The sequence below is a fragment of the Bacillus sp. EKM208B genome, assembly GCF_011800725.1.
GTDB classification, from domain to species: Bacteria; Bacillota; Bacilli; order Bacillales; family Bacillaceae; genus Bacillus; species Bacillus velezensis.
Genome location: NZ_JAANHO010000004.1, coordinates 57,672 through 173,014 on the forward strand (window position 1 = coordinate 57,672; position 115,343 = coordinate 173,014).

Here is a 115,343-nt window from a genome sequence, read left to right on the forward strand (position 1 = left end):
CAACATTGGCAAGATCCGCATCCGTAAAAGAAGCTTGCGCCAGCTGCTGCGCCTGTTCCTGCAGACGCTCTTCTTCTTTGGCCGACAGCACAAAGATTTGAGGGTGTGTGAAAACAGCTGTTTTTCTTTCTTCCTTCGGGATATATTCTTCAATGACGACATGGGCGTTTACGCCGCCGATGCCGAAAGAACTGATTCCCGCACGGCGCGGCAGATGATTGCCGTTTTCGTCCTTTAATGCCGTCCATTCTCTTTTTTCCTGTACGATGTAAAACGGACTGTCTTTCAGCTTGATATATGGGTTGATGACCTCGCTGTGGAGGCTTTTTGCAAGTGTTTTATGCTTCATCTGCATCAGCACTTTGATCACACCCGCGACACCGGCTGCCAGTGACAGGTGGCCGATATTGGTTTTGGCCGATCCCAGACCGCAGTGACTCGCGTAAACGGCGGAATCGCCTGTTTTTTCGTACAGCTTTTGAAAGGCGGATTTCAGGCCGTTGATTTCGACCGGATCGCCAAGCTCCGTTCCGGTTCCGTGCGCTTCTATATAAGTGACGGTTCTCGGATCAATGCCTGCTTTGTCATAAGCCGTTCTGACGACTTCCGCCTGGGCTTTCGGGTTCGGTGTCGTCAAGGAGTTCGCGCGTCCGCCGTGGTTGACCGCGCTGCCTTTGATGACACCGTAGATATGATCGCCCGCTTTTTCCGCTTCTGACAGCTTTTTCAAAAACAGAATTCCGGCACCTTCACTGACGGCAAATCCGTCCGCCCTGTCGGAGAACGTTTTACATTTCCCTTCTTTGCTCAGCGCACCCGCTTTGTCATAAGCGATGTGGCCTTGCGGAGTGACGACGGTATTCACGCCGCCGGCGATCGCCATATCGCAGTTCCCGTTTTCAATGGCGCATACGGCGTGATGAATCGCGACCAGCGAGCTGGAACAAGCCGTGTCGATCGGTTCACTCGGCCCGTGCAGATTAAGCATATAGCTGACGCGGTTCGGCCCCGCTGACGGACTCATATTTGCGGCTGACGCACCGCCGATATCCAGGTCGGAAAACAGTGAGCCGTATCCGGTATTCCCCGTGCCGATATACAGGCCTGTTTTCGTGCCGGAAAGGCTTTTAGCGGAATATCCCGCATCTTCTATCGCTTTCCACGCATACATCATTAACAAGCGTTGCTGGGGATCCATCTGTTCGGCTTCCAGCGGTGAAATTCCGAAGAACAGCGGATCAAAATCCGCAACTCCGTCAATAAATCCGCCCCACTTTACATTTGTTTTGTTGGCTTCATTAAGCGGGTCACCGTAATACTCACGCCAGTCCCAGCGATCCGCCGGAACCTCTGTTATACAATCTTTTCCCTCTTCTAAGTTGCGCCAATACTCATCAATATTTGCGGCCTTCGGAAACACTCCGCTCATGCCGACAATAGCGATCGGTTCCGGTTTATGTTCAGCCGCAGTCTGAACAGGCTGTACGGCAGTTTTTGCAAATCGTTTGTTCCCTGCCAGTCTGATGCCGCCATCATCAGTTACGCCGCTTTGTTTTTCTTCTTTCGGCTGTGTGCTGCCGGCAAATTGTGTTTGATAGTCTTCTGCTAAATGATGCGCCAGGGCTTGAATCGTCGCATATTCAAAAAATACGGTCGGTGTCAGATCAAGCTGATAAGTGTCATTCAGCTTGTTGGCGAATTCCGTCAGCGTAATGGAATCAAATCCGTATTGATTAAACTCCAATTCGATATCGATTTCTTCAATGTTTATTTTCAGAAGCCCGGAAACCTCTTTTGCCAGCAATTCCTGAAGTTTTGCCGTCAGGTCTTTCGGCACAGCCGTTTCATCCGTTTTCTTAACCGGTGCAAAAGCGGCTGCAGGAGTCTTTTGAAGCAGCTTTTCCCGCATTACGGCGCGGTTTCCTTCCATGACGAGCACGCTTGTTTTCCCCGTGCTCCATGCTTTGTAAAGAGCTTCTATTCCGGTCTCAGTGCGCATCGGCGTTACACCGGTTCTTTTTTCGGTGAGCTTCGCCATTTCTTCATTGACTTGCATTCCGCCGTCTTTCCAAAGCGGCCAATTGACCGACAATGTGTGACCGTGGCGGTACATTGCGGTAACCAGTGCGTTGCGGTATGCCGCATAGCTGTCCATAAATGCGTTTGCCGCCGCGTAATCCGCCTGTCCCGCATTCCCGGTGACGCCGGAAATGGATGAGAAAACAATGAAAAAGTCCAGCGCTAAATGCTCGGTTGCTTCATCAAGGTTGACAAATCCGTCCGTTTTAGGAGCCAATACACTGTAAAACTCTTCGGTTGTTTTCTTTGCGATATACTGATCTTTCATCACACCCGCGCTATGAATGATGCCGTGAAGGCCGCCATATTCCGTTTCAATTGTTTTGACCAGGTCTGCCGCAGTTTGAGCGTTTGTTACGTCAGCCTGCTTGTATTCCGCTTTTGCTCCGAGTGATTCAAGCGATTGCAGCTGCATCCGCTGATTCTCGCTTAAAGCGGAACGGCCTGTCAAAACCAGTGTCGGCTCTTTGACTTTGCGGGCGATTTCTTTCGCGAAAATAAAGCCTAAGCCCCCGGCTCCTCCGGTAATGAGATAAATGCCTCCGTCGTTCCACGGAATGCGTATTTTGCCGCCGGACACGGCCGTTTCTTTGACATCTGCGCTGTATCGGATGCCGTTTTCATATTTGACATGGCTGTCATCAGCCCGTGTTTTATTTTCTCTGATGATGTCTGTGATTCTTCCGTTTTCCGCCGGTTCTATTTCAATCAGCTGGGTTTTCAGTTTTACATGTTCCAGGCCGGCTGTTTTTAACAGAGCTGAAATCCCTGAGAGCAGCTGATGCTTATCAGTTTTAGAGAGAACCGTCTGGATGAGGACGTCTCCATCCGTCTCTTCCTTCAGCAGTTTTTGCAGCGTCTCCAATATCCGTCCTGTATAATCACGGAAGCGCGCCGCCGCTTTCCCATGCTGGGAGGTCATTTCAATACATTCAGCTCCCGCGGCTTCAACGGCTTGTTTCAATCCGGCGTCTGTGTCACAAACCAACACGATATGCCGGGCAAAAACCGGTTCCGTTTGAACGGCGGTTTTATCGCTTCGGCTCCATACCGGCTCAAGCATGAGCGTTTCCGGAGCTTTTTCTTTTTTCTCAGGTTCTTTTTCAGCCGTTCTGAATGACAAACCTTTCAGCCTTACGCAAACCTTGCCGTTTTCATCACAAATATCAAGATCGCGTTTTTCAATCTGGCCGGCTTTGTGGTCTTCAGAAAGTCTGGCGTAAACCCACATCTCGGCAGCGCATGCGCTGAATACTTCAAGCTCCTGAACCGCAAACGGAAGCATCAGTTTTTCATCATTTGTTCCGGTTAATATGCTTGATGCCTGCAATGCAGAGTCCATTAAGCCCGGATGCATGACATACTCCTGTACCGTGTCCGCACAAGCCGCATCAAGTGACAGTCTGCCCAATACGAAATCATCACCTGTATAAATCGCTTTGACACCCCGGAAAGCCGGGCCGTAATCAAAACCGATTTTGCGGTACATATCGTACACTTCATCTGCAGAAAACGGTGTCTCGGCGGATTGTGATCTCAGCTTTTGGAGATCAATGACCGGAGCCTCGGCGTCAGGGCGGACTGATACTGCCCCTTGGCTGTAAACGGACGGCTGATCTGTGTCCCGGCCGCTGTAAATGTCGAATTGAACGTCATTTGCCGTTTCAGGAATGAGACGGATGTTGACATGAACCGGCTCGTCTTCAATGGTGATCGGCCGCACCCAAACCGTATTCTTAAGCTTGACGCTTCCTTGTCCGGCCGGAACTTCAGATGCCTGTTCCATTGCTGCGCGCGCCATTTCAAGATGTGCCACTCCCGGTAAAATCGGCACGCCTTTTACAACATGGTCCGCAAGGTAAAATTCTTCTCCTGTATAGATTGAACTGAACCGCTGTTCTGCAAGGTTTGAAGTATTTCTGTGCAGAAGCGGATGAAGCGCGTCTTGTTTTCCGGCAGATACAGTTTTTGTTTTTTCGTGTTTTCCGGTATGTTTCGCCGCCCAATAACGGTCTTTTGCAAAAGGATACGACGGCAGGCTCATACGTTTAGGCGGCCGGTCTCCATACAGCTTCGCCCAATCGACGTTCAGCCCTTTGACCCACAATTCAAGCAGCTTCGCGTATTTGCCGCGGGCCATCCATTTTTCAACGGCTTCTTGAATTTCTTCATCTTCCGTCAGCATTTGCAGCGTGCCTTTGTCTATTCTTCCTCTGTACAAGTCCGCGTGCTTATCTCCAGTGATAAACTGTGACAGTTTTTCCTGCAGTTCTTCTGCGGATCCGGCAATAACCGCCAGGCGTTCTTCCATGGCGTCCCTTCCGATTTGGAGGGTATATGCCATAGAAACGAGGGAGGATTGATCGTACCGTTTTTCAGTAAGCGCACGTTTCAGCTGTTTTGCCTGCTCTTTCAGGCGTTTTTCATTTTTGGCGGACAGAACGAAAAGACATGGATCGATATGAGAATCATCTGCTTCCTCTCTGTCTTCTGGGATGTATTCTTCGATGACGACGTGGGCATTTACGCCTCCGATGCCGAATGAGCTGATGCCCGCGCGGCGCGGCTGTTCGTTACCGCGTTCGTCCGTCTGCGTCTTCCATTCCATCGTCTCCCGCACCAGATAAAACGGGCTGTCTTCAAGCTGAATGTACGGATTTACCGTCTCACAGTGGAGACTTTTTACTAGTGTCCGATGCTTCATCTGCAGCAAAATTTTAATAATGCCCGCTGCCCCCGCGGCAAGGGATAAATGGCCGATATTCGTTTTGACCGACCCTAAGCCGCAATAGCCGGCCGCTTTCTCTTTTCCGTCTGTAAACGAGCTGAACGCTTGTTTCAGGCCGTTAATTTCAACGGGATCTCCCAGTTCTGTTCCGGTGCCGTGCGCTTCGATATAAGAGACTGTTTTCGGATCAATGCCCGCTTTTTTGTATGCGGCTTTAATGACTTCCGCCTGTTGTTTCGGGTTAGGCGTTGTTAAAGATGCCGCGCGGCCGCCGTGATTCACCGCGCTTCCTTTAATGACGCCGTAAATGTGGTCCCCATCCGCCTCAGCGGCTTTCAGCTTTTTGAGGAAAAAGAGACCGGCTCCTTCACCATGGGCAAAACCGTCAGCCTGATCAGAGAACGTTTTGCATCTTCCTTCTTTACTCAGCGCGCCCGCTTTATCAAAACTGATATACACATCCGGAAGAACAATCGTATTGATTCCTCCCGCCAAAGCCATGTCGCACGTCCCTTCTTCAATTGAAGAAACGGCATGGTGTATGGCAACGAGCGAGCTTGAGCAGGCGGTATCAATCGGTTCGCTCGGCCCGTGCAGATTGAGCGTATAGCTGACACGGTTCGGTCCGACAGACGGACTTGTATTCGCCGCGGATGACCCTTCAATCTCCGCATCGGCATTGGCTAAAAGAGAACCGTAGCCGGTATTTCCGGTCCCGATAAACACACCTGTTTTTGTGCCTGAGAGACTCTTTGACGCATATCCGGCATCTTCAATCGCTTTCCACGCGTGCGTCAGCAAGAGTCGCTGCTGAGGGTCCATTTGCTCCGCTTCCCGCGGTGAAATCCCGAAAAACAATGGATCAAATTCAGCAATTCCGTCAATAAACCCGCCTTGGTTGACGTTTGTTTTATTGGCTTCTTTTGCGGGATCCCCGTAATAGTCCCGCCAGTCCCAGCGGTCTTTCGGAATCTCGGTCATGCAGTCTTTGCCTTCTTTCAGGTTCTGCCAGTAAGCTTCAATGTCTTCTGCCATCGGGAAAATCCCGCTGATGCCTACGATTGCGATCGGTTCCGGCCCTTGGTCCCGCTGCACTGTCTGCGGAAGTGTCTCAGGCAGAGTGCGGCGTCGCTTAACGGCCGGGCGCGTGATTTGAGTCTCTTTTACCGGTCTTGCCGATTGAACCGTTTTTGTATTTACCGCAAACCGTCCGGCAAATTCCTCTTCGTATTCACTGATTAAATGAACGGCAAATTCATGGATTGTCGGATGATCAAAGAAAATCGTCGGCGTTAATGTAAGCCGGTACGTTTTGTTTAACTGGTTCGTAAACTCAGTCATCGAGATAGAATCCAGCCCGTATTTTGTCATTTCTTCATGAGGATCAATTTTGTCAATGTTTACTTTTAACAGTGAGGCCGTCTGCTGTTTTAACAGATGCTTCACTTTTTCAAGCAGGCTGTCAGCATCAATGTCATGACGTACGCCGGTCTCTGTTTCCGGATGATCATTCTCTTTGCGGAACAGTTTTGCTTTCATGTGTTTCACATCTCCTTCAAGAACCGTCATCCGGGCTGTCCCGCTCATCAAGCCTTGATATAAAGCCTTGATGCCGGCATCTGTGCCGAGCGGTGCGATTCCCGCCTCCTGCATCAGCATATCTTCCGTCTGCTTTCCTGCCTGCATTCCGCCTTCTTTCCATAACGGCCAGCTGACAGAAAGCGTCTTTCCGTATCTTTGTCCTGCGGCTTGTAAAGAACGGCGGTACTCGGCATACATCTCCATAAAGACATTTGCAGACGCATAATCAGCCTGGCCGACGCTTCCAAGCACACCTGATAAGGATGAGAAGACAATAAAGACATCTAATTTCTCATGTTGTGACGCTTCATCAAGATACACAAGGCCCTTCACTTTCGGAGCGAGAACGTGTTGGTATTCCTCTGCCGTCTTCTTCACCATGTAGTTGTCTTTTATAATGCCGGCACTGTGAACAATCCCGTCCAGCTTGCCGTGCCGTTTGCGGATATTGCGGATCAATCGGTATACTTCTGCTTCGTCCGTGACATCGGTCTGCTCGTAGAAAACAGAAGCGCCGGCAGCACGTACTGTTTCCAGCATGTCTTTCTGCTTTTCTCTGAGAGCGGACCGGCCGGTTAGTATGATGACGGTGTCTTTTGTACGGTTTGCGATCTCTTTTGCAAAAATCAGACCTAAACCTCCCGCACCTCCTGTAATGAGATAAACGCCTTCGTCTTTCCACGGAATGTCCGGCTCCGCTTGAGGTATATCCATTTCTCCCCAATCAGCGGCAAAGCGCTTGCCGTTTTCATATTTCACATGGACGCTTTCGGCATGCATACGGTTTTCGGACGCTTTTTCCGCTATGCCTTCAGCACTTTCTTCCTCCTCGGCTTCGATCATTTGACAGATCAGCTTGGAATGTTCAAGGCATGCGGTTTTGAAGAGTCCGGTAATGCCTGAGAACACCTGCTGTAAGCCTGCTGACCGCGTAACAGCCTGAAGAAGAACGCGGCCCATCGGCTTGCTTTTCATTATGGTTTTGATATGGTCAAACATCTGACCCGCATAAGAATGATACCGCTCTGCAATAGATGCGGGACGATCGTCCAAGATAATGACGCTTGCATGTTCAAGCTTTGCTTCCACGGCCTGTTTTACAGCTTCATCGTACTCACAAAGGAAAATGATATGCTCTTCATACGAAGGCTCGTGGTCCGCCGGTTCCGGCTGCTCTTTCCAGACCGGTTCAGCGAGCAATGTGTCCGTACGGCTGACCGAAATGCCGGCACCCGCGTTTTCTTCCATGATCCGCGTTGAGAAACCTCTCATCCGCACACAAAGCCCGCCGTTATTGTCATATAGATCAATATCGGCTTTTTGGATAGGATCGCCGGCTTTATTGTTCGCACTGAATGTGACGAGCACCCACATATCATCAGCGCACGGCTTCAGAACGTCCAGCTCCTCTAAAGCAAACGGCAATGCGGCTTTGAATGGTTCCCCGCTTTCTGCAAGCAGCGCTCTCGTCACGTTTTGTAAATATTCGGCGGCCTGAAGCGCACCGTCCATTATACTCGGATGAAGGATATAATCAGCTTTTGTATGAGAGACGGATTCAGGAAGCTTCAATTTAGCAAGCAGCCGGTCTTCTCCTTTGTATACAAGCTGCACCCCTTTGTATCCGGGCCCGTAATCAGCACCGATCATTCCTTTGTAAAACGCTTGAGATTCGATTATTCCCTGTGTGCACCGGCGCTTCAGCTGCTCAATATCCGCCGCTTCCTCCGGTTCCTTCCGGATGATTTCAGCGATGCCCTGATTATAAAGAGGAGCTTCTTCACCGATAGAATCGTTACCCCCGTACATTCTGTAATGAATCTGTCCGTCCTCTTCTTCATAAAGTCCGATATGGACACGGACAGCGTCCTGATCGGCTATCACCGGGCGGACCCAAACAATATTCTTTAAGCGCAGGCCCAGAGATTCCTCTGTTGCCCCGCCGATGCTTTTCTCCGCCGCGGCCCGTGCCATCTCAAGAGTAACGGCAGCCGGCACGATCGCCATTCCTTTAATGATATGCTCGGCAATAAAATACTCTTTTCCCGTGAATTCCGAACTGAACCGCTGCTCCTGCAAGACAGATGTATTCTGATGTACCAACGGATGCAAAAGTTTGGTATCCGTTTGCTTCACAGTTTCCTCCGGCCAGAAGCGCTCCTCTGCGAACGGGTAGGTCGGCGCACTGATTCTTTGCGGCGCGGAATCCTGATACAATAAGCCCCAATCGACACGCGCTCCTTCAACCCAGAGCGCCGCGAGTGCTTTCAGCTTTTCATCCCGTGTCTGACATGACGCAAGCTCTTCCATCTCCTGAGCTGACACTTCTCTGCTTCTCACTTTTTCGCCCCGTAAGATGTTTTGGTCATTGCCGTTGATAAAATCCTGCAGCTGACGCTTCAAATCGTGACGATCATGACTGATAAAAACGGCTCTCTCTTCCATCGCTTCACGTCCGGTCTGATACGTAAATGCCAGATCATGCAAGGAAACATCGTTTTCGGCTTCATCCAGAAAGCCGGATAAACAAGATGCATAGGCAGTAAGACGCTGCTTATTTCTCGCTGACAGCGGAACGATAAAAGGCGGCTGTCCGTCCTTTGATCCGCTGATCGTTTTGTTTTCGTACTGTTCAAAAATGGCGTGGGCGTTTGTTCCTCCGAGTCCGAATGAGCTTAACGCTGCGCGGTGCGGCGTCTCTCTCTCCGGAAGCGGTTTTCGCTTATCCGCCACATAAAACGGCGAATCGCTGAATTTGATATTCGGATTCGGTGAGGTGTAATTAATGGTAGGCGCCAGCTCTCGATGATATAAACTCATGGCGACTTTGATGCACCCGGCCAGACCTGCTGCTGTATCCAAATGTCCGATATTCGTTTTTACGGAGCCGATCCCGCAATACTGCTCCCGGTCCGTGTAACGTTTATATACTTGCTGCAGCGCGGACATTTCAATCGGATCACCCAATGTCGTTCCTGTGCCGTGCGCTTCGATATAGGAAATCGTCTCCGGGTGAATATTCGTGCTGTCTAAAACATGCTGGATGACGTCAGTCTGGCCTTTTACACTCGGTGCGTAAAAACCGACTTTATCCGCTCCGTCATTGTTCAGACCGATGCCTCTGAGCATGGCGTATATGTGATCTCCGTCCTGAACGGCTTGTGACGCCTTTTTCAGCAGAATGACGGCCGCTCCTTCTCCGCCCGCCATACCGTCGGCTGAAGCGTCAAATGCCTTGACATGCCCGTCGCTTGAAAAATTCAATCCGTTTTGGTGCACATAGCCGATGCCGGCCGCTGCATGCAGAGTTGCTCCGCCGACGAGCGCGTATTCTGATTCTCCGCTCGTTATGCTTCTATAGGCTGAATAAAGACCGACTAATGATGATGAGCAATTGGAATGAACGAAATAGCTTGGCCCTTTTAATCCGAGCTTATGGGAAACCATCGTCGGAATCGTGCCGCTCTGCGCTAACACCCATGACACATAGCCGTCGGGAGATTCATGGCCTTCTGTCGTTTTTTCCGGCAAAAGCGACCGATACGAATTATTGCTTGCCGACATATATACGCTTGTCTTCGGAATCTCTTTTGATACATATCCCGCGTCCTCGACGGCTTTCCAAGAATGAAGCAGCAGAAGCCGAAGCTGAGGGTCCATAAATTCTGCGTCTTTCGGAGAAATGTGAAAGAACTCAGGGTCAAAGAGATCTTTTCCTTCTATCGTCGATAATGCCGGCACATAGTCGGGATTTTCGATCAAATCTTCAGGCACGCCGGCTTCCCGGAGTTCTTCTTCCGAGTAGAACCTGACGCTTTCTTTTCCTTCTCTTAACTGCTTCCAAAACTCATGATGATTTTTCGCGCCGGGGAACTGGCAGGAGATCCCCACTATCGCCACACTGTCTTCAAAGTAAGACGGCATCCCGTTTTGCGGTGTATGTTCTTTTTCTCTTTCATCTCGGCCGGACACCTCTGATTCAGCCGCCTGTTTTGTTTCAACAATAAATCGGCTGATCGCCTGAATAGTAGAGTGTTCGAATAAATCCGTGACGGTAAAATCGCATTCCAGCTCCTGTTTAATGCGTTCTGCCGCCGCAACAGCCAGAAGCGAGTCACCTCCCACATCGAAAAAGCCGTCTTCGATTTTGATGCCCGCCGTATTCAGCAGGTCTTCCCATATTGCGGTCACTTTCGCTTCCGCTTCTGATAACGGCAGTCTGCCCGTCTTTTCAGACCGGTGAACGATTACCTTGCGCTGTTTTAGGTCTTTGCGGTTCACTTTTCCGCTCGGTGTTAACGGCAGCGCATCCAGACGGATAAAATGGGCAGGCGCCATATAATCCGGCAGACTCGATAAAAGATGGTTGCGGAGCGCTTTTTCATCTGCCGTATGACCGGAGCGGGCCGTATAATAAGCAATCAGCTTTTTATGTCCGTTCTTTTCCTGAACAACTACCGCCTGATCAAGGATATCCGGATGTTCGCTCAATTTCGTTTCAATCGCTCCCAATTCGATGCGGAAGCCGCGGATTTTCACCTGACTGTCAATCCGGCCGGCATATTCTATATTTCCGTCAGGCAGCCATCTGGCCAAATCACCTGTCTTGTAAAGTTTTTCTCCTTCACTAAACGGATTATCAATAAATGATGCCGCCGTCAGCTCAGGCTGATTGTAATAGCCTCTGGCCAGACCGGCGCCGGCCACGCAAAGCTCCCCGGCCACACCGTCAGGAACGGGGCTGAGCTTTTCATCGACGATATAAAGCCGCGTGTTGTGAATCGGTTTCCCGATCGGCGTATTCCTGCTTGTGATTTCCTTTTGGCCGCAGCTGTAGTAAGCGGCATAAATGGATGTTTCCGTCGGGCCGTATATATTTTCAATTCTGGCATGTTTGAAGATGGAAACTGACTTTTTAACTAAATCTTTCGGAAACGCCTCACCGGCCACCATCACATATTTCACAGGGCCATCTTCTGTAAATGCCGTATGCCGCTTTACCGTTTCCAGAAATACATTAAACACGGCGGGCGCAAAATTCAGATGCGTGACCTGGTGGGTTTGGATGTATTCCATGCAAAGCTGCGGATTTTTTTCTGCACCAGGCGGCAAAATGACAAGCCGTCCGTTTCCGATAAACCAGCCGAATAATTCAGAAATCGAAACGTCAAATACGTAATTCGTTTTTAACAAATAGGCATCCTCTTGAGCGACCGGGTACTCAGCTTCTAAAAACTGCAGCGTATTCATGATGGCTCTGTGCTCAACCATGACGCCTTTCGGTTTTCCCGTGCTTCCGGATGTATATAGAATATAAGCGAGATGATGCGGTTTTGAACGCGGCGTCAGTTGTGCCCCGCTGACAGAACGTCCGCTGTTTTCAATTTCCACCGTGCTCACACCGCCGATGGCCAACTGTTCAATCATGCAGCGCGTCTTTTCCTGCGTTAATACGATCGAAACGCCGCTGTCAGTCAACACGTGCGCCATCCGTTCGTTTGGAAAAGCCGGGTCCAGCGGCACATACGCGCCTCCCGCTTTTAAAATGGCGAGGATGCCGATGACCATCTCAAAAGAACGCTCCGTACAAATGCCGACCGGGCATTCCGGTGTGACGCCCTTTTCTTGCAGGTACACAGCGAGCGCCGTGCTTCGTTCATCTAATTCGCGATATGTAAGACTGTTTTCACCGAATGTGACGGCTTCTCTGTCAGGGTGGCGTCCGGCTTTTTCTGCAAACACTTCATGAATGCAGCGCTCATTCGGCTGATGGGATGAACGGCTTGCTTCACGTTTTTGATTAAGCAGGCCGGAACATGCTTCAAAAGCGATCTCCGGATCAGAAAGCACCTTTTCTGCCAGTTTCATATAATGCTCCGCCATCCGTTCGATGAAAGAAGGGCTGTAGACATCCGGGTTGTACAGAAATTGCAGGACGGTTCCCGTTTCTTTTTTATAGACTTCAAGCGCAAGCTCAAATTCGCCTTCCTGATGAATGTCTTCTATCATTTCAATGCCGAGTGATTGATATAGTTCCGCCAGCTTTTCCGCTCCTTCTGTCCGGAAGAAGTTTTGATAGAAAAACGCGGTTTGAAAAACAGGCGACACCGCAGGCGAGCGTTCCGTCTTCAATTCTTTGACAAGCGCGGGAAACGGATACGCGGCATGGTCCAGCCCTTCTGCCAGTGTCAGCTGCAGCTCCTTCAAAAACGACGTAAAAGATTTGGCGCCCGTCTCCCTGCTTCTGACCGCGATCATATTAATAAAGTATCCGATGACAGATTCAAATTGAGCCTCAGAACGCCCCATCGTCGGCATGCCGACGATGACATCTTCCTGATTCGTATATTGATAGAGCAGTCCTTTAAAAATAGCGAGATACACAACGGATTCATTGACATTATTTTTTTGGGCGCAAACTTTAATCTGCCGGTTCAGTTCATCAGGAAGCAAGCGCTGATACGCCTGCCCCCTGCACGTTTGGACCGATGATCTCGGATAATCCGACGGAAGCTCAAGCACCGGCAGCGGTCCTTTCAGCTGCTTTTTCCAATAAGACAGATGCGTTTTTCCCGCTTCGCTTTCCAGCAGCTCTTTTTCCCATTTCACAAAGTCATGATAATCTGCGGCCTGCTGAAGCATGACAGGTTCTTTGCCTTCACTTGCTTTTACATAAGCGTCCAGCAGCGCCGACATAAACGTCATAAGAGAGACGCCGTCAAAAATGATATGGTGAATGGTAATTAACACAATCGGCTCCCGCTTCGCCCGCCGGAATACTTGAACACGCAGGAGCGGCCCGGTTTCAAGCGAGAACGGTTCTTTTGCTTTTTCTTTAATAAACGAAAGAGCGTCACGCCCGCTTAATTCGGAAAGATCCATTTCTTCAATCGGAAAATGCCGATCCGTATCTTCTATCTGATACGGAAGGCCGTTTTCCTCTTTTATCACACTGGTCAAAATAGGGTGCTGGCGCTGCACGGACAAAAGGGCATTTTTGAATGTCTCGACATCCAGCTTTTGAAAACGAAAGCATAACGGAATGTTATATGCGCTCATCTCCGGAAACATTTTCTGAAGCATCCACAAACCTTTCTGGCCTTCAGAAAGCGGACGTTTTGCAGTTGTCCGCTTGAAAGCCTGAAGCTTTTGTTCTACTTCAGCGATGGTGAGCGTTCCTGATCTGTAGGCATCGAGAAGTTCTTTATGATTCATAGGTCTTACTCCCTTCTATGATGTCTTGCACTCTTTTAAAATCTAATGTCCCCTCAGAGACCTGTTTCATCATGGAGATGATCTCCTGATCCGTATACTCCTTGTTATCCGGAGCGGCGGCTTCTGTTTCGGTTTCTTCCGTTCGGTAAAACGTTTCGATCGCTTCTTTATGTTCTGTCAGGTAATAGCTGATGACGTCTCCGAGCGTGGCATAGCTGTAAAATAACGCCGGAGTGACTTCAATGCCGTAATGACTCGACAAAAGAGCGGCAAATTTGGCTAAATAGATGGAATCAAATCCGAATTCCGCCCAGTTTTTATGCAGGACGAGTTTATCTTTGGATATTTTCAGCAGACTGTGTATCAGCTCTTTCAAATCCGCTTCGAGCCGTTTTTCCGTGCTTTCTTCCGGAATGCGGCGGCTCACGGTTTCCAAAAGCGCATCCGGTTTTGATGAATCGTCCCGCCGTATGCCTAAAAATCGTTCGGCACGGCTTCTCTCGCCGGCAATGACAAGGCACTGGGTGTTGTCTTGAGAAATGATGCGCTCAAAAAGCTCAATGCCTTCATCTGTTTCTAACAGGCGCTGACCGCTTGATTTCAAGTACATGCCCGTCGTCTCTTCACCGCCGACGGCCATTCCGCCGTTTTTCCAAACCGGCCAGTTTATGACAAAAGCGTTTCCGCTTTCTGATTGTTCGTTTTTATAGCGGGCATACGCCATTTGGAACCTGTTCGCGACCGCGTAATCACAGCAGCCGAAATCGCCTAAAACAGCCGATGTGGATGAAAAGTAGCAGATGAAATCAGGCGTTTCGTTTTTCAGCCACTCGTCAAGAAGCAGGCTTCCGTTTATTTTCGGTTCAAGCGTACTGCGGAAATTCCCGATTTCATTTTCAAAGACGGATGTTCTGCTTTCGATGCCCGCCGCATGAATGACGCCGTGAATGGCTCCGAATCGTTCTTTCGCGCGCTTGATGCAGTCGCCCATTCCGATCGGATCACAAACATCGGCTTCGGCGTAAAGAACACCCGCACCGAGATTTTCCAGGTCTTTCATTTTTTCTTTCTTTTCTTCATTGATCGGCGACCGCCCCGTGAGAATGACATTTGCCTGGTAGTTCCGGGCGAGATGGCGGGCAAATAAGTAGCCGAGCCCTCCTAATCCGCCTGTAATGAGATATGTTCCGCCGGTTCTGATCCTGCTGTTTTCTTTCGTTAGTCCGGTTGGTTCGGTGTGATAGACATATCGTTTTCCCTCTTCCAAGAAAACGGTATGGTCTGTTTCAGCTTTCAGCTCGTCCCAAATGGTTCTCATCCAGTCCGTTATGGCCGCACCGGCTTTTCTGAAGTGGCCGGTAACACTTGTTTTCGGGAGAACAATGCCGAGCGAACGCTCAAAGCCGATCCATGATTCCAAGTAGCACCTTTCCAGACCGGATGCATATTCCCCCGCCAATAACAGCCTTTCCGGCTGCAGACCGGTCTCAGCCATTGCTTTAAGAATATGAACGATACATGAATAATCTTCGATGCAGCTTTTATCTTCAAGCGCCCATAAATACAAAATGGCAGAAGCCTCACCGTACTCTTTTTGAATATCCGCAAAAGCGTTCACATATGATTGCGGATCTTCCCGCACCACTTGGCAGCGGCCGGCGGACAGAGCCTCATACCGGTCTCCCTGAGCGATAAAAATAACGTCAATGTCACTGTCATACGATTTGACCACAGAGACGGCTTCCTGCTGCTTCTTCTGATCAGATAAGAAAGAAATCACCGTTTTGACTTGCTTTGCTCCGGCAGCCGGCAGAGCCTGTTCTTTAAGAACTTCTCTAAAAGCCATTACTTCAAATTGTTCCGCCGGATCACTTTCATCAGCCGGCGCGTTAACGGGTGCGGCCTTGCTTTGTACAGGCTGCTGATGCCAGAAGCGTTCTTTCGCAAACGGATAAGCAGGCAGGCTGATGCGGGCCGGAGGACGGTCTCCGTATAATTTCGCCCAATCGATGTCCAATCCTTTTACCCAAAGCTCAAGCAGCTTAGAATATTTCCGTTTGCTGATCCAAGCGTCTATGATTGTTTCCATATCATCATCCGCCGAAAATACGGCAAGCATCCGTTTGTTTTCTTCCGTGCCGTCACGGTGCAGTCCGGCGCTGTTTTGTCCGGTGATAAATCCATTCAGTTTTTCCTCAAGTTCATGAAGTGAATGGACGATAAAACCGAGACGCTCTTCCATCGGCACCCGGCCCGTCTGGAGAGTAAAGGCTATGCTCATAAGGTCGCTGCCGCTGTATCTTTTTTCACGGATGGCGTCTCTGAGCTGTTTTGCTTTTTCAGTGAGCCGTTCGCTGTTTTTCGCGGACAGGACGATGATGGCGGGCTGATCTGCCGGCGTCTCATCAGGCTCTTTATCTGCCGCATATTCTTCTATAACGAGGTGGGCGTTTGCTCCTCCCGCGCCGAAGCTGCTTAACCCCGCCCTTCTCGGAAGCTCTCTGCCGCCGATGACGGGACGTTTCCACTCACCAAGCTCCTGCTGAACGGCAAACGGCGTATACGCGAAATCAATATTCGGATTCAGCTGTTCCGCGTGCAGGGACGGCGCAATTTGGCGGTCTTTGAGCTGGAATAGTATTTTTGTCAGACCCGCAATGCCCGCGGCGCTTTCACAATGACCGATATTTGATTTTGCGGAGCCGATGGCGCAAAACTGTTTGTCTGTTGTATCCTCTTCAAATGCTTTCGTTAATCCGGCGATTTCAATCGGATCTCCTAATGCGGTGCCCGTACCGTGGGCTTCAATATAACTGACGGTGCGCGCCGGGACGTTTGCCCTTTGGAAAGCTTCTTTTATTAAGGCGGCCTGCGCATTCGGATTCGGAACCGTGTATCCGTTCGTTTTGCCTCCGCTGTTAATGGTGCTTCCTTTAATCACACCGTAAATGTGATCGTTGTCGGCAATCGCTCGGTCTAACGGCTTTAACACGACCGCGCCCACCCCTTCTCCGTCGACAAAACCATCCGCGCGGTCTCCGAACGATTTGCACGTGTCGCTTGCGGAAAGCATGTTCATGACTGACAGATTCATATAATGGATCGGGTCGGTCACTATGTTTACGCCCCCGGCAATCGCGCATTCGCTTGAACCGCTGTATATGCTCTCAAGCGCCAGATGAATGGCCGTCAAAGAAGAGGAGCAGGCTGTATCAACGGCAATGCTCGGCCCTTGGAAATCAAAAAGGTAAGATACCCTGTTGGCAATGGACCAGTAGCCGTAGCCTGTCGGGTAGTTTTTGTTCATCGCGCCGGCAAAAACACCGATTTTTCTGCTTTGGCACAGGTTGTCAGGCGTATAGCCGGCATCCTCGATACTCGCATACGCCGTTTCTAAAAATAATCGCTCCTGCGGGTCCATTCGCTCTGCTTCCAAAGGAGAAATCTGAAAGAACAGCGGATCAAACTTGTCCATATCCTCAATGAAGCCGCCCCATTTCGTATAAATAGAGCCTTCTTTACCTTTCTCTTCATCGTAGTAATCCTGCCAGTTCCAGCGTTCCCGCGGGATTTCTTCTATGCAGTTTTTTCCTTTTTTAATATTAGCCCAAAGCTCAGCCGCTGTTTTTGCCTGCGGGTAGCGTCCTGAAACACCGATGATGGCCACGTCGCGAACCGAACTTTGCCGGACGGTCTCTTTGGCTGCCCGTTTTTCCCTCCGCCGCCAGTCAGTGCGAAGCGGCTTAGCCGGCTGTACAGCCTGCGGTTCTGGTGATGCCTTCCGTTCTTCCTGAACAGGCGTTTGTCCCGTCAGTTTGATCATCGCGTCTTTTTTCGTTTTGATTAAGTGAGCGACGAGCGCCTCAATCGTCTGATATTCAAAAAATAAAGTGCTGCTGACTTGGTCCAATACATTTCGTAACGCGTTTGTCAGCTGTACGACGACGATAGAATCAATTCCGTATTTTTCAAGCGGCGCTTTCGGATCAATTTGAGCCGGCGGAATTTTTAATGTTTCTCCGATTAACGTTTTCAAGTACTCGGTGCTTTTTTCTGTTAAAGACGTGTCGCCTTTTTGCACCGTTGTTTGCGCCTGAAGTTCCGGCGCTTGTGCTGCTTTTGGCGGAGCGGTCCGTTTTCCGGCCCCTGCTTTAAGCGTTTTTTGGCGGACAACGCCGTTGCTTTTTGCCGCTATAATCTGATGGCTTAATTCATGTGCCGCTTCTGCCGGGAAGAAGACAGAATGCCAGCCTTCACTTTCTAACACGCGCTTCCAGCTTTCCGGATACAAGCCCGGGCACCCCGGAATACGAAGGGCGGAATCTTCATGCAGCCACCAGCCTTCAAGCAGTCCGAAAGTAATATGCGGGAACAGGCTGTTTCCCGCCATTTCATTTAAGAGCAGCAAACCGTTGTCTTTTAAAACGGCTTTGGCGTTTCTCAGCGTCTGGCGGATGTCTTTCGTCGCGTGGAGCACATTGGCCGCAACGACGATGTCGTATGCGCCCGGCTCTATGTCCTGGCCGGCAAGCGGCGCTTCTGCGTTAAAAAGCTGATACGTCAGATAAGGATTCCGTTTGCCGTATTCCGTCTCCGCATGCACGAGAAAAGCTTTTGATACATCGGTGTAACAGTATTCCTTTATATGGTTTTGATACGGCCTAAGCTTTTCAAATATGCCTGCGCTTGTGCCGCCTGTGCCCGCTCCGATTTCCAGTATGCGGATCTCGGCTTTTGAATGTTTGCTGATGTTTTCTTTCACATAAGCCGTTAATGTATCTGACAGGGCGCTGTTAAAGTAATCCGCGACTTGATTGTGCTTATAAATTCCTTCAACAAGTTCCATTGAAGAGTGCGGGAACATGATGTCTGTCGCTGGCACTTCTTCCCGCAGAATGTCCGGCAGTGCTTTAAGCATCGTCTCGGCTAAAACAGTCATCGCTTTTGTATCGGCGTTATTGAGCCATTCCTCTTTTTCCCGCTCCCATTTTTGCCATAGCGAGGCGGTTGTGTTTTCGGCTTGCGCCGACAGTTTATATGAATCCGCATTCCCTTCCAGATAGCCATGTTCCAGAAGGAAAGCGATCGTTTGATTGAGCCATTTTTTAAAGTATTCGTGTTCGGGCTCATACGCTTTAAGGCTTTGCGGCGTCAGCAAGTCTGCTTCTTTAAGCTGGGCGATCAAAAGCTGATACAGAAAATCATCGAGCTCCTGATGGTCAGCCTCTCTAACAAGAAGTGCGCCGGGCGGAGCGACCTTCGGCTGTTGTGAAAAGACAAGCGGCTGAGGCGGATAAACGGAAATCTTTTCTCTTTCATTCATCCCTTCGACTGCGACCGGTTTGGTCGTATGAATGAAGGCCGCCTGATCAATCGGCAGCGTCATAAGGGTTTCAAGCGCCTCCATTGCAGCGTCCGGTTCGATCAATCCCAATCCGATCTGATCCATCAGCTGAATAAAATCACCGTCTTCAGCCGCTTCGCTGTTGCCCCAATAGCCCCAGTTCATCACTTTGACCGGACAATTCCATGTCTGATCAAGTTCCTTCGCAAATGCGTCACTGAAAGCGCATCCTGCGGCATAATGGCTTTGTTTCACGTTATGGATAAATGCCACAAGCGAGGAGAAGAAGAGCGCAAAGTCAAGCGGCTCCCGTCCAAATACCTCCGCCATGGACACACTTACATCGGCTTTTGCCCGCAGCACCGATTTGAACTCTTCTGTCTTCATATTATTTAAGCTTTGCTCAGACAGATCCATTGCCGAGTGGATGATTCCGTTCATTTTTGTGTGGCGCTCTTTTATGAACTGATAAGCCCGCTCTAAGGAAGAACTGTCGGCGGCATCGGCGGAAACATATTCAGGCGCCGGGCCGAATGCGCTGAGCCGGTCGAGTTTCGCCTGTATGGAATCATTCAGTGTGCTTCTTCCGATCCAAATGATGCGTGCTTTGTAGCGGCGGATCATGTATTCACTCCATGCCTCGCCAAGATATCCGGCGCCTCCGATCACGGCATAAACCCCGCCTGTTTGGTACAGCGTGCCGTTTTTCGGCATATTGTCAAGCGGTATCAGCTGCCGCTCAAACAGCTGTTGATTGCGGTACGCCCAAATTTGACCGTTTTTCCCGGCAGAAAGACTGAGCGCCTCTTCGATCGGCCAGCTGCCGTCCGTTTCTGTGTCAATCATGCGGATATACCAATGCGGATATTCTTTCGCCATTGTTCCGGCAAGTCCGCTGACTGCGGCTTGTGACGGGTCGGCGCTGTCTTGATCCGAAAACGGCTGGGCATTTGCTGTGACGATGCACCAGTCCAAACGTTTTTCTCCGTACCCTAAGGCAAGTAATGCTTTCATCAGCTTGAACACATGAAGAACGTTCCTTTCCTGTTCCTTGAGGCTGTCAGCACTCTCAGCCTGCGGAGCAAGCCAAATGATTTGCTCCAGTTCTTTTTGTCCTTCAAGCATGTGCGTAAGAGATGTGATATCATCCGTGCTTCTGATCGGATAATAGGAAGCGTTCGGCAGATGTTCTTTTATGCGCGTATGTCTCGAATCCGTTCCGCCGAATACTGCCGTCTGCTTATCCACCGCTGCTTCCCCGGCTTTTTCAAGCGCAACAGGCTCCCAAGCCGGAATCAGCATCGTATGGCCGACAGGCGCCTCCGAGGTTTCTCCGCCCGCTGTTTGGCCTGTGTCAAGCGCCCGGACGGACGCCCCTTTCATCCGGACATAAACCGTACCGGCATCATCGCACATATCAATATCAAATTTTCTTACGCTGTCATCTGCTTTGCTGCCTTCTGTGTACCGGATATAAGACCAGATATGTTCAGGGCACGGTCCGAACACTTCCACTTCCTGCATCGCAAACGGCAAAGAAAGCTCGTGGCTTTCTGCATCGTCATGTATAGAGCGGACAAGCAGCCCGACAGAGGCGTGAAAAGCGGCGTCCATCATACTCGGGTGAAGCGTATACTGTTCTTTTTTGTCATGTACGGCAGCTGGGAGTGAAATACGGGCCAATAATCGGTCTTCTCCAAGCAGCAACTGCTGTACGCCCCTGTATGCCTCTCCGTAATCCAGACCGATCTTCTCAAAAGCACCGTAACATTCTTCCGCAGTCACGATTCCTAAATTGCAGGAAGTTTTGACAGACTCGATATCTATCTGGGCGCTGCCCGGTTCGGTAATGACCGCTTCACCCTGGCTGTGAATAACCGGATCTTCGTCGTTTTCTGCCTCACTGTATATTTCATAGGTAATCTCACCATTATCTTCTGGGTAAAGGGCAATATGTATTTCTTTCGGTTTGTCTTCAATCATGACCGGACGGACCCAAACAACCTGCCTGAGTGTGACGCTATGGCCTTTTTCCTTCACGGCAGCGGCCTTTTTGACCGCCTCTGCGGCCATTTCCAAATAGGCGACACCCGGCAGTATTTTTTGTCCGTTGACGACATGGTCAGATAGGAAAAATTCATCTCCCGTAAAAAGAGACGTGAAGCGCTGCTGCGAAAAATCTGACGTATTTTCTTGTAAAAGCGGATGCAGCACTGTGCCTGACGGGCTTTTCTCCTGTTTTTTCTGCTGCGGAATCCAATAGCGTTCTTTTGCAAACGGATACGTCGGAACGCTTGTTTTACGCGGTTTATATGAACCGTACAGCTTATTCCAATCTACTGTTTTCCCTTCTGCCCATAACTCGGCAAGCCGTATCGGATCATCCGTCTCGGGAGCGGGTTCGCTCAGTTCCGGCAGCTCGGCTTGTCCGCGCCAAAGACCGGGGATGTTTTCGTTTCCTTTTACGAAATCATTCAGCTTTTCTTTCAAGTCGCGGGTGTCATTTACAAGGAAGACAGCTCTCTCCTCCATTGCTTCACGTCCTGTCTGAAGAGTATAAGCCAGTTCAGACAGCACCGTCTTTTCTGAAAGCGATCGGGCTAGTTTTTCCGCATAGGCTAGAAGCCTGTCTTTATTTCTTGCTGACAGCGGGATGAGTTTTGCTGCCTCGTTCTCAGGTGCTGGCGCTTTTTGTTCAGGCTGAATGTATTCTTCTAAAATGATATGGGCATTCGAACCTGATGCACCGAAGGAACTGAGTCCGGCCCGGCGCGGATAATGTGTGACTTTACCGTTTTCTTCGGCTGCCGGCTGCTTCCACGGAGCAGTCTGCTGCTGTACGTAAAAAGGAGATCCCTCAAATTTCAGGTAAGGATTTAATTCCGCAGAATGCAGTGATTTGACAAGCGTTTTGTGATGAAGCTGCAGCGCCGCTTTTGTTAACCCGCTGATCCCCGCCGCTGATTCTGCGTGACCGATATTTGATTTGACCGAACCGATGGAACAAAATTGCTGATCCTGCGTCCCTTGGCTGAACGCTTTTGACAGACCTTCAATTTCAATCGGGTCTCCTAACGAGGTACCCGTGCCATGGGCTTCCACATAACTGACGGTCCGCGGGCTGATACCTGCTTTTTTCAGACAGGCCTTAATGACTTCTGCCTGTGCAGCAGGACTCGGGACGGTAATTCCGCTTACTTTCCCGACGTGGTTAACGGCGCTTCCTTTAATGACCGCGTAAATGCGGTCGCCGTCTTGTTCGGCTTTTTCCAGCGGCTTGAGCAAGACCGCACCGACTCCTTCTCCGGAAACGTAGCCGTCCCCGCCCTCGCCGAATGTACGGCAGCGGCCGTCACTTGAGTGCATGCCCACGCTTCCGTAGCTGAGATATTTCGCCGGGTGCAGCGACAAGTTCACCCCTCCCGCAAGCGCGGCTTCACATTCGCCGCGGCGGATGCTTTCAATGGCCAGATGGACGGCGGTCAATGATGAGGAACAAACGGTATCCACCGCGATGCTCGGCCCGTGGAAGTCACAATAATAGGACACTCTGTTGGCGATCTGCGCATAATTCAGTGAAACCGGAAAAGGATCAGTTTCAGATAATTGTTCTGCGCCGATTAAGGAATAATCTTTATGCATCACCCCTGCAAATACGCCGATCGGATGCTGTTTCTCCCCTTTATTTCCCAGCGTTTCAGGCGTATACCCCGCATCTTCAATCGTTTCCCAGCATGTTTCTAAAAACAGGCGCTCCTGCGGGTCCATCGTTTCCGCCTCACGCGGTGAGATTCTGAAAAACTGCGGATCGAAGCAGTCGGCATCGTCAATGAAACCGCCCCATTTTGATACTGTTTTTCCTGACGGGGACGTTACGTTTTTATATGTTTGCCAATCCCATCGGGACTTCGGAACTTCAGTGATACAATCCGTGCCTGCCTTCAGGTTTTCCCAAAACTCCTCCACACTTTTCGCTTTCGGATAGCGGCCGGCCATTCCGATAATCGCGATGTCTCCGGTGTTTTTATGATGTTCTGGCGCGTCCGGTGCTTCAGCTTCAGACCGTGATGGTTCGGCTGCACGTTCCGCACATTCAAATGAAACGGTCTTTTTCAAAAAGGCTGCGAGTTCTTTTATATTTGTATATTCAAAGAGAAGAGTGGGCGCGAGGTCCGCACCCGTCTTTTTACTGATATCCTGTACAATCTCAAGCAAAGAAGATGAATCCAGCCCAAGCTCATAGTAGCCTGCTAGAACGTCCAGCGTCTCCCAAGGCTGACCAAGCTTATCAGCCAAAAGCTTCTTTAAAAACAGAATGATGTCTTTTTCATCTGTGCTTTCCGGCTCAGTTGCAGCCTGTTGATTCTGTTCGGCTGTATTCGCGTCTTCTTCGAGCCGAACCGCTTTTCCCGTAATGTTTTTAAGCTCCGCCACCTTTTGTCCGGATCGGCTGAAGTACTCGATCGTCATCGTTGTGAGTTCTTTTTCCTGACGGACGCCGGAAGCGGCGATACGCGCCGTGCACTCTGATTGCAGCCTGTCGGCGGCCGTGAACGATTCATAATATAAAGGCAGGTGAAGCCGGTTTGTTTCAGAAAGCAAACCGCTCGCCCCGATTCCGCTCGCATCCAAAAGGGCCGGATGGAATAAAAAGAAATCTTTTCCTTCTTCGCAAGAAAGCTCAGCCAGCATGCCGCCTTCTGTTTCATACAATCGTCCGTTCGATTTCATCATGCCGGAATGAACCAAGTCATGATCCAGGCAGCGGTTATACATGTCATCAAGATTCAGAGATCTGCCTGACTGCTTCACATCGCCGAAATCAATGGTTTCGTCAAATGTGACAGCGTCTCTTTTCACCATTTCAGCCGTCGCATATTGTATATTGTCTGACAGCTCGTCACCTTGCTGTTTCTGCCCTGAAAGGGAGATGAGCCACTTTCCATCTCCGCTATCAGAACATTGAATGGTCAGAATGATTGCAGCCGTTTCACTGACGGTTAAAGGCTGATAAATCGTAACGTGCTTCAATTCGAGCTCATTGTATACATAACCGTGTTCCTGAAAAACCTGATAAATCAAATCGATATAAGCAAGACCGGGCAATACCGCTTCACCAAAGACCATATGGCCCTTCATGATGGGATGATCCAGTGAGATATTGATTTTTTCCGATATCATTCCTTCCCACTCCTCTCTCATTTAAATGCTTTCCAAAACATTTTTTTCGCAGGAAGCTCTTGTTTCTCCGCTCGTACGTCAGGTTCTTTTACCAGAGCCTTACGTCTTAATGACGGTACCGGCAGCGGCTTTCTTTTCATTCGGGTATCTTTTTCTTCCCAAGCTTCCAGAATGACGTGGGCGTTCGTTCCGCCGTCGGCAAAGCAGTTGATGGATGCTGACGGTCTGGCTGCATCCCATTCGCCAGCTGTTTTATGAAAGTGAAAATCTGTCTTTGTTATATCAAAATGCGGCATCGGTTCGTCTCCTGAGAGAAACGGAACCGTTTGTTTATGCTTCAGCATTAATACGACTTTAATGAAGCTAGCGATGCCTTCTGCGCAAAGCGGATGCCCGATGTTCGGCTTAATTGACCCGATGCCGAGCGGAACATGCTGGCCTGAGCGGTATACGGATTGAATCGCCTTCAGCTCAAGCAAATCAGTCACCGCGGAACCCGATCCGTTTGCTTCGATATAAGTGATGTCTTCCGGCTTTTTGCCGCTTTTGAAAAGCGCGCTTTGCATGACATCTTTTTGCGCCTGCATATTAGGAGCTGACGGGCCTGCCGTTCTGCCGTCATTGTTCATGGCGGCGGCCTTAATGACTGCGTGTATCGTGTCGCCGTCTTTTTGCGCCTGGCTTACTGTTTTTAACAGAACCATGCCGACGCCTTCACCGAGGACAACTCCGCCTGAACGCTTGTCAAATACGTGAAATGCCGGTTTTTCGTTTAACAGCCCGCGCTCTTGGAACATCCGGTGCGCCGCATCCGTGTTCAGCAGGCTGACGCCGCCAACTACCGCCGCTTTGATATCGCTGCTTCTCAGTGCCTGAACGGCCATGTTCATTCCTGTCAAAGCCGATGAACAAGCCGTATCAAGCACGATGCTCGGCCCGCGCAGATCAAAAAATTGCGAAACGTTTGCCGCTAAATAATTCTGCCCGCCCGCAACGATCGGGTTGCGGGTATTCGCAAGACTTTCAGGATCAGGCTGATGCTGGCTGCGGCCTCCGATATACACACCAGCTTCTATGCCCTTGATTTCTTCACGGGTATAGCCCGCATGGCACCAAAGTTTCAAGCTCTCTTCTAACACCGCCAACGCCTGAGGGTCCATCGCTTTCGCGTCGTTTTCCGGAATGAAAAAGAATTCGGAATCAAAGTGATCCATATTATCAATCAATCCCGCAACGTATTGATTTGCATATCCGAAACGTTCCGCCGGGACGGGGCCGATTGCGGACCTGCCGCTTCTCAGCAAGTCCCAATATTGGTCTAACGATTCCGCCCCCGGAAAACGGCAGCTCATTCCGACGACGGCAATGTCTTCAGTTACGGCATCACGCTTTTGTTCAGTGTGAACCGTTTGTACGGCAGCCGGAACCAAGATTTCTGTATCAGGTTCTTCCCTTTCTGCAAGCAGCGGCTGCCCATTGGATACAAGCCATTCGGCAAACGCGTCGATCGTCGGATGTTCATATAAAACAGACGGATCTAAGTCCTCTTTGAGCGCTTGATTCATTTGCTGTAAAAGCTGCGCTAAAATGATCGAATCAACCCCGTAATCCTGAAACGGTTCGTCTGTTTCCAGTTCTTCCGGAGCGATTTTCAGCTCATCGGAAAACAATTTCACAAGCCACGCCTTCGTATCAAGAAGCAGTTCTCTGTCTGAATGTTTTTCCGCGGCTTTGCCGGTTATTACGGCTTCAGTCTCTTTTTGTGTTTTCTCTTGACAGAGCAGCCTGTCAGGATGCCATTCGCTCCGATCAATGATAGCCGGCAGAACGGACGGGCGGATGTTTTCAGATAAAATGCGGTCCAGCAAGTCAAGGCCTTCCGCGTTGGACAGTCCCAGCAGCCCGGTCTGCTTCAGGCTTTCTGTGCGGACTTCACCCAATCCGGTTTCCTTCCAGTTCGGCCATTGAATGCTGACTAACGGATATTGATGCTGATGAGCCGCCGCGAAATAATCCATGTACGCATTTGCCATCGCATAATCCGACTGTCCCGCCGCGAGCGCCGGAACAACTGCAGATACTGAAGAAAATAAGACAAAAAATTGCAAAGGATCATTTGTGAAAAGGCTGCTTAATGTTTGAAGCCCTGCGACTTTCGGTTCCAGCACTTCTTGTATATCGTCGGCAGTCTTTCTGATAAACGCCGGATTTACTGAATTAACCGATCCCGCACAGTGAATGACGCCGCCTATCGGTCCCATCGTGTGCTGGATCGTTTCAATTTCCGCTGCCGCCGCATCATGATCAGACAATTTCAGACTGATCACCGCCACTTGCACTCCTTTTGCTTCGAGCTCTTCAATCGCCCGTATCTTCTCTTTCAGCCTCGTATTAACGGCTGACCGTTCATGGCGGGGAGGAATCGGCTCCCTGCCTGTCAGCACTACTTTTTTCACGCCGTGTTTTTCTGTGAAATGGCGGGCGCATAAGAGACCCAGTCCCCTCGTCCCTCCGGTAATGAAAAGCACATGGTCTTCAGGAAACGGTGCGGGCTTATGTTCTGCTCGCTTCCCGCTTGGAATCTCCCTGAATAAAGCACGGTATCTCTGTCCGTTTCGGCGGCAGATTTCCGGTTCTGTGCTGTCCGCCGAAAATTCATCTGCAATCTGTTTGGCAAGCGTCTGCTGATCCGTATCTGTATCGGCATCCATGTGTCTGGACGTCACGTTTTGATACTCATTTTGAAGCATTCTGTACAGGCCGCTTTTTGCCGCTCCTGCAAGATGAATCGTTTTCTGCTGAAATGGCTCCAAGCCTTTTGTTACATATAGCAGCGTCAGCGGCCGTGCTTGCCGGCGGCTTGTATCAATCAGAGTCTGGAGCCGGCTGATCCCTTCCAGTGAAGGGTCTTCGTCTCCGCATCCCGTCAGATCAATTGCGCCATCTATGTGATTCCAATCGCTAGCTGCAGTATCAGCAGAATCGACCGGGAGAATGAACGAGTCAGTGAAATGCTTCGCAGTCTCTTCGGCTAGCTCCGCTGTTCTTTCATCAGCCAGAATCATGACCGTCCTGCCGCTTTTCTCACCGGCCGAATCGATCTCACACGGAACCCATTGCTTTTCTAAAAGCACAGCCTTGCGCCGGTCTTCTGTTTCCTGCGGTACGGCTTTCGGCTCAGGCAGCCAGTACGGCTCCTTCGCAAATGGGTAAGCCGGCAGACTGATTCTGCGAGGTTTTTCGCCTTGATAGAGTCTGTCCCAGTCCATCTGAAGCCCTTTGGCCCACAATTCCGCTATTTTGGCGTATTTTTTCTTATCGAACCATGACCTCACAAGCTGCTTCAGGTCATCGTCCGTTTCAAATGCTTTGATTTCTTTTTTAGCCGTTTTGATGTGGGCTTCATATATCCCTTCACCCGTATTTCCGTTTACAAAATCGGTGAAACGGCTGATCAGTTCTTCTCTCGAACCGGCTGTAACCGCAAGACGGTAATCCATCGCATCACGCCCGGTTTGAAGCGTGTATGCCATATCTGAAAGATTGATATTCTGATTGGCTTTTGCAAATTCGATCACAGACTCGGCATAGGTTTTTACCTGCGGCGCTTTTTTCGCCGACAGCACAAAAATGTTTGTCTCATCAGACTTACGGCTTCCTCGGTCTTTCGGCTGATACTCTTCAATAACGAGATGAGCGTTTGTGCCGCTGTAGCCGAATGAGCTGACACAGGCCCGCCGCGGTGCTCCGCCTGTTTCCCAAGGTTTGAGTTCGGTATTGACAAATAAAGGCGAGTCATTGAAATCAAAATGTTCATTCGGCGTGCTGAAATGAAGGGTCGGTACAAGCTGCTGATGCTTCATCGACAGCAGAACCTTCTGGACGCTTGCTACACCTGCCGCCGCCGACGTATGCCCGATATTCGATTTAACCGAACCGATGGCGCAAAATTGTTTGCGATCCGTTTTTTCCTTGAATACAGAAGACAGGGCTTCTAATTCAATCGGATCCCCCTGCTTTGTGCCGGTGCCGTGCATTTCCGCATAGGTGATGCTCTCAGGGTGGATGTTGTGCGCTTCATACACTTGGCGCTCTAAATCCATTTGGCTTTTCGCGCTTGGTGCGGTAATGCCGTTGGTTTTTCCGTCCTGGTTAATTCCAGATCCGATAATGACTCCGTAAATATGGTCTTGATCGGCTTCCGCATCTTTCAGCCTCTTCAAAACGAGCGCCCCCGCGCCTTCGCCGGGCACAAATCCGTTCGCACTGTTATCAAATGCTTTACATTGGCCGTCAGGAGACAGCATTCCGGCTTCACACATGCTGATGTATGATTCAGGCGTTAAATACAAGGTCACGCCGCCGACAAGCGCCATGTCAATTTCATGATTCAACAGCGCCTGACGCGCCAAATGAGTCCCGACGAGAGATGAAGAGCATGCCGTATCAATCGGAATGGCCGGCCCTTTCAAATTGAGATAATAAGGCAGACGGGCCGCCGCGATGCTGAAACTGTTGCCCGTCGCGCTTCCTCCTGTCTGATGTTTGTTTAACATCATGCCGTATTCATTGTTCATAATCCCCAAATAAACGCCGCAATTTTTCCCGTTTAATTCTTTTGAGCTGTAACCCGCATCTTCAAAGGCTTTAAAACCTTCCTGTAAAAATATCCGGTGCTGCGGGTCCATAAGTTCCGCTTCAGACGGAGAAATATTAAAGAACAGCGGATCAAATTCTTCAATGCCGTCAAGCATACCGATTGATCTGCAGTATACTTTGCCCTTCTTGTTTAAGGCCGGATCATAGTATTTGTCTACATCCCAGCGGGAAAGCGGGATGTCGCGAATGGCGTTTTTCGCACGGGCTAAGTTGTCCCAATACGTCTTTAGGTCCGGCGCATCCGGGTACTTGCCCGACATGCCGACGATGGCTATCGCGTCCGCTATCTCGTCTTTAGGCTCCCGTTTGGCCTGCACCGGTTCAGGTTCCTTTTGAACCGTTAATCTCTCAGGCTCGGCAGGTGTTTTCTCCTGCAGGGCGTGTTGCTGTGTAAGCGGCTTTGGACGTACGGGAACCGCCTGTTTTTTTCTTCCGCGGACGGACGGCTGCGTACGCAGAAAATCGGCAAATTGGCGGATTGTCGGATAATCATACACTTTCGTTACGTTACAGTCCGTGCCGTACCGTTTATTGACGGCCTTTATCCATTCAAGACCGGTAATCGAATCCATACCCAAGTCAATAAAGGCCTCATCAATATCTACTTCATGCCGCTCCATGTACAATACATCAGCCAGTGCTTTTGATAACTCGTCATGCACCGCTTCAATCGGTTCTTCCGGTTCGGCGGAAGCTGCCGTTTCAGACATCGCCTCCAGAATATCCGCTTCTGCTTGTATCACATGCTGCTTATGAGCGTTTAAAGGCTGCAGCAGTATGTTTGACGGTTTTTTCACGGCCTCTGTTTTCTGCGGTTCGGTTGCTTCCTCAAGGATCGGTTCTGTCCCGAGCTTTTTTTGCAAGAAAGCCGCAAACTGGCGAATTGTCGGATAATCATATACTTTCGTCACCGTAAGGGACGTGCCGTACGTTTTATTAACAGCCTTTATCCATTCAAGACCGGTAATTGAATCCATGCCGATATCAATAAATGTGTCGTCTGCGTCGATATCGTCGGCATCCATATATAAAACGTCTGCCAAACTTTCGGTCAATACGGCACTTACTTTCTCAGCGGAAACCGCCGGACGGGAAACAGACTGTACGGTTCTTTTCGGTTTCGCGCCGCTCAAAGGCTGCAATGAAATGTTTGACGGTTTTTCTTTGGCAGTCTCCTCATGAAGAGTTGTTACTTCAATGACCGGTTCGGGTACGGCCGCCGGTGCGATCGGCGCAGACTGTGTTTCGGCCGGTTTTTTGACAGCTGCATCTGCTGATATGTCGATCCAATAACGGTCTTTTGCAAACGGGTAGGCCGGGAGACTGATTTTTTGCGGTCTGCCCATTTGATACAACTTATCCCAATTCAGCGGAAGACCCTTCACCCAAAGCTCTAATACCTTTGCGGCTTTGCCTTTTTCAAGCCACGCCTCAATGGTTTTTTCCATGTCCTCATCAGCCGCAAACAGCGCCATCGTGTCTTTATTCTGTTTGACTTGTCCGCGGTAGAGCTGGTCAATTGACTCCTTGCCGCCCGTAAATTCGTCAAGCTTTTCTTCAAGCTCGCGCAAATTGCTGACAATCATTCCGAGACGCTCTTCCATCGGTTCACGGCCGATTTGAAGCGTATATGCGATCCGGCTCAGATCCGCTTCCCGGTAACGCCCGCTCCGCAGCGCATCAAGAAGACGTTCCGCCCGTTTTTGAAGCCGTTTCTCATTTTTCGCGGAAAGGACGATCATCGACGGATGAGGCGCGGCAAAAGCCGTCTCCTTATCCTCATCAGCTGAATATTCTTCGATGACGATATGAGCGTTGACACCGCCGGCTCCGAATGAGGAAAGCCCCGCGGTTCTCGGCAATTCTTTATTTATTCCGTTTTCATTTATGACCGGTCTTTTCCACTCTTCAAGCGTCTGCTGCACTTTAAACGGCGTAGCGAGAAAATCAATATTCGGGTTAAGCGTCCGGGAATGCAGTGACGGTGCAAGCTGCTTATGTTTCATTTGCAGGAGCACCTTCGTCAGACCCGCGATGCCCGCCGCGCTTTCACAGTGCCCGATATTGGATTTCGCTGAGCCGATGGCACAAAATTGTTTATCTTGTGTTTGTTCTGAAAAGACTTTTGTCAGACCCGTGATTTCAATCGGATCGCCGAGTGAAGTCCCGGTGCCGTGGGCTTCGATGTAGCTGACCGCCCTCGGATCGGTTCCCGCGTCTTTTAACGCCTGTTTGATCACCGCGGCTTGGGCGTTCGGATTCGGTACGGAATACCCATTTGTTTTTCCATCATGGTTCACGGCCGTTCCTTTGATCAGGCCGTAAATATGATCACCGTCCGCTTTCGCTTTAGAAAGCGGCTTAAGGAGTACGGCACCCACTCCTTCACCGGGCACATAACCGTCCCCGCCTTCTCCGAAACTTTCACATCTGCCTTTGCTTGATAAAAATCTGTTCTGGCCGAGCATCAAATATTTATTCGGATGAACGGATACATTGACGCCCCCGGCAAATGCTGCCTCGCATTCCCCGTTCCGCAAGCTTTGGCATGCCAGATGAATGGCTGTTAAAGAAGAAGAGCACATCGTATCCAGAGCCATGCTCGGGCCGTTAAAACCGAATACATAGGAAGCCCTGTTCGCAATTGATGACGGATTTCCGGTCAGCGCAAGCGATTTTCCGCGCGCCTGTTCTTCTGCTCCGTAAAGCTGATATTCCTCATACATGACGCCGACGTAAACACCGACATTGGCGCCAAGCAAATCACCCGATTTTTCCGTGAGCTTTTTGCGCGTGTAACCGGCATCTTCCATCGTTTCGTAGACACACTGCAGGAATAACCGCTCCTGCGGGTCCATCAATTTTGCATCCCGGGGCGAAATAGAGAAGAACTGCGGATCAAATTTGTCCACGTCTTTCAAAAATCCTCCCCATTTTCCGTACGTCTTGCCTTCTTTATCTTTATCAGCGTCGTAATAAAGACTGTGATCCCAGCGATCGTTTGGAATTTCAGTTATGCAGTCAGTGCCTTCACTCAAGTTCTTCCAAAATTCCTGAAGATTTTCGGCCTGCGGATATCGTCCTGACATACCGATAATCGCGATATCTTCACGCTCCGTCAGCTGCTGATTTTTCCGCGTGTCTGGACGGACATGCGCAAAGCCTTTTTTGCCTTCATTCCGTTTGGAAACGGGCTTTACTTTCGCTTTCTCAGACAGCGCCGGTTTGGCTGCAGGGGTTTCTTCTGTTTTCATCCCGGTCACTTCCAGCAGCGTGTCCCGGTGTGCTTTCATAAAATACTGCGCCAGCGATTCGATATTCTGATATTCGAAAAACAAAGTTTTTGACAATGAACCGAAGCTCTTTTCCAGCCGGCCCGTCAAATGCATGATCATAATCGAATCAATACCGTAATCTTCCATTGGTGCCTTGGCGTCAATTTTGTTGACAGGAAGTTTGGTCACTTCCGAGAGCACTTGTTTCAAGAAATGCTCCGTTTTTTCTGCAAGCATGTTCTCTCCGCCTGCTGTAAGACCTGCCGTTTCTTCCGTTTCGCTGCCCTTATTCGGCTGATCATCCGCTGATTTTTTCAGAAACGCCCGGATTTTTGCGGCGTAGCCTTCCGTCACCATGACTTGGGATGTGTTTGCCGCCCACCCGCGGTACAAAGCCTGAATGCCGTTTTCTGTTTGCATAGGGACCATGCCGCTTTCTTTTGTCAGCATGGCTTCCGTTTCAGCATCAACCGTCATGCCGCCGTCTTTCCAAAGCGGCCAGCAGATTGAAAGGGTGTGTCCATAGCGTTCATTTCGGGCTTTTTTACGGTTTCTTTTTTCACTGAAGGCGTTCATAAACGCATTGGCCATCGCATAATCAGCCTGGCCCGCGCTTCCGGCGCTTCCGGCTCCGGAAGAGAAGAGAATCAGAAAATCAAGCTCAATGTCCTTTGCCGCTTCATCAAGATGAACCAGTCCGGAGACTTTCGGCGCCAGAACATCACGGATTTCATCTTTGTGCTTTTTCAGAATATAGTTGTCTTTTATCGTTCCGGCGCTGTGTATGATACCGTTTAATCCGCCGTACTGCCGGCAGATGTCCGCTGTGAGCGATTGAACTTCTTGTTTTTCCGTCATGTCCGTTTGTTTGTACACGGCTTGCGCGCCGAGATCGGACAGTTCTTGAAGCTGGGTTTTTTTACGGTTATCCAACAGAGAACGCCCCGTTAAAATAAGAACGGCGTCTTTTGCATGCCGGGCGATTTCTTTGGCGAATAAAAATCCTAGACCGCCCGCACCGCCTGTGATCAGATAAACACCTTTATCCTTCCACGGCTTTTCGGCGCCGAACTGTTCCAGCCCTGTTTCCTGCCATTGTGCCGTATAGCGATTGCCGTTTTCATAGCGAATATGCTTGTCATCAGGATGAGCGCTGCATTCTTTTACATATCGGGACAGCGTGTCTGCCTTGACGTCCGGCTCCGCTTCAATCAGCTGGCCGGTCAGGTTCGGGTTTTCAAGCGCCGCTGTTTTCAAAAGCCCCGTTAAGCCGCAAAGGAGCTGCGTATCCGCTTCTTGAGGCACGACAATCTGAATGAGCTCGCGCCCGCCGGAATTTGAAGCGAGGATTTTCTTCACTTCTTCGAACGCCTGAAGCGCACAAGCTTCAAACCGTTCGTCTTCACTCTTATGCTGATCACGGAGCACATGACTGCTGAAGTCTGTCTGTATGCTGTTCATTTGATTCGTAAACCGGTCAGATATCATCACGTGACGGGCTTTGAAATGGATCGGCGCTTTTTCATGTACAGCGGCCTTCTCTTCCCATACGTGTTCAAAAAATAGTGTATCTGTTTTATCCGTTTCAATTTCCCGTGCGGAATAACCAGTTATTTTCACACATACATTGCCTTGTTCGTCACACAAATCAATATCCAGCTTCTGCACAGCATCTTCAGGCTTACTTTCGCCGCTGTACGCAATGGATACCCACATATCACTTTTACAGCTTTTCAACACATCAATCTGTTCGAGAGCAAACGGCAGCATCGGCCGTATGTCAGTCCCGTCTCTGTCAAGCATTAACCCGATTGTCGCGTGGAAGGCCGCATCCAAAAGGCTCGGATGGAGGACAAACTGTTCTTTTGTATGAGAAATAGCTGACGGGAGTGAGAGCTTTGCGAGCACTTTGCTGTCGTTTGCATAGATTTCCGTGACCGCTTTGTGAGCATCCCCGTATTCAATCCCCATCTGTTTGTATGCCTGATAGCAAGCGTCAGGTGTGATCAGACGGCGTGACTCTCTTAATTTGTCAATCTCGATTTTGGCCGGTTCGCCCGCTCGGACAAATGCCGCGCTTCCTTGCGCATAGAGAACGGGCTCTTCTTCCGAGGAAGCCGATTCACTGTAAACCGTAAATCCCATCTCCCCATTTTCTTCGTCATAAAGGCGGAGATACAGTTCTGCGGACTCATCCGCCGCTGTAAACGGACGTATCCATACGACATGTTTCAGACGGACTGTTCCTTCTTCCTTCGTTTCTGCCGCGTGTTCAACGGCCGCCCGGACCATTTCCAGATAAGCCGCGCCCGGTAACGTCCGCTCGTTTTTGACGACGTGATCTTTCAGGAAAAATTCTCCGCCGCTAAAAGAGGACCGAAAACGGACGCCTGACATGTTTGATATATTTTCATGAAGGAGCGGATGCAGCATGCCTGCCCTTTTTTGCGGCAGCGATTCTCTTTTCTCCGCCTTCGGCACCCAATACCGGATTTTTTCAAACGGATATGTCGGCAGGCTGATCCGATTCGGTTTGTTTTCACCGTACAAGAGATTCCAATCCATCGTTCCTCCGCCGGCCCACTTTTCGGCAATCATCCCCAGACTCCCGGAGGAAAGCCATTTATGTATCAAGTCCGGAGCAAGCTCTGCCTGTTTGCTTTTATCGGCTCGGTTCCGCCAGCACCCGCTGACCGTTTTACCCGCCAGAAAGCCCTCCAGCCGCTCTTTGAGCTGTGTCATATTCTGAGCGGTAAACGCAACCCGCTCCTCCATCTGTTCACGGCCGATCTGAAGTGTATACGCCGCATCCTCAAGCGGCAGGCCGGGATGAATAAATGCAGACAGCTTCGCAACATACTCTTTTAGCCGTTCTTCATTCCGGGCTGAAACCGGAAAAATGAATGTCTGTTCTTCTGCCGGTTCAGCCACTGTTCCGTGTGATTCTTCAGGGATAAATTCCTCCAGAATGAGATGCACGTTTGAACCTGTCGCCCCAAAAGAACTGAGGCCTGCACGCCGGGGATATACGGTCTCATTTCCGTTTTCCGTCACTGAGGGCTGCTGCCATTCTTCGGTATGATGCTGGACGTAAAACGGTGATTGTTCAAAATCTAAATACGGATTCAGCTCCTCGGAATGAAGAGACGGCACCAAAGTTTTATGGTGAAGCTGCAGGGCAACCTTGCTTAAGCCGCTGATGCCCGCCGCCGATTCCGCATGGCCGATATTGGACTTCACTGATCCGATCGAACAGAACTGTTTGTCCTGTGTGTACTGGCGGAACGCCTTGACAAGGCCTTGAACCTCAATCGGATCGCCGAGAGAAGTTCCCGTCCCGTGCGCCTCAATATAACTGACCGTGCGCGGATCGATGCCCGCTTTGTCCAGGCATTCTTCAATCAAATCGGCCTGCGCGACAGGGCTCGGCACGGAAATTCCGCTCACTGTCCCCACGTGGTTGACGGCACTGCCCTTTATCACCGCATAAATCCGGTCTCCGTCTTTTACCGCCTCTCGCAGCGGTTTTAATAAAACGGCACCGATTCCTTCAGCCGGTACATAGCCGTCTCCGTCTTTCCCGAATGTATGACAAACTCCGTCTGTTGAAAACATGTCCCATAAACCGTATGTCAGATATTTATTCGGATGCAGCGACAAGTTGACCCCTCCGGCAACCGCCGATTCACATTCCCCGCGCCGAATGCTTTCCGCAGCAAGGTGAACCGCAGTCAGCGAAGATGAACAGACCGTATCGACCGCCATGCTCGGCCCGTGAAAATTGCAAAAATATGAAACTCTGTTTGCGATTTGCGCATAATTAAGAGAAAGCGGGAATACATGATCTTCGGAAGAAGCTTCAGCCCCGACCAACGTATAATCCTTATGCATCACCCCTGCGAAGACGCCGACGCGCTGTCTCTTATTCCGTCCGCGCGCCTCTGCGAGCGACTTTGGCGTATATCCGGCATCCTCAATCGTTTCCCAGCATGTTTGTAAAAACAGCCGTTCCTGAGGGTCCATTGTTTCAGCTTCCCGCGGCGTAATTCGGAAAAATTGGGGATCAAAGCAATCCGGATCATCAATAAATCCGCCCCATTTTGAAATGCTCTTTCCGGAAGGCGACTTTACATTTTCAAACCGGCGCCAGTCCCAGCGAGACTCCGGAATTTCGGTGACACAGTTTTTTCCTTCTTTCAGGTTTTCCCAGAATTCATGAATATTTTCGGCCTGCGGGTAGCGGCCGGCCATGCCGATAATGGCGATATCTTCATCTTGCGGAACACTGCTTTTCCGTCTTCTCTCTGTTTGCGTCTCAACCGGCTTCTCCATTTTTGCCGGAGGCGCGCTGAAATGGCTCCCGTACTGCTCAGTCAGGAAAGCTGCCAGCTCTGCTGCCGTCGTATATTCAAACAGCAAAGTCGGAGAAAGGGTTTCGCCGATTTTTTCGCTGATCGTTTCGACGACGTCAAGCAGTCCGGACGATGTCAGCCCCATTTCATAGTAGCCGACTTGAGAATCAATCTGTTCAAGCGGCTTGCCGATTTTTTCAGCCATCAGATTCATGACATACCGTTCTGCTTCCTCATGCGGGTGTCCGCCTTCAAGCGATGCCGCAACTTCCGGTAAACCGGCTTTTTCAGGAGACTTCTCAGCAGGCTTACGGTCTGTATTGATCAGCTCGGCATCCCGCACGAGCTTGCTTGTGAAATCTTTCAGCTCGGCTACTTTCCGGCCGGATGCGTTAAAAAACTCCAGTGTAATGTAAATGAGCTCCTTTTCCTGCCGAAGCGACGAACGTTTGATTCTCGTGATGCAGCCGCTCTGCAAAGGTTCGGAAGCTGTAAAAGATTCGTAGAAAAGAGGCAGAAACAGCCTCTTTTCCCCATTTAACAGCGATGAGATCAATAGGTTTGCGCCGACGCCGCTTCCGTCAAGAAGAGTCGGATGGAACAAAAACCCCCCGGCCTGTCCCATCGCGTCTATTCCGAGCGATACATCAAAGGTGACGCCGTCCCGCTCCTCAAACACTTCTCCTTCTGCTTTCATATATCCGCTGTGAACCAATTCCTGACTTCTGCATTGTGCATACAGCTCATTTAAATCGATGGTGCGTTCCGCCTCGCGTTTGACAGAGTCAAGATCAAGCGTGTCACTGAAAACTGCGGGTGCCGTCTCGTGCATTTCCGCTTTGACGTAAATACGTTCTTCCGGCTGTACGCGTCCGCCGCTGACCTCAGCCCCTTTTGCGGTAAGTTTCCATCGCCCTTCTTTTACCTTTGTACATTCAACCGTAAGCTTGACGGCGCTGTCTTCTTTCGCAATAAGCGGCTGATATATGGATAAATGGCGCAGCTGAAGCCCGTCGTATGAATAGCCGCGCTCTTTGAAAATCTGATAAAACATATCAATATAAGCCAATCCCGGAAGGACTTTTTGTCCGTAAACGTCATGATGTAAAATAAACGGATTTTTCAGCGATAAAGTGATTTGCTTATTGAAGTTCTTCACGTTAAACCTCCACTTCATAGGTATCCCAGATGTTTGCCGCAGCTTTTTCGTTCGTTTCTTCTTTGCTGTCCGGCGAAATCAGCCGCTTATTTAATGCAGGCGGTGTTAAAGGATGGCGCTTGATTGGGCGCCCTTCGTCTTCCTGCCACGCTTCCACAATGACGTGGGCGTTTGTTCCGCCGTCGGCAAAGCAGTTAATTCCTGCCGCCGGTATTGGTGACGGCCAGTCTGCCAGAGTGCGGCTGAACTGAATATTGGCCTTTTCTCTATCAAAATGTGTATTTTCATGCTCGCCTGATAAAAACGGGATAAAGCTCTTTTCTTTCAGCATGAGAACAACTTTTATGAAACTTGCAATTCCTTCCGCGCAAAGCGGGTGCCCGATGTTCGGTTTCACAGATCCGATTCCGAGCGGGCCGGCGTCTTTTGAACGGTAGACGGATTGAATGGCCTTCAGTTCTAACAGATCCGTCACGACCGTGCCTGAACCGTTCGCTTCAATATGAGTAATGTCTTCCGGCTGTTTTCCGCTTTTTTCAAGAGCCGTCTTCATGACGGATTTTTGCGCTTCCAGACTCGGCGTAGCCGGGCCTGCCGTTCTTCCGTCATTATTGACGGATGCCGCCTTCACTACGGCATAAATAGAATCTCCGTCTTCAATCGCCTGAGACACGGTTTTTAATAGAACCATTCCGACACCCTCGCCCAGCACGACTCCATCGGCGCGTTCGTCAAATACATGGAACGACTGCGCTTTACTTAATATGCCGCGCTGTTCAAATAATTTATGGGTTTCTTCTGATTCAAACAGGCTCACCCCGCCGACGACGGCCGCTTTTATTTCTCCTGTTACAAGAGCCTGCACGGCCATATTCATTCCGACTAAAGCAGAAGAACAAGCCGTATCGAGGACAACACTCGGGCCGCGCATATCAAAATATTGAGAGAGATTGGCGGCCAAATAATTCTGGCCCAGCGCGACGATCGGGTTTTTCGCATCCAGCAGTTTCTCTTCACCCGGTTTGTGACGGCTGCGTCCGCCGAGATACACACCTATTGCTTCTCCCTTTATCTCATCCGGCGTATAGCCAGCGTGATACCACAGGTTAAGGCATTCTTCCAGAGCGGCCAAAGCTTGAGGGTCCATTGCCTTTACATCTTCTTCAGCCAGTAAAAAGAAGTCCGGATCAAATTGATGAATTCCATCAAGCATTCCCGCGTAATAAGGCGTCTTCAAACCCCATCGCTCAGCCGGAACAGGACCGATAGCCGAACGGCCTTCAGCCAAGAGCGACCAGTACGCCTCTAAAGAATCCGCCCCCGGAAACCGGCAGGACATGCCGACGACCGCGATATCTTCCCGGTGAATCTGTTTTCCGGCCGGCTCTTCTTGCACCTTAACGGCTTGTGTTTCAATCACCGGCTCAGCCGGCTTGTTCATAACAGGCTCCGCCGCCAAACCAAACAGTTCCGACAAAACTTCTGTATATCCTTCGAGAAGCCAATTTGCGAAAGATTGAATCGTCGGATATTCATACAGAATGGACGGGTCAAGCGATGCCGAGAGATTCCGGTTGATCCGCTGCAGAAGCTGAGCAAGGATAATGGAGTCCACTCCGTAATCTTGGAATAATACGTCTGTCTCAAGCTGATCCTGGTCAATCCGCAGCTCTTCAGAAAATAATTCTATCAGCCATTCTTCTGTTTTCCTTGTTAATTGAGCGTTGTCTGCGTCAGTATAAGCGGTTTTTTCCGCCGGTTTTACCATAGCCGGACTCATTGGCTGATCCTGCCTGCTCCGCCGCAGGAATCGCTCCGGCTTCCACAGCTTAGGATTCAGAACGGCGGGCAGCACCGGGCCCCTTGCTGATTCAAGAAGTAGACCGTCAAGGAGCTGTAATCCTTCTGCATTCGTGATGCTGTATAGCCCGCTCTCTTTATAAGCTTTGTTCGTTACTTCGCCCATTCCGGTTTCTTTCCAGTTCGGCCACTGAATGCTTACGATCGGCAGCTGCTCTTTGTATGAGTTTGCAAAATAGTCCATATACGCATTGGCCATGGCATAGTCGGCCTGTCCTGCCGAAAGCGCCGGTATCGCAGCTGACACGGAAGAGAACAAGACGAAAAACTTCAGCGGCTCTTCGCTGAGCACACTGTATAACGCCTGAAGCCCGTCTACTTTCGGCTCGAGCACGCGCTGTATGTCTTCATCGGTTTTTCTGATGAATGCGAGCGTCTCTTTATCGGTCACACCCGCGCAGTGAACCACGCCGCCGATAGGTCCGAGCGTCTGTTTTATCTGACTCAGTTCCTGTCTCAGCCCGGCTTCATCAGCTAACGGGACTGACAATACCTTCACTTGTACACCTTTGGATTCCAAGTCGAGAACAGCTTCAATTTTCGCTTTTACAGAAGCCGTCACCCCATTCAGTCCGCCCGTCCACTCACTTCGCGGCGGAAGGGTCTCACGGCCTGTGAGCACCAGTTTTTTCACTCCGTAATGTTCGGCAAAATGGCGTGCGCATAAAAGGCCGATCCCCCTCGTACCCCCGGTGATCAGAAGCACATGGTTGTCCGGAAAATCAATTCTTTCACCTTTCATATCCATGTTTTCTGAGCCGCTTAATACAGCGCGGTAGCGCAAGCCGTCCCTCCGGCAAACTTCCGCGTCATCAGTGCGGGCATGAAACTCATCGGCAATCTGCTTCGCCAGTTTGTCATCCGAAAGCGCTCCTTCAAGGTCGAGATGCCTTGAAGACAGGTGACCGTACTCGTATGCCAGCATTCTGTACAGACCGGCCCGTTTTGCTCCTGTTGTTTGATTGGCTTCTTTATCTAGTGACTCAAGGTCTTTCGTGACACAAAGCAGTGTCATCCCTTCTTTATGCCCATGCTCAATCAATTGCTGAAGCCATTTGATACCGGTCATATCTTCAGAAGCTTCTTCTTTCGCTGCGCCGAGAAGGTCGATAACGCCGCCAAACGCCTGCCAGTCATATTCACCGGTAAGGTCTGATGCGGTGATGATACGGTGATTCGGCATATGCGCTGCGATCTCTTCTGCGAGATTGATCGTGTCCCCGCCTGTCAAAATCGCAACGGAACGTGCGCACGGTTCACCCAGTTCGAGCGGGCTCGGTTCCCATTGTTTCGTCAGAATACGTTTCATCCGTTCCTCTGTATGGACCTTCTTTTTGTCAGGATTCTCAGGCACCCAATACGTGTCTTTTGCGAACGGATAAGACGGAAGACTGAGTAAACGCGGCGTACCCTTTTCATACAGCCGGTTCCAATTCAATACGCCGCCTTTCACCCATACCTCTGCCAGCTTGGCGAATTTGCCTTTTTTAATCCAGGCGTCAATGACGATGTCCATATCTTCATCTGCCGTGAACAAGGCAAACGTATCTTTATTGCGATGAGACTGGCCGGTATACAGCCCGGCGATGTTTTTCTCATTTTTTGTAAATTCTTCCAGCTTTGTTTCCAATTCCGCCATCGTCGCTGTAAGAATGGCTAAGCGCTCTTCCATTTCGTCCCTTCCGGTTTGCAGCGTATAAGCGACGCCCGCCAAGTCTTGATCTGTATACGGCGTTTGACGGATCGCTTTTTGCAGCTGCTGCGCCTGTTCAAACAATTTTTCTTTTGATTTGGCGGACAAAAGGATGATTGCCGGATTTTCCGGACTGTGCTCAGGCTGAGCGGCTGCTTTCGGGACATACTCTTCAATGACGATATGGGCGTTGACCCCGCCGATGCCAAATGAGCTGACCCCGGCCCGGCGCGGAATGGCATTTCCGTTTCTATCTTTTGCTGCCGTCCATTCCTGATTTTCCCGCACGATGTAGAAAGGACTGTCATCGAGCTGAATGTACGGATTGATCGTCTCGCAATGCAGGCTTTTCACCAGCGTTTTGTGCTTCATTTGCAAAAGCACTTTCATGACGCCTGATACTCCCGCGGCAAGCTCTAAATGGCCGATATTGCTTTTGACCGAACCGATGCCGCAGCGGTGACCGAAGACTTCAGGCTCTTGATTTGTTTTCGCCAGCTCGTGAAACGCCGCTTTCAAACCGTTTATTTCAATCGGGTCGCCCAATTCCGTTCCTGTACCGTGCGCTTCAATATAAGTGACGGTGCTCGGGTCCACTCCCGCTTTCCGGTATGCTTTCACCAATAAATCAGCCTGCAGTTTCGGATTCGGCGAGGTTAACGTATTCGCCCGGCCGCCGTGGTTTTCAGCCGTACCGCGGATCACGCCGTAAATCGGATTGCCGTCACGTTCTGCATCTGTCAGTTTCTTCAGCATCAGAATTCCCGCGCCTTCTCCTCTGACATACCCGTTGGCATCTTTGGAGAAGGTTTTGCATTTTCCGTCTTTGCTGAGCATGCCTGCTTTGCTGTAGCTGATATGCGCTTCTTCCGTCAGAATCGTGTTGATTCCCCCGGCAATCGCCATGTCGCATTCTCCGTTTTCTATAGCGGATACCGCCCGGTGAATCGCCACAAGCGAGCTTGAACATGCCGTTTCAATCGGCTCACTTGGCCCGTGAAGATTTAACAAATAGCTCAAACGGTTCGGACCTATGGAAGGAATCATGCTGCCTGTCGCCGCATGTCCTTCCGGCGCAAGACCTGCCCTTGTGAACAAATCTTTATAACCGGTATTTCCGGTGCCGATAAAGACGCCCGTATTTGTGCCGGAAAGGCTTTCCGGCTTACAGCCCGCATCTTCTATCGCCCGCCATGCATAAGTCAATAACAGCCGCTGCTGCGGATCTAAATATTGGGCTTCCCGCGGTGAAATCCCAAAGAACAGCGGATCAAATTCAGCTATTCCGTCGATAAAGCCGCCCCACTTGATATTCGTTTTGTTCCCTTCAAGATTCGGGTCGCCATCAAACGCTTGCCAATCCCAGCGTTCTTTCGGAATGGTTGTGATCGAATCCTTTCCTTCTTTCAAATTGCGCCAAAATTCCTCTATATCCTTCGCGCCCGGGAATCGGCCGCTGATTCCGACAATGGCAACCGTATCCAAGCGGCGCGGCTCTTGTGTCGCTGCCGCAGCGTTCATTACCGTTGCGAAGCGCTTTTTCCGCTGCATTTTCGATTTTTGGGCTTTTGGCTGCTCTTTTTTCGGAGACTCTTTCTTCTTTTCGCCGAAACGGCCCGGATGCTCTTTTGCCAAATATCCGGCGAGACCGCTGATCGTTCCGTACTCAAAGAAAATCGTCGGCGCCAGCTCCAGCTGATACGCTTCATTTAATTGATTCGTAAAGACGGTAAAGGATACGGAATCAAAACCGTATTCACTCAATTCCGTATCTGTCTCAATGTCCTCACGGTCTACTTTTAAAATGCCGCTTACCATGTCTGTCAAAGCGGTCTGAAGCGTTTGAAGAGATTCTTCTGCATCGTGTTTTTCTTCCGGCTGAGAAGGAAGGCCGGCTTCTGCCTCATCCGTCAAATACTCTGCTAAACTGCGGATCGTCCCGTGTTCGAAGAAGATCGTCGGCGCCAGTTCCAGCTGATACGCTTCATTTAATTGATTCGTAAAGACGGTAAAGGATACCGAATCAAAACCGTATTCACTCAGTTCCGTATCAATATCAATCTCGTCTTGGCCGACTTTTAAAATTGAACTGACCAATCGGATAAGCGCACCGTGCCATTTGTCTCCCGAAACGGCGGATACAGGCTCTATTTTCTCCACCTGCGGCTTTTCAGTTTCAGAAACGGATAGGAACGACTGTTTTAATTTTGCTGCGTGTCCTTCAGCTGCTAAAAGCTGCGGCTTTTCCTGAGCCATTCCTTCATAAAAAGCAGCCAGGCCTGACGCCTTTTGAAGCGGAACCATGCCGAAAGCTTTTTTCATCATTCTCTCCGTCTCGTCTCCCGCCTGCATACCGCCATCTTTCCACAGCGTCCAGTTAAAGGCGACCGTTTTTCCGTGCCGCAGGCCATTCTCCGTAAGGGATTGCCTGTAAGCGGCGTACGCATCCATAAACGCGTTGCCTGCGGCATAATCAGCCTGCCCGATATTGCCGAGAATGCCGGAAACACTGGAGAACAATACGAAAAAGTCAAGATTGCAGTCTTTGCTGGCTTCATCTAAATAAGCGGTTCCGATCACTTTCGGATCAAGCACTTCCCTGAACTCTTCCTTCGTTTTTTGCAGCAGGAAGCGGTCTTGTATCACTCCCGCAGCGTGAATAATTCCGTTAAGCTTTCCGAAATCCGCCGTAATCTCTTTTATCAGCGCTTCATTTTCCCGCCGGTCTGCCGCATTCAGCTTTTTGTAGACGACATTTGCGCCCGAGTGCTGAAGCATAGCAAGCTCACGCTGTTTGGCTTCTGTCAGATTTGAGCGGCCGGTCAGAATGATTTTCGGGTGTTTAACGCGACCTGCGATTTCTTTTGCGAACATCAACCCCAGGCTTCCTGTCCCTCCGGTAATCAGATATACGCCTTCGTCCTTCCAGACGGTGCCGCCCCCTGCGGGATGCACTTCTTCCCAAGCCTTCACATACCGTTTGTCTCCTTTATAACGGATATGTTTATCATGCGGCCGATGACTGTCGTTTTTCAGTTTTTGAGCGACAGCCGGCATTTCACCGATTGATTCCATTTCGATGAGCTGACAGTCAAGTTTTCCGTATTCCAGCTCGGCTGTTTTTAACAAACCTGTTAACCCCGCAAACAATTGCTGGCTGCCGTCTGCTGAAATAACGGTCTGAATCAGAATGCGGCCCTGCCTTTTTTCGCTGATGATCCGCCGGATGTGTTCGGCGATTGTCTGCGCGTAGCTTTGGAAGCGTTCAGCGGCTGTTTCACCCTCACCTTCTGCAATCAGCAGTTCGGCGTCTTTCAGGCCGGATGCCGCTTCATCTTTTATACGGCAGGCATCTTCACAAAGTATGATCAAATGCTCATCAGCATGGACAGAAGCTTTCTCGGATGCGGCAGCTTCTTTCCAGACCGGTGCAAACAAGACCTTTTCCGAGCCTGATAGCCGCTGAGCCGATTCTGCATCGCCTTCAAGCACTCTCGTAGAGAATCCTCTCACCTTCACGCAAAGCGCTCCTGTTTCGTCGAACAGGTCAATGTCGGCTTTCTGCACGGAATCACCGGTTTGATATCCTTCATTGAAGCGTGCATGCGCCCGCATAATCGGCGTGCATGCTTTGACGACTTCAAGATATTCCAGCGCAAACGGCAGAATCAGTTTTTGTCCGGAAAACTCCTGCATAATGCAGATCGTCGCCGTCTGAATAGCCGAATCAATGATGCTCGGATGAAGCGTAAATTGTCCGTTCGTATGAGAAACAGAATCCGGAAGCTGTATGTCCGAAAGCACTTCTTTCTCGCCGATAAAGGCGGACTTAATGCCTTGGAAGGCTTTTCCGTGGAACATCCCCCTGCTCCGGCCTTCCCGATAAAAGACCGCCGGATCAAGAATGTCCGCTGTGCATCTGTTTTGTATGGCAGAAAGGTCTCTCTCAGGCTCTCGTTCAGCCTTTATGATTTCGGCACGCCCTTGGCTGTGCAGCACTTCTTCATCGTCAGCGTTTATGCTGTAAATGTCATATGAGATGATGCCGTCCTCTTCAGGGAACAGCGCAATATGGACCTGGCGCTCTTGTTCGTGAACGACGATCGGTTTCATCCAGACGGTATGATGGAGCGTTATTCTGTCTTGGTCTTTTAATAAGCCGCCAAGCGCCCGTTTTACCGCTTCATAAGACATTTCCAAATATGCCGCTCCCGGCAGCACAGCTTTTTCCCTGACCACATGATCCTTCAGGAAAAATTCTGAGCCTGTAAACCGTGAGCTGAACCGCTGAACGGCCAAATCTGACGTATTTTGCTGCACGAGCGGGTGTGAAACTGAGACTCCGGTGTGTGCGGCAGATGTGTTCTTTTCTGCTTTTTTCGGCCAGTACGGCTCCTTTGCAAACGGGTAGACCGGCACGCTGATTCGTTTCGGATGCTTGTCTTTGTAAAGCTTGTGCCAATTAATGGCGACACCTTTACTCCACATTTCACAGAGCTTCGGTCCTTTTCCTTTCGCAAGCCATTTCTCAATGAGTTCAGCGCTGTCATCATCATCAGAAAGCCAGGCAATATCTTTCGCCTGCTGTTTTTCTCCTCTGAAGCAGCCTGTTACAGCCGGCTTATCATTGATAAAATCGGCAAGCTGCCGCTTCAGCTCCGCAGTGCCGCTTGTGATAAAGGCCGCGCGCTCTTCCATCGCTTCCCTTCCGACTTGGAACGTGTAGGCAAGATCAGCGAGGTCGGCGTCCGTTTTTCTTTCCAGAAAAGCCAGCAGCTGTTTTGCGTACTCCTTCAGGCGATCTTTTTTTCTGGCAGACAACGGAATGATGAACGGACCGGCAGCGTCTGCTGCTTCAGATGCATCCGGATATTGTTCAAAAATCGCGTGTGTGTTTGTTCCGCCAAGACCGAAAGAGCTTAAAGCCATGCGGTGCGCTGTGTTCTCACGGGTTAACTCTTTCTTTTCTTCCGCTACGTAAAACGGAGAGTCTTCTAAATGAAGATTCGGGTTCGGCTCTTTGTAATTGATGCTCGGCGCGATTTCCTGATGATATAAGCTCATGACAACCTTGATGCAGCCCGCCATTCCGGCCGCTGTATCCAAATGCCCGAGATTTGTTTTGACTGAACCGATGCCGCAGTATTGTTTTTTATCTGTATATCGGCCGTACACCGATTGAAGTGCGGACAGTTCGATCGGATCGCCGAGTTTTGTTCCTGTGCCGTGAGCTTCGACGTACGCGATCGTTTCGGGATGGATGCCCGTCTGATCAATGACCTTCTGAATGACCTCAGCCTGTCCTTTGACGCTCGGCGCATAAAATCCGACCTTATCCGCTCCGTCGTTATTGACGCCGATTCCGCGCAGCAGCGCATAAATATGGTCGCCGTCTTTAACGGCATCAGACGCTTTTTTCAAGAGCACGGCGCCGGCTCCTTCACCGCCGATCATTCCGTCAGCAGCCGCGTCAAACGCTTTAATATGCCCGTCGCTTGAAAAATTCAGCCCCGGCTGATGAACATATCCGGCGCTTGATTCCGTATGAAGGGTCGCACCGCCGACAAGGGCGTACTTGGCTTCGCCGGACTGCAGGCTTTGAAAAGCCGAATGCAGGCCGATTAACGAAGATGAGCAGTTGGCATGGACAAAATAGCTCGGCCCTTTCAACCCGAGTTTATGAGAAATCATCGTCGGAATCGTACCGCTTTGGGCAAGCACCCATGACACGTAGCCATCCGGCGTTTCCAGCTGTGCTGTCGTCTCCTCCGGCAGCAGGCTGCGGTAAGAGTTAGTGCTGGCAGACATATACACGCTTGTTTCCGGAATTTCTTTGGAGATATATCCCGCATCCTCGATTGCCTTCCATGAATGGAGCAAAAGCATTCTCAGCTGAGGGTCCATATATTCCGCATCTTTCGGTGAAAAGCCGAAGAAACCGGGATCAAACATTTCTTTCCCCTCTAAAACTGATTTAGCCGGAACGAAGCCGGGATGATCAGCCAGTTCTTCAGAAATACCGGATCGGCGGAGCTCTTCTTTTGAAAAGAAGGTGATGCTTTCTTTGCCTTCTTTGATGTTATTCCAAAATTCATAATGATCTTTCGCTCCCGGAAATTCACAGGATATACCGATAACCGCAAGGCTGTCCTTGTAATAATCGGGAAATTCTCCGGCCGGGTGTTCCCGGTCTTCTGTATTCACTTTCTTTTGCGGCACAGGAGCCAAAACGGCTTCTTTCGGTTTTTGTTCTATGATGTACCGGCTGATGTCTTTTACCGTCGCGTATTCAAACAGCTCCGTTACGCTGAATTCACAATCCAGTTCCTGCGTCATCCGGTCAGTGACAGTCACGGCAAGAAGCGAATCTCCCCCCGCATCAAAAAAGCGGTCATCAAGCTCTATATCTTTGCTTTTCAATACATCCTGCCAAATCGCCAGTACCGCCTGCTGGATATGAGATGATGAAAATGTTTGTGTGTCCGGCTGCTTTTCCGTCAGATCGCGCGCAGCAAGAAGCTTGCGGTCCACTTTTCCGTTCGGTGTGAGCGGAAGCTCTTCAAGACGGATAAAAGAAGCTGGCGTCATATAGGCCGGCAGCGCTTGTTTCAAATGATTGCGCAATTCCTTTGCAGACGGAAGCGGCTCTCCGTTTTTCAGAATATAAAACGCGCAAAGCTTTTCATTTCCGGAGTGATTGTTCACAACCACTACGCTTTCCTGTACGGCCGGATGGGCATTCAGCCGGCTCTCAATATCTCCGGGTTCAATCCGGTAGCCGCGGATTTTGACTTGGGTGTCCATCCGTCCCATGTATTCAATGCGGCCGCCGGGGAGAAAACGCGCCATATCGCCTGTTTTATAAAGCTTTGATCCCAGTTCGAGCCGGTGGCTGACGAAAACTTTATCTGTCAGCTCAGGCTTGTTGAAATACCCTCTTGCCAATCCGTCTCCCGCAATACAAAGTTCTCCCGGCACCCCTTCTAAAACAGGGTTGAGACCGGAATCCATAATATACACACGGGTATTGGCGATCGGGCGCCCGATCGTAAGCGCGCTCTCATTTTCCGTGATACGCTGCACCGCGGACCAGATTGTCGTCTCTGTCGGCCCGAACATATTCCAAGCCTCACTTTTCGTATCGAGAAACTGCTGCTTCAATTGTTCGCTGAGCGCCTCTCCGCCGCAAAGGATTTTCACTTTTTCTTCATTTGACCATCCGGAATGAAAAAGCATTTTCCATGTAAACGGCGTCGCCTGCATGATCGTCGGTTTGTACTCTTGAATCAGCTCTTTCAGCTTCCGTGCGTCTTTTGTGACTTCTGTCTTACAGATGTTGCACTCCGCTCCTTTGATTAAAGGAAGGTACAGCTCCAGTGCCGCGATGTCAAAGCAATATGTCGTGACGGCAAGCAGTTTGTCTTCGGACGAAAGCCCCGGTTCATGCGCCATCGAGATTAAGAAGTTGGTCAGCGCCCGGTGCGGAATCATGACACCTTTTGGTTTGCCCGTGCTGCCCGACGTGTAAATGACATACGCCAGATCGTCAGGTGTCACTAACCGCTTCAGCGACGTTCTTTCCGCGGCTGTACTTTCAATATGAGACCAATCGCGGTCAATGGCAGTTGTCTGCACGCCTCCCCAGTTCAAAGAGTGCTCTAAATCAGCTGTCGTCAGGCACATTGAAATCCTGCTGTCGGTGATCATATATTCCAATCTGTCAGCGGGATAAGAAGGATCAAGCGGCACATACGCTCCCCCGGCTTTTAAAATGCCGAGAAGGCCGACAGCCATATGCAATGAACGGTCTGTATAAATGCCGATGAGATCATCAGGGCCTGCACCGTGCGCCTGCAAATAGAGCGCCAGCTTCGTGCTTTTTTCATCAAGCTCACGGTACGTCAGCCTTTGCTGTTCATACACGACCGCACAAGCGTCCGGTGTTTCTGCCGCCTGACGTTCGAATAATTCATGGAAGCAGGCATCCGGATATTCACGGCTTGTCTCATTCCAAGTCTTAAGAATCATGTGCTCCTCTCTTTTTGTCATGAGAGAAACGTTCTCAAGCGGCATATCCGGATTCGCCGTCAAAGCTTCAGCAGCCTGTACAAAATGGCTGAAAAGCCTGGCCGCCCCTGCTTCGTCGAATAATTCGGTGCTGTATTTAATCGTAAGATCCATGCCTGATGCTTCTTCCCACATTTCAAAAACAAGATCATATTCCCCCTCCTGATGAATGTCTTTTACAAACTCACAGGAGAATTCCTTGTATTCATCAAGCTTCGATTGATAGCTCGAATGCTGCAGAAAGTTCTGATAGAAAAAGGCATTGCTGAAAACAGGCGAACCGTTCTGCCGGGGTTTCGCATGCACATCACGCACCATTTTCGGGAACGGATAAAATGAGTGATCCAGTCCGTCCAGAACGGCATCCTGCACCTTTTGAACAAAGTCAGCAAATGTTTCTTTTCGTCCGGCTCTGCTCCGTATGGGAAGCATGTTGAGGAAATGGCCGACCACTCCGTCAAAGCGTTCTTCGGGTCTGACCATTGCAGGCATGCCTGTCACAATATCTTCCTTATCCGTATATTTGCTTAAAAGCACCATGTAACAGCTCAGCATGACGGTAGACAAATGAATCGAACGGGATGCGGCAAACGCCGTTATATTATTCAGCAGCCGTTCGGGAAGACGGCGTGTCAGCGTATCTTCTGTAAACTCCGGAACACTGCTGTCCGTGCGCATCGGCGGAAGCTGAAGGTCAGGCAGATCGCCCCCAAGCTGTTTCATCCAGTAAGCGCGGTCAGTTTTGCTTTCTTCCCCCGCTAAATACCGCTTTTCCCAAGCCGCGAAATCGGGATGAATGCCGGGAACGGCGGCCGTAAACTCTTCTTTTCCCTCCAGCAGCGCCTGATAACGATCCAGCAGACTGTGAATAAATGTAATGGATGAAATGCCGTCAAATACGATGTGGTGAATGACCGTCAAAAGATAATGTTCCTCGGCGGATTTTGAAAGCAGCTGCACGCGCAGCAAAGGCCCGCCTTCTTTGACAAACGGCTCTTTCACTTTTTTCCGTATCAGAGCGGATATTTGTGATTCATTGACGTCAGAAATATCTTCTTCCGAGAATACAAAAGGATTTGCCGCTTCTCTGAAATAAAACCCGCCGTCTGTTTCATTCACCGCGCTTTTGAGCATCGGATGCTGCTTTAATACGAACTGAAACGCCTGTTTCAGTTTCTCTTTGTCGATTCCGGATGTGAATCGGAAACAGAGCGGGACATGGTATGCAGTCGTTTCAGGCGACAATTTTTGCAATGTCCACAGCCCTTTTTGGATTTCTGAAAGCGCTGGCGCCGTTTGCCGTCTCTCCCGTTCTGCCGGCGGTTCGGCTTTTTGGGAATGATGCTCCGCTGACATGTTTGCCGCTTTTTCAGCAGTATAAGCCGCTAAAGCGCCAATCGTCGGGTTTTTATGCAGCTCTCTTGCCGTCAGCCGGATGTGATACGTTTTTTCAATTGATCTGGCGAGTTTCATCATCTTGATGGAATTGACGCCAAGACTTTGAAACGGCGTATTTGGATCAACGAGCTCATCTGCGATGGAAAGTTCCTCTTTCAGAAAACGGATAAAATCCCGTTCAATATCTTTCTCTGCAGAAGCCGTGTCTGAATTGCCGACTTCTTGTCTGTTATTATGTAAAGAATCAAATTGCCCTTGTTCGAATGAATGTTTCAGCTGAGTGCGCTGGATTTTCCCGATCGCCGTCTTAGGAATGTCTTCTTTTGCGACCGGAAGCAGATAATCAGGGGTAACGCCGATTCTCTGTGTCACGTGCTGGTGAATGTGATGAAGAAGCTTCGTCATGCGGTTCTCATCCAACGGAACAGATGTCACAAAGAAAATCGCCAGCTCATCTGTCGTGCTTTGATTCGGCCGGACGGCGCATGCCGCTGTATAAGACGTTTCAATTTCCGGCAATTCCTCAACGGCTGATTCAATGGCATGGCTGTAATAATTCACACCGTTGATAATGATGGCATCTTTCGTGCGCCCCGTTATCGTCAGGCGGCCTTCACGCAGAAATCCGAGATCTCCCGTTTCAAACCAGCCGTCTTCTGTAAAGACACTCTCATTTAAGTCCGGGCGCTCATAATATCCGCTCGTTACAGTCAGACCGGACACTTGGAAGCGGCCGATTTCTCCTTCTTCCACCACTTGATTGCGGTCATCCGTAATTCTCATATTAAATCCCGGGATCGGCAGACCGATCTCGACGAAACGATCGTCGTCACTCGTGTTTTCCAGTGTAAACTCATCTGAGAAAATAACGCCCGAAGACGTTTCGGACATTCCCCATGCGGGACGGATGGCATTAGCCGGCAGACCGTGCGGCTCTAAAAGCTCCATAATTCTGCGTCCGACTTTCGCAACCGCGGCCTCCCCGCCGTTCAGCATGTAACGCATGGAAGATAAGTCCCATTTCCGCGTTTGAATCTCTTCTGCAAAATCGGCAAGCAGTCCAAAGGCAAAATTGGGGGCCCACGTGACCGAAGCGCGGTAATGATCAATCAGGTCGAGCCATTTTAAAGGGTCCATCAAAATGGATTCGCTCGGTATGTTGATTTCCTCACATCCGAGATAAACATCACGCAGATGAAGCATTCCGATGCCGCCGACGTGGTCAAAAGGCATCCAGTTAAACGTGACATCCTCACTTGTATAGCCCTGCATCTGAATATTTCCTTTGACCATGCAGACGATGTTTTCATGGCTGAGCATCACGGCTTTCGGCGTGCCCGTGCTTCCCGAGGTCAAAAGCAGCATCGCCAAATCTTCCGGACGGGGATGATGACAGTCCGTATCCATTTCGTGCGCACTGAGATCTTCTGCCGCCAAAGCGCAAAACCCGGAAAGCTCCTGCTCCTCCGCCCATTCAGTCATCTCCGGCAGCACGTCACGGCTTGTGATGACATACGGCTGATTCAACAGCATCCAGGCATCTTTCAGTTTTTGCGTCCCGCTGTTCATTTCTGTATAAGCCGGAGCGGCCGCAAGCGGAACCGGGATCGCTCCTAAAAAAACACAGCCCCAAAAAGCAGGAATCAGCTGGGAATTGTCACTGAGCTGTAATATGACTTCATCCTGAGCCTTCACTCCTGATTGGCGGAGCCCTTTCACAATCGAAAGAGCGATCTTTTTCAGGCCGCTGTAAGTCTGGTACACTTTGGTGCCGTCAGGCTGAATATATGTGATGCCCTTTTGATCTCCCGCTGCCGCGGCGGTTTTGTGCAGGATTTCAGGAATCGTCATCGGCTGATCCGCTGAAAGCCGCAATGATTTTCCATAGCTGACAGATGGCTTGAGTAACCCGCTTGCCTTCATATCACTTTTCATAGAGCTGCCTCCATTTCATCTGTATGTAAGATGTATGTCTTATACTCCGTACATCGTCGTGATTCGTTTTTTCACTTCATCATCATGAAACGTCTCATCGTGCATGATTAACTCCTTCTCAATGACGGCCGGAAGCTGCTCGCGAAACGGCGTCACCAAGTGCCTTTTCAATGTAATTAAAGAGTTTCTCGGTTTTTCCGCAAGCTCACGGGCCAATTCCTGCGCATAGTCTAGTACTTCCTGCCGCGGAAGCACCGGAAAAGGCACCCCTCTTTTCTCCAGGTCACCGCCGCGGTAGTGGCCGCCGTTTAACAGCATTTCATGGCCGAGGCTTGCCCCAAGCTTCTCCGGAACGATAAAGGTAGCGCCCATTCCGGGGGTGAAACCGTATTTCATAAAGTTTGCGGTATACACGCTTTCTTTGCTTAAAATGACAAAATCACTGAAAAGCCCCATGACAAACCCGCCTCCGATTCCGTGGCCCTGCATGGCGGAAATGACGGGAATATCACATTCCAGCGCCAAAGAGTACATGCGGTCTTCCGTAAACTTCGTGATGCCCTGCTGAATCCTGAGCAGGCCTTCCTGTGTGCCTCCGGAAGCAAAGTAATGGCCGTATCCTGTTAAAATCACAGCTTTATAGACTGACGATTTTTTTATACGGGTGAATGCTTCCATCAATCCATCCGTCAGTTCTTTGGAGAAGGCGTTTTTATGGGCTTTATCCTGCATTGTCACTTGGATAATATCCGGTTCAATTTCGAGCAGTTCAACTGCGGCGTTCGGCATGATATCCTCCTAACTGTTCTCCGTTTCCCAAGGAAGCCGCCCCGTTTCTGCATAACGGAAGATGGCTGATTGGTTATCCGGATCTGAAAACATCGCTTGATTTTCGGCTAGAGCAATGGATTTCGAACGATGAACAAGGTCGTTTAAGGAATCTATGTATTTTTTATAGCGGATGACTGCTTTTTTCGACAGTGGACGAAGGCGCAGCAAATGCTTTCTCAGCTCTGTTGCTGAGTCCGGGACGCATACGTCACAAAGTCCCCATTCAAGCGCCTGGCGTGCCGGCACGGGCTTTGTCATAATCGTCATATAATGCGCCTTTTGAAATCCGATTCTTTGAATTAAAAACGGCAGAACGCAGGCCGGATAAAGTCCGAATAACAGTTCAGATAAACTGAACGAAGCACTCTCCTCTGCAATGACGATATCGCACGCGGCGGCAAAACCGACACCTCCCGCATTTACTTTTCCGCGGACGCGGGCGATTGTGATGTACGGCCCGGATTTTAATGCCAGCCACAAACGGTAAAGCGGCTCCTGCGATTCAGCATGCTGCATTCCCTGCCTCATTTTCCGGTACATCTCATCAAAATCCGCCCCGAAACAAAATACCTCCGGCTGCCCTTCAAGCACTACGGAGGTCACGGAGTCTTCACATTCAGAAAGAACGTGCAGGCATTCCTCCACTAAACGCTCATTAATCGTATTGTTGGCTTCAGGCCGATCAAAGGTGATGAAGCAGACATTTTGCTGAAAACGGACGTTTATCGTTTCATAGGTCACGATATCCACCTGTATTTCCGATGAAATTCCGTGATTTCTTCCAAATACAAACGAGGGCTTCCGGCATGATGGTCTAAAATGTTCGGAATCATATTCATATCCAATTTGACATTCCGGGTTCCGAACTTCACCAGACCGCTGCCTTTAAACAATTCTTCATACTCCTCCATGGACAGCCTGTACCTGTTGTTCAGGTGCTCTTCTATTTTGAAAGAATGCTGCCGCGTTTGTCCTTCAGGCGTCACAACGCCGCTGTAAAATTCTGAACAGCACCCGGAGCCGTACGAAAAACAGCCGATCCGCTTAGAAGTGTCGAATGCCCCTTGGTCAATCGTGCTTGCAAGAGCCAGTAAAGAGGCTGCCCCCATAATATTTCCGACTCTTTGGCAATAGCGGAGCCCCGGCTCTACTCTGGTTTGAAAATCCTGTTCGATTTCAGCGTTTTTCGCTTTTGCAAGCTTGCGCATCATCGTCCGGTGGGCCCCTTTGACCATGCCGCCAAACGGTGTATGGAAGGCAAGATAGTGAAACGTCTCTTTGTAGTCAGCGCCCGGCACACGGTTTTTGTACTCGCGAAAAGTCTGTTCACAGCAATCGAGATAAGACATCAATGACAAGTCGGCGTCACCGGCTTCACTGTCCGGGATCGGACGGCATGTATCCATCACCTCATAGCCGTAATAGCCGTTGGCGCCCGCATCCGCCTGAAATACGATTGGATTTTCACCGATCAATAAGGCGACGGCACCCGCTCCGGCGCTCGGTTCTGCGTAAGACCAATCCTCGCTTAACGCATCACCGCCTTCGGCAATTAAAAACCGGGAAATATCCGTCGCGACGACAAGCGCCTTCGCTCCGGGGGATGTCTGCGACAAAATAAAATTAAGCGCCATCTGCAAGCCCGCCGTTCCTGAATAACAGGCTTGCTTCAGTTCAAATAAACGGCAGTTCCGGTTGAGGCCTAAGTAATCATGAATATATGTACTGAGTGATTTTCCGAAATCGATGCCGGACTCCGAGCAGGTAATCAGCAACTCGATTCTGTCTTTTTCAGCCTCTGTCAATCGGTCGATAATCGGCTTTGCCGCGTTAACGCCGAATGTGACGGGGTCTTCGTACGGAAGAGCCACCGCTTTTTCTTTCATCAGTAAATTCTCAAATCTGGCAGGGTCTAAGTTTCTGTACTCCGCCAGCTGCATGACATCAAGGTATGCTGTCCCGCCAAACACATTTATCGCTTCTATTCCGGCAGCCGCCATGAACTTCGCCTCCAATATGAATTTTGAGTTTCCGATTATTTCACCGTTTTATCAGACAGCCTGTACCTTTTCATAAAGCTTTGCCGCCAATTCGCCAATGTTTGACACTCCCGTCAGCTCAACACGCGGGATCTGCAGTGATAATTCTTCAAGCATCATCGTGATAATTTCGGCGCGGTCCACTGAATCCGCCCCCAGATCAACTAACCGGTCTTCCTGTGAAAGCTGTTCGCCTTCTAAATCAGGCAAAACCTCGTAGATTGTGTTCTGCAGCAATTCAAAGATTTTTTCTTTACTCATTGTCAGTTCCTCCCTGTTTCATCTTTTATGAATATTCCATGTTTTCAATCTATCATTTCGTCTTGTCAACACGTTTGCAAAAATGAACCTAACTTCTGATTCAAAAGCGAGGCCGTCTCTTCCATAAGCCGCATGCCGATATCATCGGCATGGCGGTTTTTCCAGGACTCCAGCTCCGTACCTTTCACCCATTGATTAAAGGCACCTAATGCCGGGCCGCAATGAATCTGGAAGTCTACCTTGGCCTCCGGGTCTCCTTTAATTGCCGAAGCAGAACTTTGCCTGAAATACCATTTGAATATGAGCGCCATTTTCTGTTTCGGATTCCGTTCGGCTTTTGAAATGTCTTCATTCGAATAATGAGCCTTCACTTTGTCATAAATACTGCTTACACTTGCCTTAAAATACTTCTCTTCTATTTGTCTGAGTGTCTTTTCATCAATTTCTTCAATTGAGCGGTGACGCTGATACAGTTCATGCAGCTTAGAGGCGCGGGTCGGAAAGAACAGCCCTTTCTTTAATACCTGCACCTTGCTGCCTGATTCAAACATATCGCCGGCCGGCGCGTAGGCCGTGTCCTGTACATTCATCTGCTGCAGGAGGTCCTTTACGAGGCCGCTCGTCGCTGCCTCAACGGTGCATTGGTTAATAGATCCGGTCACAATAAAATCAGCGCCGAGCATCAATGCGGCCATGGCAGCCTCAGGCGTTCCGATTCCCCCTGCGGCTCCGACGCGGACGGTTTTGCCGTATCGGTATTTTTTCATCATGTCATCTCGTAAACGGATGATCGCCGGCATGAGACTGTAAGCAACTCCGCCGTCAGTGTGGCCGCCTGAATCAGCCTCTACGCAGATGTCATGCGCAACGGGTATTTCTCTCATCAGACTTGCTTCTTCAGCGGTAATTTTGTTTTCGGCTGCAAGTTTCTGCAGAATGTGATCAGGCGCCGGGCTGAGAAACGCTTCCGCTACTTCCGGACGGGACAGCTTGGCGATAATCCGCTGACGCGCTATTATTTGTCCGCCGGCACCGCGTTTTAACCCCTTAGCGCGAAACCTTACTAAAGCGGGAGTAACCGTTAAAAACGCTGATGCTTCCAAGTTCTGAACCCCATGCTTCAATAAAAGATCAATCATTTTTTCTTCTGAATCTGTATGCTTCATGTTATGTACAATATTTATGCCGAAGGAACCGCCGTCACGAAGCTCATGCTGAATTGACAAAATGGCGTCCTCGACGTGCGCGATGTTCAAACCGCCCGTTCCGAAAAAACCCATCAATCCTTTTTCGGCCAGTTTGACGACCATTTCCTTCGAAGAAATTCCGCGGTACATGCCGCCGGCCAAGTAGGCGTATTTCAATTGATAATCGCGCTTAAACTCTTCATTTCCTAAAGACGCCGCCGTAATTGAGCTTTTTCCAGTCTCAGCCGGGACTTTGATTTCATCTGTTATCGGCTCCGCTTCAGCCGTAATTCTTTGAATCAGCCCCGTCAGCACTTTTCCGGGACCGATTTCCTCAAAGCTCATGTTCTTTCTTCCCATTAAGTAACGGATACTGTCAGTCCAGTTCACCGATCCCGTTATTTGTCCGGTGAGTGTCTCTTTCAGCTCTCTCTGCTCATAGGGTCTTGCCGTCACATTTGAAATGACCGGAATGGACAGCGGCTTAAAATGGAAAGATTCGATAAACCGTGAAAATTCCTCCTTCGCTTCCAGCATGTATCTGGAATGAAAGGCGCCGCTGACATTTAAGCGGTGAACCATTTTTACGCCGTTTACGGCTTCAAAAACGGATGCGGCTTTTTCAATATCTTCTTTATAGCCGGAAATGACAATTTGCTGCGGTGTGTTCATGTTGGCGATATCAATCATATCCAAGTGATTTTCTCTTAAAACATCCCTCACCTGCTCATGAGTCAGGCCGATCACCGCTGCCATGCCGCCTCCTTTTGCGCGGCTCATCAGTTCGCCCCTTTTTTTGACCAGCTGTAAGCCTTCTTCGAAATCAAAGGCGCCCGAAGCGTATAACGCGTTATATTCGCCTAAACTGTGTCCGGCGGTAAAATCCGCTTTCAAGCCGGTTTCTTCTGTTTTTTTCAAATAACTGAGGGCATTGACGACATAGAGCGCCGGCTGAGTGAACTGAGTCTGATTGAGACGTTCTCCGTCCCGGCACAGCTCCTGAATGGAATATCCGAGAATGTGATCGGCCTTTGCGGTTAATTCAGGATAGCGGCCGAACAGGTCCTCTCCCATCCCGATTTTTTGCGAGCCTTGGCCTGGAAAAACAAAGCTGATCATCTTACAGTCTCCTTCCGGGCGGTGATAAAATGTTGTCTTCTATTTGCTGCAAATGTGTTTGTTCTTTATGAAACGGCGTCATAATGGCACGGATGCGTTCAGCCGATCCCGCAGGAAGAATCTGTTTGGCAAATGCGGCCAATGTTCCGGAAGGCCCGGCATCGATATACAATCCTTTTTGGCGGCTGTCTGCGAATTGAAGCGCTTCGCGGAATCGAATCGGCTTTCTTACGATATCCCAGAAAAAGTCCGCTTGTATATCGGTCTCAGCCTCTCCGGTCGCACTGGAGATGTACGGTATAAACGGAGTCCGGATTGATTTCTGAGCTAAAAAGCGCTTGTACGGCTGTTCCGCCTGATCAACCAGCGCTGAGTGAAACCCGTAAGATACCGGCAATAGCTGATGAGGAATCTGCTTTTCTCTCAGATCGTCCATGATCTTTTTGATATGTTCCCGCTCTCCCGAGATGACAAAGTGAGAATGATAGTTTACAGATGCCAATTCACTATGTTCGCCGAGCAGCGGATCATCTTGATATAAAGCCGGATCACCCAGTATCGCAAGCATGCTGCCGTTACGGCAAGTTTCCGTAACGATTCGGGCCTGTTCCAGCACGCAATCTAAAGCATCCTCGGCGCTCAGCACGCCCGACACAGCGGCCGCTGCATACTCTCCGAGGCTTGCTCCGATCACATAATCGGGACGTATGCCTCTTTGCTCCAAAGCATATGCAAGTGCGTACTCAGCCATAAAAATGGCAGGATGGCTGAAAAGAAGGCGGTCAAATGGATCAGACAGACGATTGCCTGTATGATACATCTCTTTAAGGACAGAGTAACCGAAACGGCTGACTGCAAAATCGTCCAAGTCAAGCATTTTCTGCCGAAAAGCGGCGTTATGTGCAAACAGCTCTTTCCCCATTTGATAGTATTGGGAACCCTGTCCAGAAAACATGAAAACAATTGGCTGGTTCATTTGTTCTCCTTTTTGCTGCTTATTTTTTTAAAATATTGATTTGTGAGTTTTTCGTGATGTCGTGTGCAGGTGAAGTGGTCGTGATGTTGTATGGCTGGCACTATTGTGTGAGATAAGAATTTTGACTTGCGTTCCGCTACATGGCGGGTGAAGCTTCAGTTTCTTTTTTGATGCGGTGAATAAGCCCTGTCAGCACATGGCCCGGGCCGACTTCTTCAAATTCCATCCGCCCTTTGTCCAGCAGATAGCGGATGCTGTCGTTCCATCGCACTGAATGGTCGATCTGATCGGCCAGAACGGAGTGGATTCCGTCTTGCTCATAAGGTCTGGCATGCACATTAGAAATGACGGGAATTGATATAGCAGAAAAATGAAATGACTGTAAAAATTTTTCGAACTCTTGTTTTGCTTCACTCATATATCTCGAGTGAAAAGCGCCGCTTACGTTTAACGGATGAAACATCGTAACGTCTTTTAATCCTTCGAATACGCTTTTGGCTCTTTCAATGTCTTCTTTGCGTCCGGATATGACAACTTGGTGAGGAGAATTCATATTGGCAATATCAATCGTATGTAATCCGTGCGTTTGAAGGGCGTCTGACACTTGAGCTGCAGTTAACCCCATAACAGCGGCCATTTTTCCGTCAGTGGCCATACTCATTAATTCGCCTCTTTTACGGACAAGCTGCAGGCCGGTAATAAAATCAAAAGCACCAGCTGCAAACAGCGCATTATATTCTCCCAAACTGTGGCCGGCCACATAATCCGGCTTTATGTCATTGTCTTGGATTTTTTTCAAATAGCTTAACGCGTTTACAACATATAAAGCAGGCTGGGTGAACTGCGTCTTATGAAGATTGGAATACGGATTCTCAAGACAAAGCCGTTTCATGGAATATCCGAGTGTTTCATCAGCCTGCTCCGTTAAGTCTTTAAATTCATCAAACAATGAGCTCCCCATTCCCTGCTTTTGAGAACCTTGTCCGGGGAATAAGTATGTGATCATTTTCTCAGCCATCCTTTCTCGGATTCAGATAAGAAGCATGTTCAAGTTGATAGTAACTTCACAAAAATACCATGTCAAGTTAATTTATCCTATGCGAACTCCTGAATAATGCCTATTTTTCCCTGTCAGAAGTCGGACTCAGGGCTTTCGGAACAGGCGTAAGCAGAATGTCCCATCCGGCCTGCCCGGCGTTCTCTTCCGCAAACTCCCGTTACTCAGCCATTCATCACCAGAAGTCTAGTAATAACTACCATTCCATTTCAGAACTTCTTTGCCTCAAAAGGAAAGCTAGTTAGATAGAACTAAATTACACATTACTTAAAATGAAACAGCCCTTTTTGATTTTTTCTGTTGCGAAAATTCACGAAATGTTCTTTTTTTTCAATCTGAAAGTAAATATTGTTTTTCAAAAGACTCTCCATTTTTTGACCCGGCTTCTCCCCGAAGGAGTGCCCCGGATACACACGCACATGCGGCGGAATGGAGGCTTTGATCCTCTGTATACTGTGAAACATATCTTCAGCTGAGCTGCCCCTGTCCTCACATATACCGCACCCTTCTGTAAACACGGTGTCACCGGTAAAAAGATGATCAGATAGCAAATAGCACATTCCCCCGGCCGTATGTCCCGGGGTCAGTATACTTCTGATGATAAACCCTCCGGCCGCAAAGGTTTGGCCGTCTTCAAGCGCTATTAAGTTTCTGCACCGGAATTGATAGAAATCGATTTCCGCCGACGACATATATATATCAGAATGATAGATTTGCTGAAGCGGCTCCGCCAAGTTTACATGGTCATAATGCGAATGTGTTAATAAAATAGCTGATAAATCAACATCCAATTCATGCAGTTTATCGGTTATTTTATCGATTTCCCAGGACGGGTCCACCGCTATCGCAGATTTTTTTGAGCGGTCTGCGATAATATAACAATAGTTGGACCACATCTGGTGATAAGTTTTGATTTGATGCACTTCATATGTATGATCCATTGTCACCATTCCCATTTAAAAGATCCGGGCAGACTGCTGCCGCCGCCCAGCCGACTTAACCACTTTACCAGATGACACCACGTTTTTCCATGGATTTTCCGGTAAAGATAAAAAACTGTTCAAATCAACCAAAAGAACCAGCCTCCGGTTTTTAAAATTTGTTATCGTAATATATAAGGAAATAAGAATATTCATTTACATGAATACTTTAGGAGATTTTATTCAGAAAATGGAGAATGGTATAATTTTCGGAGAGGATACTCAGTCTTTAAATGACTCAATCTTGATTCTTATTTCAATCCTTTTCTTCAAGCTAAACTAAAACCATACGGCTTCCTCAAAATATATCAGAATACCTTAGCTCCTTTCACCAAATTTCAATGTTATGCTTATGTGTTGGCATTAACACACAATTCAAAATTAGAAAAATACGACGTAATTCACACACAAGATGTTGTTTCTTCACTTTCTTGGAACAGCCGGAGCATTCTCCCCTGAGTAATCTTTTATGCTAGAGATAAAGCATCTTCTGGACCAAATGGCACGTACGCCGCTTGATGGATTACTTAAACTCTTATGTTTTCCCTTTAAATGGGACTATTGTTGGTGATTATCAAATTTAACCTGTGTTAAGCTTTAGACGGGAGGTAATTATGGAAAATAAAAGAAACGCTGAACCGAGCCCAAAAGCTATAAAAATTCTAACTTGCATCATTCCTATAGTTTTAATAGGACTTATCCTTGTTCTTAAGAATATTAATACCACAGCAGCAGAAATTTCATTTTATATCGTTGCTATCGGTGTGGTTCTCTTAGTGGTTTTCAGTTTGATCAAAAACAGAAAAAACCGCAGGAAGAACTAAATGTAAGGGGGGCTAATTACTAGTCCCCTTTGACTTGCACATTGTCAACTCACCAAATTCCTATTTTATTCAACTTCTTCCCCCATGTCTTCCCCTGTAATCCCCCCAATCATATTCTTTCTAAACTGCCCCCGCACCCAAGCCGTTAACCGCCAATTGTCTATCCTGAGATTTACCTGACGCAGTTATAGAGAACATAAAAAGCGACCTCCTTCGGAAGCCGCTCTCAGCATCATTTATCTTTCGGGAGAATATAAATGCCTAGTTCTTTATTCCAGATAAGATCATCCTTAGACGATTTATCCTTTGCCACCGCTCTCACCTCCCACCATATAAAAAGCGCCATCCTATCAGATGACGCTGAATATTTAGTGCATAATTCAATTAGTGATTATTCCGGATCATAACCTCTAATGCTGTAACAAATGTCGCCGTGCTTGTTGTATTCATTCTTTAAAGAGGGTTCTTCTTTTGTCGACTTAACTTCTAATATTTGACCAGCGTCAAAAATTTGTTTGATTTTGTTCAGAGCCGCTTCCTTGCAATGTGTGTCCCGCATTACTAAATTCTTCAATGAAATCCCTCCAATAGAAAAAGCGCCCTCCCGATTGGGAAAGCGCCTGCCTGTTTATTGCCTATTACCATAATACCTTATCTAAAACAAAATGGTGTGCCGTTATTCTGCCAAGATTATGCCATTTTTAAATAACTCTATTAAGGTCTCCATTTAACCTCTCCCCTTAACTCTTCCATTGGTGTATTACCATACAGTTGTAAATTAAGACTATCTCGGAGTCCAACAATTACATCAATAAGTATTTGAGAACCTTCTTGTAACATTTCATATTCAAAATCTGCATGTCCCACAAGATATTCCCCATCATATTGTTTTAGCCAATGATCTTTAAGATAATCATTGAAATACTCGTAAATATGAAGGATGTCAGCTACTTCAGAAATCGTAAAGTACGCTGCCAAAGTATCATTACTCAAACCAACTTCTCTCGGTATTTCTTTAATTGAGACAGGGGAATACCCATTAATTTGTTTACCAACAGCGTCAATCATTTTACCTATCCTTGAATCAACCCAATGTGCATAAGTCCTTCTATATCTCCATTCCTTTTCTTCATACAATGCTCTTTCGTGCCGTTTAATTGTATTTGTCAATTCAACGTTCTCTTTAGACAACTCGTTACTTTTAACCGTTGCCTTCCAAACTAGAAAGCTAAAAACTCCAGTTGTAAATATTCCTATTAATTGAATCCAATTGTCTAAACTCAACTCAATTTCCCCTCCGACTTTAATTCTATTGATAATAGTTTATCATAAAAAATCCCATGAAAATTCCACTTATCCCCACAATCCACGAATTACCCATATGTTATATACTGTGCAACTGCCCGAAGTGCCGTCAGCCCTTGCCATCCGTGTTTTCAAACAATATCCCTAAAATGAATTCCACGTTTTCTTTTTGAAGGGAATCAATAAAAATATGCAGAAAAAAAGACTCATCTTGTTTATGAGATGAGCCTGCTTATATCTTGAATTTCTTCATGGCGTTGTTCATGGCATCCTGATTGATTCCAATGTATCGAAGGGTTGTCCGCTGATCTGAGTGATTAAAAATCTCCTGCAGCATGGCAACGTCTTTTGTTTGCTTGTAAAAATGGTATCCGAATGTTTTTCTCAGCGTGTGTGTGCCTATATCATCCAAACCGATATACTCAGCGGCGGCCCTTAAAATCTTATAGGCCATCGACCGGGAAATGGGCTTGTTGATCCCTTCGCGGCTTTTGAAAAGATATTCAGCATTAACCGGTTTGACGAATACCTAAACAGGCAAAATGTGGGCACGAGGGGCACATCCCACACAGAACCCTTCTACATCACACGCTTAAACATCTTCTCCATCTCATACGTGCTGTGGTGGATAATGATCGGCCGGCCGTGCGGGCATGTGAACGGGTCTGTCGTTCGGCGCAGGTCGTCCAAGAGCGCTTTGATTTCGTCGTTTCGCAAATGGCGGTTCGCTTTGATTGAGCCTTTGCAGCTCATCATAATGGCCGCTTCCTCCCGCAGTTTCTTAATATCGATCTGCTTGGCGTCAAGCACCTGCTGAATGATTTCTTCAATCAGTTCAGCTTCTTCCCCTTTTGGAAACCAGGCCGGATGGCAGCGGACGATGTAGCTGTTCGTGCCGAATGCTTCTAAAAATACTCCGACACTTTCAAGCTCATGCTGATGCTGGTCAATGATCAGCGCTTCGTTTGCCGCGTAATGAAAGGTGAGCGGCACGATCATGTCCTGTACTTCAGGCTCGACCTGCCCGACTTTCTCCCGGAAATATTCGTATTTAATCCGTTCTTGTGCCGCATGCTGGTCAATGATATACAAGCCGTTTTCGTTTTGGGCTAAAATATATGTCCCGTGCATTTGGCCGATCGGATACATCACCGGAACTCTTTCTTCACGTATTTCTTCAGAGACAGCTTCCGGTTCCGGAGTATCGGAAACAGGCGCTGCCGTTTCCGGCATGCCGAGCTCCGGCGGCACTTCGTGATCCGCTTCATTCGGGAGAATCTCTTCTTCTATTATTACCGGCTCAGGCTCTTTTACGACCGAACTCAGCTTCATTGGTGAGTAAGACGGCTCCGGCGTTTTTTCAGGAAGTTTCCGCTCAGGCGCGCTTTCCTCGAATGTCATAAATTGCTGTTCGTTTTTGGCCGGTGCCGGCGCTGATTTTTTCGGGAGCTGGGCGCTCGGAATAAGCCGCTGCTTTTGAAACACTTCCTTTATCCCGTCACGGATCAGCTCATGCAGCTCCGTCTCTTTGCTGAGGCGGACTTCAAGCTTCGAGGGATGGACATTGACATCGACCAAAATCGGGTCCATCGTAATTTCGATAAACGTAATCGGATGGCGGCCGATCGGCAGAAGTGTGTGATAGCCCTCATGCACCGCTTTTACAAGCGGGAAATTCTTAATGTATCTTCCGTTAATGACAGATGACATGTAGTTTCTGGATGCACGAGTGATTTCCGGAAGCGCAATGTAGCCCTTGACTTCAAAATCAAGCGAGCTGACATGGAGCGGTATCATTTTTTTCGCAACCGCCGTCCCGTAAATTGCGGCCAGCACATGGCGCACATCCCCGTTACCGTTTGTCTGCAGCAGATTTTTCCCCTGATGACGGAGACGGATCGATACTTCCGGATGCGCAAGAGCGATCCGGTTAACAACATCCGTAATATTGCCGAGCTCCGTATGCACGGTTTTCATATATTTCAATCTGGCGGGTGTATTGAAAAACAGGTTGGTAACGATAATCTCCGTTCCTTTTCTGCTGGAGGATTTCTGTTCAGAAATGATATTCCCGCCCTGAAGAATGAGATGGGTGCCCGCTCCCTCGCCGATGCTCGTTTTGATTTCCAGATGAGAAACAGACGCGATACTTGGCAAAGCTTCTCCGCGGAAACCGAGTGTTCTCACCCGGAACAGGTCGTTTTCATCTTTGATTTTACTGGTCGCGTGGCGGCGGAAAGCCCGCTTGCAATCATCGGTTTCCATCCCTTCGCCGTTATCGAGCACCCGAATCGACGAAAGCCCCGCTTCCTCTATGTCGATTTCAATGACTGTACTGTTTGCGTCGATGGCGTTTTCCACCAATTCTTTAACGACTGAGGCAGGCCGTTCGACTACCTCGCCGGCCGCTATTTTATTTGAAAGTTCATCTGAGAGCTGGATGACTTTTGCCAAGTCCGTCACCTCTTTCTATTTTAATTTTTTTTGCAGCTTGTACATTTCGTTCATCGCTTCAAGCGGCGTCATATCGAGAATATTGATTGACTTAAAGGCTTCAAGCACTTGTTTTTCTTTATTAGAAACAGCCGGTGCCTTCTGTTCTTTTTCACCGTCAGCAAAAAAGGACAGCTGTGCCGGTTCTTCTCTGACGGCGGACTTTTTCTCAGATACCGCCGGAAGCTCCGGTTTATCTCCTGACTGCTCAAGCTGTTTTAAGATCTCCTGCGCGCGGCTGATCAGATCATCCGGGAGCTCGGCAAGCTGGGCGACATGAATGCCGTAACTTTTATCTGCGGCTCCTTCTTTGATTTGATGGAGAAACACGACCGTTCCGTTATATTCCTCTGCGCGCACATGAACGTTTTTCAGCTGAGGAAGCTTATCTTCAAGCACCGTCAGCTCATGATAATGCGTGCTGAACAGTGTTTTAGCGCCGATATGATCGTGAACATATTCAATAATCGCCTGTGCCAGCGCCATTCCGTCGTACGTTGATGTCCCGCGGCCGATTTCATCAAACAGGATCAGGCTGTCTTTTGTGGCGTTCACAATCGCGTTTTTCGCTTCCAGCATTTCCACCATAAAGGTGCTTTGTCCGGAAATCAAATCATCCGCTGCCCCGATTCTCGTGAAGATTTGATCAAAAATCGGCAGAACCGCTTCTTTTGCGGGCACAAAACAGCCGATCTGGGCCATGATCGATAGAAGTGCGATCTGTCTCATGTACGTGCTTTTACCTGACATATTCGGACCCGTAATCAGGAGCATTTCCCGCGAATCGCCCATCAGGCAGTTGTTCGGGACGTATTCTTGACTGTCCATCACCTTTTCAACGACGGGGTGTCTCCCTTCAATGACTTTTACTTCATTATCAGAAAAGACGGGCTTTGTGTAATGCCTGTTTTCACTGATCGTAGCAAAGCATTGCAGTGCGTCCAGCTCACTCATTTGTTTGGCAAGACGCTGCAGACGCGGAATAAATTGTTTCACCTTTTCACGCAGTCCGGCAAAAAGCTCATATTCCAGCTCGCAGATGTTATTTTCCGCTTCTAAAATAAGCGCTTCTTTTTCCTTCAATTCCGGCGTAATGTACCGTTCGGCGTTTGTGAGGGTCTGCTTCCGCTCATACCGTCCGTCTTCAAGCAGATGAAGGTTTGCTTTTGTGACTTCAATATAATAGCCGAACACTTTATTGAAACCGACTTTTAATGAACGGATGCCCGTATAAGCGCGTTCCTGCTGCTCCAGTCTGGCAATCCAGTCTTTACCGTTTTTGCTGGCGTCACGGTACTCATCGAGCTTCTGATGATAGCCGTCTTTAATTAAATTGCCTTCTTTTAACGATAACGGCGGGTTTTCATGAAGGGCTTCTTCTAACAGGTCAAGCAAATCTCCGCACGGATCAATCAAGCCGGCGCGTTCTTTTGCTTTTTTATGGTTAAGAGACCCTACAAGCTCTTTGATGCTCGGCACTTGTTTTAAAGATTCTTTCAGCTGGATTAAATCCCTTGCGTTGACGTTTCCGAATGCGACCCGGCCCGCCAGACGTTCTAAATCGTATACTTCCTTCAGGCGCTCGCGCAGATCTTCACGCTCAAACAGATGATTGATCAGCGTCTCGACCATTTCCTGGCGTTCTTCGATTTGGGATGCCCTAATCAGCGGGCGGTCAATCCATTGTTTGAGAAGCCGGCCGCCCATTGCTGTTTTCGTCTCGTCTAAAAGCCAAAGCAATGACCCTTTTTTGCTTTTCGAACGGATCGTTTCCGTCAGCTCAAGATTCCGTTTTGAATACAGGTCAATTTTCATCGCTTCTTCCAATTCATATACTTGAACCGGCTGCAGATGATCCAGGCTCCGTTTTTGCGTTTTCTGCAAATACGTATATAAACGCATAAACGTCTCTGTCAGCTCTTCGCCCGGCAAGTGCTTTGCGATTTCAATGCGTTCTGTTATTTCCCCGTCTTCGATGGAAATCGTGGCGCCGCACCGTTCTTTCAGCTGAGCAGCTGTATGTTCGTTAAACTTGCTCGATACGACAATTTCCCTTGCGCCGACTGAGTAAATTTCTGACATGACATCCTCAATCCGCTCAATAAATACGGCCAGGTTTTCTCCGGTCGTTAAGTCCGATAAAGCGAGACCGTATCCGTCACGGAATTCGGAAACGGAAGCGATAAAGTTGTTTTCCGACTCGTGGATGCCTTTTCCATCCATCACGGTTCCCGGTGTGATCAGCTGGACGACTTCTCTTTTCACAACGCCTTTAGCCGCCTTCGGATCTTCCGTCTGCTCACAGATCGCCACTTTATAGCCCTTTTTAATCAGCTGTTCAATATAAGCCGCCGCGGAATGATACGGCACGCCGCACATCGGAATTTTATCAGCCGAACCTCCGTCTCTGCTTGTCAGTGTAATTTCAAGCTCTTGTGACGCTTTTTTTGCATCTTCAAAAAACATTTCATAAAAGTCACCAAGCCGAAAAAATAAAAAGGCATCTTGGTGCTCTGCCTTTATCTTCAAGTATTGCTGTATCATAGGCGTGTAACTAGCCATCATTTAATCCCTCACTATGTATCTTCTCTTATCCGAATCCCATTATAACATAAACAAAAGAGTGATATCTTTATATATAAAAAAGAGACTTGGGGTGTTAAACTCCCCTAGCCTCAACTTATTCTTCAGGATCTCCGACTAAAAATTCAGGGTTAATGTCCTCTAATTCTTCATCAAGATCGTCTTCCCAATCATCATCATCGTCTTCTTCCCAGTCAGGATTGACTTCGACGACGACTTTCGTTTCACCGACCACTTCTGCTAAAAATTCTCTCTCTGCCTGAACCACGATTTTATTTCCGTTAGGAGAAATGGTGACTTCAAGACAATTCGGCTGCTGCAGCACTTTGGCAATGACTTCGTGTTCGTCATCTAAGTAATTTGTGTCTCTGTATCTGAGTTTAATCACATCGACATACTTTACTCTCTCGGTTACAACTTCCGTTTTTGTATTATCGGCGTAAGAGTACCAGACGTTTATATCATAATACCCTTCAATTTCTACAGTCTTCCCGATCTTTTCGGCATCGTACTTGTGGTTGATAATCCAGCCGCCCAATATACTTGACGGTTTTTCTCCAGGTGAGATCGTGTTGGTGCATTGGGTGAATTTTCTTCCTTTCGCAACTACCGCTTTCGTAATAATTTCCCTGTATTCAGACATTCCGGCAGGCCTCCTTGTTCTTCTTCGTGTTATCTTATGCTGGGCATTTGTCTCATGTGCATTTTTATAATAAAAATATAAAAATACAAAGTTTCTGTTTCATTGTATGCAGCCCTGCCCAGAAACTTTACTTTTAAGTATGATAAAACTTCCCAGTAAAATGGGACAAAACGGTGAGCCGATGAAAATTTAGTACATATTACAATTAGTTCTAAAACAGCAAAAAAACACGGGCCGATGAAGGCCCCGTGTTTAAATAGAACAGCTGTTATTCGAATGTTTTACTTTTGAACCGGTTTCTCCCGTCAGCAGGTTGCCTCCGGTAGATGTAATGATTTCGTTTGTCACCTGATTTGAGATCGTATGTGCGACAAGCTGAAGAAGGTCATTGACCTCAATCTGGGAATCTCTGAATTCCTGAATGATCGGAATCCCTTCAAGCTCTTCCTGCAGGGCGTCAATTTTACTTTCCACTTGTTTCAGCGCTTCAAGCTTTTCGTAGTGCTTCAGGTTAACGGCTTGCTTTTGCAGGGTTTTAATCTGATTAATAATCGCAGAGACTTTTTCATTTTCGTTAATCTGCGCCTCAGCGCGTTTGAAAAAATCAACTTCTTCTGTTTCAGAAATCATTTTCGCAAGGTTCCTAGCCTGCTGTACAATGTCTTTCTTAGAGTAAAGCGTCATTATTATTTCACCTCGATTGCTTCTCCTGCCATCACACCGTCAAGCGACCATGTTTTCGCCTGTTCGATTTTGACGCGTACAATCTTGCCGATGGCGTCTTTCGGCCCTTTGAAGTTGACGAGCTTGCTTTTTTCCGTATAGCCGGCAAGAATGTCAGGGTTATTTTTGCTTTCTCCCTCAACTAATACTTCGACGGTCCTGCCTTCATATTCCTTCATTTTTTTGGCTGAAATTTCTTTCACCAAATCATTGAGGCGCTGAAGACGTTCTTTCTTGACCCTCATCGGAACATTGTCTTTCATCTTCGCTGCCGGCGTGCCTTCACGAGGAGAGTAAATAAACGTATATGCGCTGTCAAATTCCACTTCTCGATATAACGAAAGCGTTTCTTCAAACTGTTCATCGGTTTCATTCGGGAAACCGACAATAATATCGGTCGTCAGTGAAGCGTTCGGCATCGCCGCTTTAATTTTTCCGACAAGCTCCAGATAGCGTTCTCTGTCATATTTGCGCGCCATCATTTTTAACATCGCTGAGCTTCCTGATTGAACCGGAAGATGGATATGGTCAAGAAGGTTGCCGCCTTTGGCGAGCACTTCGATCAGATGATCATCAAAGTCACGCGGATGACTCGTCGTGAATCGGATTCTCGGAATATCAATTTTACGCAGTTCGTCCATTAAATCACCGAGACCGTACGTCATATCATCAAAATCTTTTCCGTACGCATTCACGTTTTGACCGAGCAGCGTGATTTCTTTATAGCCTTCACTTGCAAGTCTTCTGACTTCCTGGATAATTTCCTCAGGACGGCGGCTTCGTTCTTTTCCGCGGGTATACGGTACGATGCAGTATGTGCAGAACTTGTCACAGCCGTACATAATGTTGACCCAGCCTTTAATTTTTCCGTTGCGGACTTTCGGAAGGTTCTCAATGACATCCCCTTCCTTCGACCACACTTCAATGACCATCTCTTTTGATAAATATGCCTCTGATAACAGTTCCGGCAGACGGTGAATGTTGTGCGTGCCGAAAATCATATCGACAAACGGGTGCTTCTTAAGGATGCGGTTTACGACTGATTCTTCCTGTGACATGCAGCCGCAGACGCCCAGAATCAGGTCCGGATTATTTTTTTTGAGCGCCTTTAAATGGCCGAGCTCTCCGAACACTTTGTTTTCAGCATTTTCCCGGATAGCGCAAGTGTTTAATAAAATAACGTTCGCGTCATCAACCGAATTTGTCGCTTCATAACCGAGCGCCATAAAAATACCCGCCATGACTTCCGTATCATGCTCGTTCATTTGGCATCCGTACGTGCGGATATAAAATTTCCTGCCTTCACCGAGGCCTTTAAATTCTTCTGAGATTTTAAAATCGTTATGATATTGAACGGATTCTTTGCCCCGTTTTTTCGCATCTTTTAAAGAAGGCGGAATATATACGGCTTCAAAATACTTGCTGTAATCCTTTTCGGATTTTTTGTCCGCCGGATTCACTTGTCCGCTTTCCTGCTTTTGCTTTTCATTCATGTTCGAATGTCTCCTTTCAACCGAAACTTCCACCCTCAAGTATACTGGTTAAAAGCGTTTGGCACAACCGCCAGCCTATTATTGTACACCTTATTGAGAATAAGAATCAATAAGAAATAAAAAAGAGGGAATCATTTCCCCCTTACACAAGCTGAAGCTCTTTTGCGGCTGAACGGATTACTTCCAGTGCCCGGTCAAGCTCCTCTTTTGTATGCTCCGCCGTAATAATGGTGCGGATTCTCGCTTTTCCTTGGGCGACCGTCGGATACACAATGCTTTGTGCAAAGACGCCGCGGGTCAATAAAAGGTCTGATAATGCCTGGGCTTTTTCTTCCTCCCCTATTAATATCGGCACGATCGGTGTTTCGCTTTTTGTGAGGGTCAGCCCCATTTGAACCAGTTTGTCTTTGAAATACGCCGTGTTCTCCCATAGCTTTTCCATATGCTCCGGCTCTTCCAGCAGGACGTCAATGGCTTCTATGCATGCGGCCGTTACCGCAGGCGGATGAGAAGTGCTGAATAAGAAAGGACGCCCTTTATGGCGCAGGTAATCGATCAGAACCTGCGACCCTGCGGCGTAACCGCCAAGCACTCCGATGGCTTTGCTTAATGTGCCCACCTGTATGTGGACTCTTCCGTCAAGCCCGAAGTGATTAACCGTTCCCCTTCCGTTTTTTCCGAGTACGCCGGAAGCATGCGCGTCGTCGACCATCACAAAGGCATCGTACGCCTCTGCAAGTTTGACGATGTCAGGCAAAGGAGCGATGTTGCCGTCCATTGAGAATACGCCGTCGGTGACGATCAGGCGCATGCGGTAATTCATTGATTTTTTCAGCACCCTTTCCAAATCGTCCATATCAACATGGCGGTACACCTTTTTATCTGCTTTTGTGAGCCTGATCCCGTCAATGATGGAAGCATGGTTCAGTTCGTCAGAGATCACGATATCCTCTTTTGTAAGAATGCTTGATAGGACGCCCTGATTCGTTGTGAACCCCGATTGAAAAACAAGTGCCGCTTCTGTTTTTTTAAAGTTTGCCAATTTCTTCTCCAGCTCATTGTGCATTGTGAATGTTCCGGCGATTGTCCGGACGGACCCCGTACCCGCTCCGAATTCTTCCGCGGCGCGTTTGGCCGCTTCGACAAGCCTTGGATGCGACGTCAAACCGAGATAATTGTTCGATGAAAGCTGTATCACGTTTTCCCCTTTGACTTCCACCGACGGACCCTGCTTCGTTTCAATTTGTTTCATTTGCTGCCACGTTTTATTTTCTTTCATTTTATCAAGCTCGGCTTTTAGAAATTCAAATTCTTTCATTATAGAACCCTCCCCTTATGGAATCAAAATGACTTTGCCGCACTGGCCCTTTCTCATCAGGTCAAACCCTTTTTCAAAGTCTTCAAGCGGAAACTGATGCGTGATCACCGGCGTCAGATCAACAAGGCCGGATTCAAGCAGGTGCGATACCTGCCGCCATGTTTCAAACATTTTTCTGCCTGTGATGCCTTGGACGGTAAGTCCTTTAAACACCACGTCATTTGTCAGGTCAACCGTCACCGGACGTTCCGGCAGACTCAGCATGTGGAACCTTCCCCCGTTGGCCGCCATCTTTAATCCTTGTGTTATGGCTGTCGGGTGGCCGGACATTTCACAGACAAGGTCGATTCCTTCTCCGCCTGTTAAGGTGTCGATCACCTCAAGCGGATCTTCCTCGTCAGCTGGAATGGTGATCGTGGCTCCCAATTTCTTCGCAAGAGCCAGCCTGTAATCATTTTTATCAATGGCCGCAATACGGGACGCACCGGCCGCTTTAGCCACCGCCACCGCCATCAGTCCGATCGGTCCGCAACCGATAATTGCAGCGGAACCGCCCGCAAGCTGGCTGTTTTCCAGCACCGTATGCACCGCGTTGCCAAGCGGCTCTTGAACAGAAGCGACGGCGGGGTCCATATCAGCGGGATTTTTCCAAACATTTCGAGCCGGCACTTTGACATATTCAGCGAAGGAACCGGCTGTATCTACGCCGAGGATCTTTGTATGGGTGCACACATGATGTTTTCCTGTTAAACAAGGGACACAAGTACCGCAGACGAAGTGGGTTTCAGCCGAAACGTAGTCACCTATTTTGACATTTGTGACGTGTTTGCCCGTTTCCGCTACGATACCGCTGAATTCATGTCCGAATACTTGAGGTGTTTTGATTCGTTTCTGCGCCCATTGATCCCAATTATAAATATGCACATCTGTACCGCATATAGATGCGGCCTGTACTTTAATGAGAACTTCATTCTCATTAATGGAAGGTATGGGAATTTCTTTCAGAGTTGCTCCGAAAGCGTTTTCATTTTTGACTATAGCTTTCATCTTTCCTCCCAACATGTACACTCCTCCTCGAAAAAACACTGTAATAACTGGATTGTAACATGAGATAAAAAGGAGGTAAATACCAGTGTCCACTCCAAGAAAACAACTGCTTCCGTCCGGAAAAATGGGCGGGATTTTTTTTGAATATTATATGAATAAAGCCATTTATCATCTCTTCGTACTATCAATATAATATTGTGAGAAAATATGACAACAATAAAAACAACCCGCTCGCCTTACGCAAGCAGGTTGAGAATGTCATGTTTTTGTTTTTAACGGGGTTCGACGATTAACTTAATCGCCGTTCTTTCTTCTCCGTCAATCTGTATATCTGTAAAAGCCGGAATACAAATCAAATCTACGCCGCTTGGCGCGACAAAGCCTCTGGCAATCGCAACCGCTTTAACAGCCTGGTTTAAGGCACCCGCCCCAATTGCTTGAATTTCGGCGGCTCCGCGTTCCCTCAATACACCGGCAAGCGCGCCTGCTACTGAATTTGGACTTGATTTTGCTGAAACTTTTAAGATTTCCATTTCTGCTCCCCCTTAGTTTTACAATGGATAAGTGAGTGTTCATTAGAACAATCATTATTAGATGTTGCTATCCAAAAAGCCATCCCCACAATGCTTTTCAAAAATAGCGGGCTACCTTCCATTTCTACTATATTCACTAAGAAGTTGCTATATTCCTGCTTTTCCTTTTAATATTTTTATAAAATAAACACATGATCACCTATTCAAAGAACATATGGTCATCATTGATTAATATCCGTTCGATATTTACGGCCTTTTTCGTTTGATCGTCGATGTCAATGAGCACTCCGCTCAGCGTAGTTTTACCTTCCGCCACCGTAAACCGGACGGGAAGATTGGTTTTAAACCGCTTGATGACCGTTTCTCTGTCCATACCGAGAATTCCGTCGTACGGACCCGTCATGCCTACATCAGTAATATATGCCGTTCCTTTCGGCAAAATGCGGTTATCTGCCGTTTGCACGTGTGTATGGGTGCCTACCACGGCAGAGGCTCTTCCGTCTGTGTACCAGCCGATCGCAATTTTTTCGCTTGTCGCTTCGGCGTGAAAATCAATAAAAATGTACGGCGTGCGCTTTTTCGCTTCTTCTATTAATTCATCCGCTTTAGCAAACGGATCATCAAGCGGCGGAAGAAACGTCCGCCCCTGTAAATTAATGACGGCAAGCTCTTTTCCGTTCGATTTAATATAGGTAATGCCTTTGCCCGGTGTACCTTCCGGGAAGTTCGCCGGGCGGACAAGATGCGGCACATCATCAATAAAGTCGAAGATCTCTCTTTTATCCCACGTATGGTTTCCCATTGTAATGGCATCGGCTCCCGCTTCCATCAGGCTGTGGTAGATCTTTTCTGTCAGTCCTTTTCCGTGTGCTGCATTTTCTCCGTTAATAATTGTAAAATGCGGTTTATGTTTCGCTTTCAGTTTCGGGACATATTCTTTTACCATGTCGCGGCCTGGGGAACCGACAACATCTCCGATAAATAAAATTCTCATACATTCCATTCCTTCCTTTTCAGGGACTCAAAAAAATAAAGTGATGCGCTAAGCATCACTTTATTTTGCATACTCTACGGCTCGAGTTTCTCTGATTACGGTCACTTTAATGTGGCCCGGATAATCAAGCTCGTCCTCAATTCGTTTACGGATATCACGTGCCAAACGATGGGCTTCTAAATCATTAATGGAGTCCGGCTTCACCATGATGCGAACTTCACGGCCGGCCTGAATCGCAAATGATTTTTCAACACCTTCGTAAGACTCGGAGATTTCTTCAAGCTTTTCAAGTCTGCGGATATAGTTTTCGAGCGTTTCACTTCTCGCGCCCGGTCTTGCGGCTGACAGTGCATCAGCGGCAGCGACCAGAACGGCGATAATGGAAGTCGGCTCTTCGTCTCCGTGGTGTGACGCAATACTGTTAATGACGACTGGATGCTCTTTATATTTGGTCGCAAGCTCCACTCCGATTTCCACGTGGCTTCCTTCCACTTCATGGTCAATTGCTTTTCCGATGTCATGCAGAAGACCGGCCCGCTTGGCAAGCTTTGCATCTTCTCCAAGCTCGGAAGCCATTAAACCGGCTAAAAACGCAACTTCCATAGAATGTTTCAGTACGTTCTGCCCGTAGCTTGTACGGAATTTCAACCGGCCGAGGATCTTGATCAGATCCGGGTGGAGTCCGTGAACGCCGACTTCAAACGTCGTCTGCTCACCCATTTCCCGGATATAGTCATCAACCTCACGGCGGGATTTTTCAACCATTTCTTCAATGCGCGCCGGGTGAATACGGCCATCCTGAACGAGTTTATCAAGAGCGATTCTTGCCGTCTCCCGTCTGATCGGATCAAATCCGGAAAGAATGACTGCTTCAGGTGTGTCATCAATAATCAGGTCAATACCTGTAAGCGTTTCAAGCGTACGAATGTTACGCCCTTCACGGCCGATGATACGTCCTTTCATCTCATCATTCGGAAGATTGACGACCGATACCGTCGTTTCGGCAACATGATCTGCTGCACAGCGCTGCAAAGCAAGCGACAGAATGTTTTTCGCCTTTTTATCTGCCTCTTCTTTCGCACGGTTTTCGGTTTCTTTTGTCATGATGGCGATGTCATGTGAAAGCTCATTTTCAACCCGGTCAAGAATGATTTGTTTCGCTTCATCCCGTGTCAGGCTCGAAATGCGTTCGAGTTCTGACTGCTGCATACGAATCATCTCATCCACTTTGCTTTCCATCTCTTCAATATGTTGTTGTCGTTCATTCAGAGAATGATCTTTCTTCTCCAACATCGCTTCCCGTTTATCAATTCCTTCATGTTTACGGTCAAGATTTTCTTCTTTTTGAAGTAAACGGTTTTCTTGTTTTTGAAGCTCATTTCGTCTTTCACGAACTTCCTGTTCAGCATCTATTCGAAGTGTATGGATTTCGTCCTTTGCTTCAAGCAGAGCTTCTTTTTTCAGTGCTTCAGCATCACGCTTTGCATCTTCAAGGATTTGCTCGGCAGCACCGCGTGCGCCCGCAATCTTTGCTTCGGCAATGGTTTTACGAACATAGTAGCCAACAACTAAACCGAGCAGAGTCAGCAAAATGGAGATGAGAACCGTCATTGGGGTCATACTTTCACCTCCTCTTGCTATGAACTTGGTTTTTGCTTAAATAAGTGCCGGCATGTACATTGTTTGATTTTCTCAACATACAGAACCTTCACAGGGAATGAGTCTCTCATGCCCTTGTCAAGTTTAAATGGTTTAACAATCATGTTAAAAAACAAATGTTACAACTTCATTGTAATTGTGTCGGAAATACTTGTCAAGCTTGCCAGCTTAACGATTCGCCTTCAGCTCGGAATCTTCGCCATGTATATATCATACCATACCTAGATCCGCTTTTCGTGAATGACGGCTCTGTCAGTCCGCCTGGTTAAGCAATTGGTAAATTCTATTGTTTACCTGTCCTAATTTGGCGTTATTCTGAATATTTGACAGTAATATGACATATTTGCTTGCCGAATGGCTGAAGCTGTTCAAAATGTTGTAACCGGGCATAACACCGTGATTTGAATAGCTTCCCGGATCAATGTAAAACCCCATGCCGTAAGCGGCACTGCTTCCTGCTGTAAACATTTTTGTGAAGCTTGCTTTTGAAAGGAGCGTGTTGTTTACGATCGCTTTATCAAATTTATAGAGATCTTCAGCGCTCATATACATGTCGCCTGCCCCGTACAGCTGCGATAAGTCCAAAAGGTGCGGCGTTACAAGACTGCCGCTCTCATCGACTTTGTAGCCGACGGCAGGATATTTGGCTTTGGCAAATGTTTTGTAAAATCCGGCATGCTTCATTCCGGCCGGTTTGAACACGTGTTCTTTTATATATTGTTCATAAGACTCCCCGCTGACCTGAGATACGATATAAGCAAGCACTGAATAGTTGGAATCCCTGTAATCCCAAACCCCGGGCTGCCGTTTAATTCCGCGGTTTTCTATATCCTTGATTAAATCAATTGGAGAAATCGGTCCCTGACCCTCAATATGCCCGTTTATGCCGGACGTATGATTGAGCAGGTTTTTCAATGTAATGCGCGTGCCGTTAGGAAAATTCGGCAAGTATGTACTGACGGGGTCACTCGTCTGCAGCAGCCCTTTTTCTTCAAGCTGCAGGACAGCCGTCGCGATTAACGCTTTTTGTGAAGAACCGATATAATATGATGTCTCCGGATTGTTTTTAATTTTTTGTTTTCGGTCCGCATAGCCAAAGCCTTTTTTCAGCACAACCTTTCCATCTTTTACGATCATTGCTGTGCCGCTGAACCCGATCTGTTGCAAGTAATTGCTGATCTGTTTATTGTGATCGATTGATTTAGGTGTTTTCTCTTTTTGCGTCTTTTCTTTTTTCTGTTGAGTCTGGTCTTTTGAAGTATCAGATTGAGCGGCGGGAGCGCTTTTAACGGATTCCTTCTCCCGGTGATGCGCTGTGACGGTCCAGATCATAATAAAAACAGTGACAAGCAGCAGAAAAAGAAACAGCCCTCCCGTTTTCATCAGCTTCTTCTTTCTTTTTTTATTTATTCTTGTGCGGCGGGGGCTCGTCATCTTTTTTCCTCCTCAGATATAATTTCAACTTTCGCCATGATGTTAGACGAGTGAAGGGTGAAAAAAGTTGTAACATTCCAGATAAAATTTTCCCAAACAGCCAGTGTTTTTTGAAACACACAAAAAAAAGAGCGGAAATTGCTTATTCCGCTCTTTTGATCGTGTTTTTATTCTTCTAATTCCATCTCTTCCTGAACTTCTTCCGCTTTGTCCGTTACACCGTTATTGTCTAAACCGTAATATTCACGGATTTGCTCCTGAATCATCAGCATGATGTCTTTATTTTCTTTTAAGAACTGCTTGGCGTTTTCACGGCCCTGGCCAAGGCGTTCTTCTTCATAAGAATACCATGAACCGCTTTTTTGGACGATATCCAGTTCAGTTCCAAGGTCGATGATTTCCCCTTCTTTGGAGATTCCTTCACCGTACATAATGTCCACTTCAGCCGTACGGAACGGAGGAGCGACTTTGTTTTTTACGACTTTAATTCTCGTTTTATTCCCCATGACGTCGTTGCCCTGCTTTAATTGCTCGGCACGGCGCACTTCAAGGCGCACGGAAGAATAGAATTTCAGCGCGCGGCCCCCCGGTGTCGTCTCCGGATTTCCGAACATAACGCCGACTTTTTCACGAATCTGGTTAATAAAGATTGCGATTGTTTTAGATTTATTGATGGCGCCGGAAAGCTTACGGAGCGCCTGAGACATGAGACGCGCCTGTAAACCGACGTGTGAATCACCCATGTCACCTTCAATTTCAGCTTTTGGAACAAGCGCCGCAACAGAGTCAACGACTACGATATCAACAGCTCCGCTTCGCACCAGCGCTTCAGCAATCTCTAGCGCCTGCTCTCCCGTATCCGGCTGAGAAAGCAGAAGCTCTTCGATATTGACACCGAGCTTTTGCGCGTAAACAGGATCAAGAGCATGCTCAGCATCAATAAATGCTGCCTGTCCGCCTTTTTCCTGAACCTCAGCGATTGCGTGAAGCGCTACAGTCGTTTTACCTGAGCTTTCAGGTCCGTATACTTCAATAATCCGTCCGCGCGGGTATCCGCCTATTCCGAGAGCGGTATCAAGTGCAAGGGAACCGCTTGGCACCGTTGAAATTCTTGTATCCGTTTTTTCTCCGAGCTTCATGATGGAACCTTTGCCGAATTGTTTTTCTATTTGCTTAAGAGCCATATCTAAGGCTGCCTGACGATCACTCATTTATTTTTTCCTCCTTTATCTTGCCACTACATATACTATACCTTGTTTACTGGCATTTGCCAAGAAAAAAGCGAACGCATATTCGGATTTTTTCCGCGTTCGCTTTTCTGCAAAAGAGCATAATTTCCCTTATAAAACTTAAAAATCAGAGAAAACGGCTCTTTAAAACTTTATTTTTGATCCAGCATTTTCAAAATGAGATGGCAGCCGTATTTAGCGGCGCGCTTTCTGATTCCGGTTCTTGAGCCGGCAAAGTTAAATTCGTGCACCTCTTCTTTTCCTTCCGCCGAAATGCCGATAAAGACGCGGCCGGGAGCATGCCCTTCCTGCGGGTCGGGACCCGCAACCCCGGTAAAGCTGATGCCGATATCGCTTCCGGTCAGCTTTCTCACACCGGCTGCAAGCTCTTTCGCACACTCTTTGCTGACCGCTCCGCTTTCTGCGAGCGTCTCAGCTTTCACGCCGAGCACATGCTGTTTCACGCTGTCGGAATAACAGACAACGCCCCCTGCGAATAGTTGAGACGCACCGCTTAAATCAGTCACCCACTCTGAAAACAGGCCGCCTGTAAAGCTTTCGGCAGAAGAAATCGTGATTTTGTTTTGTCTGCATGCTTTTGAAAGCTCCTTCACCAGAGACGTATCATCATATCCGTAGAAAAATTCACCGACACGTTCTAAAATGGCGGCTTCCGTTTCTTTTAAAAGCCGTTCTGTTTCTTTTTCGTCAGCATGTTTCGCCGTTAAACGCAGCGTGACCTCTCCGTCAGCAGCAAGCGGCGCAATCGTCGGGTTCGTCTGCGCATCAATGATATCTTCTAAATCAGCTTCAAGCTGGGATTCACCGATTCCGAAAAACCGCAGCACGGTTGAAACGATTTTCTCATTAGAACCGAGCTTTTTAAGAAGCAGCGGCTTCGCTTCATTTTCAAACATCGGACGCAGCTCGCTCGGCGGCCCGGGAAGCAGCATATAAAGCCTTGAGCCGTGCTCTGCAAGCATTCCCGGCGCCATGCCGAAATGATTCGCCAAAACGTCTGAGCCCTCAATGACGAGCGCCTGTTTGCGGTTATTCGGCGACATGGTCCGTTTTGTTTTCACGAAATATTCTTCGATCGACCGGAATGCTTCGTCATTCAGAACGAGCGGGCGCCCCAGTGTGTTTGCAATGGTTTCTTTCGTTAAATCGTCCTTGGTCGGCCCGAGGCCGCCTGAAAAAATAATCAGGTCTGAGCGCTCTTCGGCAATGCGGATGACTTGCTTAAGCCGCTCCGGATTGTCACCGACAGCGGTATGATAAAACACGTTTACACCGATTTCCGCCAGCTCTTTACTGATAAACTGCGCGTTCGTATTGGCGATCTGGCCGAGCAGAAGCTCCGAGCCGACTGCAATGATCTCTGCTTTTTTTGCTATTTCCATCTTTAAGTCCTTCTTTCTTAGTTAGATGTTTTTAACGCATCCCAGTTCTTCGCAAAATAATCCCAGCCGGAAATGACTGTGAAGAGCACAGCCACCCATAAAGCGATATCGCCGAACGGGAAAGAAACGAGCTCAAACGGAAGATTATGCAGCAAAAGCGCGGCAACAGCGATGATCTGAGCCCATGTTTTAATTTTCCCCAGCATATTGGCGGCTACAACTTCCCCCGTTCCCGCCAGCACAAGTCTTAATCCCGTTACGGCAAATTCGCGGCTGATGATGATGATGACCATCCACGCCGGCGCAAGGTCAAACTGCACAAGCGTAATTAATGCCGCGGATACCAGCAGTTTGTCAGCCAGCGGATCTAAAAATTTCCCGAAGTTTGTCACGAGGTTCAGTTTTCTGGCGTAGTAGCCATCCACCCAGTCAGTCGTTGATGCGATAATGAATAAAACAGCTCCCGTAAGATGCGCGACCGGAATCGATTCATCCCCTATATGAACGCTGCCCCACTGAAAAGGAACAAGCATGATAATCATAAATACAGGAATTAAAGCGATTCTTGCCAGTGTGATTTTATTCGGTAAGTTAAACATAAAGCCCCTCCAATAATATGTACTCGGACGTGAAGAAAAAGTCATCTTAATCGTTCAGATGACTTTTCCCCTTTTATTTTTTCATCTTGATTGTGATGGTCTGCGCCATCACATCATGCGGATTGAGTTCATAGGACAGAACCTCTCCGTTGATTTTAATTTTCAGGTTAGGGGCATAGCCCGTGCGGATTTCAATCTGCTTTTGATCCGTGACGTCTTTTTTAAAAGTTTCGCCCTTTTGCAGCGTTCCTTCTTTTAAAGAACCGCCGCTGTCATCACGGACGCGGATCCATGCGCTGTCAGAAGCAATCAGTTCAAGCTTATACTTATCTGCCCCGGAGACGTTGTATGAAGAAGCTGAGCCTTCCGTTCCGGCCGCTTTGATCTCCGTCTTTTCACTGCTTTTTTCTTTCTTTTTCTGCTCTGACGCTTTTGTGTCCTTTTTGTCTTTTTTGCTGTCAGATTGCGCTTCGTCATTTGTATTGCCGTCGTTTTTCAGCGCAGAATCCTTAGGAATCTCATACTTGCTCTCACTTTGGGTGACGGCTTTATCTCCGTCTGTCTGCCCGGATTTGCTCATTCCGAGCTGAATAATCGCATAAATGATCGCGATGACGATAATGACACCGATGACGACAAGGACGGTCGGAAGCCATTCCGCCGCCTTTGAAGCGGACTTAGGAAGCTCCCTTTGCATGGCGAGACCGGAGATTTTTTCCGACACATCGTCATGGTACGTGTTAGGGATGTCTTTTTTATATTCTTCAAATAACTGATCTGAATCAAGCCCGACAGCTTCAGCGTATTGCTTGATAAACGCCCGCACATAAAAATTGCCGGGAATGACGTCATAATTGCCTTCTTCCAGAGCGGTTAAGTATCTTTTCTGAATTTTCGTCGCCGCCTGGAGTTCATCCAATGACATCCCTTTTTCCTCTCTGGCTTCTTTAAGCCGGATTGCTAATTCTGTCACAACAAACACCTTCCAATATTAAAAATCAAAGCTTGAAAAACCGGTCTGATCAAACATTTGCGGTTCTTCTGCATGTTCATATGTAATGACTTCGTCAGGATCATTTCTGAGTTCGATAATATAATCGAAATCATCGAGCGTATACTCCGAATTTTGAACAAAAATATCGGGGTGCTCCACGACCTTTGTCGCCGGAAGCCGCATAATTTCACTGACGAGCTGAAGATGGCGCTCAGATCCCCGTCTTGTCGAAACGATGCCGTCGAGGATAAACACGTTTTCCGTGCTGTATTCATCGGCAACCAGCTGGCTCCGGATCGTTTGTTTTAGCAGCGTTGATGATACGAAAAGCCATCTTTTGCTGGCACAAACGCTTGACGCAACGATGGACTCTGTTTTTCCGACCCTCGGCATTCCCCGGATTCCGATCAGTTTGTGCCCTTCTTTTTTAAACAGCTCAGCCATAAAGTCAACCAGAAGACCGAGCTCGTCCCTTTCAAAACGGAAGGTTTTTTTGTCATCGGCATCACGCTGAATGTATCTTCCGTGGCGGACTGCGAGACGGTCGCGAAGCCTCGGTTCTCTCAGCTTCGTTACTTTAATGGTCTCCATTGTTTTTAAAATTGATTCCAATCGTTTAATTTGATCTATATGCCGGCATCTGAGCAGCATTCCCCTTCTGGAAAGGTCGACACCGTTAATTGTGACAATATTAATTGACAGCATCCCGAGAAGAGATGAAATATCCCCGAGCAGGCCGGGGCGGTTCACTTGAATTTCATATTCAAAATACCATTCGAGCTTTGCCAAATGATATACCCCCTCCATTGTGGCAAATTTTTACCTTCCTTTATCATAAAACATTTTTCTCTAATTAGAAAGAAGAATGTTGCTCTATAGAGGAAAACATAAAAAAAGAGAGGAGAAATCCCCCCTCTTAATGAGTGCTGTTATTTTCAACAAGCTTCACCATCATATTTGCGATGGCGCGCTGTTCATCTTCAGAAGCAACGCTCCAAAGATCAGCAAGCACTTTTTCCTGATGGTTTTTCGAGTCGACTTCGTTCGCAAGGTAACCGCCGATTTCTGTAGCGAGGTCAGTGATCGTTTCATCACTCATCCCTTTTTCCTGCGCATAGTTCAATCTGTCGCCAAGGAAATTCTTCCAATTATCCCAGTTTTCTAATACTGACATGTTGGGTTCCTCCATTTCATCTGTTGTTACAAAATTATTTTGTCCGTGCAGATGCAAACTATACACACATTTTTTTCAGCAGTGCCAGCCGCCGTTTACGGATAATATATGCCCCGTAATATAGGAAGCCTTGTCCGATAATAAAAAGGCCGCCGCTTCGGCGATTTCCTCCGGCTTTGCCAGCCGGCCCGCGGGAATTTCCTCTGCCAACGCTTCTTTTTCATCAGACGTGAACTGATCAAGCATATTTGTATCAACGGCACCCGGCGAGACTGCATTCACGCGGACGCCGCTCGGAGCAAGCTCTTTGGCAAGCGCTTTGACGAACGAATGCTGCGCTCCCTTGACCATGCTGTATAATACCTCGCACGATGCGCCTGTTTCTCCCCAGACGGAACCGATCGCGACGATGCCCCCGCTTTTTTCCCGGATCATGCCGGGCACCAGATTACGCGCCAAAAGAAACGGACTCGTCACATGCAGCTGCACCATCTCCCGCGCCATGTCATCCGTAACGTCCGTAATCAGGCCGAAATGACTTTTGCCGCTGTTTAGTATCAGGGCGTCCACAGGCTGCTTAACGGAACGGCTGAGTGTCTCCGCGCCATCCGGTGAGGACAGATCCGCCTGAATAACGGAGGCTTTTACGCCGAATGATGCGCTCAGCCTTTCCGCAAGCCTGTGTGCGGCTTCCTTATTAGAATGATAATGCAAAAGGACGTCATATCCGTTTTTTGCGAGGACTTCACTTATACTTTGTCCGATTCCGCCGCTTGCTCCGGTTACGAGCGCTGTCTGTTTCATCAATCAATACTCCTTCTTTCCCCAGAAAAACATCCCTCAGGGCGTGAGGGATGTTTTTGTTATGATTTTGGCACGACTTTACAGACTGTCAGCCTGTCTTCTGATATTTCTTCTTTAATGACCCGCTTTACGTCTTCTAGCGTAATCTGCTCCAGTACGGTTACGACATCAAACAGACTCATATCTAAAAAGGCGTAGCGTGTAAATTGGTTGGCGATATATTCAGGCGAATTGAGCGCTTTTAAGAATGACCCGATCTTCTTTTTTCTCGCAAGATCAAGTTTTTCCGCAGTCACGGCTGATTCCGCATCAAGCAGCATGTGTTTTAATTCGTCAGCGAGCTTATCCGGCTCCGGTGTATCTCCTCCGACAGAGGCAAAACCGAATCCGTATTCAGCCGTGTAATCAAAGCTGAAGGTTTCATCAATGTAGCCTTTGTCGTACAAGTCACCGTAATGCGGTGAGCTTTTTCCGAAGAGACATTCAAGCATGAGGTTCATGCTGAGCTCGTGCTTCAACAGCTCCTGCCCCGTTTTATAAGGGTCTTTCGCCTTTAAGCCGACAAGACATTTTGAGCCTTGCACGTTCATTTTTAACTCCTGCTCCCGGCGGAAAACCGCTTCCTGCTCCTGAACTTCTTCACGTTTGATTTCGGGCTGGTCTGTAAAAGGCTTTTTCTCCTGGTTTTTCCGCACCTGGCTGATGACCGCTTCAGGATCTGCGGGACCGACGATAAAGAGCAGCATATTGCTCGGGTGATAAAACGTTTCGTAGCACTCATACAGCAGATCTTTCGTAATATGTGAGATGCTCTCCACCGTTCCGGCAATGTCAATTTTCACGGGGTGGTCTTTATACATATTTTCGATAAGGCCGAAAAACAGCCGCCAATCCGGATTATCATCATACATATTAATTTCCTGGCCGATGATGCCTTTTTCTTTTTCAACTGATTTTTCCGTGAAATACGGGTCCTGAACAAAATCCACGAGTGTTTCCAGGTTTTTCTCCACATTAGAAGTGCTGGAGAACAGATAAGCGGTTCGTGTAAATGATGTAAAGGCATTTGCCGACGCCCCCTGCTTACTGAAGTCCTGAAACACGTCGCCGTCCGCTTTTTCAAACAGTTTATGCTCCAGAAAATGCGCGATTCCGTCAGGGACGTGTACCATTTCTTCCTTATTTAAAGGAACGAATTGATTGTCAATGGAACCGTACTTTGTCGTAAACACGGCGTATGTTTTATTAAAGCCCTGTTTCGGCAGCACATAGACATCAAGGCCGTTTGCCATTTTTTCATGAAACAGCGTTTCCTGAAGCTGTTCGAAGTTTATCGGTTTAGTCAAGATGCTCCCCCCGTCCCTTTTAAGAAATAAGTCGTATCCAGCTTAATGTTCTTTCCGACATTGATAATGTCCTCTTTTGTCACTTTCTCGATATTGTCAAGGAATCTTTCGATCGGTATCTCTACTTGGGCCGAGGCCTGCTGATACAGAAATTCCGCTAAACCGTATGCCGTATCAATGGTTTCTAATACTTGATTTTTAATAACGGCTTTCGTTTGGGCGATATCATCTTCTGAAAAGTCACCGTTTTGCATAGCCTGAAACTGTTCTTCAATGATGGTGACGGCCTGCTTGTAATTTTTCACCTCAATGCCCGACATGACCATCAAAAGCCCTTTGAAGCTTTCCACCCTTGAGGCTGCATAATAGGCGAGGCTCGCTTTTTCACGGACATTTATAAACAGCTTTGAATGAGAGAAACCTCCAAACAGCCCGTTAAACACCTGCAATGCAGGATAATCCGGATCTGTATATGTCGTATTGGTCCGGAATCCGATATTCAGCTTGCCCTGCTTGACGTCCTCTTCATCAATGACTTCCTTCGGATCGGGCTGTTCATTCGCCGCGCTTCTTTCAAAAGGCTGCAGCTCCCGTTCTTCCGTTTTAAAATACGTATCAACGGCCGTTTTCACCTGATCTGTATCAACATCGCCGATGACGTACAGGTCCAGCTGATCTTCGCGTATGGCTTTTTGATAGGCTTCATACAAATCTTGCGGTGTAATGTGTTCAACATCATCGAACTCTCCGTTGACGTGAAGGGCATACGGTTCGCTTTTGCACATTTCCTGAACGAGACGCAGATTAGAATATCTCATCTTATCATCATATACGGCTTGAATCCGCTGTTTCAGCGTCCGTTTTTCCTGCGTGACATAAAGGGGCAGGAAGGCGCCGTTTTCCAAAGCGGGCGAAAAGACAAGCTCTGATAAAAGCTGAAGACCTTTTTCCAATAACGGTGTGCGGTCCTTCAGATACTTTTCATTAGGAATCTCAAGTCTGAACGTAATGACATGACGTTCTCCCTTTTTTGTCAGATCAGCTGAAACGGATGTGCCGTACAGCTCATCAAAATAAGACCGCAGATCAGCGGTTTTCGGGCGGCTTTCTGTTCCGCGCAGAAGCACATGCGGAAACAGCGCCCTTTTTGTTACGAGCTCTTTCGTTAAAGGAGCCAGCATTTTAAACGTCAGCGAAACGGTTTTAAATTTCTCGGTCTTTACGATGTGGGCGGTGATCCCGCCGTGCTTTGACTTCATTTCATTTACGTAAGTCATGTGAAACCTCCTTCGTTCATTCTTTCATAGTATGTATTATGACCAAATTTCAGCATTCGCAAAAAAGAGTACGCAGATGTAATTATATCAACTGGAGGATTTATAAGGAAACAAAAAACCTCTGCCCGAAAACAGGCAGAGGCATTGAACGTTATTTTTTCAAATTGAAAGGCCACCAGTTGGCTCTTCCGAATATTTTCACCATGACCGGTACAAAAAACGGAAGGACGACAATTGCGTACATGAGAAGGCCTGTTAATACCACGGTTGCAATCTGTAATAAGGAAAGAACGCCAGACGGCAGCATGGCCGCAAAGGTTCCCGCTAAAATAATCGCCGCAGAAATGATGACGGAACCCATATTTTTCATACTGCTGATCATTGCGGGTTCCGTTCCTTCTTTTTTCAGCTCATTAAAGCGGTCCATTAAAAAGATGGAATAATCCACGCCAAGAGCCATCAAAATGACAAAGCCGAAGAACGGCACGGCCCAGTTTACGCCCGGATACCCGAAGAAGTGTGTAAAGATGTATTCCGTTACGCCGATGGATGCGAAATACGTCAGTACGAGCGACGCCACTAAATAAACAGGCATAATGAGGGAGCGCAGCATCACGATGAGAATCAGAAAAATTCCCGCCAGCATAAACATTGCCGTCCGTTTGAAGTCTGAATCCGATACTTCCTTCAGATCGGCATTCATGCTGGAGACTCCCGAAACGCCGAAGGAAGCATTCTTCAGATCCGTGTTCGGAATGGCCCTTTTTACGCTCGCTTTGATCGCTTGAATATCTTGAATGGCCGTATTTGAGTAAGGATTGTTATCAAGAACGACAGTCAATTCTGTCGTTTTTCTGTCATCTGACATGTACGTATTAAACACGCTTGTGAAATCACTGTTTTTCAAGGCGTCTTTCGGCACAAACCAGCCTGTCATTTCTTTGTCTGACGCCTTGTGAAGCTCACCCAGGTAATCATTCGCCCCCATCATGCCGCTTGATACTTTCTTAAGCCCTTTTACACTGTCGTTAAGGCCTGAAGAAAGATCGCTGAGCCGGGAAGAAAAATCACCGAGACCGCTCTTCATTTTTTTCTGGCCCTCCGCGAGCTGTCCTGCCGCCGATTCAAGGCGCGGCATTTGTCCTGCGAGAGCCCCCTGTCCGTCTGACACTTGCTGCAGACCGTTTTCAATACTGGTCAAACCGTTGATCATTGCGTTAATTTGAGTGTCAATCTTCTTCTGAGCGGCTGCCAGCCGGGCAAATTGTTTTTCCGCTTGCTGCAGATGATCCTTTTGACTGTCGACCTGTTTAGAAAAAGCTTCTGCATCCGCGTTTGCCTTGGAAACGGCTGACTGTACACCCGTAAAGGCCGATTTGATTTCTTGGTAAGAGGGATCGGTTTTGACTGACGGTATTGACGCTTCCAATTTTGCAAACGGCAGCCGGGCAAGCTGCTTGTTCAAATCGGCAAGCTGTCTGCTGGCTTCATCTTTCATCGGCAGGACGGTTTTTACCAATTTTAAAGCGTTTTGCGTTTCTGAAGCGAGACCGCTGTTTTGGCTGAGCTGTGAAGTCAGCATTTGTTTTTGCTCTTCAATCTGCTTTCTCATCTGGGCGACGCCGGCTTTATTCTCGTTCACGCCAGCCTGCAGTTTATTCAGGTTTTCTCCTATATCAGAAAGCCCGGATTTCAGAGACAATGTTCCGTCAATAAGCTGATTGACGCTTTTCCCCGACTCTTCGATCTGCGGCTGTGAATCAACTAACGACTTTGCGGCATGCCCTAATCCGTCCGTGATTTTTTCAAGTCCTGTATTGCCTTTATCAAGCCCTTCTTGAAGCTGCTTTGCCTGATTTGTGACAAATAATTGATTCAATCCGTTTCCAGCAGGGCGCGTGGCGCTTCTGACCGTTTTTACACCCTCTGTTTTTTCAAGTTCTCTGCTGATTTTTTCGATATCAATCAGGTGTTTTTCGGTATTTAGAGTCTCATCATTTTTGATGACGACAGTGGCCGGAAGAAGTTCTCCCGGGCCGAATGCGTCTGAAATCGTATTAAACGCGCGGACGGATTCATATTTATCCCCGATTTCGTCAAGACTGTTGTAAGATAGCGACCCTTTGTAAAGAAGGATAGGCGGGACGGTGAATACCGCAACGATTGCAAGACTGATGAGCGGCCTTTTAAATGAAAACCGCCCTGACGTTTCCCATGCTTTGCTTTGAGGATGGGAAATATCGCCCTTAACAGGCCAAAACAGTCTTTTTCCTAAAACAGCCATAAAAAACGGCACGATCGTCATGAGCGCAAGCAGCAGCACCGCGACACCGACCGCAACGGCCGCTGCCGACTGATACAGCTTAAATGTCGCAAATCCGATGCAGGCAAATCCGATCAGCACCGCACCGCCGCTGTACAAAACCGTCTTTCCGGCCGTTTTGTAAGTCACGACGATCGCTTCTCTTATATCAGCGCCATGCGACAGTTCTTCTTTAAACCTGCTGAGAAGCAGAATGCAGTAGTCTGTGCCGATTCCGAACATAATCGCCACCATAAAAATCTGAGTAAAAGTTGAGAGCGGAAAATCCAGCTGATCGACTAAAAATGCGACAATCGACTGGCTGACTAAATAAGATATCAATACAGATAAAAGCGGCACAAACGGAGCGACCACTGACCGAAATACAAGAATCAGCACGATCAGGATAAAGGCAACCGTTATATATTCAGTCTTTTTCAAGCCGTCCTGTGAGCTTTTTAACACATCTTCGTCGATCAGCGATTGGTCTGTAATGCCGTATGATACGCCGTACGGTTTCAGCTCTTTATCAATTTTATTTTTTATTTCGATGATATCGTTTTTGGATGTATCAAGCTGCAGCTGAACGAGCATCGTTTGTCTGTCTTTTGACAGCAGCTGTTTTTTGATGTCGTCATTTTTCTCCCCGAAGTATGAGGTCATCGTTTTAATCTGAAGCGCTTTTTTATGTTCAGACAAAGTGCTGACGGCTTCTTCCAGACGATCTTTTTTGTCTGTCATTAAGCCTTTTTCGTGAAATACGATGACGGCAGAAGAAGACGGTGCATCTGAACCAGACATTTCATCAAGCAATTCATGGGCGTAAGAAGAGGAATATCCGTCCGGTACGGAAATCTGCCCTTTCTCCCGTGTCAATTCAGCCATATCAGGCGCTGTAAGCATAAATATCACCGTTGCGGCGACCCATACCGCGGCGATGATCCAGCGGGCTCGGATAATGTTTTTCATTATGTCTGCTGATCCTCCTCTGTCATCATCAATCGATATAATTTTTCATATGTATTCACGAACATCTCCGCCTCGTCTTCATCAAAATACATAATATATGAACGGACGAGTTCCTCAATCCGCCGCTCCACACGGTGAAATACTTCCGTCCCCTTTTCCGTGACATTTAAAAGTATGCTCCGGCGGTCGCTTTGGCTGCGTTCTCTATTGATGTAGCCTTTTTCATACAGGCGGTTCGTCATAGATGTAATGGCGCTTTTATTGACGTGGCACACCGCGGCCAGTTCAATTGATTTGCAATCGGGATTGAGCATAATATAGCGGAGGATATAATATTGATCCAATGTCAGTTCTTTGTTCACTTTTTCAGCGATAATACTGTCAATTTTTTTTAAGACGTGCAGGTATACATCGGAATAACGCTGAATCAGCTGCTTTACTTTTTCTTCATGCACCTTTTCCCCCTCCTTCCGATAGTTAATATGTTTAACTATTAAAAAGAATAACGACTTGACGGTATCATGTCAATCTTCAAAATAAAATAAAAAAAGACAGTGCAGATTACACCGTCTTTAATGATTCCTTCTTTTCTTTTGCTTGTGATGAGATATTTAACAGCGCTAAAAATACAGATACAATGCCGCAAAAAGCGGATAAAATAAAAATCAGCCAGCCTGCATTTGACATCAGGGCAGCAAAGATCGGCGGTCCCGCCGCTACTCCGATAAACCGCATGCTGTTATAAAATGAGGTGATGGTTCCCGATTCCTCGTTGTCTACGCCTTCTGTGATGACAGCGTCTAAAGCCGGCAATGCCATTCCGATACCGATACCGCTGACACACAAAAAGATAAATAATAAATAAAAACTGTGATTCCACCATAGGCCGATAAACGACAGTGTCACGGCACTCATTCCGAAAACGATGCAAAACTTCATTTTGCCTTGGTCTTTTCCGATTTTTCGGCCTGATATATATGAACTGACGGATAGAAATAAAAGCGGGATTGCCAAAAGCGCTCCTTTAGCCACACCGTCAATTCCGTATTTCTTCTCCAGTGAGTCTGATAAATAAAAAAGAACCCCGAACAGCAAAAACATAATCACGCAGCCGATGATAAAAACCGTAAAGAGCCAGCGTCCGTCACGCTTAAATATGCGGCCGACATTTTTCACAAATTCGGAAATAGAAGGCGCTTCTTTTTGTTCCTCCGGCTTTGCCACCAAAAACAATACGAGAAAAAAACTGATGAGCGAAAAAAACGGAATGAACCAAAACGGCATAAACCAAAACCATGCAGCCAAGAGCGACCCGAGAATCGGGCTTATTACTTTCCCGGCTGTGTTTGACGTCTCAATGTCGCCGAGCCCCGCGGTAATCCGCTCATCATCCCCTTTGAATAAATCACCGATAAACGGCATCACTACAGGAGCCGCCCCTGCCGAACCGATTCCCTGCAGCACCCGCCCCGCCAAGATAATGGGATAAGGATGCTTGAACGCGGTGGAAGCTATCGCGGCAAGCGCTCCGCCCGCACCGGCTATGAGAAGACAAGGCAGAAGAACCTTTTTTCTTCCGAATTTATCGGACAGATATCCGGCAATCGGAATACAAATAATCGCCACAATCGAATAGACCGTTATAATTAACGATACTTGAAAAGACGATATGGACAGCTTCTTTTCAATCATCGGAAGCACAGGAATCAGCATGGAATTCCCGAGTGTCATCACGAGCGGTACAGAAGCCAGAGCAATGATATTTTTCGTTCCATTTTTCTTCTTACTCAACTTATTCACCCATTCACTATACTTGGTTGTTTCCTGTTTTATTGTGCCTTGCAGAAAACAAAGTATGTACTGAAACGGCAAATAAAAAAACAGACACATGACGCGTCTGTCTTAAAAACGTTTTCTTACAACATGAAAACTGAACTTATCAGCCCGGAAATAATTTAATGAATACAGCACAGGTTCATCATTCTGATTATAGTGGGTTTGCTTCAGCAATAAAAGCGCCGTCTCCGGCTCGCATTCCAAAACCGGTGAAATCGTATCGTGATATCCGATCGGTTCGATATCAGCAACGGCATAGCTGATCACAGACCCGGAGTTTTTTTCCAAAAGATCAAAAATAGACTCCTGTTCATGACAGAAAGAATTCGGCAGAATGTGCATCGGAATCGTATCTAAACAGTAAACGACCGGAGTGCCGCTTGCCGTTCTCACGCGTTCCAAATAAAAAAGCTCCTGCTCAGGCTCAAGCCGGAATCTAGCGATATCTTCATCAGACGGCGTGATGACCTGAGACGACAAAAAAATCGTACCCGGCACCATGTTCGCCTGCTGAATCGTTTTCGTCACGCTGTTGAGCTGTTCAATACCTGAAAGAAACAGCGGTTTTGTATGGACGAAAGTGCCCACACCGTGCCTTCTGATAATCACATGCTCCTCTTCAAGGATACGCAAAGCTTCACGCAGAGTTGCCCGGCTGACACCCATTGATTTTGAAAGCTCAAATTCAGAAGGAAGCTTTTCCTTTTCGGTGTAAATTCCGTTTTGTATATCCTCTTTGATTCGCTCAATCACTTTTAGATACAAGTGACGATTGTCAGCTTTTGTAGACATGTTTCCCCTCCGTAAACCACTTTCATAAATTATTGAACAATTGGGACAACTATATCATGTTTTGATAAAAAAATAAATAGGAATGATTTTGGTGATATCATTTTCAGTGAAAACTCTCTCCTTTTTAAGAAGAGAGCTCATCATATTGTTCCTTAGATAATAGTACTTCCCTCGGTTTGCTTCCTTCATACGGCCCGACGACGCCCCGTTCCTCCATTGCGTCAATCAGACGGGCAGCTCTCGTATATCCGATTCTGAACCGCCTTTGAAGCATGGAGACTGATGCCGTCTGCATGCCGATAATCAAATCGACCGCTTCGTCATAGAGGTCATCCGTTACTTCACTGTGTGTTTCCGAAACTTCTTCCGGAATCATCTCTTCTTGATACTGCGCTTTTTGCTGCGTAATGACATGATCGACGACATGCTCAACCTCTTCATCGGATAAGAATGCCCCTTGCACACGCACCGGCTTATTTGCGCCCACAGGCAGAAACAGCATGTCTCCGCGCCCCAGAAGCTTTTCAGCGCCGCCCATGTCTAAAATCGTCCGTGAATCGGTCTGAGATGAGACACTGAAAGCGATTCTTGACGGGATGTTGGCTTTAATAACACCGGTAATAACGTCGACTGAAGGCCTCTGTGTCGCGATAATCAAATGAATTCCCGCCGCTCGCGCCATCTGTGAAAGTCTCGTAATTGAATCTTCCACGTCGGAAGAAGCGACCATCATCAGATCGGCAAGCTCGTCAACGATGACGACGATGTATGGCAGCTCAGGCTGCTTGACTTCTTCTTCGGCATTTGACCGCTTAATATGGTCGTTATAGCCTTCTATATTTCTCGTACCCGTATGGGAGAACAGCTCATAGCGGCGCTCCATCTCATTGACGACCTTTTTCAAAGCCTGCGAGGCCTTTTTCGGATCTGTCACGACCGGCGCAAGCAGATGAGGAATGCCGTTATACACATTCAGTTCAACCATTTTCGGGTCAATCATCATCATCTTCACTTCATGCGGTTTAGCCCTCATCAGAATGCTCGTAATAATACCGTTGACACAGACGCTTTTTCCGCTTCCCGTTGCCCCCGCTACGAGCAGGTGGGGCATTTTGTTCAGTTCGGCAAGCACGGCTTCCCCGGAAATATTTCGTCCCAAGCCGATCAGAAGCTTCGCGTCCGGCTTGTCATTGAGCTTGGATTCAAGCACTTCTTTTAACGAAACCATCGCCACTTCAGCATTGGGCACCTCGATGCCGATTGCCGATTTGCCCGGAATCGGCGCTTCGATCCGGATATCCTTCGCGGCAAGCGCGAGCGCGAGGTCATCGCTCAGATTCACGATTTTACTGACTTTGACCCCGACGTCCGGATACACCTCATATTTTGTGACCGCCGGACCGAGATGAACCTGCGTCACTTTCGCCTTTACGCCGAAGCTTTGAAAAGTCCGTTCGAGTTTTCTTGCATTCTCGTAAATGTTTTTCTTATCGGTCTGCTGGCCTGTATGTTTCGGGTCAGCCAGTATGTCCAATGAAGGCATTTGATAATCTTTATTTTCAAGCTCTGTAAACGTCATCGGCGGAGCCGCAGCCGTTTCGCCACTGTCTTGAGCGCCGCCGGAAGGCTCAACTTTTGCCGCTTGTGCAGCCTCCTGCGTTTTTTCCGGAATCAGCGGTTCGGCGGGCTCTTCCTGACGGTCTGAAAAGCTTGAAATAATCGGCTCTGAATGGATGATCGGCGAAATGATTTCCTCATCCTCTTCCTCCGGTTCAGGCTCTTCTTTTTTCTTTTGAACCCGTTTTTGTTTTTTGCCCGATTTTGTTTTTGTTTTCGGCGAAGACATATTCGTTCTGACCGTCTTCATATCCTCAAGAAATGCCTGCCACTGGCCGCGGATAAACCGGCCGACGGGGCTCGTCCACTTTTTGAGCGTTTCCTGCAGTGAACGGCCCGTTACAAGAATCAGCCCCATTAAGATCAGCACGATCGCCATGATTTGTGAACCCGTTGATGCAAATAGAAAGTGGGAAGCTGCAAACAGTACCGCGCCGATCATGCCGCCGCCCAAATCAGGGGAAGCAGCCTGCTGTTTCATGTCAATCATAAACAGCTCCCACGTGTTGCCGATGACACTTGCCGAACGAATCGACCCGTGATGAGACAGATTTTTAAAGAGCTGCACGTGAGACAGCAGCAATATACTGGCGATAATACAGTACAACCCTGCCTTTCTTCTCGTTAAAAGGCTTGGACTCTTCTTTTTCCAAAACAGCGAAATTCCGAGAAGGAAGAGCGCAATTAAGCATAAAATAAACCACTCTCCGGCAAAAAAACGGAACAAGTACACAAATGTCTGTCCCACAACGCCGAGCTGCAAAACAGCAATAATTGAGATTGCAACACAGAGCAGTCCGCTTAGTTCGTATTTTAGATTGAGCTTACTCTCTTGTTTCTTTTTAGATTTCCGTTTTTTCTTTGCCACACTCATCACCTTACTGCGTTAAAAAATGTAAAATCATACATCATGAAGAAAAGCAGCCTTTTGCCGGCTGCATTTTTCTGTAGGATTCCCCTATTATAGCATATTTTGCCCCCGAGAAACGGACTGAATGCCGGTTAGATTTTCAGCTTGATTTTTTGTCCCGGAGCGATGTCCGGATTCAGAAAATCCATCGGGTTCGTACTTAAAATCTGTACGACTTCAGCTTCATTTCCCTTCATCTCAACTAGCAGCGGCACGCCGGCGTAATCGACCTGTTCATGCACGCTTTGCTCTATATCCTGACCGTAAACGACTTCTTGGGGCATGACGGTATAAAGGATCATTGAATCATCCTTCCTTCCTCGCCCTTTCGTTCCTCAATCAGCTGATTCAGCTTTTTTATCGCCTGTCCGACGCCGCCCACGGCATCAATTAATCCGTAATCAGCCGCATCTTTCCCGACTACGTTCGTCCCGATGTCCCTGGTTAAGTTTCCTTTTGAAAACATCAGCTCTTTGAATTTTTCTTCGGAAATATTTGAATGATGGGTCACAAAGTTGACGACCCGCTCCTGCATTTTATCCAAGTATTCAAACGTTTGCGGAACCCCGATAACCAGACCTGTAAGCCGAACGGGGTGAATGGTCATAGTCGCTGTTTCCGCGATAAAACTATGATCACATGACACGGCGATCGGCACACCTATCGAGTGGCCCCCGCCGAGTACGATTGAAACGGTCGGTTTTGATAATGATGCGAGCATTTCCGCAATCGCAAGCCCCGCTTCCACATCGCCTCCGACGGTGTTTAAGATGATCAGAAGTCCTTCGATTTTCGGATTTTGCTCAATCGCGACGATTTGCGGAATGACGTGTTCATATTTGGTTGTTTTATTTTGCGGCGGGAGCTGGACGTGCCCCTCAATTTGGCCGATGATCGTCAGGCAGTGAATATTGGTATCTTGGGACATTTGCGGCAGAGATGTCTCTCCCAGCTGCTGAATTTTGCTCATAATGCTGTCTTTCGCATCTGATTTTTCGGGCTGCTGTTCTTCGGTGTTTTCCATACGATGATCCATTTTATCTTTCACCCTTTCCGAATGTCTCTTTGTATTATGAACAAAGATGATGATTTCCATCCGGGACATGAACAAAAACAAAGCCGGAGCATCATGCGCTCCGGCTTTGTATACATTATACTTCCATAATGATCGGAATGATCATCGGCTTGCGTTTTGTTTTTTCATAAAGGAATTGATTCAGCGCATCACGCATTGCTTGTTTCAGCGTGGACCATTCTACGGCAGATGTTTCCGTCGCTTCAGTCACGATAGAGCGGACGAGCTCAGTAGCTTGTACAATTAAACCTTCTGATTCTCTGACATACACGAAACCGCGCGTAATGATCTCAGGACCTGATACGAGGTTCTTTTTCTGCTTATCGAGTGAAATCACGACGATGAGAATGCCGTCTTGTGATAATAAGCGGCGGTCTCTCAGCACGATGTTGCCGATGTCGCCGACTCCGAGGCCGTCAATCAGAACGTTTCCGTACGTGACTTTATCCCCGATTTTCACATTCTGGCCGCGGAATTCAACGACGTCACCTTTTTCAATCAAGAAGATGTCGCTGCGTTTCATGCCGATCTCTTCTGCGATTTTGGAATGCGCTTTTTGCATTCTGAATTCACCGTTAACCGGAATTAAATATTTCGGTTTCAGCAAATTAAGCATGAGTTTCAATTCTTCCTGCGAACCGTGACCGGACACATGCACGCGTTTTTGGGCGAAAATGACTTGAGCGCCGGCGCGGGCAAGCAGGTTGACGGTTTTGGAATATATCAATTCATGCCCCGGAATCGGTGTTGATGCAATGACAACGGTGTCTCCTTCTTCAATGTTAAGCTGCTTGTGCGCCTGCTTGGCCATCCGCGTAAGAGCGGCCAGCGGCTCACCATGGCTTCCGGCTGTAACAATTGCCACTTCCCGCTTCGGATATTTTTTCACATCCTGTACAGGAATAAACATTTCATCTTCGGCTTCAATATAGCCGAGCTTTCGCCCAAGCTGAAGCACGTTTTGCAGATTTTTTCCGGCGATTGCAAGTTTGCGGCCGTTCTGGACGGCAGCCTGTATCACTTGCTGGATCCGGTTGATATTAGACGCGAATACAGCAATGATGACACGGTTTTCTGAACTGTTCATCGCATCGGAAATTTCACCGCTTACATATGCTTCTGACGGAGTATACCCCGGGCGCTCCGCATTGGCGCTGTCAGAAAGCAGGGCGAGCACGCCGCTGTTTCCGATTTTGGCAATTTCGCCAATATCACATGATTGGTGATAAGCAGGCGTCTGGTCAAATTTAAAGTCTCCCGTGCATACAATAGAGCCAAGTGATGTTTTGAAGCTGACTCCCACTGAATCCGGAATACTGTGAATCGTTTTAAAGAACGATACTTTCGTTGATTCAAATGTAATGACTGATTTAGAGTGAACTTCACGTAAATCAGCTTTTCGATTATGCCCGTACTGCTTGAGTTTTTCTCTCAGTAATGCAAGCGTAAGCTTCGTTCCGTATACCGGCACCGACAGCTTGTTCAATAAATAAAAGACGCCTCCGATGTTTTCATCGTGCCCGTGTGTCAGAAAGATGGCCTTCACGCGGTCAGCCCGTTCTACTAAGTAGGAAATATCCGGAATGACGACATCAATACCGAGCATTTCATTTTCAGGGTGCATCAGCCCTGCATCCACTACAAATATGTCTGAGTCAATTTCAATGACATATAGGTTCTTCCCAATTTCTCCGACGCCGCCAAGGGCGATAATTCTGACGTTTTCTGTATTTTTCTTTTTCAAAATCTGTATCCTCCTAGTCTCATACCCGTCCATCATCACTTGTTCCTATTATAACTGATATCAATTTTAGAAAACAAGAAGAAGCGGAAGGTTTAGGGAAAACCAATATGTATACAAAACGGTCAAACTCACGATAAAAATGAGAATGACCGCGTATTTTAACTGTATAAATTTTTTCTTACAGTTCGCTGATGACGCTGCTCAGGCTCAGACGTTCATCTTCATTCAGCGGGATAAGAGGAAGACGCACAGATCCGACATCAAGGCCTTTCAGCTGTAGCGCCGTTTTGACCGGAGCCGGATTAGGCGCTTTAAAGAGCTCCTTCATGATCGGCAGAAGCTTCTGATGAATCAGCGCCGCGGTTGCCGTCTGCCCGTTCGTATAGTTTTTAATCATCTGCTGCATGTCAGAACCTACGATATGGCTGGCCACTGACACGACTCCTCTTCCGCCGACTGCGAGAATAGGAAGCGTTAACCCGTCATCACCTGAATAGACGTAAAAATCTTCCGGTGTTTCGGCAATGATTTTCGTAATGGCATCAAGATCGCCGCTCGCTTCTTTAATCGCAGAGATATTCGGAATCTCCGCAAGTCTGATGGCCGTTTCCGGCGCAAGCGAAGCGACCGTTCTGCCCGGCACGTTGTAAAGCATCACAGGAAGAGACGTTTCTTCCGCAATGGCTTTAAAATGACGGTACATACCCTCTTGGGAAGGCTTATTATAATACGGCGTGACAAGCATAACGCAATCGACGCCGGCTTCTTCAGCTTTTTTTGTCAGTTTAATGGAGTCTTTCGTATTGTTGCTTCCCGTACCCGCAATAACAGGCACGCGTCCGTTCACTTCTTTGACTGTAAATTCAAAGAGTGCAATTTTTTCTTCCGTTGAAAGTGTCGGAGATTCGCCGGTCGTGCCTGCGACGACTAAAGAATCCGTGCCGTTTTTCAACAAATAGTCGATTAATGTAGACAGTTTTTGAAAGTCTACATTCCCTTTACTGTCAAAGGGGGTAATCATCGCTGTAGATATATTTCCGACATTCATTTTTTTCACCTCATCATGATTCAATCACATTTACTTTGAAAGTTCAAACACTTCATGCAACGCATTTACGGCCGTTACCATATCTTTTTCATGAACGAGCACCCAGATCGTCGTATGGCTGTCGGCAGATTGCAGAATCGGAATGCCTTTATCAGAAAGTGCGGAGACGATTTTTGACGTGACACCCGGAACACCCATTATCCCGGCGCCGACCGCTGACACTTTCGCACAGCTCTCCGTCACTGTCGGCTCATACCCTAATTCAGCCAAGATGCTGCGCGCGGCTTCCGTTTTACTGCCGGCTACGGTATATACGATTTCACTCGGCGTAATGTTAAAGAAATCTACGCTGATTCCGGCATTTGCCATTGCTTTAAAGACTTCAGTCTGAACGTTGTATTGCCCCATTTTGGCGGGAACCTTAAATTGCGTCACATCTTTCACATGGGCGATCCCCGTAATCAGCCGTTCGAATACATCGCTGCCGATGTTAGACGAATGATGGGACGTCACCAAAGTGCCTTTGTCTTTTGAATAAGTGGAGCGCACGCGGATCGGCACCTTTGCCTGCATGGCGATTTCCACCGCGCGCGGATGAATGACTTTCGCGCCTTGATAGGCAAGGTTGCAGATTTCCGTATATGTGACGTTCGGAAGCGGCTTAGCATTTTCCACGATTCTCGGATCGGCTGTCATAACGCCTTCCACGTCCGTAAAAATGTCGATAAACTCAGCATCTACCGCCGCGCCGAGCGCCGCTGCTGAAGTATCGCTTCCTCCTCTGCCGATCGTCGTCGTGTCGCCTTTTTCAGTCGCTCCCTGAAATCCTGCGACAACGACAGCGTCATGGCTGGCGAGTGCAGCGAAAAGCCGCTCTGTTTTCATTTCTATAATTTTGGCGTCAGTATGCTGGGCATTGGTTAAAAAGCCGGCTTGGGCTCCTGTTAAAGCTGCGGCTTTTATGCCGTTTTCCTTCAGCATGCTGGAAAAAACAACGGACGAAATCGTTTCTCCGCAAGACAGAAGCATATCCTGCTCTCTCGGAGAAATGTCGGACTGGCTGCCGTAAAGGAGCCCGATTAAAGAATCTGTCGCGTACGGGTCTCCTTTTCTTCCCATCGCTGATACGACAACGACAACTTTATAACCTTCACTGATGGCATCTTTAATGTGTGCTAGCGCAAGCTTGCGGCCTTTGTCATCTTTTACGGATGTTCCGCCGAATTTTTGAACAATGATCTTCACTATTTTCACTCCAAATTAGTCTGACGTAACAGAAGAGAGCAGGCAGAGCCTTACTCTCTTCTATTCGCCTATAGAAAATACGTTTGTTTTATACGAGGTTCAGTTTTTGCAGGCTTTCCGCGATTTGGACTGAGTTCCAAGCGGCGCCTTTTAACAGGTTATCAGAAACAACCCACAAATGAAAACCGTTTGCTCTGTCCAAATCTTTCCGGATTCTTCCTACAAATACATCGCGTTTGCCGACGCAATCAGCAGGCATCGGGTAAAGCTGCTCCGCCGGATCATCCTGAAGCGTAACACCCGGAGCTTCTTTCAAAAGCTGTTTAATATCTTCAACGGTTGCGTCATCACGGTCAAGCTCAATGTAAACAGATTCTGAGTGCCCTGTTTCAATCGGCAGTCTGACACATGTCGCAGCCACTTCCAGCTTCGGCATATGCATGATTTTTTTCGTTTCATTAATCATTTTCATTTCCTCAAACGTATAGCCGTTGTCTTGGAATTTATCAATTTGCGGAATGGCGTTAAATGCGATTTGATAATGCTTTTTGTCACCTTTAACCGGCATAATAGACGGTTCTGCGGGTTCATTGTTTAAAATCGCCTTTGTCTGGCTGTACAATTCTTTCGCCGCTTCATTGCCGGCCCCGGACACAGCTTGGTAAGTAGATACAATGACTTTTTTCAAACCGTACGCTTTGCGGATCGGTTCAAGCGCAGCCACCATCTGAATCGTTGAACAGTTAGGGTTGGCGATAATGCCGTTATGTTTGTGCAGATCACCTTCGTTCACCTCAGGCACCACGAGCGGTGTATTTTCGTCCATCCGGAATGCGCTGGTATTGTCAATCACGATGGCTCCCCGTTTTACAGCCTCAGGCGCCAAGCTTTGTGATACGCTTCCGCCGGCGCTGAATAACGCGATATGAACGCCTTCGAAGCTTTCAGGAACAGCTTCCTGCACTGTATATTCTTCGCCTTTAAACATTACTTTCGTACCAGCAGAACGCTTTGAGGATAGTAGTGTGAGTGTTTCGATTTCAAAGTTTCTGTCTTCCAGTGTTTTCAGCATTTGCTGTCCTACGGCTCCCGTCGCTCCGACAACTGCTACGTGTAATCCTCTTCCCATCTGTAAAACTCCTTCCGCCAATTAAGCATCATTTATTGAATTGACTTTGCATTTTACGTTTTATTTTACCATAGAATAGTCACGGATTGACCGAATTTTTTTATTCCGGAATGATTTTCTGTCATCATTCATGATGGTGTACGAGCACCGGCTGAACCTGCTGGTGCAAAAGAGCTTTTTCTACCGTAATCGGAAGAAGATCCATTCTTGCGACGAGCGATGTCGGTTTTTTCACGTGGTCATCCTGGCCGAACGGGATGAAATATATGTTTTTTGCGGACATCAGCCTCATTAAATTCGTTCCGTTTAAACCGAGTCCGTCGTTTGTCGAAATTCCGAGCACGACCGGGCGGCCGTTGCGGATCGTGGCTTTCGCAGCCATAAGGACGGGGCTGTCAGTCATCGCATTTGCGAGTTTGCTCATTGAATTTCCGGTTAAAGGGGCGATGACCATGCAGTCGAGCGGAAGTTTCGGCCCGAGAGGCTCCGCTTTTACGATGGAATCAATCGCCTCAAAGCCTGTTGTTTCTTCAATTTTTCTGACCCAATCTCCCCCCTCCCCAAAGCGGGTATCGGTCGATTGAACGGTTGACGTCACGACCGGCCGGACTTCAGCTCCTTGACTGATAAGCGCCTCTATTTGCGGAAAAACTTCCTCATATGTGCAGTGCGAGCCGGTTAATCCGAATCCGATTCTTTTCCCTTTCAGAGACATGGTTATTCCCCCTCTTTCTTTAAGTCTGCCAAAAGCTTGCTCAATACGTTCGCAATAATCTGTCCGGCTGTTTTCGGGGCCACAATTCCCGGAAGACCCGGGGCAAGCAGCGCTTTAATGCCTTGTTTTTCAGCATATTTGAAATCCGTTCCGCCCGGGCGGGATGCTAAATCCAAAATCAAGGTCTTCGGCGTCATGCGCGATAAAACGCTTTGATTCAGAATCAAGCTCGGTACGGTGTTAATGCAGATATCAATATCATTTACATGTTCAGTAAGCTCTTCAAGTTGAAAAGGAGAAAGCCCCATTTCCGTTATACGGGCCAAATGAGCCGAACTCCGCGCGCCCACTTTTACCTTCGCCCCTAACGCCGCAAACGTCCGGGCGATCGTCATACCGGTGCGCCCCATGCCGAGAACGGCGACATTTGATCCGTGAATGGTATAATCCGTATGCTGAATCGCCATCATGATTGTTCCTTCAACAGTGGGAATCGAGTTGAATATCGCGATATCGTCCCGTTCAAATAATTTCACAAGTTTGCGGCCCGCTTCGCTGGCGATCCCCTCAAGATACGCGTTGGAGATGCCTGAATAAATGACGCAATGCTCCGGTGTCCGCTCAAGATAGCTCTGCTTTAATATCACTTCTTCATTTGAAAAAACCGTGGAAACAACGCCTTCTCCGGTCGTTGCCGATACGGGCAGGATGATACTGTCTATTTTTTGAAAGGGAATCTCATCGATTTTGCATTTGACGGTTCCTGTAAAACCGTCATCCAATTGGTCAAACCCTGCAAGATAAATATCGGCATGCTGTTCTGTCAGCTTTCTTATAATCTCTAGCTGTCTTGCGTCACCGCCAATGATCGCAATTGTCAATCCGGTTAACATCTGAAACGTTCACCTTCTTTACAGTTACTGGATCTTTTAAGTGTCATCCTCCTCTTCATCGTATGTGCGAAGAGAAAGGGCGGTGAATGTACAGCGTCTTTTTCATAAAAAAAGCACCGGCTGTATGAGCCGGTGCTTGCAACAATTGAATAAGATCTACTCTTCGGGAGGCGTGATCTCCCCCGGAACATCTAAAATGATCATGTCTGACCCGATTTTTTGGATATGGTTCCAGGGGACGCGGATGTCGTGGCCTTGTTTTCGCAATCCGAACCATTTTACCGTCGGTATCAACAGCGCGGTAATTTGTCCGTCCTGTTCATTAATTTCCAAATCGGTCTGGCCGAGCACGCCGAGCCGCTCTGCCCGTTTAATGTCCACAATTTCTTTACCTGACAGTTCACTGAGCCTCATGATAGCCACCCCCTTGTACTATATGACCCGGAGCAAAAAAAAATGCCTGCCCCGTATAGAGGCAGACTGCTTTTCTGCTTAAGATGAAGCCGGCATATTGCCGGTCGGGCTGATGAGCGATAGTGCGTAATCATCCGTAAATAAGCGGCGGCTGAGGCCGTTGACGCTTTCCAGGCTGACCGCATTTAGTTCAGTGATAATTTCATCCATGGTCTTATGCTTTCCGAGCAGGAGTTCGTTTTTCCCGTTCCGGCTCATTTTGCTGTTTGTGCTCTCTAAGCTGAGCATTAAGCTCCCCTTCATTTGCTCTTTGCTGTTTTCCAGCTCTTTCGGGGTGATACCGTCACGTTTTAGAACCGATAACGTTTCCTGAATGGTTTCAGACAGAAGTCCGAGCTGATTCGCGCCGGTGCCTCCGTAAATCGTCAGCATACCGCTGTCTTCATAGGAACTGTGGTAGCTGTATACAGAATAGGCCAGTCCTTTATCTTCGCGCACATCCTGGAAAAGACGGCTGCTCATGCTTCCGCCCAGCACGTTGTTTAAGACGATCAAATCGTAAATGTCCGCATCTCCGACTTTCAGGCCTTTGAAACCGAGACAGAGATGCGCCTGTTCGGTGTCTTTTTTTCTGGTCAGCTTTTCATAATGAAACTCAGGCTCGCTGATGCCGCTTGCTTTGCCCTTCGCTTCGTATGTACCGAACCATTTCTCCACGTCTTTAATGAATTGTTCTGTTACATTTCCGGCGACAGAAATGACGACGCGGTCCGGCGTGTAAAAGTCATCCATATGCTGTCTGAGAGAATCGCCGTTAAATGACGAAAGCGTTTCCTCCGTCCCGAGAATCGGGTAGCCGAGCGAATGATTGCCGTATGTCGCTTTGCTCAGCAGATCGTGGACAATGTCATCCGGCGCGTCTTCATACATTTTGATTTCTTCATATACTACGTTCTTTTCTTTTTTGAGCTCATCTTCGTCAAAAGCAGAATGAAAGAACATATCAGCCAGCACATCAAGTGCGTAGTTTGCATGCTCATCCAGAACTTTGGCGTAATAGCATGTATATTCTTTTGAAGTGAAGGCATTCACTTGGCCGCCTATCCGATCGAAGGATTCTGCGATTTCCCGTGCGGACCTGGTATTTGTTCCTTTAAAAAACATATGCTCAAGAAAGTGCGAAATACCGTTTGTCTCCGGCGTTTCATGACGTGACCCCGTCCCGATCCAGACGCCGATTGCCACAGACCGCACCGTTGGATTATTTTCAAGCACAACTCTTACACCGTTTTGGCATGTATAGCGTTTTATCAAGTCTGTTCCTCCTATTCAAAGACAGGCAAACTGCCGCCTGCTACTTCATCAGCCTGTTTTCATCCATTAAGTCAGACACTGAGCCGAGCGCGTAGCCTTTTTCTTTGATTTTTGCAATCAGTGTATCCAGGCTTTTCGCAGTCGGATCAGTCGGATGCATTAAAATCATGGCTCCGTTATGTATTTTGCTCAACACCCTTGTTTGTAAAACAGCCGGAGACGGTTTTTGCCAGTCAATGGTGTCAACGGTCCACATGATGGTGCCCATTCCTTTTTCCGCCGCAAGGTCGACCACGGCTTTTCTGAAGCTGCCGCTTGGCGGCGCAAACCATTTCGGCTTCATGCCGAGCGTCTCGCTGATTTGTGCATTGGTTTTGTCAAGCTGTTCGGAAATGCTTCCTGAAGTCAGTTTGCTCATATCAGGGTGATTGTATGAATGATTTCCGATTTCATGTCCGTCTGCCGCTATTTTTTTCCCAAGTTCCTGATTGTTTTTCAGCCATTTCCCTTCAAGAAAGAAAGTTGCTTTGACCTGGTGCTGCTTCAGAATAGGCAGCATTTGCTCCACGTATTCATTTCCCCAGGCGACATTTATCAGGAAAGCGACCATCGGTTTGTCGGGATTTCCTTTATAAATGGGTTCGGGCGCGAGAGAATCAAGATGGACTTTCGGTTTCACCTGCTCATAGACAAGGTCGTCTTCGTGAAATTCTCCGTCCTTTTTCATTTGCTTATAGGATTTTTCCACATTGACTTTTAAACCGTTATATCCTGGTATACTCTTCCATATTTTATCAATCCGCGCGTCTTGCGGCTTTACTTCATACTCTGACGCTTTTTGCAGTAATTCTTCATAGAGCGGATCTTTTGATTCTGACACTGTTACAGCGTCTTTTTTCATTGCGTCTATGTAATCAACTGTATACGGATTTTTTAACATTTCAAACGAAACAAAAAAAAGAAATAAAAAAACGGCAAACGGCACGAATTTTTTCAACATGTCCTTCCCCCCTCATCACACATTATGTATGAGGAGGACAAGGTAGAACCCGTCTGTTGTCTTTCTCAAAATAAAGAAGCCGGGTCTCCCAGGCTCCTTGTTAGGTTTTCATTTAAGATTGTTGTTGTTCCTGTTCTTTTTCTTTCTCTTCGCGCAGCACTGCTTTACGCGACAGATTCACTCGTCCCTGCTTGTCAATTTCAGTTACCTTCACAAGGATTTCGTCACCGATTTTCACAACATCCTCAACCTTGCCGACCCGTTCGAGCGCTAGTTCAGAGATGTGAACGAGACCGTCTTTTCCGCTGAAGATTTCAACGAAAGCGCCGAATTTCTCAATCCGTTTGACTTTACCGAGGTAAAGCTGGCCGACTTCGACTTCTCTGACTAGATCTTCGATGATTTTTTTCGCTTTTTGGTTGCTGCTTTCATCAGTAGAAGAAATAAAGATGGTGCCGTCTTGTTCAATGTCAATTTTAACACCGGTATCTTCAATGATTTTGTTGATTTGTTTACCGCTCGGTCCGATAACGTCACGGATTTTATCCGGATTAATGTTCATCGTTAAAATTTTCGGCGCATATTGAGAAAGTTCTTTTCTTGATTCACCAAGCGTGCTGAGCATGCTGTTCAAGATTTCCATTCTTCCTTTTTTCGCCTGCTGAAGCGCTTCTTCAAGAATTTCTCTTGAAAGGCCTTCAATTTTAATGTCCATTTGCAGCGCTGTCACGCCTTTTTCCGTGCCGGCTACTTTAAAGTCCATGTCACCGAGGGCGTCTTCCATCCCTTGAATATCCGTTAATACCGTATAGTACTCGCCTGATTTCACAAGTCCCATCGCGATACCCGCAACAGGGGCTTTAATCGGAACACCTGCGTCCATCATGGCAAGCGTACTTGCGCAAATGCTGGCCTGTGAAGTGGAACCGTTTGATTCAAGCACTTCGGATACGAGGCGGACCGTATACGGGAAGTCTTTTTCATTCGGGATGACCGGCTCAAGCGCACGCTCTCCAAGAGCACCGTGACCGATCTCACGGCGTCCCGGTCCGCGCATCGGGCCTGTCTCCCCTACGCTGAACTGCGGGAAGTTATAATGATGCATAAAACGTTTTGATTCTTCCACGCCTAAACCGTCAAGAATCTGAACGTCCCCAAGGGCGCCTAATGTACAAACGCTGAGCGCCTGCGTCTGTCCTCTCGTAAACAGCCCGGAGCCATGCGTTCTCGGCAGAAGGCCGACTTCTGAAGAAAGCGGGCGGATCTGATCAACGCCGCGGCCGTCCGGACGGACTTTTTCTTCTGTGATCAAACGGCGCACTTCGTTTTTTACGAGTTTAGACAGTGTCTGTTTCACTTTTTTAATCGTGTCTTCATCATGCTCTTCTTCTTCGAATTTCGCGACAACTGCATTTTTCACTTCATTGATCGCGTCTTCGCGAGCATGTTTTTCGTGAACCTGAATGGCGCTGAGAAGATCCGGCTCCGCAAGGCTTTTTACTTTTTCGCTGAGCTCTTCGTCAATTTCATACAGTTCGATTTCCGTTTTCTCTTTGCCGACTGCTGCGACGATTTCTTCTTGGAATGCGATCAGGCGCTTAATTTCTTCGTGACCGAACATAATCGCCTCAAGCATGATTTCTTCAGGAACTTCATCCGCTCCGGCTTCCACCATGTTGATGGCGTCTTTTGTGCCTGCAACGATGAGGTTGATATCACTTTTTTCAAGCTGGTCAACCGTCGGATTGATGACGAATTTCCCGTCAATGCGGCCTACCGTCACACCCGCGATCGGGCCTTCAAACGGGATATCGGAAACGCAAAGAGCGAGTGATGAACCGAACATTGCAGCCATTTCAGATGAGCAGTCCTGATCAACACTCATGACAATGCTGATGACCTGTACTTCGTTACGGAATCCGTCTGCGAAAAGCGGGCGGATCGGACGGTCGATCAGACGGCTGGCTAAAACGGCCTTTTCACTTGGACGGCCTTCTCTTTTAATAAAACCGCCCGGAATTTTACCTACTGCGTATAATCTTTCTTCATAGTTAACGGTAAGCGGGAAAAAATCTAGCGGTTTCGGTTCTTTTGATGCGGTTGCTGTGCTGAGCACTGCAGTATCGCCGTAGCGGACCATGACAGCGCCGTTTGCCTGTTTGGCAAGCTGGCCGGCTTCTACTGTAAGCTGTCTGCCGGCCCAATCTATGGTAAAGACATGTTTCTCTTGTCCCATTCGATTACGAGCTCCTCTCTTAATGTGTGAAATAATCAATTACTCCTATTATGAACGAAATGAATTGAACATATCAATGTCAAAGTAGTATGTAAAAGGATTTCATTGTTTTTTTATCATTATTTTTTTCGCTTTAATACGATAAAAAAGCGGGAATCCTCCCGCTTTTTACGATTATCGACGTAAGCCTAGTTTGTTAATTAACTCACGGTAACGAGTTACGTCTTTATTACGCAGATACGTAAGAAGATTACGACGTTTACCTACCATTTTAAGAAGACCGCGACGTGAGTGGTGATCTTTCTTGTGAGTACGCAAATGCTCGTTCAAGTTGTTAATTGAGTCTGTTAGGATAGCGATCTGAACTTCTGGAGATCCAGTATCAGATTCGTGTGTTTTGAACTCGCTGATGAGTTGATTTTTACGCTCTTGAGTAATTGCCATCCTGTTTCACCTCCATATCATAATTAGCCCCAGTTACCTAGCAACCGTCGGTGACTTCGGATTGCCAAGCAATGGTTTTAAGACTACGAAACATATGATACTAAAAATCGCGCCCATATGCAAATCTTTTAGAAGAAAATTTGTGTACTTTTGATGTTTTTTCCGTTATTTGCTGAAAAAACGGATCGCTTCTTGTTTGTCTTTCCCGATCTGAGCCGTCAGTTCATCGATGCCGTTAAACTTCCGTTCGCTTCGGATTCGTTTGTACCACTCGATTTTAACGTCTTCTCCGTATACATCCTGTTGAAAATTAAACAAATGTACTTCAATTGACGGCTGATCGGGACGCTTTTCATAAAAGGTCGGTTTGTAGCCGATGTTGCAGACGCCTTCATACACCTCGCTTTTTATTTCGGCTTTCACTGCATACACGCCTGTCGGCGGCACGATATAACTGTTGTGCAGGCCGACATTCGCGGTCGGAAAACCGATGGTGCGGCCTCTTTTGTCTCCGTGAATCACAGTGCCCCGGATAAAATACGGCTGGCCGAGAAGAGTGTGCGCCAGTTCAACGTCACCATCCTGCAGCGCTGACCGGATATAAGTAGAGCTGATCTTTCTGTCCTGCTCGGTCTGTTTCTCGACAGTCGTGCATCCGGCCTTGCCGTTTAAATCGTCCGGCAGCGTCTCCATCGTACCTTTTCCGTATTTTCCGTACGTAAAATCGAAGCCTCCCACAGCGTGCCGCGCGTTTAACCCTAAAATATACTCCTCGGCAAACTGTTTTGGAGAAAGAGACGCAAACGCTTCATCAAACTTTACGACATACAGCACATCAGCGCCTAAACGTCCGATCTGGCTGATTTTATCTTCAAGCGGCGTAATCAGATCCTTTGGCTCTTTGTCCCTGCCCAACACATGGGAAGGGTGAGGATGAAACGTCATAACGGCCAGCGACAGGCCTTTTTCTTCGGCAATTTGTCTGGCTGTTCCGATTACTTTCCGGTGTCCCAAATGAACGCCGTCAAAGTAGCCGAGCGCCATGACAGACGCCGGCTGCTCTTCTTTTTGTAAATGATGCGGATGAGAAATATGTATCGTCTTCACAGAACGGTCACCTTTTTTCTTATTGTTCGCTTTTTTGCATGAGCACTTTAGCCGGTTTCAGCAGTCCTTTTTTTGAAGGATGCGGCATATAAATGGCCACACATTCTCCGTCTTCAGTACAGACCGCTATACGGGCGTCAGCTGTCATTGCAGAAAATTCCGCCGGGATGTCAAACACTGACCCGTTTTCAGCTTTCTTAGCTAATGTATCACTTATGACCCATTTCGGCAAATGATTGAGCGCTCTTTCAATCGGCACGGCATGCTCTGCAACCGTTCCGTCTGAAACCTGCTGTTCAAGTTCCTCAAACGTGAAACACTCATCAAGGCTGAAATCGCCGGAAGCGGTGCGGATGAGATGCGACATATGCGCGGGATAGCCGAGTTTTTCACCGATTGTCACCGCCAATGTTCTGACGTAAGTGCCCTTTGAGCACGTGACTGTAAAGCGGAATGATGCTGTGTCTTCGTTATAAGTGACAGGGGAAGTGAGCGCGATATCTTCAATCGTGATATTCCGCTTCGGCCGCTCCACTTCAATACCCGCCCTGGCGTATTCATAGAGCTTTTTTCCGTTGACCTTTACAGCGGAATACATCGGCGGCACTTGCTCCTGCGGTCCCTTCAGTTCGTCTAAAACGGCTTTGATATCCGCTTCTTTCAGCGGCTCCTTGACAGGTTTTACGCTGACCGTTTCTCCAGTCTGGTCTTCGGTCGATGTGGAGAAGCCGAGAGTAATCTCAGCATCGTACGTTTTTGACTTGTCGGTGACGTACTCAACAATCTTTGTGGCCCGTCCGACACAGATCGGCAGTACGCCTGACACTTCCGGATCAAGCGTTCCCGTATGTCCGACTTTCTTTGTTTTTAACAGTTTTCTTATTTTCATTACACAGTCGTGAGAAGTCATGCCGACCGGTTTATGTAAAAGGAGAACTCCGTTAACCATCTGTCTTTCGCTCCTTTGTTATCAATTGTATCCCGTAAAACGCAGAAAAGAGGACAGACGACACTCGCCCATCCTCTTTCCTTGTTATTCAGACGGTTTATCTGAATGCAGTTCGTGAATCAATGTTTCGATACGGTTGCCGTACTCAATTGATTCATCAAATTCAAATTCAAGCTCAGGCGTTTTTCGGAGTCTGATTCGGCTGCCGATTTCGGAACGGATAAATCCTTTCGCTTTCTCAAGCCCTTTCAGCGCCTCCTCTTTCTTTTTCTCTCCGCCGAGAACGGAGATATACACCTTCGCTATTTGTAAATCACCTGAAACACGTACGTCTGTTACAGTGAGAAATCCGATTCTCGGGTCTTTCAGCTTTCGGCTGATAATATCCCCGAGCTCTTTTTTCATCTGCTCGCCGACACGGTTTGCTCTCATACTCAATTCAATCACCTCTAAGTTAAAACCACTCTGTTCTAGTGATCGTCCGTTCTATTTCGGGAAAGGAGTCAATAAACGCGAGTACGCGCTGGATCTCCTTTTCCGCCTGAACGTGAGAGGAGGAGACGACGGCGATTCCGAAGCTGGTCCGCTGCCAAGTGTCCTGATAGCCGATTTCTGCGGCCGACACGTTGAACTTATTCTGAACCCTCGTTATAATCCGCTTCAGAACGGCTCGTTTCTCCTTTAATGATCCCGCATCATAAATGATGCATTCACATTCCGCAAATCCGATCACTTTCTTTCGATTTCCTGCATGACATACGCTTCAAGGATGTCGCCTTCGCGAATGTCATTGTATTTCTTAATTGTAATACCACATTCATATCCTTGTGAAACTTCTTTCACATCATCTTTGAAGCGTTTCAGAACGTCTACTTCCCCTTCGAAGATGACCACGCCGTCACGGATCAGGCGGAGTCCGCTGTCACGTGTAATGTGGCCGTCTGTTACATATCCGCCGGCAATCGTGCCGATTTTCGACACTTTGAATGTTTGGCGCACTTCAACCTGGCCGATGACTTTTTCTTCGTATTCAGGATCAAGCATTCCTTTCATCGCCGCTTCAATTTCTTCGATGACTTTGTAAATGATACGGTGAAGACGGATATCTACATTTTCAGCTTCAGCCGTGCTCTTAGCATTTCCGTCTGGGCGCACATTAAACCCGATAACGATTGCATTTGAAGCAGATGCGAGAATGATGTCTGATTCCGTAATCGCACCGACGCCTGTGTGAATGATTTTCACTTTTACGCCTTCTACTTCAATTTTTTGAAGAGCGGCTGTTAACGCTTCGGCTGAACCTTGAACGTCAGCTTTTACGATTAAGTTGATGTCTTTGACATCGCCTTGTTTAATTTGTTCAAACAGATCATCGAGGCTCAGCTTCGCTTTGTCGCTGCGCTGTTCTTCCAGTTGCTTGGAAGCGCGTGCTTCACCGACAGAACGGGCTGTTTTTTCGTCTTTAAAGACGAGGAATTGATCGCCAGCCTGCGGTACGTCGTTTAAGCCCGTGATTTCTACAGGTGTGGACGGTCCGGCTGTTTTCACGCGGCGGCCGAGATCATTAACCATGGCCCGCACGCGGCCGAATGTATTTCCGACAACGATCGGATCTCCGACATTCAATGTTCCCGTTTGAACGAGAAGTGTCGCGACAGATCCTCTTCCTTTATCGAGCTCAGCTTCAATAACCGTTCCTTTTGCCTGACGGTTCGGATTGGCTTTCAGCTCTTCCACTTCACTGACAAGCAGAATCATTTCGACAAGCTCGTCAATTCCCTTGCCTGTAAGAGCGGACAGAGGAACGAAAATCGTTTCTCCTCCCCATGCTTCAGGAACGAGTCCGTATTCAGTCAGCTCCTGCATGACACGGTCAGGGTTCGCGCTTTCTTTATCCACTTTATTCACGGCAACGATAATCGGAACCTCAGCCGCTTTCGCATGGTTGATGGCTTCGACTGTCTGCGGCATAACGCCGTCATCGGCCGCTACGACTAAAATGGTAATATCAGTTACTTCCGCACCGCGCGCCCGCATTGTTGTAAACGCCGCGTGTCCCGGAGTATCTAAGAACGTGATTTTTTTGCCGTTTTCTTCGATCTGGTAAGCCCCGATATGCTGGGTGATTCCGCCGGCTTCTCCTTCAACAACTTTTGTTTTTCTGATGCTGTCAAGAAGGGTCGTTTTCCCGTGGTCAACGTGGCCCATGATCGTCACGACAGGCGGACGGATTTGAAGATCTTCTTCTTTGTCAGCCTCTTCATATTTTTCAAGCTCAGTTTCTTCAAGCACAATCACTTCTTCTGTTTCTACACCGTATTCAGATGCGATCAGTTCGATTGTGTCTTTGTCAAGCTCCTGGTTAATGGTAGCCATTACGCCCAGAAGCATCAGTTTTTTAATGAGTTCAGACGGCTCTTTGCCCAGTTCCTCGGCTAAAGCTCCGACTGTTAAAGAGCCGGAAAACGTAATTTTCTCAGGAAGCTCTTTTTTCGGCTTCAGCGGTTTTTGCTGATACTGATTTTTGTTGTTATGATTGCGTTTGTTTTTGTTTTTGTTGTTGTTGTTATTCTTCTTGTTTTTGTTAAATTGATTATTCTGCACGTCATTCTTCTTTCCGTCTCGAATTTTGTTTGGTTGATTCCCAGCAGGCTGCTGATTAATCCCTTGCGGCTTGTTTTTGTTCGTTTCCGCAGGCTTCTGAGATGTAACGCCGGCGCCGCCTTTTTTAAATTTCGCATCAAGCTGCTTAATGGTCTTTTCTTCAAGCATTGCCATATGGTTATTTACTACTATATCCATGTTTTTCAGCGCAGTCAAAATTTCCTTGCTTGAAACATTGATGGCTTTTGCATATTCGTAAACTCTCATTTTAGCCATTCGTTCACCCCCAAAAATATTAATCGAGCAAGCTGATCAGCTTATTCGCAAAACCTTGGTCAGTGACGGCGACAACGACACGTGATTCCTTGCCGATAGAGCGGCCGAGATCCGCGCGGCTTTCGACTTTTTTATAAGGCACTTTATAATAATTGCATTTATCGGATACTTTTTTTGCAGTATTCGCAGATGCATCTTCTGTCAGCAGAACAAGTTTTGCACGCGCATTTCTAATTTCTTTTATAACCAAGTCCTCGCCCGACACGACCTTACGAGCTCGATTGGCCAGACCCAGCAAGGGAAACCATTCCATTCCAGACATGTTATTTTTTCACCTTTTCCGCCAGTTCCAGCAATTCTTCGAAAATCTGGTCATCGATTTGTGATTGAAATTGATTTTGCAATGTGTTTTTCTTTTTCGCAGCTAAGATGCATTCTTTCTCAAGGGTGATATAGGCACCCCGCCCGTTCTTCTTTCCGGTCGGATCGACTGAAATCTCTCCTTCTTTAGAACGGACAATTCGGATCAGTTCCTTTTTAGGCTTCATTTCCCCCGTTACCACGCATTTGCGCAGAGGAATTTTTTTTCGCTTATTCACCTAAAGTCACCTCTTATTCATCCGATTCGGCTGTTTCAGGCTCCATAAAGAGCGGCTCTAAATCGTCATCTTCTTCATGCTCTCTCGGATAGATGCCAAGGTCTCTTGCATCCGTTTCACTTTTGATATCGATTTTCCAGCCTGTCAGTTTCGCAGCTAAGCGGGCGTTTTGCCCTCTTTTTCCGATTGCCAGAGAAAGCTGGTAATCAGGAACGATGACAGTCGTGGCTTTTTCTTCTTCGCTGACGATGACATCCAGCACTTTAGACGGGCTGAGCGCATTGGCAACAAATTCAACCGGATCATCAGACCAGTTAACGATATCAATTTTTTCGCCTTTCAGTTCATTGACGATCGCCTGCACGCGCTGGCCTTTGGGACCGACGCATGAACCGACCGGATCAACGTCAGGATCATCAGTGCGGACGGAAATTTTAGAGCGGTCGCCCGCTTCTCTGGCAACGGATTTCAGTTCGACCGTTCCGTCATAAATTTCCGGCACTTCGATTTCAAAAAGACGCTTCAACAGACCAGGATGCGTTCTTGATACATAGATCTGCGGCCCTTTTGTCGTTTTTTCGACTTTTGTGATAAATACTTTAATCCGATCGTGCGGTTTATAGCTCTCATTCGGCATTTGTTCATTGACGGGCAGCAGCGCTTCAATCTTGCCGAGAGACACGTAAATAAACTTGCTGTCTAAGCGCTGTACAATTCCCGTCATAATGTCTTCTTCACGATCGATAAATTCTGAGTAAATCACGCCGCGCTCAGCTTCACGGACACGCTGCGTCACCACTTGTTTCGCCGTCTGCGCAGCAATGCGGCCGAAGTCTTTCGGCGTTACTTCTATTTCAACGACATCTCCGACAAGGTAGTTCGGATGGATGTGTTGGGCGTCGTCAAGCGAGATTTCAAGTCTTGAATCGTATACCTCGTCTACGACATCCTTTCTTGCGAACACGCGGATCGTGCCCGTCTCACGGTTCAGATCGACCCGTACGTTTTGCGCCTGGTTAAAATTTCGCTTATACGCGGAAATTAAGGCAGCTTCAATTGCTTCGATGATAATGTCTTTACTGATGCCTTTTTCTTTTTCAAGAATAGTGAGAGCATCTAATAGTTCACTGCTCATGTTAGCGGTCTCCCCCCTTAAACACTAATACTTCATTCATTAAAATGTTACAGCTAATCTTGCGTTAGCTATTTTTTCATACGGAATATTGACCCGTTTCTTTCTTGTTTTGACCGTCATCTCTATTGTAACAGTTTGT

62 protein-coding genes and 1 pseudogene (2 of these 63 cut by a window edge) are annotated in these 115,343 nt (G+C 47.9%); 1 reads left to right on the forward strand and 62 read right to left on the reverse strand.

Features of this window, described 5'->3' with window-relative positions; translation table 11 throughout:
* The 12 genes from G9F75_RS08490 to G9F75_RS08545 form a co-directional block, all read right to left on the reverse strand.
* Positions 1–13,603 carry the 5' portion of a non-ribosomal peptide synthetase gene (locus tag G9F75_RS08490; protein WP_167409048.1) on the reverse strand. Its footprint begins 2,699 nt before the window's first position, so only the first 13,603 of its 16,302 coding nucleotides appear in the window; it begins with the start codon at positions 13,601–13,603; its stop codon lies off the left edge, out of view.
* Entirely contained in the window at positions 13,593–24,128 is a 10,536-nt protein-coding gene (locus G9F75_RS08495) for a type I polyketide synthase (protein WP_167409049.1), read from the reverse strand. The genes G9F75_RS08490 and G9F75_RS08495 overlap by 11 nt, the downstream gene beginning before the upstream one ends.
* Positions 24,129–24,145: 17 nt before the next feature.
* On the reverse strand, positions 24,146–37,573 hold the full coding sequence (locus tag G9F75_RS08500; RefSeq protein ID WP_311689463.1) for a type I polyketide synthase: 13,428 nt from the start codon (positions 37,571–37,573) through the stop codon (positions 24,146–24,148).
* A 1-nt stretch (position 37,574) separates the two neighbouring features.
* A complete protein-coding gene (locus G9F75_RS08505) occupies positions 37,575–52,526 on the reverse strand; it encodes a non-ribosomal peptide synthetase (RefSeq protein ID WP_167409051.1) in 14,952 nt (4,983 codons plus the stop codon).
* Between the two features lie 39 nt (positions 52,527–52,565).
* Complete coding sequence (locus tag G9F75_RS08510) at positions 52,566–53,315, reverse strand: polyketide synthase (protein WP_003154094.1); 750 nt, start codon at positions 53,313–53,315, stop codon at positions 52,566–52,568.
* Positions 53,316–53,324: 9 nt separating this feature from the next.
* Positions 53,325–54,098 carry an enoyl-CoA hydratase/isomerase gene (locus tag G9F75_RS08515; RefSeq protein ID WP_014417819.1) on the reverse strand — a complete coding sequence of 258 codons (774 nt, stop codon included), beginning with the start codon at positions 54,096–54,098 and terminating at the stop codon, positions 53,325–53,327.
* Positions 54,095–55,357, reverse strand: coding sequence for a hydroxymethylglutaryl-CoA synthase family protein (locus G9F75_RS08520; RefSeq protein WP_014417818.1), 1,263 nt, complete (start codon positions 55,355–55,357; stop codon positions 54,095–54,097). Before G9F75_RS08520 ends, G9F75_RS08515 begins: the two co-directional genes overlap by 4 nt.
* A 51-nt stretch (positions 55,358–55,408) precedes the next feature.
* On the reverse strand, positions 55,409–55,657 hold the full coding sequence (locus tag G9F75_RS08525; protein WP_014417817.1) for an acyl carrier protein: 249 nt from the start codon (positions 55,655–55,657) through the stop codon (positions 55,409–55,411).
* Between the two features lie 65 nt (positions 55,658–55,722).
* Entirely contained in the window at positions 55,723–57,963 is a 2,241-nt protein-coding gene (gene fabD / locus G9F75_RS08530) for an ACP S-malonyltransferase (protein ID WP_167409052.1), read from the reverse strand.
* A 1-nt stretch (position 57,964) separates the two neighbouring features.
* The gene (locus tag G9F75_RS08535; RefSeq protein WP_167409053.1) at positions 57,965–58,939 is read right to left on the reverse strand and encodes an acyltransferase domain-containing protein; all 975 of its coding nucleotides are present in this window, start codon (positions 58,937–58,939) and stop codon (positions 57,965–57,967) included.
* Positions 58,940–59,075: 136 nt separating this feature from the next.
* A complete protein-coding gene (fabD, locus tag G9F75_RS08540; protein ID WP_015417505.1) occupies positions 59,076–59,945 on the reverse strand; it encodes an ACP S-malonyltransferase in 870 nt (289 codons plus the stop codon).
* A gap of 314 nt (positions 59,946–60,259) precedes the next feature.
* Entirely contained in the window at positions 60,260–60,937 is a 678-nt protein-coding gene (locus G9F75_RS08545; RefSeq protein WP_003154103.1) for an MBL fold metallo-hydrolase, read from the reverse strand.
* 653 nt (positions 60,938–61,590) lie between these two features.
* Between G9F75_RS08545 and G9F75_RS08550 the strand changes: the two genes are divergently transcribed.
* Positions 61,591–61,800, forward strand: a complete 210-nt coding sequence (locus tag G9F75_RS08550; RefSeq protein WP_160182672.1) for a hypothetical protein — start codon at positions 61,591–61,593, stop codon at positions 61,798–61,800.
* A gap of 391 nt (positions 61,801–62,191) precedes the next feature.
* On the opposite strand, the gene G9F75_RS08555 is transcribed toward G9F75_RS08550, so the two are convergent.
* The 50 genes and pseudogenes from G9F75_RS08555 to rimP form a co-directional block, all read right to left on the reverse strand.
* Positions 62,192–62,374 (reverse strand): hypothetical protein, encoded by a 183-nt coding sequence (locus G9F75_RS08555; RefSeq protein WP_167409039.1) that lies wholly within the window; start codon positions 62,372–62,374, stop codon positions 62,192–62,194.
* Between the two features lie 140 nt (positions 62,375–62,514).
* Entirely contained in the window at positions 62,515–63,084 is a 570-nt protein-coding gene (locus G9F75_RS08560) for a hypothetical protein (protein ID WP_167409054.1), read from the reverse strand.
* Between the two features lie 253 nt (positions 63,085–63,337).
* Positions 63,338–63,610 (reverse strand): annotated as a pseudogene (locus G9F75_RS08565) (tyrosine-type recombinase/integrase); the annotation flags it as partial.
* A 74-nt stretch (positions 63,611–63,684) separates the two neighbouring features.
* Positions 63,685–65,559, reverse strand: a complete 1,875-nt coding sequence (mutL, locus tag G9F75_RS08570) for a DNA mismatch repair endonuclease MutL (RefSeq protein ID WP_103526898.1) — start codon at positions 65,557–65,559, stop codon at positions 63,685–63,687.
* Positions 65,560–65,574: 15 nt separating this feature from the next.
* Positions 65,575–68,160 (reverse strand): DNA mismatch repair protein MutS, encoded by a 2,586-nt coding sequence (mutS, locus tag G9F75_RS08575; RefSeq protein WP_031303980.1) that lies wholly within the window; start codon positions 68,158–68,160, stop codon positions 65,575–65,577.
* 118 nt (positions 68,161–68,278) lie between these two features.
* Positions 68,279–68,824 carry an outer spore coat protein CotE gene (gene cotE, locus G9F75_RS08580; RefSeq protein WP_003154111.1) on the reverse strand — a complete coding sequence of 182 codons (546 nt, stop codon included), beginning with the start codon at positions 68,822–68,824 and terminating at the stop codon, positions 68,279–68,281.
* A 252-nt stretch (positions 68,825–69,076) separates the two neighbouring features.
* Complete coding sequence (gene ricA, locus G9F75_RS08585) at positions 69,077–69,508, reverse strand: regulatory iron-sulfur-containing complex subunit RicA (protein ID WP_003154113.1); 432 nt, start codon at positions 69,506–69,508, stop codon at positions 69,077–69,079.
* A 2-nt stretch (positions 69,509–69,510) separates the two neighbouring features.
* Positions 69,511–71,040, reverse strand: a complete 1,530-nt coding sequence (miaB, locus tag G9F75_RS08590) for a tRNA (N6-isopentenyl adenosine(37)-C2)-methylthiotransferase MiaB (RefSeq protein WP_021493666.1) — start codon at positions 71,038–71,040, stop codon at positions 69,511–69,513.
* A 142-nt stretch (positions 71,041–71,182) separates the two neighbouring features.
* Complete coding sequence (locus tag G9F75_RS08595; RefSeq protein WP_029325912.1) at positions 71,183–72,361, reverse strand: glycine C-acetyltransferase; 1,179 nt, start codon at positions 72,359–72,361, stop codon at positions 71,183–71,185.
* A gap of 12 nt (positions 72,362–72,373) precedes the next feature.
* A complete protein-coding gene (tdh, locus tag G9F75_RS08600) occupies positions 72,374–73,420 on the reverse strand; it encodes an L-threonine 3-dehydrogenase (protein ID WP_106067965.1) in 1,047 nt (348 codons plus the stop codon).
* Between the two features lie 257 nt (positions 73,421–73,677).
* Positions 73,678–73,938, reverse strand: coding sequence for a stage V sporulation protein SpoVS (spoVS, locus tag G9F75_RS08605; RefSeq protein ID WP_003154135.1), 261 nt, complete (start codon positions 73,936–73,938; stop codon positions 73,678–73,680).
* Between the two features lie 199 nt (positions 73,939–74,137).
* Positions 74,138–74,932, reverse strand: coding sequence for a TIGR00282 family metallophosphoesterase (locus tag G9F75_RS08610; RefSeq protein ID WP_003154137.1), 795 nt, complete (start codon positions 74,930–74,932; stop codon positions 74,138–74,140).
* Between the two features lie 60 nt (positions 74,933–74,992).
* Positions 74,993–76,552: a ribonuclease Y gene (gene rny, locus G9F75_RS08615; protein ID WP_003154140.1), complete on the reverse strand. Its 1,560-nt coding sequence runs from the start codon at positions 76,550–76,552 to the stop codon at positions 74,993–74,995.
* 291 nt (positions 76,553–76,843) lie between these two features.
* Positions 76,844–78,025, reverse strand: a complete 1,182-nt coding sequence (locus G9F75_RS08620; protein WP_021493668.1) for a serine hydrolase domain-containing protein — start codon at positions 78,023–78,025, stop codon at positions 76,844–76,846.
* 167 nt (positions 78,026–78,192) lie between these two features.
* Positions 78,193–79,236 carry a recombinase RecA gene (gene recA, locus G9F75_RS08625; RefSeq protein ID WP_003154145.1) on the reverse strand — a complete coding sequence of 348 codons (1,044 nt, stop codon included), beginning with the start codon at positions 79,234–79,236 and terminating at the stop codon, positions 78,193–78,195.
* Positions 79,237–79,406: 170 nt separating this feature from the next.
* Positions 79,407–80,657, reverse strand: coding sequence for a competence/damage-inducible protein A (locus G9F75_RS08630; protein WP_029973453.1), 1,251 nt, complete (start codon positions 80,655–80,657; stop codon positions 79,407–79,409).
* A 17-nt stretch (positions 80,658–80,674) separates the two neighbouring features.
* A complete protein-coding gene (gene pgsA / locus G9F75_RS08635; RefSeq protein ID WP_007409821.1) occupies positions 80,675–81,256 on the reverse strand; it encodes a CDP-diacylglycerol--glycerol-3-phosphate 3-phosphatidyltransferase in 582 nt (193 codons plus the stop codon).
* A gap of 73 nt (positions 81,257–81,329) precedes the next feature.
* Positions 81,330–82,229 carry a helix-turn-helix domain-containing protein gene (locus tag G9F75_RS08640; RefSeq protein WP_014417801.1) on the reverse strand — a complete coding sequence of 300 codons (900 nt, stop codon included), beginning with the start codon at positions 82,227–82,229 and terminating at the stop codon, positions 81,330–81,332.
* Positions 82,230–82,247: 18 nt separating this feature from the next.
* Positions 82,248–83,039: a DUF3388 domain-containing protein gene (locus G9F75_RS08645; protein WP_003154149.1), complete on the reverse strand. Its 792-nt coding sequence runs from the start codon at positions 83,037–83,039 to the stop codon at positions 82,248–82,250.
* Positions 83,040–83,166: 127 nt separating this feature from the next.
* Positions 83,167–83,424, reverse strand: coding sequence for a DUF3243 domain-containing protein (locus G9F75_RS08650; protein ID WP_003154150.1), 258 nt, complete (start codon positions 83,422–83,424; stop codon positions 83,167–83,169).
* 75 nt (positions 83,425–83,499) lie between these two features.
* A complete protein-coding gene (gene ymfI / locus G9F75_RS08655; RefSeq protein WP_014417800.1) occupies positions 83,500–84,228 on the reverse strand; it encodes an elongation factor P 5-aminopentanone reductase in 729 nt (242 codons plus the stop codon).
* A 59-nt stretch (positions 84,229–84,287) separates the two neighbouring features.
* Positions 84,288–85,574 carry an EF-P 5-aminopentanol modification-associated protein YfmH gene (gene yfmH / locus G9F75_RS08660; protein WP_072177013.1) on the reverse strand — a complete coding sequence of 429 codons (1,287 nt, stop codon included), beginning with the start codon at positions 85,572–85,574 and terminating at the stop codon, positions 84,288–84,290.
* Positions 85,571–86,851, reverse strand: coding sequence for an EF-P 5-aminopentanol modification-associated protein YfmF (gene yfmF, locus G9F75_RS08665; RefSeq protein ID WP_012117578.1), 1,281 nt, complete (start codon positions 86,849–86,851; stop codon positions 85,571–85,573). Before yfmF ends, yfmH begins: the two co-directional genes overlap by 4 nt.
* A 151-nt stretch (positions 86,852–87,002) precedes the next feature.
* Complete coding sequence (locus G9F75_RS08670) at positions 87,003–90,122, reverse strand: MMPL family transporter (RefSeq protein WP_167409055.1); 3,120 nt, start codon at positions 90,120–90,122, stop codon at positions 87,003–87,005.
* Positions 90,122–90,577 (reverse strand): MarR family winged helix-turn-helix transcriptional regulator, encoded by a 456-nt coding sequence (locus G9F75_RS08675; RefSeq protein ID WP_003154157.1) that lies wholly within the window; start codon positions 90,575–90,577, stop codon positions 90,122–90,124. The genes G9F75_RS08670 and G9F75_RS08675 overlap by 1 nt, the downstream gene beginning before the upstream one ends.
* 106 nt (positions 90,578–90,683) lie before the next feature.
* Positions 90,684–91,913, reverse strand: a complete 1,230-nt coding sequence (bcbE, locus tag G9F75_RS08680) for a bacillibactin exporter BcbE (protein WP_017417794.1) — start codon at positions 91,911–91,913, stop codon at positions 90,684–90,686.
* A 111-nt stretch (positions 91,914–92,024) separates the two neighbouring features.
* On the reverse strand, positions 92,025–92,750 hold the full coding sequence (locus G9F75_RS08685; RefSeq protein WP_007409813.1) for a GntR family transcriptional regulator: 726 nt from the start codon (positions 92,748–92,750) through the stop codon (positions 92,025–92,027).
* A gap of 124 nt (positions 92,751–92,874) precedes the next feature.
* Positions 92,875–95,235 (reverse strand): FtsK/SpoIIIE family DNA translocase, encoded by a 2,361-nt coding sequence (locus G9F75_RS08690; protein WP_021493671.1) that lies wholly within the window; start codon positions 95,233–95,235, stop codon positions 92,875–92,877.
* A gap of 134 nt (positions 95,236–95,369) precedes the next feature.
* Positions 95,370–95,579 (reverse strand): YlzJ-like family protein, encoded by a 210-nt coding sequence (locus G9F75_RS08695; protein WP_003154161.1) that lies wholly within the window; start codon positions 95,577–95,579, stop codon positions 95,370–95,372.
* Positions 95,576–96,313, reverse strand: coding sequence for a ClpP family protease (locus G9F75_RS08700; protein ID WP_003154162.1), 738 nt, complete (start codon positions 96,311–96,313; stop codon positions 95,576–95,578). Before G9F75_RS08700 ends, G9F75_RS08695 begins: the two co-directional genes overlap by 4 nt.
* Positions 96,314–96,428: 115 nt before the next feature.
* Positions 96,429–98,096 carry a ribonuclease J2 gene (gene rnjB / locus G9F75_RS08705; protein WP_021493672.1) on the reverse strand — a complete coding sequence of 556 codons (1,668 nt, stop codon included), beginning with the start codon at positions 98,094–98,096 and terminating at the stop codon, positions 96,429–96,431.
* Between the two features lie 178 nt (positions 98,097–98,274).
* Entirely contained in the window at positions 98,275–99,144 is an 870-nt protein-coding gene (gene dapA / locus G9F75_RS08710; protein ID WP_003154166.1) for a 4-hydroxy-tetrahydrodipicolinate synthase, read from the reverse strand.
* A gap of 30 nt (positions 99,145–99,174) precedes the next feature.
* Positions 99,175–100,389, reverse strand: a complete 1,215-nt coding sequence (dapG, locus tag G9F75_RS08715) for an aspartate kinase (RefSeq protein WP_003154168.1) — start codon at positions 100,387–100,389, stop codon at positions 99,175–99,177.
* Positions 100,390–100,477: 88 nt separating this feature from the next.
* A complete protein-coding gene (gene asd, locus G9F75_RS08720; RefSeq protein ID WP_014417793.1) occupies positions 100,478–101,518 on the reverse strand; it encodes an aspartate-semialdehyde dehydrogenase in 1,041 nt (346 codons plus the stop codon).
* 124 nt (positions 101,519–101,642) lie between these two features.
* On the reverse strand, positions 101,643–102,233 hold the full coding sequence (gene dpaB / locus G9F75_RS08725; protein ID WP_003154171.1) for a dipicolinate synthase subunit B: 591 nt from the start codon (positions 102,231–102,233) through the stop codon (positions 101,643–101,645).
* A 2-nt stretch (positions 102,234–102,235) separates the two neighbouring features.
* Entirely contained in the window at positions 102,236–103,126 is an 891-nt protein-coding gene (gene dpaA, locus G9F75_RS08730) for a dipicolinic acid synthetase subunit A (protein ID WP_021493674.1), read from the reverse strand.
* 156 nt (positions 103,127–103,282) lie between these two features.
* Entirely contained in the window at positions 103,283–103,540 is a 258-nt protein-coding gene (locus tag G9F75_RS08735; RefSeq protein ID WP_003154176.1) for a YlmC/YmxH family sporulation protein, read from the reverse strand.
* A 78-nt stretch (positions 103,541–103,618) separates the two neighbouring features.
* Positions 103,619–104,854, reverse strand: a complete 1,236-nt coding sequence (locus G9F75_RS08740) for a M16 family metallopeptidase (protein WP_014417791.1) — start codon at positions 104,852–104,854, stop codon at positions 103,619–103,621.
* A gap of 40 nt (positions 104,855–104,894) precedes the next feature.
* Positions 104,895–105,854, reverse strand: coding sequence for a polysaccharide deacetylase family protein (locus tag G9F75_RS08745; protein ID WP_061862199.1), 960 nt, complete (start codon positions 105,852–105,854; stop codon positions 104,895–104,897).
* Positions 105,855–105,966: 112 nt separating this feature from the next.
* Entirely contained in the window at positions 105,967–108,090 is a 2,124-nt protein-coding gene (gene pnp / locus G9F75_RS08750; protein WP_007611468.1) for a polyribonucleotide nucleotidyltransferase, read from the reverse strand.
* 174 nt (positions 108,091–108,264) lie between these two features.
* Positions 108,265–108,534, reverse strand: a complete 270-nt coding sequence (rpsO, locus tag G9F75_RS08755) for a 30S ribosomal protein S15 (protein WP_003154182.1) — start codon at positions 108,532–108,534, stop codon at positions 108,265–108,267.
* A 165-nt stretch (positions 108,535–108,699) separates the two neighbouring features.
* The gene (gene ribF, locus G9F75_RS08760; RefSeq protein ID WP_021493677.1) at positions 108,700–109,641 is read right to left on the reverse strand and encodes a bifunctional riboflavin kinase/FAD synthetase; all 942 of its coding nucleotides are present in this window, start codon (positions 109,639–109,641) and stop codon (positions 108,700–108,702) included.
* 19 nt (positions 109,642–109,660) lie between these two features.
* Entirely contained in the window at positions 109,661–110,590 is a 930-nt protein-coding gene (gene truB / locus G9F75_RS08765; protein WP_007611464.1) for a tRNA pseudouridine(55) synthase TruB, read from the reverse strand.
* An 84-nt stretch (positions 110,591–110,674) separates the two neighbouring features.
* Positions 110,675–111,028, reverse strand: a complete 354-nt coding sequence (gene rbfA / locus G9F75_RS08770) for a 30S ribosome-binding factor RbfA (RefSeq protein WP_003154185.1) — start codon at positions 111,026–111,028, stop codon at positions 110,675–110,677.
* Between the two features lie 16 nt (positions 111,029–111,044).
* Positions 111,045–111,323: a DUF503 domain-containing protein gene (locus G9F75_RS08775; RefSeq protein WP_003154188.1), complete on the reverse strand. Its 279-nt coding sequence runs from the start codon at positions 111,321–111,323 to the stop codon at positions 111,045–111,047.
* Positions 111,320–113,470, reverse strand: coding sequence for a translation initiation factor IF-2 (gene infB, locus G9F75_RS08780; RefSeq protein ID WP_015417484.1), 2,151 nt, complete (start codon positions 113,468–113,470; stop codon positions 111,320–111,322). The genes G9F75_RS08775 and infB overlap by 4 nt, the downstream gene beginning before the upstream one ends.
* Before the next feature lie 19 nt (positions 113,471–113,489).
* The gene (locus G9F75_RS08785; RefSeq protein WP_003154192.1) at positions 113,490–113,792 is read right to left on the reverse strand and encodes a YlxQ family RNA-binding protein; all 303 of its coding nucleotides are present in this window, start codon (positions 113,790–113,792) and stop codon (positions 113,490–113,492) included.
* A 1-nt stretch (position 113,793) separates the two neighbouring features.
* Positions 113,794–114,069 (reverse strand): glucose-induced regulator RulR, encoded by a 276-nt coding sequence (gene rulR / locus G9F75_RS08790; protein WP_003154193.1) that lies wholly within the window; start codon positions 114,067–114,069, stop codon positions 113,794–113,796.
* 13 nt (positions 114,070–114,082) lie between these two features.
* Positions 114,083–115,204 carry a transcription termination factor NusA gene (nusA, locus tag G9F75_RS08795; protein WP_003154195.1) on the reverse strand — a complete coding sequence of 374 codons (1,122 nt, stop codon included), beginning with the start codon at positions 115,202–115,204 and terminating at the stop codon, positions 114,083–114,085.
* A 39-nt stretch (positions 115,205–115,243) separates the two neighbouring features.
* Positions 115,244–115,343 carry the 3' end of a ribosome maturation factor RimP gene (gene rimP / locus G9F75_RS08800; protein ID WP_007409801.1) on the reverse strand. 371 nt of this gene lie beyond the right edge of the window, so only the last 100 of its 471 coding nucleotides appear in the window; its start codon lies beyond the right edge, outside the window; the stop codon is at positions 115,244–115,246.

What these genes read in the sequence shown, in the direction of transcription:
- G9F75_RS08495 (WP_167409049.1), bottom strand. Translation starts at nt 24,128, where the DNA reads ATGATATCGGAAAAAATCAATATCTCACTGGATCATCCCATCATGAAG.
- G9F75_RS08505 (WP_167409051.1), bottom strand. Translation starts at nt 52,526, where the DNA reads ATGAAAAGTGATATGAAGGCAAGCGGGTTACTCAAGCCATCTGTCAGC.
- G9F75_RS08510 (WP_003154094.1), bottom strand. Translation starts at nt 53,315, where the DNA reads ATGCCGAACGCCGCAGTTGAACTGCTCGAAATTGAACCGGATATTATC.
- G9F75_RS08520 (WP_014417818.1), bottom strand. Translation starts at nt 55,357, where the DNA reads ATGGCGGCTGCCGGAATAGAAGCGATAAATGTGTTTGGCGGGACAGCA.
- G9F75_RS08525 (WP_014417817.1), bottom strand. Translation starts at nt 55,657, where the DNA reads ATGAGTAAAGAAAAAATCTTTGAATTGCTGCAGAACACAATCTACGAG.
- fabD (WP_167409052.1), bottom strand. Translation starts at nt 57,963, where the DNA reads ATGATCAGCTTTGTTTTTCCAGGCCAAGGCTCGCAAAAAATCGGGATG.
- G9F75_RS08535 (WP_167409053.1), bottom strand. Translation starts at nt 58,939, where the DNA reads ATGAACCAGCCAATTGTTTTCATGTTTTCTGGACAGGGTTCCCAATAC.
- fabD (WP_015417505.1), bottom strand. Translation starts at nt 59,945, where the DNA reads ATGATCACATACTTATTCCCCGGACAAGGTTCTCAAAAGCAGGGAATG.
- G9F75_RS08545 (WP_003154103.1), bottom strand. Translation starts at nt 60,937, where the DNA reads ATGGATCATACATATGAAGTGCATCAAATCAAAACTTATCACCAGATG.
- G9F75_RS08550 (WP_160182672.1), top strand. Translation starts at nt 61,591, where the DNA reads ATGGAAAATAAAAGAAACGCTGAACCGAGCCCAAAAGCTATAAAAATT.
- mutS (WP_031303980.1), bottom strand. Translation starts at nt 68,160, where the DNA reads ATGGCTAGTTACACGCCTATGATACAGCAATACTTGAAGATAAAGGCA.
- cotE (WP_003154111.1), bottom strand. Translation starts at nt 68,824, where the DNA reads ATGTCTGAATACAGGGAAATTATTACGAAAGCGGTAGTTGCGAAAGGA.
- ricA (WP_003154113.1), bottom strand. Translation starts at nt 69,508, where the DNA reads ATGACGCTTTACTCTAAGAAAGACATTGTACAGCAGGCTAGGAACCTT.
- miaB (WP_021493666.1), bottom strand. Translation starts at nt 71,040, where the DNA reads ATGAATGAAAAGCAAAAGCAGGAAAGCGGACAAGTGAATCCGGCGGAC.
- tdh (WP_106067965.1), bottom strand. Translation starts at nt 73,420, where the DNA reads ATGTTGGGAGGAAAGATGAAAGCTATAGTCAAAAATGAAAACGCTTTC.
- spoVS (WP_003154135.1), bottom strand. Translation starts at nt 73,938, where the DNA reads ATGGAAATCTTAAAAGTTTCAGCAAAATCAAGTCCAAATTCAGTAGCA.
- G9F75_RS08610 (WP_003154137.1), bottom strand. Translation starts at nt 74,932, where the DNA reads ATGAGAATTTTATTTATCGGAGATGTTGTCGGTTCCCCAGGCCGCGAC.
- rny (WP_003154140.1), bottom strand. Translation starts at nt 76,552, where the DNA reads ATGACCCCAATGACGGTTCTCATCTCCATTTTGCTGACTCTGCTCGGT.
- G9F75_RS08620 (WP_021493668.1), bottom strand. Translation starts at nt 78,025, where the DNA reads ATGACGAGCCCCCGCCGCACAAGAATAAATAAAAAAAGAAAGAAGAAG.
- recA (WP_003154145.1), bottom strand. Translation starts at nt 79,236, where the DNA reads ATGAGTGATCGTCAGGCAGCCTTAGATATGGCTCTTAAGCAAATAGAA.
- G9F75_RS08630 (WP_029973453.1), bottom strand. Translation starts at nt 80,657, where the DNA reads ATGGAAATAGCAAAAAAAGCAGAGATCATTGCAGTCGGCTCGGAGCTT.
- pgsA (WP_007409821.1), bottom strand. Translation starts at nt 81,256, where the DNA reads ATGTTTAACTTACCGAATAAAATCACACTGGCAAGAATCGCTTTAATT.
- G9F75_RS08650 (WP_003154150.1), bottom strand. Translation starts at nt 83,424, where the DNA reads ATGTCAGTATTAGAAAACTGGGATAATTGGAAGAATTTCCTTGGCGAC.
- ymfI (WP_014417800.1), bottom strand. Translation starts at nt 84,228, where the DNA reads ATGAAACAGACAGCGCTCGTAACCGGAGCAAGCGGCGGAATCGGACAA.
- yfmF (WP_012117578.1), bottom strand. Translation starts at nt 86,851, where the DNA reads ATGACTTACGTAAATGAAATGAAGTCAAAGCACGGCGGGATCACCGCC.
- G9F75_RS08670 (WP_167409055.1), bottom strand. Translation starts at nt 90,122, where the DNA reads ATGAAAAACATTATCCGAGCCCGCTGGATCATCGCCGCGGTATGGGTC.
- G9F75_RS08685 (WP_007409813.1), bottom strand. Translation starts at nt 92,750, where the DNA reads ATGTCTACAAAAGCTGACAATCGTCACTTGTATCTAAAAGTGATTGAG.
- G9F75_RS08695 (WP_003154161.1), bottom strand. Translation starts at nt 95,579, where the DNA reads ATGATCCTTTATACCGTCATGCCCCAAGAAGTCGTTTACGGTCAGGAT.
- G9F75_RS08700 (WP_003154162.1), bottom strand. Translation starts at nt 96,313, where the DNA reads ATGGATCATCGTATGGAAAACACCGAAGAACAGCAGCCCGAAAAATCA.
- dapA (WP_003154166.1), bottom strand. Translation starts at nt 99,144, where the DNA reads ATGAATGTCGGAAATATATCTACAGCGATGATTACCCCCTTTGACAGT.
- asd (WP_014417793.1), bottom strand. Translation starts at nt 101,518, where the DNA reads ATGGGAAGAGGATTACACGTAGCAGTTGTCGGAGCGACGGGAGCCGTA.
- dpaB (WP_003154171.1), bottom strand. Translation starts at nt 102,233, where the DNA reads ATGTCTCTGAAAGGGAAAAGAATCGGATTCGGATTAACCGGCTCGCAC.
- dpaA (WP_021493674.1), bottom strand. Translation starts at nt 103,126, where the DNA reads ATGTTAACCGGATTGACAATTGCGATCATTGGCGGTGACGCAAGACAG.
- G9F75_RS08735 (WP_003154176.1), bottom strand. Translation starts at nt 103,540, where the DNA reads ATGAGGCTCAGTGAACTGTCAGGTAAAGAAATTGTGGACATTAAACGG.
- G9F75_RS08745 (WP_061862199.1), bottom strand. Translation starts at nt 105,854, where the DNA reads ATGTTGAAAAAATTCGTGCCGTTTGCCGTTTTTTTATTTCTTTTTTTT.
- pnp (WP_007611468.1), bottom strand. Translation starts at nt 108,090, where the DNA reads ATGGGACAAGAGAAACATGTCTTTACCATAGATTGGGCCGGCAGACAG.
- rpsO (WP_003154182.1), bottom strand. Translation starts at nt 108,534, where the DNA reads ATGGCAATTACTCAAGAGCGTAAAAATCAACTCATCAGCGAGTTCAAA.
- truB (WP_007611464.1), bottom strand. Translation starts at nt 110,590, where the DNA reads ATGGTTAACGGAGTTCTCCTTTTACATAAACCGGTCGGCATGACTTCT.
- infB (WP_015417484.1), bottom strand. Translation starts at nt 113,470, where the DNA reads ATGGCTAAAATGAGAGTTTACGAATATGCAAAAGCCATCAATGTTTCA.
- G9F75_RS08785 (WP_003154192.1), bottom strand. Translation starts at nt 113,792, where the DNA reads ATGTCTGGAATGGAATGGTTTCCCTTGCTGGGTCTGGCCAATCGAGCT.
- nusA (WP_003154195.1), bottom strand. Translation starts at nt 115,204, where the DNA reads ATGAGCAGTGAACTATTAGATGCTCTCACTATTCTTGAAAAAGAAAAA.